The 111,041-nt window shown below is 55.2% G+C and carries 115 protein-coding genes and 3 tRNA genes (2 of these 118 cut by a window edge); 60 read left to right on the top strand and 58 right to left on the bottom strand.

Translation table 11 applies throughout. From position 1 onward, the window contains the following. The 4 genes from TIRI35C_RS04115 to TIRI35C_RS04100 form a co-directional block, all read left to right on the top strand. A protein-coding gene (locus tag TIRI35C_RS04115; RefSeq protein ID WP_188201838.1) for a DHH family phosphoesterase crosses the window boundary here: on the top strand, positions 1–346 show its end. The gene continues 638 nt to the left of window position 1, outside the view; only the last 346 of its 984 coding nucleotides appear in the window; its start codon lies beyond the left edge, outside the window; it ends in the stop codon at positions 344–346. Position 347: 1 nt separating this feature from the next. Next, entirely contained in the window at positions 348–674 is a 327-nt protein-coding gene (locus TIRI35C_RS04110) for a hypothetical protein (RefSeq protein WP_188201837.1), read from the top strand. A 1,092-nt stretch (positions 675–1,766) separates the two neighbouring features. Beyond that, positions 1,767–2,492 (top strand): tRNA-binding protein, encoded by a 726-nt coding sequence (locus tag TIRI35C_RS04105; RefSeq protein WP_188203014.1) that lies wholly within the window; start codon positions 1,767–1,769, stop codon positions 2,490–2,492. A 41-nt stretch (positions 2,493–2,533) separates the two neighbouring features. Then, positions 2,534–3,040, top strand: a complete 507-nt coding sequence (locus tag TIRI35C_RS04100) for a hypothetical protein (RefSeq protein WP_188201836.1) — start codon at positions 2,534–2,536, stop codon at positions 3,038–3,040. Between the two features lie 462 nt (positions 3,041–3,502). Here the strand turns inward: TIRI35C_RS04100 and TIRI35C_RS04095 are convergent, their stop codons facing one another. From TIRI35C_RS04095 to TIRI35C_RS04085, 3 genes are all read right to left on the bottom strand, one after another. Then, on the bottom strand, positions 3,503–5,359 hold the full coding sequence (locus tag TIRI35C_RS04095; protein WP_188201835.1) for an aldehyde ferredoxin oxidoreductase family protein: 1,857 nt from the start codon (positions 5,357–5,359) through the stop codon (positions 3,503–3,505). Beyond that, positions 5,359–6,177: an aldo/keto reductase gene (locus tag TIRI35C_RS04090; RefSeq protein ID WP_188203013.1), complete on the bottom strand. Its 819-nt coding sequence runs from the start codon at positions 6,175–6,177 to the stop codon at positions 5,359–5,361. Before TIRI35C_RS04090 ends, TIRI35C_RS04095 begins: the two co-directional genes overlap by 1 nt. A 98-nt stretch (positions 6,178–6,275) precedes the next feature. Beyond that, positions 6,276–7,511, bottom strand: coding sequence for a 2,3-bisphosphoglycerate-independent phosphoglycerate mutase (locus TIRI35C_RS04085; RefSeq protein WP_188203012.1), 1,236 nt, complete (start codon positions 7,509–7,511; stop codon positions 6,276–6,278). 112 nt (positions 7,512–7,623) lie between these two features. On the opposite strand from TIRI35C_RS04085, the gene TIRI35C_RS04080 reads away from it, so the two are divergent. After that, a complete protein-coding gene (locus tag TIRI35C_RS04080) occupies positions 7,624–8,124 on the top strand; it encodes an HIT family protein (protein WP_188201834.1) in 501 nt (166 codons plus the stop codon). Here TIRI35C_RS04080 and TIRI35C_RS04075 read toward each other — a convergent pair. The 5 genes from TIRI35C_RS04075 to TIRI35C_RS04055 all read right to left on the bottom strand — a co-directional run bounded on the left by TIRI35C_RS04075 (position 8,121) and on the right by TIRI35C_RS04055 (position 12,723). After that, positions 8,121–8,816, bottom strand: a complete 696-nt coding sequence (locus TIRI35C_RS04075) for an STK_08120 family protein (protein WP_188203011.1) — start codon at positions 8,814–8,816, stop codon at positions 8,121–8,123. The genes TIRI35C_RS04080 and TIRI35C_RS04075 overlap by 4 nt on opposite strands. 91 nt (positions 8,817–8,907) lie before the next feature. Then, the gene (locus TIRI35C_RS04070) at positions 8,908–10,536 is read right to left on the bottom strand and encodes a Na+/H+ antiporter NhaC family protein (RefSeq protein WP_188201833.1); all 1,629 of its coding nucleotides are present in this window, start codon (positions 10,534–10,536) and stop codon (positions 8,908–8,910) included. A 141-nt stretch (positions 10,537–10,677) separates the two neighbouring features. Next, a complete protein-coding gene (locus TIRI35C_RS04065) occupies positions 10,678–11,334 on the bottom strand; it encodes a DUF7523 family protein (RefSeq protein WP_188201832.1) in 657 nt (218 codons plus the stop codon). Between the two features lie 27 nt (positions 11,335–11,361). Then, positions 11,362–12,099 (bottom strand): FAD-dependent thymidylate synthase, encoded by a 738-nt coding sequence (thyX, locus tag TIRI35C_RS04060; RefSeq protein WP_188203010.1) that lies wholly within the window; start codon positions 12,097–12,099, stop codon positions 11,362–11,364. A 108-nt stretch (positions 12,100–12,207) separates the two neighbouring features. Beyond that, the gene (locus TIRI35C_RS04055) at positions 12,208–12,723 is read right to left on the bottom strand and encodes a DUF996 domain-containing protein (protein WP_188201831.1); all 516 of its coding nucleotides are present in this window, start codon (positions 12,721–12,723) and stop codon (positions 12,208–12,210) included. 234 nt (positions 12,724–12,957) lie between these two features. Between TIRI35C_RS04055 and argF the strand changes: the two genes are divergently transcribed. The 4 genes from argF (at position 12,958) to TIRI35C_RS04035 (ending at position 18,552) form a co-directional block, all read left to right on the top strand. After that, positions 12,958–13,905 carry an ornithine carbamoyltransferase gene (argF, locus tag TIRI35C_RS04050; protein ID WP_188203009.1) on the top strand — a complete coding sequence of 316 codons (948 nt, stop codon included), beginning with the start codon at positions 12,958–12,960 and terminating at the stop codon, positions 13,903–13,905. Between the two features lie 71 nt (positions 13,906–13,976). After that, positions 13,977–15,344, top strand: a complete 1,368-nt coding sequence (locus tag TIRI35C_RS04045) for an ATP-binding protein (protein WP_188201830.1) — start codon at positions 13,977–13,979, stop codon at positions 15,342–15,344. Between the two features lie 200 nt (positions 15,345–15,544). Next, a complete protein-coding gene (locus tag TIRI35C_RS04040; protein WP_188201829.1) occupies positions 15,545–16,831 on the top strand; it encodes an ATP-binding protein in 1,287 nt (428 codons plus the stop codon). Between the two features lie 401 nt (positions 16,832–17,232). After that, positions 17,233–18,552, top strand: a complete 1,320-nt coding sequence (locus TIRI35C_RS04035; RefSeq protein ID WP_188201828.1) for an ATP-binding protein — start codon at positions 17,233–17,235, stop codon at positions 18,550–18,552. Positions 18,553–18,573: 21 nt separating this feature from the next. Here the strand turns inward: TIRI35C_RS04035 and TIRI35C_RS04030 are convergent, their stop codons facing one another. Next, positions 18,574–18,891 (bottom strand): PH domain-containing protein, encoded by a 318-nt coding sequence (locus TIRI35C_RS04030; RefSeq protein WP_188201827.1) that lies wholly within the window; start codon positions 18,889–18,891, stop codon positions 18,574–18,576. Between the two features lie 133 nt (positions 18,892–19,024). Here TIRI35C_RS04030 and TIRI35C_RS04025 point away from each other — a divergent pair, with 133 nt between their 5' ends. Next, on the top strand, positions 19,025–19,954 hold the full coding sequence (locus tag TIRI35C_RS04025; RefSeq protein ID WP_188201826.1) for an NOL1/NOP2/sun family putative RNA methylase: 930 nt from the start codon (positions 19,025–19,027) through the stop codon (positions 19,952–19,954). 12 nt (positions 19,955–19,966) lie between these two features. On the opposite strand, the gene TIRI35C_RS04020 is transcribed toward TIRI35C_RS04025, so the two are convergent. Both TIRI35C_RS04020 and TIRI35C_RS04015 read right to left on the bottom strand, forming a co-directional pair. Next, on the bottom strand, positions 19,967–20,941 hold the full coding sequence (locus TIRI35C_RS04020; protein WP_188201825.1) for a hypothetical protein: 975 nt from the start codon (positions 20,939–20,941) through the stop codon (positions 19,967–19,969). Continuing rightward, positions 20,941–21,519: a metallophosphoesterase gene (locus tag TIRI35C_RS04015; RefSeq protein WP_188201824.1), complete on the bottom strand. Its 579-nt coding sequence runs from the start codon at positions 21,517–21,519 to the stop codon at positions 20,941–20,943. Before TIRI35C_RS04015 ends, TIRI35C_RS04020 begins: the two co-directional genes overlap by 1 nt. A 58-nt stretch (positions 21,520–21,577) precedes the next feature. Here TIRI35C_RS04015 and TIRI35C_RS04010 point away from each other — a divergent pair, with 58 nt between their 5' ends. From TIRI35C_RS04010 to speB, 5 genes are all read left to right on the top strand, one after another. Beyond that, complete coding sequence (locus tag TIRI35C_RS04010) at positions 21,578–22,666, top strand: saccharopine dehydrogenase family protein (RefSeq protein WP_188201823.1); 1,089 nt, start codon at positions 21,578–21,580, stop codon at positions 22,664–22,666. Further along, positions 22,644–23,303, top strand: a complete 660-nt coding sequence (locus TIRI35C_RS04005; protein WP_188201822.1) for a 16S rRNA methyltransferase — start codon at positions 22,644–22,646, stop codon at positions 23,301–23,303. Before TIRI35C_RS04010 ends, TIRI35C_RS04005 begins: the two co-directional genes overlap by 23 nt. Positions 23,304–23,404: 101 nt before the next feature. Continuing rightward, positions 23,405–24,784, top strand: coding sequence for a sodium-dependent transporter (locus tag TIRI35C_RS04000; protein WP_188201821.1), 1,380 nt, complete (start codon positions 23,405–23,407; stop codon positions 24,782–24,784). A 74-nt stretch (positions 24,785–24,858) separates the two neighbouring features. Next, the gene (locus TIRI35C_RS03995) at positions 24,859–25,269 is read left to right on the top strand and encodes a translation initiation factor IF-5A (protein WP_058938592.1); all 411 of its coding nucleotides are present in this window, start codon (positions 24,859–24,861) and stop codon (positions 25,267–25,269) included. A gap of 65 nt (positions 25,270–25,334) precedes the next feature. Further along, on the top strand, positions 25,335–26,201 hold the full coding sequence (speB, locus tag TIRI35C_RS03990; RefSeq protein WP_188201820.1) for an agmatinase: 867 nt from the start codon (positions 25,335–25,337) through the stop codon (positions 26,199–26,201). A 6-nt stretch (positions 26,202–26,207) separates the two neighbouring features. Here speB and TIRI35C_RS03985 read toward each other — a convergent pair whose 3' ends face one another. After that, entirely contained in the window at positions 26,208–26,897 is a 690-nt protein-coding gene (locus TIRI35C_RS03985) for a hypothetical protein (protein ID WP_188201819.1), read from the bottom strand. A gap of 291 nt (positions 26,898–27,188) precedes the next feature. Here TIRI35C_RS03985 and TIRI35C_RS03980 point away from each other — a divergent pair, with 291 nt between their 5' ends. Both TIRI35C_RS03980 and TIRI35C_RS03975 read left to right on the top strand, forming a co-directional pair. Further along, a complete protein-coding gene (locus TIRI35C_RS03980; RefSeq protein WP_188203008.1) occupies positions 27,189–27,683 on the top strand; it encodes a CBS domain-containing protein in 495 nt (164 codons plus the stop codon). Further along, complete coding sequence (locus TIRI35C_RS03975; protein WP_188201818.1) at positions 27,671–28,990, top strand: cation:proton antiporter; 1,320 nt, start codon at positions 27,671–27,673, stop codon at positions 28,988–28,990. Before TIRI35C_RS03980 ends, TIRI35C_RS03975 begins: the two co-directional genes overlap by 13 nt. Positions 28,991–29,010: 20 nt before the next feature. Here TIRI35C_RS03975 and TIRI35C_RS03970 read toward each other — a convergent pair whose 3' ends face one another. Next, positions 29,011–29,478 carry a hypothetical protein gene (locus TIRI35C_RS03970; protein WP_188203007.1) on the bottom strand — a complete coding sequence of 156 codons (468 nt, stop codon included), beginning with the start codon at positions 29,476–29,478 and terminating at the stop codon, positions 29,011–29,013. A gap of 75 nt (positions 29,479–29,553) precedes the next feature. On the opposite strand from TIRI35C_RS03970, the gene TIRI35C_RS03965 reads away from it, so the two are divergent. Together TIRI35C_RS03965 and TIRI35C_RS03960 are read left to right on the top strand one after the other, a co-directional pair. Further along, positions 29,554–31,278 (top strand): chloride channel protein, encoded by a 1,725-nt coding sequence (locus TIRI35C_RS03965; RefSeq protein ID WP_188201817.1) that lies wholly within the window; start codon positions 29,554–29,556, stop codon positions 31,276–31,278. A 9-nt stretch (positions 31,279–31,287) separates the two neighbouring features. After that, positions 31,288–32,550: a TIGR00375 family protein gene (locus TIRI35C_RS03960; protein ID WP_188201816.1), complete on the top strand. Its 1,263-nt coding sequence runs from the start codon at positions 31,288–31,290 to the stop codon at positions 32,548–32,550. Here TIRI35C_RS03960 and galT read toward each other — a convergent pair. Next, the gene (galT, locus tag TIRI35C_RS03955; protein WP_188203006.1) at positions 32,543–33,526 is read right to left on the bottom strand and encodes a galactose-1-phosphate uridylyltransferase; all 984 of its coding nucleotides are present in this window, start codon (positions 33,524–33,526) and stop codon (positions 32,543–32,545) included. The genes TIRI35C_RS03960 and galT overlap by 8 nt on opposite strands. Positions 33,527–33,614: 88 nt before the next feature. On the opposite strand from galT, the gene TIRI35C_RS03950 reads away from it, so the two are divergent. The 8 genes from TIRI35C_RS03950 to TIRI35C_RS03915 all read left to right on the top strand — a co-directional run bounded on the left by TIRI35C_RS03950 (position 33,615) and on the right by TIRI35C_RS03915 (position 42,148). Beyond that, positions 33,615–34,580 carry a thiamine-phosphate kinase gene (locus TIRI35C_RS03950; protein ID WP_188201815.1) on the top strand — a complete coding sequence of 322 codons (966 nt, stop codon included), beginning with the start codon at positions 33,615–33,617 and terminating at the stop codon, positions 34,578–34,580. A gap of 40 nt (positions 34,581–34,620) precedes the next feature. Beyond that, positions 34,621–35,502: a lysylphosphatidylglycerol synthase transmembrane domain-containing protein gene (locus TIRI35C_RS03945; protein WP_188203005.1), complete on the top strand. Its 882-nt coding sequence runs from the start codon at positions 34,621–34,623 to the stop codon at positions 35,500–35,502. Beyond that, positions 35,478–36,701, top strand: coding sequence for a glycosyltransferase family 4 protein (locus TIRI35C_RS03940; protein WP_188201814.1), 1,224 nt, complete (start codon positions 35,478–35,480; stop codon positions 36,699–36,701). Before TIRI35C_RS03945 ends, TIRI35C_RS03940 begins: the two co-directional genes overlap by 25 nt. Further along, the gene (locus TIRI35C_RS03935) at positions 36,701–37,423 is read left to right on the top strand and encodes a polysaccharide deacetylase family protein (RefSeq protein WP_188203004.1); all 723 of its coding nucleotides are present in this window, start codon (positions 36,701–36,703) and stop codon (positions 37,421–37,423) included. Before TIRI35C_RS03940 ends, TIRI35C_RS03935 begins: the two co-directional genes overlap by 1 nt. A 24-nt stretch (positions 37,424–37,447) precedes the next feature. Continuing rightward, on the top strand, positions 37,448–38,497 hold the full coding sequence (amrS, locus tag TIRI35C_RS03930; RefSeq protein WP_188203003.1) for an AmmeMemoRadiSam system radical SAM enzyme: 1,050 nt from the start codon (positions 37,448–37,450) through the stop codon (positions 38,495–38,497). A gap of 2 nt (positions 38,498–38,499) precedes the next feature. Beyond that, positions 38,500–39,324, top strand: a complete 825-nt coding sequence (locus TIRI35C_RS03925; RefSeq protein ID WP_188203002.1) for a hypothetical protein — start codon at positions 38,500–38,502, stop codon at positions 39,322–39,324. 199 nt (positions 39,325–39,523) lie between these two features. Continuing rightward, positions 39,524–41,305 (top strand): S-layer protein, encoded by a 1,782-nt coding sequence (locus TIRI35C_RS03920; protein ID WP_188201813.1) that lies wholly within the window; start codon positions 39,524–39,526, stop codon positions 41,303–41,305. Positions 41,306–41,350: 45 nt separating this feature from the next. Then, a complete protein-coding gene (locus TIRI35C_RS03915; RefSeq protein WP_188201812.1) occupies positions 41,351–42,148 on the top strand; it encodes a hypothetical protein in 798 nt (265 codons plus the stop codon). On the opposite strand, the gene TIRI35C_RS03910 is transcribed toward TIRI35C_RS03915, so the two are convergent. Continuing rightward, positions 42,135–43,880 (bottom strand): radical SAM protein, encoded by a 1,746-nt coding sequence (locus tag TIRI35C_RS03910; protein ID WP_188201811.1) that lies wholly within the window; start codon positions 43,878–43,880, stop codon positions 42,135–42,137. The two genes, TIRI35C_RS03915 and TIRI35C_RS03910, sit on opposite strands and share 14 nt — an antisense overlap. 92 nt (positions 43,881–43,972) lie before the next feature. On the opposite strand from TIRI35C_RS03910, the gene TIRI35C_RS03905 reads away from it, so the two are divergent. Beyond that, entirely contained in the window at positions 43,973–44,512 is a 540-nt protein-coding gene (locus TIRI35C_RS03905) for a ferritin-like domain-containing protein (RefSeq protein ID WP_188201810.1), read from the top strand. Here TIRI35C_RS03905 and rsmA read toward each other — a convergent pair whose 3' ends face one another. From rsmA to TIRI35C_RS03880, 5 genes are all read right to left on the bottom strand, one after another. After that, positions 44,513–45,334: a 16S rRNA (adenine(1518)-N(6)/adenine(1519)-N(6))-dimethyltransferase RsmA gene (rsmA, locus tag TIRI35C_RS03900; protein WP_188201809.1), complete on the bottom strand. Its 822-nt coding sequence runs from the start codon at positions 45,332–45,334 to the stop codon at positions 44,513–44,515. Further along, positions 45,331–45,951, bottom strand: coding sequence for a DUF655 domain-containing protein (locus tag TIRI35C_RS03895; RefSeq protein ID WP_188201808.1), 621 nt, complete (start codon positions 45,949–45,951; stop codon positions 45,331–45,333). Before TIRI35C_RS03895 ends, rsmA begins: the two co-directional genes overlap by 4 nt. 69 nt (positions 45,952–46,020) lie before the next feature. Further along, complete coding sequence (locus TIRI35C_RS03890) at positions 46,021–46,389, bottom strand: RNA polymerase Rpb4 family protein (RefSeq protein WP_188201807.1); 369 nt, start codon at positions 46,387–46,389, stop codon at positions 46,021–46,023. A gap of 2 nt (positions 46,390–46,391) precedes the next feature. Then, complete coding sequence (locus TIRI35C_RS03885) at positions 46,392–46,688, bottom strand: 50S ribosomal protein L21e (RefSeq protein ID WP_014012221.1); 297 nt, start codon at positions 46,686–46,688, stop codon at positions 46,392–46,394. A gap of 137 nt (positions 46,689–46,825) precedes the next feature. Continuing rightward, a complete protein-coding gene (locus TIRI35C_RS03880) occupies positions 46,826–47,986 on the bottom strand; it encodes a tRNA pseudouridine(54/55) synthase Pus10 (protein ID WP_188201806.1) in 1,161 nt (386 codons plus the stop codon). A 45-nt stretch (positions 47,987–48,031) separates the two neighbouring features. Here TIRI35C_RS03880 and TIRI35C_RS03875 point away from each other — a divergent pair, with 45 nt between their 5' ends. The 7 genes from TIRI35C_RS03875 (at position 48,032) to TIRI35C_RS03845 (ending at position 53,549) form a co-directional block, all read left to right on the top strand. Continuing rightward, a complete protein-coding gene (locus TIRI35C_RS03875) occupies positions 48,032–48,325 on the top strand; it encodes a transcriptional regulator (protein WP_188201805.1) in 294 nt (97 codons plus the stop codon). Between the two features lie 105 nt (positions 48,326–48,430). Continuing rightward, positions 48,431–49,750 carry a Glu-tRNA(Gln) amidotransferase subunit GatD gene (gene gatD, locus TIRI35C_RS03870; protein ID WP_188201804.1) on the top strand — a complete coding sequence of 440 codons (1,320 nt, stop codon included), beginning with the start codon at positions 48,431–48,433 and terminating at the stop codon, positions 49,748–49,750. Positions 49,751–49,755: 5 nt separating this feature from the next. After that, positions 49,756–49,968, top strand: a complete 213-nt coding sequence (locus TIRI35C_RS03865; protein WP_188201803.1) for an antitoxin family protein — start codon at positions 49,756–49,758, stop codon at positions 49,966–49,968. Further along, positions 49,961–50,407, top strand: coding sequence for a type II toxin-antitoxin system VapC family toxin (locus tag TIRI35C_RS03860; protein WP_188201802.1), 447 nt, complete (start codon positions 49,961–49,963; stop codon positions 50,405–50,407). Before TIRI35C_RS03865 ends, TIRI35C_RS03860 begins: the two co-directional genes overlap by 8 nt. Then, a complete protein-coding gene (gatE, locus tag TIRI35C_RS03855) occupies positions 50,404–52,290 on the top strand; it encodes a Glu-tRNA(Gln) amidotransferase subunit GatE (protein ID WP_188201801.1) in 1,887 nt (628 codons plus the stop codon). The genes TIRI35C_RS03860 and gatE overlap by 4 nt, the downstream gene beginning before the upstream one ends. A 37-nt stretch (positions 52,291–52,327) precedes the next feature. After that, on the top strand, positions 52,328–52,855 hold the full coding sequence (locus TIRI35C_RS03850; protein ID WP_188201800.1) for a hypothetical protein: 528 nt from the start codon (positions 52,328–52,330) through the stop codon (positions 52,853–52,855). A gap of 43 nt (positions 52,856–52,898) precedes the next feature. After that, complete coding sequence (locus TIRI35C_RS03845) at positions 52,899–53,549, top strand: hypothetical protein (RefSeq protein ID WP_188201799.1); 651 nt, start codon at positions 52,899–52,901, stop codon at positions 53,547–53,549. On the opposite strand, the gene hmgA is transcribed toward TIRI35C_RS03845, so the two are convergent. Beyond that, a complete protein-coding gene (hmgA, locus tag TIRI35C_RS03840; protein WP_188201798.1) occupies positions 53,546–54,772 on the bottom strand; it encodes a hydroxymethylglutaryl-CoA reductase (NADPH) in 1,227 nt (408 codons plus the stop codon). The two genes, TIRI35C_RS03845 and hmgA, sit on opposite strands and share 4 nt — an antisense overlap. 17 nt (positions 54,773–54,789) lie before the next feature. Further along, entirely contained in the window at positions 54,790–55,533 is a 744-nt protein-coding gene (locus TIRI35C_RS03835; RefSeq protein ID WP_188201797.1) for a MinD/ParA family ATP-binding protein, read from the bottom strand. Between the two features lie 149 nt (positions 55,534–55,682). On the opposite strand from TIRI35C_RS03835, the gene tdh reads away from it, so the two are divergent. The 4 genes from tdh to truA all read left to right on the top strand — a co-directional run bounded on the left by tdh (position 55,683) and on the right by truA (position 61,164). Next, complete coding sequence (gene tdh, locus TIRI35C_RS03830; protein ID WP_188203001.1) at positions 55,683–56,735, top strand: L-threonine 3-dehydrogenase; 1,053 nt, start codon at positions 55,683–55,685, stop codon at positions 56,733–56,735. Between the two features lie 71 nt (positions 56,736–56,806). Then, a complete protein-coding gene (gene pheS, locus TIRI35C_RS03825; RefSeq protein WP_188201796.1) occupies positions 56,807–58,309 on the top strand; it encodes a phenylalanine--tRNA ligase subunit alpha in 1,503 nt (500 codons plus the stop codon). 9 nt (positions 58,310–58,318) lie between these two features. Continuing rightward, positions 58,319–60,106: a phenylalanine--tRNA ligase subunit beta gene (gene pheT, locus TIRI35C_RS03820; protein ID WP_188201795.1), complete on the top strand. Its 1,788-nt coding sequence runs from the start codon at positions 58,319–58,321 to the stop codon at positions 60,104–60,106. 254 nt (positions 60,107–60,360) lie between these two features. After that, positions 60,361–61,164, top strand: a complete 804-nt coding sequence (truA, locus tag TIRI35C_RS03815) for a tRNA pseudouridine(38-40) synthase TruA (RefSeq protein ID WP_188201794.1) — start codon at positions 60,361–60,363, stop codon at positions 61,162–61,164. On the opposite strand, the gene TIRI35C_RS03810 is transcribed toward truA, so the two are convergent. Next, positions 61,111–62,511, bottom strand: a complete 1,401-nt coding sequence (locus TIRI35C_RS03810) for a DEAD/DEAH box helicase (protein ID WP_188203000.1) — start codon at positions 62,509–62,511, stop codon at positions 61,111–61,113. The two genes, truA and TIRI35C_RS03810, sit on opposite strands and share 54 nt — an antisense overlap. 67 nt (positions 62,512–62,578) lie before the next feature. Between TIRI35C_RS03810 and TIRI35C_RS03805 the strand changes: the two genes are divergently transcribed. Then, positions 62,579–63,844 (top strand): UbiD family decarboxylase, encoded by a 1,266-nt coding sequence (locus TIRI35C_RS03805; RefSeq protein ID WP_188201793.1) that lies wholly within the window; start codon positions 62,579–62,581, stop codon positions 63,842–63,844. Positions 63,845–63,847: 3 nt separating this feature from the next. Here the strand turns inward: TIRI35C_RS03805 and TIRI35C_RS03800 are convergent, their stop codons facing one another. The 4 genes from TIRI35C_RS03800 to TIRI35C_RS03785 all read right to left on the bottom strand — a co-directional run bounded on the left by TIRI35C_RS03800 (position 63,848) and on the right by TIRI35C_RS03785 (position 67,602). Continuing rightward, entirely contained in the window at positions 63,848–64,765 is a 918-nt protein-coding gene (locus TIRI35C_RS03800) for an ABC transporter ATP-binding protein (RefSeq protein WP_188202999.1), read from the bottom strand. 5 nt (positions 64,766–64,770) lie between these two features. After that, the gene (locus tag TIRI35C_RS03795; protein WP_188201792.1) at positions 64,771–65,640 is read right to left on the bottom strand and encodes an ABC transporter permease subunit; all 870 of its coding nucleotides are present in this window, start codon (positions 65,638–65,640) and stop codon (positions 64,771–64,773) included. A gap of 200 nt (positions 65,641–65,840) precedes the next feature. Beyond that, the gene (locus tag TIRI35C_RS03790) at positions 65,841–66,632 is read right to left on the bottom strand and encodes an N-glycosylase/DNA lyase (RefSeq protein ID WP_188201791.1); all 792 of its coding nucleotides are present in this window, start codon (positions 66,630–66,632) and stop codon (positions 65,841–65,843) included. Between the two features lies 1 nt (position 66,633). Continuing rightward, positions 66,634–67,602 carry a beta-ribofuranosylaminobenzene 5'-phosphate synthase family protein gene (locus TIRI35C_RS03785; RefSeq protein WP_188202998.1) on the bottom strand — a complete coding sequence of 323 codons (969 nt, stop codon included), beginning with the start codon at positions 67,600–67,602 and terminating at the stop codon, positions 66,634–66,636. A gap of 89 nt (positions 67,603–67,691) precedes the next feature. On the opposite strand from TIRI35C_RS03785, the gene TIRI35C_RS03780 reads away from it, so the two are divergent. Both TIRI35C_RS03780 and folP read left to right on the top strand, forming a co-directional pair. Then, complete coding sequence (locus tag TIRI35C_RS03780; protein WP_188201790.1) at positions 67,692–68,009, top strand: hypothetical protein; 318 nt, start codon at positions 67,692–67,694, stop codon at positions 68,007–68,009. Then, positions 67,990–68,808 carry a dihydropteroate synthase gene (gene folP, locus TIRI35C_RS03775; RefSeq protein WP_188201789.1) on the top strand — a complete coding sequence of 273 codons (819 nt, stop codon included), beginning with the start codon at positions 67,990–67,992 and terminating at the stop codon, positions 68,806–68,808. Before TIRI35C_RS03780 ends, folP begins: the two co-directional genes overlap by 20 nt. Here folP and TIRI35C_RS03770 read toward each other — a convergent pair. Genes TIRI35C_RS03770 through sppA form a run of 3 tightly spaced genes read right to left on the bottom strand, consistent with a single transcriptional unit; the run spans position 68,798 to position 71,274 of the window. Then, on the bottom strand, positions 68,798–69,793 hold the full coding sequence (locus tag TIRI35C_RS03770; RefSeq protein ID WP_188201788.1) for an AI-2E family transporter: 996 nt from the start codon (positions 69,791–69,793) through the stop codon (positions 68,798–68,800). The two genes, folP and TIRI35C_RS03770, sit on opposite strands and share 11 nt — an antisense overlap. Further along, positions 69,783–70,259, bottom strand: a complete 477-nt coding sequence (locus TIRI35C_RS03765; protein ID WP_188201787.1) for a PH1570 family protein — start codon at positions 70,257–70,259, stop codon at positions 69,783–69,785. Before TIRI35C_RS03765 ends, TIRI35C_RS03770 begins: the two co-directional genes overlap by 11 nt. A gap of 10 nt (positions 70,260–70,269) precedes the next feature. Continuing rightward, the gene (sppA, locus tag TIRI35C_RS03760) at positions 70,270–71,274 is read right to left on the bottom strand and encodes a signal peptide peptidase SppA (protein WP_188201786.1); all 1,005 of its coding nucleotides are present in this window, start codon (positions 71,272–71,274) and stop codon (positions 70,270–70,272) included. Between the two features lie 94 nt (positions 71,275–71,368). Here sppA and TIRI35C_RS03755 point away from each other — a divergent pair, with 94 nt between their 5' ends. Further along, positions 71,369–72,175 (top strand): sugar phosphate isomerase/epimerase family protein, encoded by an 807-nt coding sequence (locus TIRI35C_RS03755; RefSeq protein WP_188201785.1) that lies wholly within the window; start codon positions 71,369–71,371, stop codon positions 72,173–72,175. On the opposite strand, the gene TIRI35C_RS03750 is transcribed toward TIRI35C_RS03755, so the two are convergent. The 5 genes from TIRI35C_RS03750 to TIRI35C_RS03730 all read right to left on the bottom strand — a co-directional run bounded on the left by TIRI35C_RS03750 (position 72,170) and on the right by TIRI35C_RS03730 (position 75,479). Continuing rightward, positions 72,170–72,556, bottom strand: coding sequence for a ribonuclease III family protein (locus tag TIRI35C_RS03750; RefSeq protein WP_188201784.1), 387 nt, complete (start codon positions 72,554–72,556; stop codon positions 72,170–72,172). The two genes, TIRI35C_RS03755 and TIRI35C_RS03750, sit on opposite strands and share 6 nt — an antisense overlap. After that, positions 72,553–73,869, bottom strand: coding sequence for a hypothetical protein (locus tag TIRI35C_RS03745; protein WP_188201783.1), 1,317 nt, complete (start codon positions 73,867–73,869; stop codon positions 72,553–72,555). The genes TIRI35C_RS03750 and TIRI35C_RS03745 overlap by 4 nt, the downstream gene beginning before the upstream one ends. Positions 73,870–73,976: 107 nt before the next feature. Beyond that, positions 73,977–74,264, bottom strand: a complete 288-nt coding sequence (locus tag TIRI35C_RS03740) for a DNA-directed RNA polymerase subunit L (protein WP_139680419.1) — start codon at positions 74,262–74,264, stop codon at positions 73,977–73,979. Then, positions 74,254–74,886 carry a DUF2067 family protein gene (locus TIRI35C_RS03735; protein WP_188201782.1) on the bottom strand — a complete coding sequence of 211 codons (633 nt, stop codon included), beginning with the start codon at positions 74,884–74,886 and terminating at the stop codon, positions 74,254–74,256. The genes TIRI35C_RS03740 and TIRI35C_RS03735 overlap by 11 nt, the downstream gene beginning before the upstream one ends. Before the next feature lie 2 nt (positions 74,887–74,888). After that, a complete protein-coding gene (locus TIRI35C_RS03730; RefSeq protein WP_188201781.1) occupies positions 74,889–75,479 on the bottom strand; it encodes an exosome complex RNA-binding protein Csl4 in 591 nt (196 codons plus the stop codon). Between the two features lie 120 nt (positions 75,480–75,599). Between TIRI35C_RS03730 and TIRI35C_RS03725 the strand changes: the two genes are divergently transcribed. Beyond that, on the top strand, positions 75,600–77,480 hold the full coding sequence (locus TIRI35C_RS03725) for a threonine--tRNA ligase (RefSeq protein ID WP_188201780.1): 1,881 nt from the start codon (positions 75,600–75,602) through the stop codon (positions 77,478–77,480). Here the strand turns inward: TIRI35C_RS03725 and TIRI35C_RS03720 are convergent. From TIRI35C_RS03720 to TIRI35C_RS03705, 4 genes are all read right to left on the bottom strand, one after another. Continuing rightward, positions 77,470–78,204, bottom strand: a complete 735-nt coding sequence (locus tag TIRI35C_RS03720) for a hypothetical protein (protein WP_188201779.1) — start codon at positions 78,202–78,204, stop codon at positions 77,470–77,472. The genes TIRI35C_RS03725 and TIRI35C_RS03720 overlap by 11 nt on opposite strands. A 30-nt stretch (positions 78,205–78,234) precedes the next feature. Further along, positions 78,235–78,918 (bottom strand): TBP-interacting protein, encoded by a 684-nt coding sequence (locus TIRI35C_RS03715; RefSeq protein ID WP_188201778.1) that lies wholly within the window; start codon positions 78,916–78,918, stop codon positions 78,235–78,237. Between the two features lie 100 nt (positions 78,919–79,018). After that, positions 79,019–79,813: a polyprenyl diphosphate synthase gene (gene uppS, locus TIRI35C_RS03710; RefSeq protein WP_188201777.1), complete on the bottom strand. Its 795-nt coding sequence runs from the start codon at positions 79,811–79,813 to the stop codon at positions 79,019–79,021. Positions 79,814–79,819: 6 nt separating this feature from the next. After that, positions 79,820–80,344, bottom strand: coding sequence for a gamma carbonic anhydrase family protein (locus TIRI35C_RS03705; RefSeq protein ID WP_188202997.1), 525 nt, complete (start codon positions 80,342–80,344; stop codon positions 79,820–79,822). Between the two features lie 70 nt (positions 80,345–80,414). Between TIRI35C_RS03705 and hjc the strand changes: the two genes are divergently transcribed. The 7 genes from hjc (at position 80,415) to TIRI35C_RS03670 (ending at position 85,868) form a co-directional block, all read left to right on the top strand. Further along, positions 80,415–80,816 carry a Holliday junction resolvase Hjc gene (gene hjc / locus TIRI35C_RS03700; protein WP_188201776.1) on the top strand — a complete coding sequence of 134 codons (402 nt, stop codon included), beginning with the start codon at positions 80,415–80,417 and terminating at the stop codon, positions 80,814–80,816. Next, positions 80,806–82,350 carry a COG1470 family protein gene (locus tag TIRI35C_RS03695; protein WP_188201775.1) on the top strand — a complete coding sequence of 515 codons (1,545 nt, stop codon included), beginning with the start codon at positions 80,806–80,808 and terminating at the stop codon, positions 82,348–82,350. Before hjc ends, TIRI35C_RS03695 begins: the two co-directional genes overlap by 11 nt. 73 nt (positions 82,351–82,423) lie before the next feature. Then, a complete protein-coding gene (locus tag TIRI35C_RS03690; protein ID WP_188201774.1) occupies positions 82,424–83,461 on the top strand; it encodes a lysyl aminopeptidase in 1,038 nt (345 codons plus the stop codon). Between the two features lie 99 nt (positions 83,462–83,560). Further along, on the top strand, positions 83,561–83,956 hold the full coding sequence (locus tag TIRI35C_RS03685; protein ID WP_246454678.1) for a DUF86 domain-containing protein: 396 nt from the start codon (positions 83,561–83,563) through the stop codon (positions 83,954–83,956). Continuing rightward, complete coding sequence (locus TIRI35C_RS03680; protein ID WP_188201773.1) at positions 83,953–84,507, top strand: archaemetzincin family Zn-dependent metalloprotease; 555 nt, start codon at positions 83,953–83,955, stop codon at positions 84,505–84,507. Before TIRI35C_RS03685 ends, TIRI35C_RS03680 begins: the two co-directional genes overlap by 4 nt. Then, a complete protein-coding gene (gene cyaB, locus TIRI35C_RS03675; RefSeq protein WP_188201772.1) occupies positions 84,504–85,037 on the top strand; it encodes a class IV adenylate cyclase in 534 nt (177 codons plus the stop codon). Before TIRI35C_RS03680 ends, cyaB begins: the two co-directional genes overlap by 4 nt. 3 nt (positions 85,038–85,040) lie before the next feature. Beyond that, positions 85,041–85,868 carry a hypothetical protein gene (locus TIRI35C_RS03670; RefSeq protein ID WP_188201771.1) on the top strand — a complete coding sequence of 276 codons (828 nt, stop codon included), beginning with the start codon at positions 85,041–85,043 and terminating at the stop codon, positions 85,866–85,868. Here the strand turns inward: TIRI35C_RS03670 and TIRI35C_RS03665 are convergent. Both TIRI35C_RS03665 and TIRI35C_RS03660 read right to left on the bottom strand, forming a co-directional pair. After that, on the bottom strand, positions 85,822–86,682 hold the full coding sequence (locus TIRI35C_RS03665; protein ID WP_188201770.1) for an ATP-binding cassette domain-containing protein: 861 nt from the start codon (positions 86,680–86,682) through the stop codon (positions 85,822–85,824). The genes TIRI35C_RS03670 and TIRI35C_RS03665 overlap by 47 nt on opposite strands. Beyond that, on the bottom strand, positions 86,679–88,160 hold the full coding sequence (locus TIRI35C_RS03660; protein ID WP_188201769.1) for a TrkH family potassium uptake protein: 1,482 nt from the start codon (positions 88,158–88,160) through the stop codon (positions 86,679–86,681). The genes TIRI35C_RS03665 and TIRI35C_RS03660 overlap by 4 nt, the downstream gene beginning before the upstream one ends. 95 nt (positions 88,161–88,255) lie before the next feature. Between TIRI35C_RS03660 and map the strand changes: the two genes are divergently transcribed. Then, positions 88,256–89,143, top strand: coding sequence for a type II methionyl aminopeptidase (gene map / locus TIRI35C_RS03655; RefSeq protein WP_188201768.1), 888 nt, complete (start codon positions 88,256–88,258; stop codon positions 89,141–89,143). A 269-nt stretch (positions 89,144–89,412) separates the two neighbouring features. On the opposite strand, the gene TIRI35C_RS03650 is transcribed toward map, so the two are convergent. Further along, positions 89,413–89,498, bottom strand: a tRNA-Ser gene (locus TIRI35C_RS03650). Positions 89,499–89,628: 130 nt separating this feature from the next. Between TIRI35C_RS03650 and TIRI35C_RS03645 the strand changes: the two genes are divergently transcribed. After that, a complete protein-coding gene (locus tag TIRI35C_RS03645; RefSeq protein WP_188201767.1) occupies positions 89,629–90,804 on the top strand; it encodes a CBS domain-containing protein in 1,176 nt (391 codons plus the stop codon). A gap of 2 nt (positions 90,805–90,806) precedes the next feature. On the opposite strand, the gene TIRI35C_RS03640 is transcribed toward TIRI35C_RS03645, so the two are convergent. The 3 genes from TIRI35C_RS03640 to TIRI35C_RS03630 are packed head-to-tail and all read right to left on the bottom strand — an operon-like array spanning position 90,807 to position 93,975. Continuing rightward, positions 90,807–91,907: a DUF835 domain-containing protein gene (locus TIRI35C_RS03640; protein WP_188201766.1), complete on the bottom strand. Its 1,101-nt coding sequence runs from the start codon at positions 91,905–91,907 to the stop codon at positions 90,807–90,809. After that, positions 91,904–93,163 carry a bifunctional sugar-1-phosphate nucleotidylyltransferase/acetyltransferase gene (gene glmU, locus TIRI35C_RS03635; protein ID WP_188201765.1) on the bottom strand — a complete coding sequence of 420 codons (1,260 nt, stop codon included), beginning with the start codon at positions 93,161–93,163 and terminating at the stop codon, positions 91,904–91,906. Before glmU ends, TIRI35C_RS03640 begins: the two co-directional genes overlap by 4 nt. Then, positions 93,160–93,975 (bottom strand): undecaprenyl-diphosphate phosphatase, encoded by an 816-nt coding sequence (locus tag TIRI35C_RS03630; RefSeq protein WP_188202995.1) that lies wholly within the window; start codon positions 93,973–93,975, stop codon positions 93,160–93,162. The genes glmU and TIRI35C_RS03630 overlap by 4 nt, the downstream gene beginning before the upstream one ends. Positions 93,976–94,030: 55 nt before the next feature. Between TIRI35C_RS03630 and TIRI35C_RS03625 the strand changes: the two genes are divergently transcribed. The 4 genes from TIRI35C_RS03625 (at position 94,031) to TIRI35C_RS03610 (ending at position 97,648) form a co-directional block, all read left to right on the top strand. Beyond that, on the top strand, positions 94,031–94,837 hold the full coding sequence (locus TIRI35C_RS03625) for an MBL fold metallo-hydrolase (RefSeq protein ID WP_188201764.1): 807 nt from the start codon (positions 94,031–94,033) through the stop codon (positions 94,835–94,837). A 73-nt stretch (positions 94,838–94,910) separates the two neighbouring features. Next, positions 94,911–95,123 carry a hypothetical protein gene (locus TIRI35C_RS03620; RefSeq protein ID WP_188201763.1) on the top strand — a complete coding sequence of 71 codons (213 nt, stop codon included), beginning with the start codon at positions 94,911–94,913 and terminating at the stop codon, positions 95,121–95,123. A 58-nt stretch (positions 95,124–95,181) separates the two neighbouring features. Beyond that, positions 95,182–96,261: an NOG1 family protein gene (locus TIRI35C_RS03615; protein WP_188201762.1), complete on the top strand. Its 1,080-nt coding sequence runs from the start codon at positions 95,182–95,184 to the stop codon at positions 96,259–96,261. 91 nt (positions 96,262–96,352) lie between these two features. Continuing rightward, positions 96,353–97,648, top strand: a complete 1,296-nt coding sequence (locus TIRI35C_RS03610) for an AlbA family DNA-binding domain-containing protein (RefSeq protein WP_188201761.1) — start codon at positions 96,353–96,355, stop codon at positions 97,646–97,648. A gap of 87 nt (positions 97,649–97,735) precedes the next feature. Here TIRI35C_RS03610 and TIRI35C_RS03605 read toward each other — a convergent pair whose 3' ends face one another. Further along, positions 97,736–98,128, bottom strand: coding sequence for a 30S ribosomal protein S8e (locus TIRI35C_RS03605; RefSeq protein ID WP_014012277.1), 393 nt, complete (start codon positions 98,126–98,128; stop codon positions 97,736–97,738). 136 nt (positions 98,129–98,264) lie between these two features. On the opposite strand from TIRI35C_RS03605, the gene TIRI35C_RS03600 reads away from it, so the two are divergent. Continuing rightward, entirely contained in the window at positions 98,265–99,155 is an 891-nt protein-coding gene (locus TIRI35C_RS03600; protein ID WP_188201760.1) for a DUF4013 domain-containing protein, read from the top strand. Here TIRI35C_RS03600 and pyrG read toward each other — a convergent pair. Next, positions 99,152–100,753, bottom strand: coding sequence for a glutamine hydrolyzing CTP synthase (pyrG, locus tag TIRI35C_RS03595; protein ID WP_188201759.1), 1,602 nt, complete (start codon positions 100,751–100,753; stop codon positions 99,152–99,154). The two genes, TIRI35C_RS03600 and pyrG, sit on opposite strands and share 4 nt — an antisense overlap. Positions 100,754–100,868: 115 nt before the next feature. Here pyrG and TIRI35C_RS03590 point away from each other — a divergent pair, with 115 nt between their 5' ends. Then, a complete protein-coding gene (locus TIRI35C_RS03590; protein WP_188201758.1) occupies positions 100,869–101,774 on the top strand; it encodes a hypothetical protein in 906 nt (301 codons plus the stop codon). On the opposite strand, the gene TIRI35C_RS03585 is transcribed toward TIRI35C_RS03590, so the two are convergent. The 4 genes from TIRI35C_RS03585 to TIRI35C_RS03570 all read right to left on the bottom strand — a co-directional run bounded on the left by TIRI35C_RS03585 (position 101,775) and on the right by TIRI35C_RS03570 (position 102,788). Continuing rightward, complete coding sequence (locus TIRI35C_RS03585) at positions 101,775–102,155, bottom strand: DUF555 domain-containing protein (protein ID WP_188201757.1); 381 nt, start codon at positions 102,153–102,155, stop codon at positions 101,775–101,777. It abuts the gene before it with no gap. Between the two features lie 10 nt (positions 102,156–102,165). Continuing rightward, entirely contained in the window at positions 102,166–102,453 is a 288-nt protein-coding gene (locus TIRI35C_RS03580) for a DUF357 domain-containing protein (protein ID WP_058939223.1), read from the bottom strand. 168 nt (positions 102,454–102,621) lie between these two features. After that, positions 102,622–102,699 (bottom strand) — tRNA-Val (locus tag TIRI35C_RS03575). Positions 102,700–102,710: 11 nt separating this feature from the next. Continuing rightward, a tRNA-Ala gene (locus tag TIRI35C_RS03570) sits at positions 102,711–102,788 on the bottom strand. Positions 102,789–102,911: 123 nt separating this feature from the next. Between TIRI35C_RS03570 and TIRI35C_RS03565 the strand changes: the two genes are divergently transcribed. Further along, positions 102,912–104,063 (top strand): M20 metallopeptidase family protein, encoded by a 1,152-nt coding sequence (locus tag TIRI35C_RS03565; protein WP_188202994.1) that lies wholly within the window; start codon positions 102,912–102,914, stop codon positions 104,061–104,063. Here TIRI35C_RS03565 and TIRI35C_RS03560 read toward each other — a convergent pair. From TIRI35C_RS03560 to TIRI35C_RS03530, 7 genes are all read right to left on the bottom strand, one after another. Beyond that, positions 104,056–104,889 carry a GNAT family N-acetyltransferase gene (locus TIRI35C_RS03560; protein ID WP_188201756.1) on the bottom strand — a complete coding sequence of 278 codons (834 nt, stop codon included), beginning with the start codon at positions 104,887–104,889 and terminating at the stop codon, positions 104,056–104,058. The two genes, TIRI35C_RS03565 and TIRI35C_RS03560, sit on opposite strands and share 8 nt — an antisense overlap. Continuing rightward, positions 104,864–105,601, bottom strand: coding sequence for a phosphoglycolate phosphatase (locus TIRI35C_RS03555; protein WP_188201755.1), 738 nt, complete (start codon positions 105,599–105,601; stop codon positions 104,864–104,866). The genes TIRI35C_RS03560 and TIRI35C_RS03555 overlap by 26 nt, the downstream gene beginning before the upstream one ends. Before the next feature lie 50 nt (positions 105,602–105,651). Beyond that, positions 105,652–106,902 carry a tRNA pseudouridine(13) synthase TruD gene (gene truD / locus TIRI35C_RS03550; RefSeq protein ID WP_188201754.1) on the bottom strand — a complete coding sequence of 417 codons (1,251 nt, stop codon included), beginning with the start codon at positions 106,900–106,902 and terminating at the stop codon, positions 105,652–105,654. Positions 106,903–106,905: 3 nt separating this feature from the next. Next, complete coding sequence (gene pth2 / locus TIRI35C_RS03545; RefSeq protein WP_188201753.1) at positions 106,906–107,262, bottom strand: peptidyl-tRNA hydrolase Pth2; 357 nt, start codon at positions 107,260–107,262, stop codon at positions 106,906–106,908. Positions 107,263–107,325: 63 nt separating this feature from the next. After that, entirely contained in the window at positions 107,326–109,377 is a 2,052-nt protein-coding gene (locus TIRI35C_RS03540) for a COG1361 family protein (protein WP_188201752.1), read from the bottom strand. Between the two features lie 59 nt (positions 109,378–109,436). Next, complete coding sequence (gene aspS / locus TIRI35C_RS03535) at positions 109,437–110,753, bottom strand: aspartate--tRNA(Asn) ligase (protein WP_188201751.1); 1,317 nt, start codon at positions 110,751–110,753, stop codon at positions 109,437–109,439. 45 nt (positions 110,754–110,798) lie between these two features. Continuing rightward, positions 110,799–111,041, bottom strand: partial view of a KH domain-containing protein gene (locus tag TIRI35C_RS03530; protein WP_188201750.1) — the 3' portion only. It continues 270 nt past the right edge of the window; only the last 243 of its 513 coding nucleotides appear in the window; its start codon lies off the right edge, out of view; it ends in the stop codon at positions 110,799–110,801.

Raw genomic sequence — 111,041 nt, 5'->3', positions numbered from 1 at the left:
GGCCTGCCAGAGGCTTGAACTCAAAAAGTTCAGGAAGTACCTCATAGCGGTCTCAAAGGTTTCTGCCTACGAGTCCTTGGCATGCAAAACGTTTCTAAACCTCGGTGCAGACATAGCGGTTGTGGGAAGTGAGAAGAAAGGGGTTCGGATTTCCGCGAGGGCCAAGGAGAACCTCGTCAAGAAAGGCCTCCACCTCGGCAAAATCATGGAGAAGGTCGGGCCGGTTATAGACGGCTCGGGCGGAGGCCATGCCGGCGCCGCCGGGGCGAACGGGAAAAAGAACCTTGACGAGGCTATAAAGCTCATCCTGAAGGAGATTGAGAGGTTTTTGAGGGAGGCTGATTGATATGGCAAAGTGCCCGCTCTGCGGTAAACCCCTCGACTGGGGTGAACTGATCGAGCAGATGCTAACCCTTGAGAACGCGGGGGAGGTTTTCAAAGACCGTGAAAAGTTCGTTCAAACCTTCGAGGGCTTCGTCTTCAAGTGTCCTCACTGCGGTGAGGAGTTCTACGGAAGGAACCTTCCAGAAAAAGAGGCCAAAAAGGTTTTCGAGCTCCTCAACGAGTTCAATGGATCAATAGACTGGGAGAACCAGAAGGTTCGCCTTAGGCTCAACAGCCTTTTAGCGCTCGACACGATGCTCGAACAGTGGGATAAAAAGGTCAAGGGATAGCGATAGCCTTTTTTACTTTCGTTCCCTATTTCCAGCGGTTGGTGGTTCTCGTGGAGGCCGTGGAGCTTTACCTTTCAAAAGGCGACTACAGAAGCGCGCTGAGAAACGCGCTGGAAATAGGAGATGAAATACGGCGGCTTCTTGCGTTAACAGAGGTACTGACGGCCTTTCCAAGGGAAGAAGTCCTGAGCCACATGCTGGAGACGCTCGAATCCATAAGCGGAACGCCGGAGAAGGCTTTAGCTTATTCTATCCTCGGCAGGGCTCTCTACACGCTCGACAGGGACGGGGATGCCGAAGCTTACTTTGAAAACGCCATAGGTATCGCCGGGAGCATAGACTCCCCGCGGATTAAAGGGGAGGTTCTGGCAGGGATAGCAAGGAACCTCGTCCTCTCGGACCGCTATAAGGATGGCCTAGAGCTGTTCAGGGAGGCTGTGGAGCTTCTTCAGGCCTCGCGGGGGCTGTCGTCGGCGACAACATCGTCGCTGATAAAGGTCGCCCGGTTAATTGAGAAGAGCGCCGACGAGATACCCAACGAAATGGCCATTGAGTTCTACGAACTGGCCCGGGACGTTTACGCCTCGATATTCTTCAAACTCCAGGCAAAATATATCGAGGATAAGATAGAGCTCATCAGGGACGTTTTGAAGAGGGGCAAGACGGCAGTAGAGGAACTCCTGGATAAGGGAGAGGTCGAGCCGGCGATCTCAATGATGCGCTTCCTCCCGCTTGAGGGAAGAGCAATAGCCATGCTCGAGCTGGCCTACTGGCTCTACCTCCACGAGCAGCCGAAGCTCGGCAGGAGGGTCTTCGACGATGCCCTTGAGATAGTCTTCGTGGGTAAGTTCAGGCCAACTGACAGAGAGCTTGATGGAATAGCGAGGCGCTTCCTCCGCATAGGCTTCCTGGAGGAGCCACTGATTCTGGCTGGGGTTATCAGGGACGATAAGATAGCGTCCGAGCTCCTCGGCGAGGTGGCTCTAGCGTATGCCCGCTGGGGTGACAAAGCCAAGGCCCGTTCGATAGCCGAGGGAATAAGGGACGAAAGCGTTAAGAACAGGGTTTTGGAGGCACTGGAGGGTGAGAGTTATGTGGGACACGAGCAAGGATTACCGCTTACTGGTGGCGGAGAAGGCGGTGGAGCTGTTCCTGAAGACGATAGAAGGAGCCAAATTCAAGGGGAAGTGGAACAAGAAGGGAGCGATTCAGCTGGCGAAGGAGATGATCCCGGAGATACAGGCGATGAGGTACAGCTACGTGGAGCCGAAGGAATTGATTGAGACCCCGCAGATGAAAGCTTTGAAGGAGAAGGCCAGCGGTATAATCGAGGCCCTTGGTGGCGAGGACTGGCACCACAAGTTCATCAGCCTGGCGGATAAGAGCGAGCGCGAAAAGGTCGAGGAGCAGGTGGCCAAGGTCAGGTTCTTCCTGAACACGATACTCGGCCTCGACAAGCGTCTCGCCCTCGGCAAGATAAACGACCCGGTCATCGCGGTGGATATCAAGGTCGGGGAAGTGATGAGCGTCGGCAAGCACCCGAACGCCGACCGCTTGTTGGTTACCAACGTGAACATCGGCGACAGGGCGATAACAGTCGTTACCAACGACTTGAGCGTTAAGGAAGGAAACCGCGTCGCCGTTGCCCTGCTTCCGCCTGCGAACTTCAGGGGAATAGTCAGCGAGGGCATGTTCCTCGGTGCCGGAGAGGGAGTTTTGAAGGGTGTCAATGGGGAAATAGGCGGCCTGCCCAAGGGAGTTCCGCTCGAGGCCTTCAACGAGACGAGGAATTTAGTTGAGGCATTTTTGAAGGGCTGATTTTCCGACACATTTTTAATACCCTTTTCTAAGTTGTAACTGTGGTCTCCATGAGAAAAAGATACCTGGTACCAATCGCTGTTGTGGCCTCGCTCCTTCTTGCATTCCATATCATAGGCCACGAGACACGGGGTCCAAAGCCCAACTCCCCCACCCTCGCCCCTGACATTGCATTGAACATGCTCTATGACGCAAACCTGAGCAACTTCTCCCTTAAGCCACAGCTTACTTACTGGGTTGATGGGAGTACATGCACGAAGCTCAGCCCGAAGTGCAGGGTACTCCGTATGGAGGGCATAGTAGAGGTGAAAAACAGGACTTATCTGGCCTTCTTTGATCTCGAAAACATGAGTGTAAAGCTGGTTCCGGCAAACGAAACGCAGGTAAAGGAATATCTCCGGTTTTTTGAGGAACACAATGGCAAAGTATTCCCCTGCAACTCCCCGGTCAAATCCACCTTCGGTAAAGATATCGAGATAAAAAACAAGAATGGCACCTGTATAGCCCCGGCAGTTGTCAAAATAGGAGGGGGACTTAAAGGGACATAGAAACCCAAAAAACAATACTGGTGAAGGGTATGAACAACCCAAAACGCAGTCACTTGCTTGCATTTTTTGTTCTTTTGCTGCTGGCGTTAGGATTAGGCTTGCTCTGGGAAGATTTCAACACCCACAACGACCAGGACATCTCTCTTCCGACTATATGATTTTTCTGGATAAAATAGCCTCCACGGCCTTGACCACTGCTACCAGCAGAACCCGGACTGGCAGTGTAGGGGGATCACTCTTTGTGCCTGGCCCAACGAAACTGCAACGGCCATCGTCTACGCCAACTACACGATTAAATGCATCGGCTCAACGTGTTACTCAGTCAATGGAACCTACTACCGCGTCGTCATAAACACGACCGACTGGAGCGTGCTCGGGTTTGAGCCGGCAAATAGGAGCATTGTCCAGGAGGTAATATCAGAATGGGAGAGGGTGTGGAAGGTAATGGAAAAGTGAGGGGCCTCAAAGCCCCACTCTCCTCTTCACCACCTCCAACGCCCTCTCAGCATCTCCCTTAAACTCAGGATAGCCGAGCTCTTCCATCGTCCCAGGCAACGGAACGCCGAGCTCCTCGTGCCAGCCTCTGAGCCTGTAGAACTCCCTCCTCGCCTCAAGGAAGTCGTTGTAGTCTATGAAGGCCTTATTGCCCTTTGCAGGGCCTTCTGGCTCTGGCTCCCACCAGCGCGGCGGAACCGTGTCGTCCATCGGCGGGGTTACCCAGTCGAGGGCGTCGTGTATCCTGGCAATGCTCTCGACCGCTTGAGCCACTTTCCTGAGCTTCTCAACGGTCCACTCCTCGCCGGTGGCAAGGGAATAGAGCCTGGCTAACTCCTCCATCTTGTAGGGGACGAACTTACATGTTCCGAGCATGTCGGTGATGTAGCTCTCGTCCCTGCCCTCTATCATCGAGGGCACCAGTTCCTTTGCCGGCCCCTGCTCCGGAAGCTGATGCGGCCTCGGCCAACCGCGGAGGTGGCTCGCACCAACGTCGGCAGTGGCGTAGCTCAAAGCGTAGGTTCTCCTTCCGCGCGGATCCCAGGCGGGGCTCTCCATGCCCTTCACTTGGACGGCGAACTCGCAGCCCCTACCTAAGCGCTCGCAGGCGCGCTTAACACCGTCCGCCAGAACCGCGCCGATGCCCTTTCTCTCCGCCATCAGCATGATGAGCTTCTCCTCAGCCTTCTCGTCGCCAAAGCCCTTGACTGGGAAGCCGATTTCTTCTTCGCTCACAAGCCCGCGCTCGACCATCTCGAAGAACCAACCGATGGTGGCCCCTGTCGCTATGCTATCTAACCCGAGGTCGTTCACGAGCCAGTTGAAGTAAGCCACCGCCGGGAAGTTGAAGACGCCGGTAGCCGCTCCGAGCATCGCTATGCTCTCGTATTCGGGCTTGACGCGGATTTTCCTACCTTTGTATTCCACCTCAACGTAGCGGGCGCACTTTATCGGACAGCTCTTGCCGTGGACAAACCATTCCGGCTCAACTTCATACTTCTTGACCTCGTCTCCAGCTAACTTGCTCGCCAGCTCGTCCGGGATGTAGGGCCTTGAGAAGTTGTAAGCCGGGCTCATTCCGAGCGAGGCGGCGCTCCTTAAGGCGTCGCTCGTTCCGTAGTTCCTCGTGTGCTCGTACTTGGGGTCGGTGGCGAAGTGGTCGTAAAAGCTCTGCCATAGCCTCTGGAACTCCTCGGGGTTGGTCACCTTGGGCTTCTCGCCGGGTTCGACTACAACTGCTTTGACCCTCTTGCTTCCGAGAACCGCTCCGAGACCGCCCCTCCCGCTGGCTCTCTCGGTGTCGTAGATGACGTTGGCTATTCTGCTCAGATTCTCTCCGGCGGGGCCTATTAGGGCCATGCTCGCCTTCAGGTGCTCCTTCCACAGCTCTTTAGCCACTTCGTAGTTGCCCCTGCCCCAGAGGTGGCTCGCGTCCCTAATCTCGACTTCTCCATCGTGAACGTAGAGATAAACTGGCTCCTCACTCTTTCCCTCGATGATTAGGGCATCGAAATGGCCCTTGAGCTTTGGGCCAAAGGCGTCTCCACCGCTTGAATCACTGATAAGTCTCGTCTCCGGACTCTTGCTCACCGCTATGACCTTGCTTGAACCCGGCACCAGGCCGGTTAATCCTCCCGGAGCGAAGACGAACTTGTTCGCTGGACTGAGTGGATCCGTGCCGGGTGGAACCTCGCGGTAAATCAGATAGTAGCCGAGGCCTTTGCCACCTATGAACTTCCTGATTATCTCATCGGGCAGTTCCTCGTAGGTGACCTTTCCCCTGCTCAGGTTAACGCGAGCGATTTTGTTCTGATAGGCGAACATCAGACGCACCCCCTTGCCTTTTCCCTATCTTCCTTCGAAAGTCTCCACTCCATCGCACCGGCGTTCTCCTCGACGTGCTCCTTCCTGCCGGCCTTTGGAATTGCAACAACGTTCTCCTCCCAGATGAGGTAGTTGAGGGCGACCTGGGCAGAGGTCTTCCCGTATTTCTTTCCAATTTCCTCCAGGCAGGGGTTCCTCGCGAGCGAGCCTTTTTCGAGGGGGGTGTAGGCTATGAGCGCTATTTTTTCGCGCTTCATGTAGTCGAGAAGGCCGCTCGTTTCGGGCCATCTATCTCTGAGAGAATACTTCACCTCGTTGGCGACTATCTCGTGCCTCCTCATGGCCTCCTGGGAGCGTTTTAATAGCTCAAGGTCGAAGTTGCTCACGCCGATGTAACGAATCAATCCTTCATCAACGAGTTCCTCCAGAGCGTGGAGGGTTTCCTCTATCTTCCTCCAGCTGTCACCGGGCCAGTGGAGAAGGTAGAAGTCTATGTAGGTGCCGAGCCTTTTTATACTCCCTCTCGCGGCCTTCTTGGCTTGACTGTAGCCGAAGTGACTCGGCCATATCTTGCTGATTATGAAAAGCTCTTCCCTGTCAAAGCCCTTTATCGCCTTTCCAACGAGTTCTTCGCTGTGACCGGCCCCGTAGAATTCAGCTGTGTCGATGAGATTAATCCCCAGCTCAAGGCCGTATCTCAGAACCTCAACGCTCTCTCTGTCGCGGGAGTAGTCTGGGCTTTCATAACCTCCTATACCCCACGTCCCAAGACCTATAGAAGTAACTTTATCATCACCGATAACCTTTAGGTCTTTCATGGCTGACACCTAAAAGCCTTAGGTTTCCGAACTTATTAAGGTTTGCGTCTTAACGCTTAGATGAGTGGACAAACCTGAGAAACAAAAGAGGGATTGAATCAGGCCCCAAACTTCTCGGAGCGGTTCATGAGGTCCATCATCACCGGTACGATATCGTGGCCCTTTATCCTGCCGAGGCCGCCGCGCATGCACTCGCGCTCGCCGAAGCTCTCGGTGTGATCGGCCCTGACGTCACCACCTGCGATGAGAACCGGAACCGGATCGCCGCTGTGGTTCATGACCTCACAGGGCGTACTGTGGTCACCGGTGATGGCGATGACGACGTCTTCGAGGTCGATGCTGTCGATAATGTAGCCTATCATCCTGTCGGCCTTCTCTATCATCTCGACCTTGAGCCTCGGGTTGTTGTCGTGGCCCGCTGCATCGGTCGGCTTGAAGTGTAGGAAGACAAAGTCGTAGCCCTTGAGCAGCTCAACGACCTTCCTTGCCTTCGCCATCTCGTCGGTGTTGTATTCCCCAGTCGCGCCCTCTGGCGTGTATATGTCGAAGCCTATGGCCCTTGCGACGCCCTTGACGAGGGAAACCGCAACAACTGCCGCTGTCTTTACCTTCCACTGCTCGGTGAACTTCATAGGTATGTCCGGGTAGGTTCCGGCACCGCGGATGAGCAGGTAGTTAGCTACCGGCTTGCCCTCCTTCCTGCGCTTCTCATTGACCGGGTGCTTTTCAAGAACCTCATGGGCCTTCTGGACGAACTCCTCAAGGATTTCGGCAACTTTCCTGCTCTCCTCGTCCTCCCAGGTGAACTTGTGCGGTGGTTTTCCGGCCTCGTGGGGGTCGTTCTCGCCGACTTTATAGCCAGAGGCCATGCCCCTGAGGACCAGAACGGCTCTGTGGCCTGTGGCCCCTACAAAGATGAACTCAACCGGAAGCTTAACGTTCTCCTGAATGGCCCTCGCCAGCTCGTGCGCTTCTTCCGTGCTTATCCTGCCAGCCCTCCTGTCGGTGATGACTCCGTTCTCGATGGTGGCGAAATTCACGCGGAAAGCTAAGTCGTCCTCACTCAGGTCGAGGCCCACTCCCATCGCCTCGAGATAGCCCCTGCCGCGGTAAACCTTGTAGGGGTCGTAGCCGAAGATGCTCAGGTGGGCGGTATCGCTTCCGGCCGGCTGACCGGGCTTTATCGGATCCTGCTGGCCGAGGATTCCCATCCTGGCGAGCCTGTCCATGTTCGGAGTGTCCGCGTACTCCAGTGGGGTCTTTCCCCCGAACTCCTCTATCGGCCTGTCTCCGAGACCATCGAGGATTATAAGAAGTCCCTTTCTCTGCTTCATATCTATCACCTGGGGTGAGTAGAAGGGTGGAGTTAAAAGCTTTGTTGGATGATCATGCCCACCTCAAAAAAGCTTTTAACCTACCCCCGTTTCTCCCACTGGAGGTGAGGTTATGAAAACCCTTTGGGCACCATGGAGGATCGAGTACATACGCTCACCCAAACACGATGGTTGCATTTTCTGTGACTTCCCAAAGGAAAACCGCGACAGGGAGAGGCTCATTCTCTACCGCGGGAAGCACTGTTTCATAATCATGAACAACTACCCGTACAATCCCGGGCACGTCATGATAGCTCCCTATAGACACGTCGGGAAGTGGGAAGACCTGACCGAGGAGGAGCTTCTTGAAATAACGAGGCTCTCCCAGCTCATGATAAAGGCCCTGAGGAGAACCATGAACCCCCACGGCTTCAACATGGGCGTGAACCTCGGCAGGGTTGCCGGCGCCGGAATAGACGACCACGTGCACCTCCACATCGTCCCGCGCTGGAACGGCGACACCAACTTCATGCCGGTGATAGCGGACACCAAGGTAATCCCCGAGTCGCTGGAAGAAGCCTACGACGAGCTGAAGAAGGCGATAGATGAAATAGTGGGGGAGGCAGGGCTTTAAGCCCTCTTAACTTCTATTGTGAACTCCCTGTTGAGGGGCAGCCCCTCGAAGAGGTCTCCTCCTAGCTCCAGCACGGGAATATCAGCCTCGATAATGCTCTTTTTGCCCTCGGGATCCCTAACAGTAAGCCGGGTGAGCTTTCCTCCACGGACAGCGGCGGATAAAAACGTTCCATCCTCCGCCCGCCCCTCAATAATAAAGTCCTCCCCTTTGAGCTCCCAAGAGACCCTTTTTATCAGAGCAGGGGCGGTTTCCGGGGTTATCCTCTCAACGACGCCCTTGCCGTTCTGTATCCTCGCCCTGGGACAGCTTGCCTGGGCACTGCAGAAGTCCCTAATGGCCTCGGCTATACCCCTGGCGAAGTTCTCCAACGGTCTGCCCATCAGCGCCTCCCCAAAGCCGGCCCAGCTCGCGGTTACCCTGAGCTTCTCTCCCCCTATCTCGAAAGTTATTGTCAGTATTCCCTTATCCCCGGTGAACGTGTAAACGGCACGGTGTTCCTGGAATCCCACGGTTAGTTTGAACTCGTAGCCGAAGTTGAAGATGAAGCGGGGCACTTTGAAGCGAACCCTGTCGCCCCGGATATCCTCGAAGTACGGGAAGAATGGGAGGGTTTTCTCAGGCTCGCTGAGGATAACCTGAAGGCTGTCCCACGGGTGAGAGATTTCAACTTCCCAGCTCTTCGTTTTCACGTTTATCCCCATAGAAACCATAGAAAGAGATATAAAAAGCGTTTCTTAAACCGTTGGTTTGGAACCCGATGCGGGAGAAAGAAAAAAGGAATCAATCCCCCACAGTGTAGAGATAGACCTTTCCGTGCGGGATTCCGGCCTTTTTGCCGTACCATCCACTGAGGAGACGATGGAGCACAGCGAGCAGCGGCACCGCGATGGCTAGCAGCAACCAGCCGTTCCTCAGCCCCGCGGCAAAGAGCAGGAGCACGACAGCGCCGACGAAGCCCGCGGTGAGGGCGTAAGGTATCTGGGTGTTCACGTGGTCGATGTGATCGCAGCCCGAGAACATGGAGCTCATGATGGTTGTGTCACTAATCGGTGAACAGTGGTCCCCGAAAACGCCGCCGGCAAAGACCGAGGCGATGCTTGCGTAGACGACCGGTCCAAAGCTCCCGCTGAGCCCGTAGGATAGTGGAACCGCTATCGGCATCATTATCGCGAAGGTTCCCCAGCTCGTCCCCGTCGTGAAGGAGATGGACGCCGCCACCACAAAGACGACGAAGGGGACCAACCCGGGCGAAAGAACGTTCGATGCGACGCTAACTATATAGTCCGCAGTACCAACCGCGTCGCAGGCGCTCTTGATGCTCCACGCGAGGATGAGTATCATCATGGCGAAGTGCATCTGCTTCATTCCTGCAACAAGGGTGTGCTCGACATCCTCGAGGCTCATTATCCTCATCGCCAGAACGAGAACCATTGCGACGATGACCATGGAGAAAGAACCCCAGACGAGTGCCCACGTTGAGTCCGCGTTGGAGAGAACCTCCTGGAAGCCACCATTGGTGTAAGCGGCGCTGCCTCCGCCGGTAACCCACAGGCCGAGGAACGTCATAAGGACAAGGGCCGCAACGGGCAGTATAAATACCCAGACGCTTTCCCTGCCTTCTAGGGGCATTCCAACGTCCACCTCCGTCGTCATCATCGGCTGCGCCCCGTCGCGGAGGACTTTGCCCCCGGTCCTGGCGCGGTACTCAGCGTGGAGCATCGGGCCGTAGTGCCTGTGGGTGGCGGCAACGAGGTAAACGAGGATGACCGCCAGAATCGGATAGAACCTGTAGGGCCAGCTGGCAAACCACGCTGAGTATGCACTTATATCCGCACCGACGCTCGCTATCGCGTCCTTCAGGAGGCCGAGCTCGTAACCGATCCAGGTGGAGACGACCGCCAGAACCGCCACCGGCGCGGCTGTGGAATCATCAGCGTAAGCTAAGAACTCCCTGGAGACCCTCGCCCTGTCCGTGATGGGCCTCATTGTGTTGCCGACGATGATGGTGTTGGTGTAGTCGTCGAAGAATATTATCGTTCCGAAGATAGCCGCCATCAGCGAGGCTGCACGGCTCGTTTTAACCTTCCGCGTCACCGCCTTCGCTATGGCGTTCATGCCGCCGGCCTTGTATATCAGCGCGACCCCGGCGCCAATGAGTGCATCGAAGAGGAGAATCCTCGTGTTCCACAGGTCAGTGACGATCTGCCCGTTCTCCTCCCAGGCGGACGCTATGTTAAAGACTATCCACTTTAGGGTCTCAGTCGTGGCTCCTACGGGGTTTCCTCCCGCCACCAACAGTCCACCAACCCACACTCCGAAGAACAGGGCGAAGAGAACCCTTTTGGTCAGGATGGCGAGACCGATGGCCACGAGAGGTGGCAGGAGTGAGAGTACTCCAAAGTCCGACATGATCCGATCCCTCCCATCTTTGGCAAATTTCGTTTGGTATGCCGGAACAAGCGGCACCGGTGTGGGCTAACAAAAAACATTTTTATTACTTTTGTAACAAATATATCAGAAAAGCAGAAACCTGTTTTATTTGGAACAGAATTACCTCATCCCGCGTATGATCCTTTCCAGGACCTGGTACGCCCTCGGCGCTTCTTCCCGATCAATAACAAAAATCGTGTCCTTGTGGCAGGAGATCACCTGGGTTATGTTTATCCCGTTCGCGGCCAGCGCAGAGGTCATGAACACAACAACCCCGGGGGTTTCAATTATGTCCTCGGGGCTGACCACAGTCAGGGCGGTCTGGTCCCTCAGTATGCCAACAACTTCCTTCACAAGGCCAAGAACCTTCGCCTCATCCTCACTCGCGATGACGATCGTGAACGTGTCCCTGGTCTGGGTCAGCTGGAAGAACCTCGATTTGCTCATTATTTCCAGCAGATCCTTCACGGCCCTGACAAGGTGTTCCTTTGAGACGGTTATCACGCTGACATCGGATTGTAGTTCTATGATGCTGTTTCCAACAACGCTCCCCACCCGCTCCTCCAGGAGGGACCTCTCATCCCTGAGCTCCTCCCCTAGGCGGATCAGGGCCATCTTAACCGCGGGGATGGATGCATCCAGGCCGGAGTCAGCTATGAGTATCCTCGCAAGGGCACTGTAATTAACGATGCCGAGGCGCATGCACTCCCTCACAAAGAGGCGCCTCATTATCTCGTCCCGCACAATCTCAGCTATGCTGGGTTTTCCAGGGTTCATTGTCTGCCCTCCAAAGGCCGGAACGGATTATATTCCTGCTATTCTCTTCCACCTCTCCTTCGTCCTCTTCCAGCAGCCGGGGGGCATGAGCTCCTTCTCAGGGCAGTAGCCGAGCTGAATACACCTCGGTCCAAGCTTTGCCCACTTGATAATCGGTCTCAGCTCGTCGTTTTTGGCGATCTCCTCAAGCATCTTCCAGGCAACCTCTCTTATCTCCCACTGGGCCCTCTCACAGGTTCTCAGACCGAAGAAGTGCTTCAGCTCGCGGAGGTTCACAGTCATAACGATCTTTGTCCTCACCGCCTGAGGAAGGATGAAGCGCGCGTCCTCCTGATGGCCTCCCCGCTCGATAGTCTTTTTGTACAGCTCTATCGAACGCTTCATGAGAGCCTTCCATTCAGCAAGAAGCTCTGGATCGTTCTTTAGGGACTCCGGGATAACGAAGGTCTCTTCGATATCTTCAGGGTTCAACACGATGTAGCGCTGGCTCTGCTGCGTGTAGCTTGCTATTCTGTGCCTTATGAGCTGGTGACTGCAAACGCGAGAACATCCCTCGATCGCGAAGGTGAGAACAGCGTGCTCAAGGATTGATTCATGGCCGTAGCCCAAAACCCGGGGCAGATGCATCCGAACGTCCTTCTCGGTAATCCGCTCGAAGGCCTCGCTTTTCCACCCGTCCCAGTAGCTTATGAGTGCCGCCCAAGTGACAGTTTCGAGAGGTTTTTTTGTATAATTGACAAGGGTAACCCTGATCCCATCCCCCATTCGCGCCACCGGAGATAGAAGAGGCCCGGGTTTATTAGGTTTACCTCGGGGTCAAAATAACCCATTAAAAAATCGAAAAAGGAAATGGGGGACAAAAAACTAAACAGGCTAAATAGGTGCTGGCTCTTCAACCTGCCTGGATATCTGGTCCGGCAGTGAGAAGAACGCGATTATCTCCAGGATTGCCGCTATGACAATGAGCAGCCCGCCTATCAGAATTATCATTAGGATTGCGCCGACGATGTAAAGCAGCGCTACCGTGTGGAACATCCCCACCCCTGTCTCTTCGGATATCATGTCGTAGCTCTGCTTCATGAACCACACACCGACTATCATGAGAATCACTGCGATAATGCCCCCAACGCCCATCATGCCCAGGCCGAACTCGGGTGACTTCGCGGCACTGAACATCGAGCTAAACATAGTTCCCACGAGTATCAGGCTGGCCAGTATGTTCAGTATCGCCGCCCAGAGGTACTTGCTGAAGATCTCCTCCCTCCCGGTGGCCTCGGCGATGTTCTTGACGGCCAAGAGCTTCAGGATGAATCCTATGAAGCCGAGGCCAACAACGGTCAGGATGGCACCTATGCCACCCATCATTTTGGCATTTTTCAAATCACCCACGGGTAATCACCTCAAAGACAAATATCTTCATAACTATTTAAAAGGTTTTCCACCCATTGCCATAAAAGTATGACACATCAATATTGGAAGTACCGCAAGTGGGGAGGTTCATCCCTTCAGACATTACATTTAGAAAGGCCGCGTGCATTAATGCTCAAAAGATTTCAGCACTAGCAGCCTTTCTCCGACGAAAGGGTTATTAAAACCGGGCCCCAGCTTTAGACGGTGATGCACATGGTGGTTAGCCTCGCTGGAAGGGATGTTCTCTGCCTTCAGGACTTTACGAGGGAGGAGATTGAGACTATTCTCAAGACGGCCGAGATGATGAAGATCTGGAACAAAATAGGCAAGCCGCACCGCGTTCTTGAGGGCAAGACCCTGGCCATGATCTTCCAGAAGCCCTCAACCAGAACGAGGATCTCCTTCGAGGTCGGCATCTACCAGCTCGGCGGCTACGGCCTCTACCTCAACGCGAACGACCTACAGCTGAGGAGGGGCGAGACCATCGCCGACACCGCCCGCGTCCTCAGCAGGTACGTGGACGGAATGATGGCAAGGGTTTACGCCCACAGGGACGTCGAGGACTTAGCAAAGTACGCCAGCGTCCCGGTCATCAACGGTCTGTCTGACTTCTCCCACCCGTGCCAGGCTTTAGCTGACTACCAGACCATTCTCGAGAAGAAGGGTCGCATAGCCGGCCTCAAGATAGTCTACGTCGGCGACGGCAACAACGTGGCACACTCACTCATGATAGCCGGGACTAAGCTCGGTGCCAACGTCGTCGTTGCAACTCCTGAGGGCTACGAGCCGGACAAGCGCGTAATCAAGTGGGCAGAGCAGAACGCGGCCGAGAGCGATGGCAGCTTCGAGCTCCTCCACGACCCGGTTCAGGCGGTTAAAGATGCGGACGTCATCTACACCGACGTCTGGGCGTCAATGGGCCAGGAGGCCGAGGCCGAGGAGAGGAGGAAGATATTCCAGCCGTTCCAAGTCAACAGGGATCTCGTCAAGCACGCCAAGCCGGACTACATCTTCATGCACTGCCTCCCTGCCCACAGGGGAGAGGAGGTCACCGACGACGTCGTTGACTCCCCGAACAGCGTCGTCTTTGATGAAGCGGAGAACAGGCTCCACGCCCAGAAGGCAGTGATGGCCCTTGTCATGGGCGGGATAAAGGTCTGATTCTCTTCTATTTTTCCGGTTCTGAAGTTCAATAAAGAAATGCTTATGAACAGAGAAACTTACTCTAAAGTATGATACTCGTGAGTAAGTTTATTGACCGGGAGTCAGAGCTTGAGTTCCTGCGTGAAAGATACCACTCTGAAAGGCCCGAGCTGATAATCCTCTACGGACGGATGAGGATAGGTAAGACGTACCTCCTTCAGAAGTTCCTTTCCGAAGTTGATGGGGTCTATCTGCTCGCCGAGGAGAGCGAGACCATCCTCGACGACTTCTCCGAAAGGCTCGCCGAGTATTTCAAAGACCCGTTCCTCAGGGAGAATCCACTTCAGAACTGGAGGGCTTTCTTCACTTATCTCGCGGGAAAAAGCTCTGAAAGGCTCGTCGTGGTGATAGATGAGGTTCAATATATAGCGAAAGCCCAAAGGGACTTTCTCAGCGTCCTTCAAAAGTACTGGGATATGCATCTCTCTAATACAAAGATAATGCTGGTCCTCTGCGGTTCGCTGGTTTCGTTCATGGAGGGCGTTCTTTCAGCAAAGTCACCGATATACGGAAGAAGAACCGGAGCGTGGAAAGTTGAGGAAATGGACTTTTTCAACGTAAGGAAGTTCCACCCCCTAAGCACCGAGGAGGCCGTCCACGTCTGTTCCGTCTTTGGAGGAGTCCCACAGTACTGGGCTGATTACAATCCAGAGCTTGACTTCTGGGACAATCTAAGAGTTCTTCTGCTGTCGAAGGGTGCGAAATACTATGATGAGCCAAAATACCTTCTTAAACAGGAGCTGAGGGATGTTTCGAGGTACTTCTCCATACTGAGGGCGATAGCACTCGGCTACAACCGCTTCGGCCAGATAGCCGACAGAGCTAAGGTTGACCTTAACTCGCTCGGCAAGTACCTCAACGTCCTTAAGGAGATGGGATACATAAGCGAGGAAAAGCCCGTCGTGGGACGGGGAAGGGGCATCTACAAAATAACCGACAGGCTCTTCAACTTCTGGTTCCGCTTCGTCTATCCGAGGAAAAGCGAGATCGAGATGGGCTTTGATGTTGTTGGAGACATCAAGCCCAAGTTTAATGAATACCTTGGCTTCGTTTTCGAGGAAATAGCGAGGCAGTTCTTAGTTGAGCTCAACAGGACTGGAAAGATTCCCTTCAGGTTCACAAGAATTGGAAGGTGGTGGCATAAAGGGGAGGAGATTGACATTGTGGTGCTGAATGAGAGGGAGAAAAAAGTTCTCTTCGTGGAAGTGAAGTGGAAAGAGCTGAAAGAGAGGGAAGCACGGGAAATCTTGAAGGATCTGGAGCGGAAGGCCGGGCTTGTCGGTCTCGAGGACTGGGAGAAGGGCTACGGTCTCGTGGCGAAGGAGGTTGAAGGAAAGGAAGAGCTAAGGGACGAATACTTGGTCTGGGATTTGAGGGATTTCGAAAGGCTTATTTGAGGAGTTGATTAACTGGGAAGAACTCAGGCTCCTTCTCTCTGTCCACGAACATTGGCTGCTAAAAATGATGCTGGCAGAGTATAATACTTTTCCTACAGCATTCTGATTTCGGGAGGGGTAACCGTGCAGAACAGCAATTTATAAATGGCTGTCCAGTATATTGGACAAGGTTTATAAATGATGAGGGAGTACTGGTACCCATGAGGGAGGATTTGGCCAAGGTTTTGGTGGAGTGGCAGGAAACCTGGACGCCTGAGCTCGTCGAGAGGGACTTTGATGTCTCCCTGATACCGGATAAACCGAAAAAGGTTGTAACCTTTGCCGGCTGTCGGAGGTCAGGCAAAACGTACCTGATGTTCCAGCTCATCAACGAGCTGTCAAAAAAAGCTCCGAGGGAGGAAATATTCTACATCAACTTTGAAGATGAAAGGCTCGAAAAGAGAACCGAAACTCTAACGGAGCTCATACCAACGATAGAGGAGCTCTACGGGAAAAAGGACAGGCTGTACCTCTTTCTGGACGAGATACAGAACATTCCGGGCTGGGACTCGTGGGTGAGGAGAGTCCATGATTCGAGGAGAGACGTGAGGCTTTTCTTAAGCGGCTCATCCTCAAAGCTCTCCAGCAGAGAAATCCCCACCTCACTCAGGGGCAGGGCTCTGACGTTCGAGGTTTTTCCCCTGAGCTTCCGGGAGTTCCTGAGGTTCAAGGGTTTTGAAATACCTGAGAGGTTGGACTTCAGCCCAAAAAAACCCGTCTTGCTCAACCTGCTGAGGGAGTACCTCCTCTATGGAGGCTTTCCGGAGGTCGTTCTAACCAGCGACGTGAGGGTCAAGGGGTTAATCGTCCGGGACTACTTCAACACGGTAATAGCCCTCGATGTCGTGGAGAGGTACTCAATCAGAAATCCGGAAGAGCTCAGAACCTTCATCCGACTTCTCCTTAACTCCGAGTACGTGAGCCTGAGTAAAACCGCCAAAACAATGAGGAGCATGGGCTACTCAATATCCAAATCAACGCTCGCCAGCTACCTGAGGTACCTTGAGGAGTGCTACTTTGCATTTCCCCTTGAGGTGTATTCCCCCAAGGTGAGGCTCAGGATGCAGCACCCCAGAAAGATATACTTCGTTGATACGTCCTTTTTGACGTTTCTGAGCGTGAAGTTCAGCGAGAACATGGGGAGGCTTATGGAAAACGCCGTTTTCATCGAGCTCCTCCGGAGGAGAAAGGAAGTTAATTATGCCCTCGGGAAGAACTGGGAGGTTGATTTCGTCCTGCCTGAAGAGGAGACGCTGATCCAGGTGAGCTACGATATCAGCGGAGAAGAAACGTTTAAGCGTGAGGTGAACGCTCTCAGAAAAGCTTCGAGAGAATTCGGCTTTAAAAACGCCCTGCTGATTACATGGGACGTGGCGGGCAGGGTAAACGGAAAGGACACCACCATAGAGATGATCCCCCTGTGGAGGTTTTTGATGGGTTTCACCTGAGCCGGCAGGCAACCGTTTTATATGTTCTCGTGAGCTGAATGCGAATGACTTTTCTCTTCTCCAAGCCTCGCCCTTTAGGGCGGGGAGGAGGTCAGACATACGAAGGAAAGATAGAGGAACTCACAGACAGGATATTTCCCTTGCGATAAGAATGGAAGTTCAAAAAAGCGGAGGAAGCCTTAAGGCACCTCTGAGTTTTCCTGCCTTTTCCACAGCCCTTCACCATATCTGAGCCCTCAGGAAGTGCCGTTTTATGAGAGCGCATACCCACAAAAAGGGCATTTTGTGAAAGCAGGCTTTCATAAACGGTGCAATATATGAAAGTGGACTTTCATAAAAGGGGCGTTTTGTGAAAGTCTGCTTTCACAAATCTTATAAGTTATGAAAGCGTACTTTCACACATGGCGGTTAAGATAGTCAAACTCGTCAGGCACAACTCCTGGTGGAAGGGCGCAGACTGGGAGAGGGAAGACCCAAACCTCTCACGTGTGAAAGAGGTAATCCCCAGAAAGGAAATCGTGATAAAGGAAGGTTCCGTAACGCTCCTCAGAGGAATTCGCCGTGCCGGCAAGAGCTTTTACATTAAGACCATGATAAAAAGGCTGATTTCAGAGGGTGTAGCTCCCAGGAGGGTCGTTTATATACCCTGCGACAGGTTCAGGAGGAGAGAAGTCAAGGGCTTCATAGACGAGCTGAGGGTAAGACAGGGGGAGCTTTACGTCTTCCTCGACGAGATAACGTACCTCGACGGCTGGCGTCTCCTCCTCAAGGAACTCGGTGAAGATGGCGTAACCACTGTTGCCACCGGTTCAAATCCGGTCGAGCTGAAGAGGGAGGCGGAACTTTTGCCCGGAAGGGGCATTGAGGGGAACGAGTACTACTTCAACCCTCTCAATTTCAGGGAATTCGCGAGGTTTATGAACCCCGAACTGCCGGACGTGTCTTTTCCCTACAACGAACCAGCCGTTGATAACGTTTTCCCCTGGTACGAGGAGCTTGAGGGGCTGTTCTACGCGTACATTCTTACCGGGGGTTTTCCGGAGGCAGTTTTAGACTACAAAAGCTCTGGAACCGTCGGGGAAGAGCGATACGAGGAGATAATAAGGCTGGTTCTCGGCGAAATTGCCAAATCCGGAAAGAATGAAGAGATTGCGAGGGAACTCCTGGAGGCGATTTTCAGGCTGAAGGGCAACCGTATTGATTACGTAACCCTCGCTGGAGAAGTCGGAGTTTCCCACCCGACCGTTAGGGAGTATCTCTCGACCCTTGAGAGCGCGAGGGTTATTTACACCCTTGAGGCCTGGGACATAGCCAAAAAGAGGCACGCTCACCGGAAGGAGAAAAAGATAGTCTTCCAGAGCCCCCTCATAGCGACGGCACTGGCGGTTTATCTCGGTGAAAACCCCCTTGAGTTCGTTGAGGGAAACGTTGAATGGCTTGTCGAGAACATCGTTGCCTCTCATGTCATCTGGCACATCGAGGAGCCAATACTCCGGGAAAAGCACTCCTTCGCCGGATTTTACTATGACAGGAACAAGGAATGCGACCTCGTTGTGCGGGAGGGGGGAAAGTTCTTCGGAATCGAGGTGAAATATGGAAAGGTGAAAAGAAAACGCTACCCGTTCCCGACCCTTTACGTCTCGAAGGATGAGCTTGGTAAAGACACCGTTCCCGTCTCGCTGTACCTCCTTGGCCTGAAGAAGAGCGGGAGGTCGATGTAAGATTTAAGATAGTGCAAAAATTCACAAGAATCCTAAGAGCTGCTGGTAAAGACTTTTCATTTCAGAAACAGGCCCTGTAAGGATGGCCTTGGTCTTGGCATGTATTTCAACGATTCCCTTTTTCCCGATTATTCCCTGCTCCTTGTATTTGATTCCCTGAACATCTTCGAGTTTAAACGTCACCACGTCATCACTTTTGAATACCAAGCCCCTCTGGGCGTAGAGTATTATCCTCTTGTTAGTTACAATGACTTGGTACCTGCTCCCGCCGTACTCCACAAGGCTTTTGCTTTGGAACCTTATATCTTCTCCAGGCAATAGATGGTCTGAAAGGGCCACTTTAGGCACCTCCTGCTTAAAAGACTTTCGGTAGATTATATGCAATCTATTTAGGCACCTCCTGCTTAATCCTTGCTAAAAATGAGAAATAACTCAGGGAGAACCTTTTAAACCCCTCCCCCAACTCCCCACCATGCTGGAAAAGTTGTTTTCCCTCGGCTACTCGAAGACCTTCGCGGAGAGGTATTATGCCCTCTGGGGCAAGAGGGCATTAAGCATAGCTGAGGCGATGGAAAAGCCTCTGCCGAGGTGCTTCCGCGTAAACACGCTCAGGATAGAGGTTCCAAAGCTCACAAAACTCCTCAACAAGAAGGGCTTTCAGTTCAGGAAGATTCCCTGGGCGAGGGAAGGCTTCTGCCTCACAAAGGAACCTTTCTCGATAACCTCAACGCCCGAGTACCTCAGCGGTCTCCTTTACATTCAGGAGGCCAGCTCGATGTATCCGCCGGTGGCACTTGAGCCCAAGCCGGGAGAAGTCGTTGCTGACATGGCGGCGGCACCGGGAGGTAAAACTTCTTACCTCGCCCAGCTGATGGAGAACGAGGGCATCGTTTACGCCTTCGACGTTGGCGAAGATAGGCTGAAGGAGACGAGGCTGAACCTCTCAAGGCTCGGCGTTACCAACACAGTACTCATCCACAAATCTTCGCTCCACATAGATGAACTCGGCGTCGAGTTCGACAGGATACTCCTCGACGCCCCGTGTACAGGGTCTGGAACGATTCACAAGAACCCCGAGAGGAAGGTCAACAGGACGATGGAAGACGTCAAGTTCTGCCAGGGTCTGCAGATGAAGCTCATCGAGAAGGCCCTCGAAGTCCTCAAGAAGGGAGGAACCCTCGTCTACTCCACCTGCTCCCTTGAGCCCGAGGAAAACGAGTTCGTGATCCAGTGGGTTCTTGATAACTTCGACGTTGAACTGCTCCCGCTTCGCTACGGCGAGCCGGCTCTAACGATGCCCTTTGGAATCGAGCTGAGTGAGGAGATAAAAAAGGCCAGACGCTTCTACCCCGACAGGCACGGGACGAGCGGCTTCTTCGTGGCAAAGATCAAAAAGCTTTGATTGGCCTCCAGATCATTCCTTCGATTCTGCCGCAAGCCTCTCTTCGAGTTCCCTAAGCCTCTTCAAAACGTCCCCACTGAGGTTCTTCTCCAGCTCTTCCCGAGCTTTTTTGGCCAGCTCGAACTTGGAATCGTACTTCCCGAGGGCGGTCCAGTGAATCTTCTTCCCCTCGACGAAAACGTCTATGTCGCAGAGTCTCTTGTAGCCGACGTACTCGATGCCCTTCAGCAGGAACTTAACGCGCACCGGGTCTTCCCACGTCAGGAGCTTGAGCTTGTAGACGGGAACTCGCATGAAGGGCCTCGGGTAGTCCCAGTCCCAGCCCTCGCCAACGACGAAGCCGAGGTCGAGATCCTCTATGACCATCATAAGGCGCTCTATGTTCTCCTCGTAGCGCTTGTCGGTGTCGTAGATTTTGATGGTGATCTCCTTCCACTCGGGCATCAGCCGGAGGAGGAGTATTGGGGCGTCGATGCTCAGCTCACGGTAGACGTTGAGAAAATCCCTGTGTATAAGAACTGCTCCTTCGATCTCTTCGGGTCCGATAGGGGAGTTGAGTTTTCTCCTCGTCACGCCGATTATCGTGTCCCCCGCTTCACCCTCATCGAAAGCGGTTCTTATGTCCATGATCTCCCCGCCGTACTTTTTAGCCAGAAGTTCAAGCCCCTCCTGAACCCTGTCCGGAACCCTCATGAGGATCAGCGTGCCCTCAACGTGAACCTTTTCCACCGGGAGCTTTCTGTTCACGACGGTGCTCAGAACGACCGGTGCGTGACAGCTCAAAAGGAATGCCGTTTCGGGCGGGATGGTTTCCTTTTCCCACTCATCGGTGACGAAGACTATCGTCTCAAACTCGTTGCTGTTCCTTATGGCCTCATCGGTGGGCATCTCCTCAACACCGAAGACCTGGGAGATTGCCGCTTTGACGGCCTCCCCCTTGGGCGTTCGAAGGAAGATTATGGACGGTCCAAAGCGGAGAACCTTCATCATATACCCCTCCACATCTTATATCCCCTGTCGAAATCCGTCCCGCCGGGATACTTCACCCGGTAGGTCTTCCCGCTCGGCAGAAGGACAAAGTTAACGCCGAGAACGCCGTTCAGCCCCCGGTCTATCAGCTTAAAGTTGTGGCCGTAAAGTCTGAAATCGGCGTCCAGGCCGGCCACCTCCCTCCACGTGTGGCCGAGGGCGAACCTCATGCCTTCTATCTCAACGATGGTTCCGGGCTCGACGACGCTTTCCCCGAAGAACTCCCGGACTACCTCAGGCTCATCCTCGTTGCCGGGGACCACGTAGAGTTCCATCCCGGGGTTCTTGAGGACGCGGGCCAGCTTTCTCACCGCCCCAATGTAGAGCGGCTTCATGTCGGGTCTCCGCTCAAGTTTTATGTTGTCCACGAGGTCGCCAGTGTGGATAACGTACTCGGGATGAGTCCTCTCGAGGAGTCCCCCGATGAAGCGGTAGGCGCTCTCTGGGGTGTCGCTGATGTGCATGACCTTCGTTTCGTCGGTGGATGACAGTAGCTCTAGGACTTTTTTCCGGAAGAGCGGGAGTTTTATCTGCATTAGAAAGAGTAGGAGCAGGGCTTATATATACCTTCGCCAAGTTACTAAGGGTGTTACCATGAAGGTTCTTGTTCTTGGTGCCGGAAACGTTGGAAAAGCTATAGCCTGGGATTTAAGGGACGAGTTCGACGTTCACGTTGGGGACGTCAGTGAGAAGAGGTTGAGGGCAGTCTCGGACTTTGCCACCCCGGTTCAGGTGAATGCATCGGACTTCAACGGGCTCGTGGAGACTATGAAAAACTTCGAGCTAGTGGTGGGGGCACTCCCCGGCCGCTTCGGATACCAATCGGTTAGGGCCGCGATAAAGGCTGGCGTTGACATGGTGGATGTTTCCTTTATGCCGGAGAACCCGCTCGAACTTCGAGATGAAGCCGAGAAGGCCCAGGTGACGGTCATCTTTGATGCGGGCTTTGCCCCGGGACTGAGCCACATTCTGATGGGCAGGATATGGAACGAGATTGACGAGCTGAGAGAGGGCTACATCTACGTCGGTGGCCTTCCGAAGGAGCCGAGGCCGCCACTCTATTACAGAATTACATGGTCACCTAAAGATTTAATTGAGGAGTACACGAGGCCGGCGCGCGTGATAAGGGACGGTGAGGTTACCTCTGTTGACCCCTTCGAGGAAATCCGGGAGATAACCGTGGGAGACTTCGAGTTCGAGGCCTTCGTGAGCGATGGCCTGCGCTCTTTATTGGAGAGCGTTAGGGCGGAGAGGCTTGAGGAGTGGACGCTCCGCTGGCCGGGCCACCTGGAGAAGATGAAGGTTCTGAGGGAGCTCGGCTTCTTCAAGGAGGAACACGTCGATAAGACGCTCGAGGTCATAGCCCCGCTCATGACCTACGAGAGCCCGGACTTCTCGATAATGCAGGTGGTCGGAAGGGGAACGCTGGACGGAGAGGAGAAGGAGATAGGCTACCTCCTGTACGACGAGGAGAAAGAGGGCTTCACCTCGATGGCCCGCGTCACTGGGTTCACCGCGGCGATAGTGGCCAGACTCGTGGCCGAGAAGGGCTGCATCTTTGGGGTTATTCCCCCTGAGATACTTGGGATGAGGATAGACACCTTCACGCGCATAACCGAGGAGCTCGCCGAAAGGGGAATAAAGATTGAGAGGTGGGAGAATGCTCCACCTGGTGATAGCTGAGGCCGAGCTTGAGCTCGCTCCCAAAAGCATAGTGGATCACCCCGCGATAGTTAACCACGCAAAGCGCAGGGGCAAAAAGCCCGAGGAAATCCTCCTCGATGCAACCTACCACCACTCAGCCATCAAAAAGCTCCCGGACGGTGAGAGGCGCGGGCGGCCGGACATAGTCCACATCTGCCTCCTCAACGCCCTCGAGAGCATAGCCAACAAAGAAAACCTGCTGAGGGTTTACGTCCACACGAGGAACGACGAGGTAATTTACATCAAGCCGGAGACGAGGATTCCGCGAAACTACAACCGCTTCGTTGGGCTGATGGAGAGCCTCTTCAAGAACCGCGAGGTTCCGAGGGACCTGGAACTGCTCCGCATTGAGGAGAAATCCCTCGGTGAGCTCGTGGAGGAGTTAAACCCCGACGGGGTATTCGTGATGCACGAGGAAGGGAAGCCCACAAAGCCAAGGGACTTTGGGAAGACACTGGGAGGGCTTGAGAACCCACTCGTCATCGTCGGCGGCTTTCCCCATGGGGATTTTAGGAGCGAAACCCCCTGGGAAAAAATAAGCATTTACGAGGCCCCGTTGATGGCCTGGACGGTTGTGAACGAGATAATCACCAACTTTGAGCATTGGGTTCCCTGAAAAAAGCGAAAAAGCTACATAATGTTTTTATATTTTGTCTATGCTTAATTTTTTGGCACTTGGAAATAACACCACAAAGGCAACTATGGGGGTGTCAATCCATGCGAAAAATAAGCTTCCTGATGGCGTTCTTAATCGCCGGATACGTCCTTGGAATATGGAACTTCCTGGTTCTGCCGAAGTACTACATAACCTTCGGGCTCAAAGGATTCCTGATTTCACTCATCCCGATGCTGGTGGCAATGTTCCTGATATACAGCGAGGCGGAGAGCACCAAAAAGACCCGCTACCTCATATACGAGCTGTTCTTCAAGATATCCAGGACTCCCGCACTGATATTCAGCCTGATGATGTTCCTGATGATAATGCTCGGTGTCACCACCTACTACTCCTCCTACGGCCTCGCCCTCATCTTCGGAATGGGCTCGATGTACATCCCCATCCTGGCCCTCGGAACGATACTGCTCTCTGTTCTGATGCTCGTAATGGCAAAAGGCAGAACCCTTGAGTTCATCTCGGTCATCTCGATACTCTTCGTTCTTTTCGCCCTCGCTTCGGCGTTCATGATCAGGAACCAGGCGCTCAGCATGGTCACCGCGCCACAGGCGGCCCAGTACATGGAGGGTGCGGTATCCTCAATAACCTCCTTTGACCTGCCCCTGACCATGAGGGGAGTCCTCTTCATGGTCGTTTCCGTCTTCATCTCCTTCGGTCTTGGCGCGGGGGTTTACTACGTCCTGGGTAGTTTCACCCCGGAGGAGCTTGACCTTAGAAAGGTTCTCGCAGCGGTTTTCGTTCTCCAGATAATCCTGAGCCTCGCCGCGGCTTTCACCGTCGCCTACTCCCTGGGTGCCGCCTACCAGGCCTACGGTGAGGCGTTCCAGAACCCGAACATCCCCGCCGATGAATCAATGAAGCTTTTCATGAAGTTCAACGACCTCAAGGACTACACCACCAACAGCGAAAAGAGCCCGATGGACTCGATAGAGGTCTTCTACTCGATACCGGTCGTCCTGAGGGGCAACGTACCCAACGACACGACCCTCATAGCGCTCCTGATGCTGTCCCTCTACCTTGCGGGCCTCACGACCATAATCATCCTCATCGAGATGGGCAGCCAGATGCTCTCCGAGGTCATGCAGCTGGGGAGAAACCAGAGCCTGGGTTTTGTGGGCATCATCGGCATGATAGTGGCCGGCGCCATGGTGGTGGGCGACGTCAGGACGATGTTCGTTGTTGTGCCATTTGCCGTGGCGGCGCTCATGGCTGTGGTCGAGAGCTACCCGCTGCTTTCCTCCGAGCTGACGCACAATAAAGCGGTAGTCTCAGCTGTGATGCTGCTCCTATTCGTCAGCGGGCTGGCGGCCCTCTACTACTCGCTCACCGCCCCGAAGATGCCGGTGAAGATCGGTGCGGTGCTGGGTCTCGTGCTCCTCGTGCCGGTGCTCATGAACGGCATGCTGCTGAAGGCCCGCCGCTAATTCTTTCCTTTATTCAAAAATTTTTTAAAGACCCTTCCCAATCGGTTTTAGAACGCTTATGGGAGGTCTGAAAAATGGGAGACAAGACCAAGGTTCAGGTTAGCAAGCTCAAGCCCGGAAGGTACATCCTCATCGACGGTGAGCCCTGCAGGATCGGCAACATAACCGTTTCCTCGCCCGGAAAGCACGGTTCAGCCAAGGCCAGGATTGAGGCCGTTGGAATCTTCGACGGCAAGGTCAGGAGCATTGTCAAGCCCACCAGCGCCGAGGTTGACGTTCCGATCATCGACAAGAGAACCGCTCAGATCATCGCCATGACCCCGGACACCGTCCAGATCATGGACATGGAGACCTACGAGCTCTTCGACATCCCGATCGAGGGCGGCGTCGCTGACGAAGTTAAGGACCAGCTCAAGGAAGGCATCAATGTCGAGTACTGGGAGACCCTCGGCAGGATTAAGATAATGAGGCTCAAGGGCGAGTGAGCTTTTCTCTTCTATTTCCCGCAACCTTTTAAGAGGACGCTCCAATTCTCCCTGGAGGTGCGAGTATGGACTTCCTGTACACCTGCGAGACGCTTAAGCTTGAATTTCCACTTGCTGAGCCTGAAGAGGCCAAATTTGTTATCCTGGGAGTACCCTTCGACGGAACGACCAGCTTCAAGCCCGGGGCGAGGTTCGGGCCAACCCTCATCAGGCACGCAACGCTCAACCTCGAGAGCTACATCCTCGACTACGACGTAGATATAGCCGAATTCCCCATAGCAGACATAGGCGACGTTGCAGTTGTCGCCGGCGACCCCCGTAAGACCGCGGACAGAGTGATGGAGACCATCAAGGAGCTCAAGCGCGTCAACCCCAGCGCCACCCCGATACTCCTGGGCGGCGAGCACTCCCAGACCCTGGGGGCGGTTGAGGCGCTTAAGCCGGCCAGCTACGTCGTCTTCGATGCACACCTTGACCTTCGCGAGAGCTACGAGGACAACCCCTACAACCACGCCTGCGTGGCTAGGAGAATAAGCGAGCTGGGAGTCAGGGAGGCGATGTTTGGAATAAGGAGCGGCACGAGGGAGGAGGTCGAGTACGCGGAGAGGGAAGGCATAGCCTGGGTTCACGCGAGGGACTACGACTTCGAAGCCTTCGTTGAGCTGGTGAAGCCTCTCCCGGAGCCTATCTACCTCTCGGTTGATATCGATGTGTTCGACCTTTCCCTGGTTCCATCCACCGGAACCCCCGAAGCCGGGGGTTTGGGGTTCTGGGATGTTGTCGAAGCCGTTGAGTGGCTCGTGGAGAACAAGAGGATAGCAGGTTTTGATATAATGGAGGTCGCGGGGAGCGAGCTTGGTGACGTTACCGCGCTGACGGCGGCAAAGCTGCTGTTCTACTTCATAGGAGCAATGGGAACGAGAAGGCCCTGAGCTCTTTCATTCTTTCACGTGGTCCGGCTGGGGAAGTATATCAACGGACGTGGTCCCAAACCCCACGGGAGCGTTTTCGAGGGGCTTCTTCATGGAGTACGGGTACTCCAGCTTGAAGACCATAAGTATTCCCGTTCCAAAGCCGAGCAGCTCCATAACAACGTCCTGGGTCTTATTCCTCAGACTCTCGTAGAGCCAGGGCATGTCCGGCTGGAGGGCCACCTCAAAGAACTCCCAGGCAACCCCAACGAGAACAAGGGCCAGGAGGCTTATGGAGACTATTCTCAGCGAACTCCAGTGGAGGTTGTAGGTTCTTGACGATTCCAGAACGACCTCGTTGAATATAACCCACGTCACGAGGCCGCCAAGGTAGTGGCTCGGTATGTCAGCACCCTTCCAGAACTGGTTGTACAGGTCGAGCTGGAGGAAGGGGACGTTGAGAAAAGTTATGTGGGCCGCCATGAATATCGCGAAGAGGGCGTAGATGCTGTCGTTGTAGAAGGGGCTGACCCACGGCCATATCTTTCGGCTTGGCTTGGAATAAACCCATCTGACAAAGCTGGGTACAAAGAGTGAGACGAAGCCAGTCACGGCGGCATAGATTTGATCCGTTTTTCCGTAACTTAGAGCGCTGATCAGACCAAGAAAAACGATGACCCTGGCACCCATTATCACTCCTTTCTCCCACGCCCGCATTCAAATCACCAAATAACACCACATAACTCCCGTAATCAATCAAAGCTTATATAATTATCGGCCAAAACTGGGGAATATCCAGACCAATCAGAGTCGATGTAAAAACCCTCTTGTTCTAACAGGAAATTTGCAACCCCTCACGTCCATCTTCCTACCTGTGCTCCCAGCCGCCATTAGCTCCTACCGCTGTTATCTTTATTGGTACAATGTTCTAAACGTTGCCCCGGTGTCGCGTTCGACCCACAAAGCCTTAAATAGAACTTTTTCCACCAGCTGGAAATGGTGGTGGTAATGGAAGTCGAGTCCGCCCTTGAGAGATTCCACTCACTTAAACTGGCCGACATAATGCCGAGATTCGAAACGATGCCCGTGGTGACGGCCGATTCTGACATCCTCAGCGTCCTCAAGATACTCAGAACCAGACACCATGTCTGGGTGGTAGAGAGCAGGGAAAACATGAAGCTGGTCGGGGTTATCCGCTACATAGACGTCATAGACGTCCTTCTGCCGCCTGAAGCTCACAGGTTCAAGCTGGGAATGACGAGCAAAACCATGAAATCTATGCTCGGCGGAGCTACAAGGGCGGAAGACGTTGCGGAGAGGCACGTGCTGACGGTGGAGGAAGACGCCACAGTCCTTGATGCTCTCACAAAGATGCGTAAATACCGGATTCAGGTGCTGGCGGTCGTAAAGGACGGCAGGCTGGTGGGAGAGGTGAGTCTGCGCATACTGATAGACGAACTCCTGAGACTGCTCCGGGTAGGTGGTGCCCAATGGAAAGCGTGACATGGCTGCTCTTCGCCCTTGGAATTTCGCTCATCCTCGCGAAGATAGGGGACAGCATCATCGAACGCTACGAGCTCCCGGGAGTCCTCGGAGAGCTGCTGATGGGAATGATACTCGGAAACCTGGTTTACTTCGGTATCGTTGCGCCCCAGTACCTGCCGATAGTCAGCGGCGAGGGGTTTGCCACGGACATGACCGTGGTGGCCAACTTCCTCGCCAAGCTGGGTATAATATTCCTCCTGTTTCTCGGTGCCCTCGATGCAGACATTGAACAGCTCAAGAAGACGGGACTTACCGCAACGGTCTCGACGGTTCTCGGTGTCTTTGTTCCCCTCGCCCTCGGCTGGTTCGCCCTCTTGGAGATGGGTTACCCGAGCAGGGAAGCCTTTGCCGGCGGTGTCCTGCTGACCGCGACGAGCATCGGCCTGACCGTCAGGGTGATGATGGATCTGGGCGTTCTCAAGAGTGAGGTTGGAGCAGCTTCTCTGAGCGCGAGCGTCATGGACGATTTTCTGGGCATAGCCCTCGTCATCTTCGCCGTCGGAAGCGGCGGCCTTCTGGAGCTCTCGGTTAAAATCGTGGCGTTCTTCATTCTCACCGGGGTCATCTGGTGGTTCCTCGTCGATTATTACATAAAATTCGCCGAGAGACTTCACGTGGAGAAGGGAATCCTCGGAGTGGTTCTCGGGATGATGTTCCTCTTCGCGGCTTTAGCTGAAGGCTGGTTCGCGGCTGCAATAGAGGGTGCGTTCATGATGGGCCTCGTCCTCTCAAAACTGCCAGAAGGAAAGCGCCTCATGGAGGACGTGAAGGCCATCGGCTACGGCCTGCTGATACCGTTCTTCTTTGTCCACACGGGAGCGATGCTCAACCTTACGGTCTTCGAGAACGCCAACGCCCTTATCCTTGCCGCGGTCCTCACTACCGTTGCTGTCTTCGGAAAGGTCTTCGGAAGGGGACTGGGAGCGTGGATAACCGCATGGGGGCGCGGAAGGGCTTTCCTCTTCACCAGGAAGAACCTCTGGATGTCGCTCCAGATGGGCATCGGTTCGGTTCCGAGGACCGAGGTTGCGCTCGTTGACCTGATGGTGGCGATACACGGGGGAGCGATAAGCCCCGAGCACGCCCCGGAGTTCATAGCGGCGACCCTGATATTCATAACGGTCTCGGTGCTGATAACGCCGCCACTCCTCAAGTGGGCGTTTAAGGAAGAGATAGAGACAACGAGGGCACAGAAGGCCAGTGCAAAGGTGGAGAGGATAGAGAACACAAAGAAGAGGATAAAAGAACTGAAGGGCTCCGGATGAGCCTTTTTCTCTTTTCTGCCTCAGCCGAAGAACGCCCCCATGGCGCTCATTTCCTCCTCGCTCATGGACTTTATTTTGAACTCGGGCATCTCGGGAAGCAGTTTCTCGTATTCTTCCTTTGTTATCTCCTCAGCCCCTCCGTTCCTGACACGGTAGAAGATGCCGTATTCGGGGTCGCGGTACGCAACGAGGAACTCTTCAACCTCGATGTCATCGAACTCCACGAAGATGACGTTTCCGCCGGTGTAGGGGCGTTTGCACTTGAATGGGAAGCTTGAGGAGTTGAGCATCGCATCACCCAAAGCCTGGTTGGCCTTCTCGCCGTTTATCTCGGTCCAGAACTTTCTGCCCCCGAAGTCACCCTCAACGACGATGAGAAACCTCTTCCCGTCGAGCTCGACGATTGGCCCTTTCTCCGCGAGTATCTTAAACAGCCCGCCGATTGTCTCGGCGTTTCTAAGGGAAGCAACGAATCCTTCAACCTTCATAGTTTCCACCGGTGGAGGTTCGGGAAGGAGGTATAAAAGCTTAAGCTTTTTATTTGGGACGTCAACCCCCATTTGATGACCTCAGGAGACGGGGCGTACCTCAGGAAATGGGGCATAGTAATGGCCTTCTCCATTCTGGCCGGCCTGGTGGGCGGTTTGGGGGCGATAGTCTTTAGGGTATTCATAGGAGTGGTTCACAGGTTTTTCTTCGAGTGGCTTCTCCCCCGGGTTTCCTACGAGGTGGGAAGCTTTAATATCGGTTGCATACTCCTGCCAACGCTCGGCGCGTTGGTGGTCACGCTCTTTGTCATCAAGTGTCCCGAGATTAAGGGGAACGGCATCCCGGAGGTCATAGAGGCCGTCATATTCAAGGGCGGCAACATCCCCGGAAAGTTCGCGGTTCTGAAGACTATAGCCACGGCGATAACCATAGGCTCCGGCGGCAGCGTGGGACGTGAGGGACCGATAGGATTCATCGGGGCTTCTCTGACCTCCATCCTCGCGCGCCGGTTCAATCTCTCAAAGGAAATGAAAAAGCTCCTGGTCACCTGCGGTCTGGCAGCAGGTATAGCCGGCACCTTCAACACCCCGCTCGCGGGGGCGATGTTCGCCCTTGAGGTCGTCTATATGGGAGCTTTTTCGATAAACCTTGTTCCGATATTCATAGCGGCCGTAACGGGCAACGCGGTAACCCTGGCGGTTCTTAAAAAGGCCGTCGAGATAGAGATACCCGGTAACATCGGGCACACGCTTCCAGAGCTTCCCCTGTTCTTTCTCCTTGGGTTAAGCCTCGGCCTCCTGGCGGCATTCTACGCGCGGTTCCTCTACCGTGTAGTTGATGGGTTCTCGAAGGCCAACGTGCCCGAAGTCATAAAACCCGCGATGGGCGGCTTCGGAGTCGGCGTTCTTGGAATGCTGTTTCCCATCTACGGAATATTCGGGATAGGCTACGAGGGCATGAGGATGGCCTTCTACGGAGAGCTGGCGATAGGGCTTCTCATCGTCCTCGGACTGGTTAAGATGCTCGCCACTGCTCTGACTATCGGCTCCGGTCAGAGCGGTGGAGTTTTTGCCCCGAGCCTCTACATCGGAACCATGTTTGGGGCCGCCTTTGGGGAGATTGTAAAAACTCTCCTCCCAGCTCTCGACGCAAACCCGGCCGTCTATGCCCTGGCCGGAATGGCGGCCTTTTTCAGCGGCATGACCCAGGCACCGCTAACCCAGATACTCATGGTCACGGAGCTGACGAGGAGCTACGCCGTTCTGCCCGCGGTGATGACCTCCGCGACCATAGGCTTCCTAACGGCCAGGTTCTTCCTCAAGGGGGAGTCCATCTACACCCTCAAGCTCATCAGAAAGGGCTACCATGTAACGACGGGCAAACCGGTCATACTCGAGACCATCTCCGTCGGGGAAATAATGACGAGGGAGCCGGTTTACGTCCACAAAGACGCGACGCTTCTCGATGTTGAGCACCTCATAAGCGAGACCGCCCACGACTGCTTCCCCGTTGTCGATGACGATATGAATGTAATCGGAGTTGTGGGAATAAAGGACATCCTGAAAAAGCCGACTTCGCTGAAGAGAATCAGGGTCGAGAGGTTCCTGAAATCAAGGCCCTTCACAGTCACATACCCAACAGAGACAGCGGAGGATGCCTTTGAAAAGCTTATGGAGTACGACCTAAACTTGCTCCCCGTGGTTCGCTCAGAGGAGGACCCAAAACTCATTGGTGTTGTGACCAAAAGGGACATATACCGCGCCTACTACCGCGGCCTGGAGGGAATGTACATAGACTGAGGTGGTTTCATGCAGGTTGATGCCGACCTTCACATACACTCGCGCTACTCCAAGGCCGTCTCGAAAGCCATGACCATCCCCAATCTCGCCGAGAACGCCAGGTTCAAGGGCCTCGGCGTAGTCGGAACCGGCGACATACTCAACCCGAGGTGGGAAGGGGAGCTGCTGAGGTACACCGAAAAGGTGGACGAGGGGACCTACGAGAGGAACGGGATTCGCTTCATCCTCACAGCCGAGATTGAGGATAACCGGCGCGTTCACCACGTCCTTATCTTCCCAAGCATCTCGGCCGTCCGGGAGATGAGGAAGGAGCTGAAAAAGTACTCTGGCGACATAGAGACCGAAGGGAGACCGAGGGTTGGCCTTTCCGCGGCGGAGATAGCCGAGATGGCGAACGAGTTGGGAATTCTAATAGGGCCCGCACACGCTTTTACCCCGTGGACGAGCCTCTACAAGGAGTACGACAGCCTGAAGGAGGCCTATGGAAACGCTAAAATTCATTTTCTTGAGCTGGGCCTCTCTGCAGACAGCGAGATGGCCGATAGGATAAAAGCCCACCACCCGCTGACTTACCTCAGCAACAGCGACGCTCACTCACCGATGCCCCACCGCCTCGGGAGGGAGTTCAACCGCTTTGAGGTTAAAGAGGTCACCTTCGAGGAGATACGGAAGGCCATTTTGAAGCGCGGGGGGAGAAAAATCGTCCTCAACGCCGGCCTTGACCCCCGTCTTGGTAAGTACCACCTTACCGCATGCTCCCGCTGTTATACGAAATATTCTCTGGAGGAGGCCAGAGCTTTTAGGTGGAAGTGCCCAAAATGCGGGGGCAGGATAAAGAAGGGCGTTCACGACAGAATCCTTGAGCTGGCCGACACTGAGGAGAGGCCAGAGGACAGGCCGCCCTACCTCCACCTGGCTCCGCTCGCTGAGATAATCGCGATGGTGATAGGGAAAGGAGTTGAGACGAAGGCAGTTCGCGTAATCTGGGAGCGCTTTTTGAAGGAGTTCAGGAGCGAGATAAGGGTTCTCGTCGATGTCCCTCTTGAGAGTCTGGCGGAGGTTCACGAGGAGGTCGCAAAGGCGGTATGGGCCTACAGGGAGGGCAAGCTGATAGTAATCCCAGGAGGTGGAGGAAAATACGGCGAGATAAGATTGCCAGAGGAGATAAGAAAGGCCGGAATAGAAGACCTCGAAGCCATTGAGGTTGAGGTTCCAAAGGAGGAATACCAGCCGAGGCAGACGAGCCTCATGAAGTTCCTACGGCCTAAGTGAAGCACCTACCCTTGGCATCTATTCTTTTTACCACCTTTCTGCACGCTTTTCTAAGCTTCTCCGCATTCTCCTCTGGAACTCCATCGTAGGTGAAATCCCAGGTTCCCATCTCTATCCCTGCGGCGTACTTGATTTTCCCGTTGTCCCTCAGGATTGGGTAGAACTCGATGTGGAGGTGGTAGAAATCGTAACTCCCCTTGAACGGTGCCTGATAGACCATCATGGTGTACGGCATGTCCCTCTCCAGGACAGTGTTAAGGGTTCCTGTCGCAGTTCTGAGAGCGTCGGCCAAATCCATGAGCTCTTCCTCCGCCAGCTGGGTGAGCCACTGAACGTGCCTTTTAGGATAGATATGGATCTCAAAGGGCCAGTTCGCGAAGAAGGGTAGAAAGACTGCAAAGCTTCTGTTCTCGTAGATTGCCCTCTCACCCTCCATCTCTTCTCTTAGAATCCTGCAGAAGAGGCACTCGCCGGTGCGTCTAAAGTGGCTCCTCGAGTTCTCGATTTTGAGGCGAACCTTGAGGGGTATAAACGGCATCGCGTAGAGCTGGCCGTGGGGATGGGTTAGGCTAACACCTATCTCCTCGCCCTTGTTTCTAAAGATCGAGACGTAGGCAATTCCAGGATTCTTCTTCAGTTCTGCGGTTATATTTTTCCATAATTCAACAACCCGGGTCATGGCGTCGAGGGAAAGCCCGTCGAGGTCTTTGACGTCGTGCTCAGGCGTTTCAACTATCACGCTGCACTGGCCGAGAGCCCGTGCCTTCCTGTAAAACCCACCTCGCTCGGGCCTGGGGGCATCGAAGGACAGCATGGGGAACCTGTTCGGAAGGAGGAGAACCTCCCAGCCGTAGCCGGTCTCCTCTTCTCCTGGGCAGAAAGGGCAGAAGTTCTTCGGTCGCCACGGGCGTTTCCTCCTCACCGCGGAGACCATGACCCACTGACCGGTCAGGGGATTGTACCTCAGCTCCCTCATCTCCACCACTGATTTGGATTTGCGGAAGAGCATAAAAGCTTGGCGAAGGCTTTAAATTCAATGGCCCAACTGGGAGTGAGGGATAAAGGTGGAGAGGGAGATAATCGAGCTCTTTACGAGGCACCTCGGGATTCAGGGCGATTTATCTCTGGGGGACGACGCCGGGGCAATTAAGCTTGGGGACGAATGGCTGGTAGCAACCAACGACATGCTGGTGAGAAAAACGGACGTGCCGGATATAATGACGCCCAAGCAGGTAGGCTTCAAGATAGTCACCATGAACGTGAGCGACGTTGCTGCTATGGGAGCGAAACCCCTGGGATTTCTCTTCTCATTGGGTGTTCCGCGGGATATTGAGATGGACTATCTCGAGGGCATTGCGGAGGGGATAGGAAAGGCCCTTGAGTTTTATGAAGTCCCAGTTCTCAGCGCCGATACGAACGAAGCGGACGATTTGATAATAGACGGAATCGCCCTTGGAAGGACGAAGAGACTTCTCACGAGGAGCGGGGCGAGGCCGGGAGACCTGGTATGTGTCACGGGGGACATTGGCCGGGCTCTGGCGGGACTTCTCGTCTGGAAGCACGGGCTCAACGTTCCCCCTTCCACAAAAAAAGCGCTCTATGAAAAGCTTCTTGAACCCCGGGCAAGGGTTCGCGAGGGAATCGAACTGAGCAGGATTGCAAACGGAGCAATAGACATAAGCGACGGCCTGAGTAAAGAACTGCACCTACTGGCAGGGATGAGCGGTGTGAGGATAGAGATCGATGCCCGGAAGCTGCCGATCAGGGGGGAGGTCAGGGAAGTGGCCGAGGCCCTTGGGCTGGATCCAATTGAAATTGCCCTCGCGAGCGGGGAGGAGTTCGAACTCGTTTTCACGGTACCCGAGGGGAGGGCAGATGATCTCCGGATGGAGTTCACCGTGATAGGACGGGTCGAGAGAGGGGACGGTGTGTACATTACCACCGACGGAAAAAGACAGGAGATGCCAGTTCTAGGCTGGGAACACCTTGGCCGGGGAGCAAAAGGAACGTATAGAGAGATGTTCCGATAACGTTTTAAAATCCTGGGCCGACTTAAGGTAGGTCATGACTATGCTGGAGAGTATCGCAACGTCGGCGCAGCAGTATTTTTCAGTGGTCGTTAGCGCGTCCCTCAAGTACCTCATCTTAGCCTTTCTCACGTACTACGTGAGCGTCGTTCTCTACGGTATCCGCTGGAAGCTCGTCCTGAGGGGCGTCGGTAGAGACGCACCCCTGCATGAGCTCATCAAGGCTATCCTAGCTTCGATTTTCATGAACAACGTCACCCCAATGAGCAGGAGCGGAGGAGAACTGCTCAGAATGGCATGGGTTTCCAAAAGGGCCAACATCCCCACGGGAGTTTCCGCGGTCAGCATAGTCTACGAGCGCATACTGGAAACCATCCCCATATTCGCCCTGTTCCTAGTTGGTATGACCTACTTCTCATCCGGGGAACCCCTCCCGTTCATAATCCTCGGTATAGCCGGCGTGATCCTGGTATGGATTAAGTGGGATGCCTTCGTGAGGCTCTCGCTCAGGCTTTTCCGAACCCCCGTGACCGATGACGAGATGAAAAGGATAACTGCACTCAGGAGCATGCACAGCCTCAACATGGCTGCGGTACTGCTCAGCTCCACCGTGTGGCTCCTCGATGTCGTCAGATTGAAACTCATAGCCCTCGCCTTTGGCCTCAACCTGGCGTGGAGCTTCATAGCGGTTATCTCAATAGCCAACCTGCTGTTTGGCCTCGTCGCCTTCACCCCCGGAGGTGTGGGAATAATCGAGGGGGGCCTCGTTGGAACACTCACGTACTTCGGCATCCCGACGGCGCTCGCGGTTTCAATAACCCTCCTGGAGCGCTTTGTCTCGTACGTTGCCAGCAGTCTGGTGGGACTGGCGGTTCTCCTGACGTCCGGAGGGGTTGAAATATGGAAAGCCTTAAAATCGCAATAGCAAGCGACTGGTTCTACCCGAAGATAGGGGGAATAGAATCACACATCGATGAACTCGCCCGCAACCTCGTTCTCATGGGGCACGAACCCTACGTCCTGACCCACGACTACAGGTACATGAAGCCGTACATTGACAGCTTTCCCTATCACGTTGTCAGGTTTCCCGCAACGCTCTACTTCCGCAAATACCACTCCAGCGTGGGATTTTCACAGTTATGGAGGATAAACGAGTTCTACAAGAAGGTCGGCTTTGATATAACCCACGTCCACAGCATATACTCACCCCTGGCAGTGGCGGTGTCAAAAATATCGAGGGGAATTCGAGACGTCCCGGTCATAGCCACCAACCACTCCTTCTACGGCAGGCCTTCCCTAGGCTTCCTGATGGGGCCATTCATCAGACACCACCTCAAGCGGATAGACACTTTTGTGGCCGTCAGTACACCAGTAGCCGAAGATACCAGGAACCTGCTGGGGAATAAGCTCAACGGGCGTCCGGTCGTCGTGGTTCCCAACGGGATAGACGTCAGGAAATGGCGCCCGCCGGAACCGGAGGAAAGGGAGAGGGCCAGAAGTGACCTCGGGGTGAGGGACGAGATAGTGGTGCTGTACCTCGGGAGGATGACCGAGCGCAAGCAGGCCCACAGGATACCGGTGATGGTGAAGGAGGCGCTGAAGCGGAGCGGAATTCCGAAAAGCAAGGTGAAGCTTATAATGGTTGGCAACGGCCCCATGCGTCCTGTGCTGGAGAAGAACCTCCGGGAGACTGGCATAGGGGAGATAACCGAACTGTACGATTTCATGGAGCGGGGAAGGCTTCTCCCGCTGTACTGGGCAGCCGACTTAGTTCTCATGCCCGGCATCCTGGAGGCCTTTCCGGTTGTGGGACTTGAGGCCATGGCCACTGGAAATCCCGTCATTGGCCGGAACGAGAGCGGGCTGTCGGACATGGTCCTTCACGGCATCACGGGCCTGCTTGCAGTGAGTGAAGGGGGAATGGCGGACAACCTTGCCAGGGTTTTCGAGGAACCGGAACTCCTTGTGGAGATGGGAGTGGCCGCCAGAGAGCGGGCAGGGAGGGAGTTCTCGTGGGAGGTCGTGCTCAAGAGGCTCCTCCGGGTTTACAGGATGACGATTGAAGTGGGTTCTGACGTGGACAGGCTGTACCTCCCCTACAAGCTGATGAGGAGGCTGGGATGATGCTCGTTTCAATAACGTTTGACGTTGAACACGACTGCCCGCCGTACCTCACGACGACGAGGGGCATGGAGGAAGGGCTTCCGAAGCTGCTGGATTTGATGGCCGAGAAGAAAGTCAGGGCAACGTTCTTCTTCACCGCGGAGATGGCAAGGCGCTTTCCAGAACTCGTGAAGCGGGTTATAGACGAGGGGCATGAGCTGGGAAGCCACAACTACAACCACGAGCGGCTGGACAGACTCAGTAGGGCAGAAGGTGAAAGGGCTATCGTGAAGTCCCTGAAGGTGCTGAGGGAGTTCGGCGAAGTTGTTTCATTCCGCGCGCCCAACCTGCAGTTCCCGGATTACTATTATGATATACTGGAAATGAACGACATCCTGGTTGACTCATCCAAGGCAACATACAAGGGCTATCGTGAGGGTGTGCGGTTCTTTGGAGATGTTCTTGAGGTTCCGGCATCCACCACGAGCTCCGTTATAAGACTGCCCTGGAGGATTCAACGGATTATCCACCCCCGCCTGAAGGAACCCAGGGTTTACTTCGCCCACCCCTGGGAGTTCGTTCCCATGCAGAGGGAAAAAATCCGGTGGGACTGCAGGTTCAACACCGGGGACAGGGCCGTTGAGCTGCTTGGAATGCTGATAGACCACTACCGGCGCCAGGGAGCGGAGTTCCTGACGATGCGTGATTACTACAATGAATACCAAAAACTTAAACGGGAGTGAACCTACTACAATGCGGTGAGAAGCATGCGTGAGGCTATGTACTGGGAGCCGCTAGAAGGCGGAAAGGTGAGGTGTAGACTGTGCCCCCTCAACTGCATCATAAACGAGGGCCAGCGCGGCTCCTGCAGGGTGAGGAAGAACATCAACGGAAAGCTTTACACGTTCAACTACGGCAAGGTTTCGTCCATAGCGGCGGACCCGGTTGAGAAGAAGCCCCTCTTCCACTTCTGGCCCGGATCATGTGCACTCTCGATAAGCACGGTCGGCTGCAACATGCACTGCAAGCACTGCCAGAACTGGGAGATAAGCCAAGCTGATGAAAGCTTTCCCTACCTCCACGACATGAGTCCAGAGATGATAGTTGCGATGGCCAAGCGTTACTCCTGCGAGAGCATAGCCTACACCTACAACGAACCGGTTATCTGGTACGAGTTCGTTCTCGATACAGCGAGGCTGGCAAAGAAGGAGGGGATTTACAATCTCCTCATAACCAACGGCTACATAAACGAGGAGCCGTTTAGAGAACTTGCGCCATACATAGACGCGATGAACATAGATATCAAGGCCTTCAGCGACGAGTTCTACATGAAAATAGCCGGCGTTCCTGGCGGCGAGCCGAGCAGGAGAACAGCGGTTATAGCAAAGAGAGAATTCGGGATCCATGTCGAGCTGACGTATCTCATAATACCCACGCTCAACGACGGGGAGGAAGAGATAAGGACCTTTGCCCGCTGGGTGGTTGGAGAGCTCGGCGAAGATACGCCGGTGCACTTCTCGCGCTTCTTCCCGCACTACAAGATGAGCCACCTCCCCCCAACACCGGTTGGGACGGTCGAAATGGCATACCGCGTTGCCAGGGAGGAGGGACTGAAATTCGTCTACGTCGGCAACATACCCGGACATGAGGGGGAGACCACATACTGCCCCAGGTGCGGCAAACCTTTAATAGTCCGCTGGGGATTCAAAATCACCGAGTACAACATAACCGACGATGGGAAGTGCAGGTACTGCGGCGAACCTATCCCTGTGGTGGGAAGGTATCGAAAAAAGCGATATGACGGGATGTGGTGGTGAAATTGGCCGAAATCGAGGTTATTTTCTACATCGAAGGACTGGGAAGCGATAAGAAAGTTTTAGAAAGGGCTATGAAGGAGACTGCAGAGAACCTCCGGAACGAAAAGAACGTCGAGGTAAAGTATGTGCGGGTCGAGGATGTGCTGGAAAACAGCGAAGAGGACATCCTCAAGTATTCTGGAGTTATCGAAGCCCAGCTGGTTGGCGATCTTGCCGATATAGTCCGCCTGACCCTCCGCTATTCACCCGCGATAGTCGAAGTGCTCGGGCCCGGGAAGCTTGAAATTGAATCGAAGGAGCTCATGAAAATCCTCGGAGAAGTCTCGCTCTTCATGGGCAAGCTCATGGAGAAGTTCGGAGGCCTCGCGGTTTATCCAAAACTCGACGACATTCCCACGCCCGACATCGGATACTCCAGGGAGGAGATAGAGAGCCTCATTGTCGATGACAGGAACATCCTCTACCGCTTCGTCATTGAGGTCTTTGGAGAGAACGGGGAGGGCATAAAAGAGACCATGGCGAAGGCCCTCTCAATCGAGGGGTGCAGGATAAACAAGCTCGCAGTCCAGGGACAGGAGGAGGAAGGCAAGTTTAAAGGGCTCCTGGCCGCGGAGCTCCTGTCACCGTTCGAAACACTCTTCCAGCTGACCGGAAAGTACGCCCCCGTTGCGATTTCCATCATAGAACCCGAAATAATTGATATTACAGCCAACGAACTCCAGAACACCCTCACAGACCTCGGCGGCTTCGTGAATGAACTGGTCACAAGACCTGTCAAGAGGCAGATCATGGAAAAGAAGAACACGGAGTTCAAACTTAACCCCTGATATTATCGGCAAAAGGCGAAAGGCCTATAGGCATTTAATTAAGCTCCCTTTCATTTTTACGGCAATGAGCGAGCTTTTTTTAGGGAGAGAAAGGGTCTGAAAGCGAAAAGTATATATACCTGAAGTCGGTAGAAAGTCATTGACAACACATGTTAGACCATCCTAGGGCGTAAGCCCAAAGTTAAGGAGGTGTTGGGAAATGAAAGTGAAAAAGATCGCGGCGCTCGCTGTTGGTGCCGCAATGGTTGGAGCCACCATGGGCTTTGCCAGCGCTCAGCCGACCGTCCCGAACATACCGAAGGACTTCTTCGTTAACGCCGATGGAACTCCGGCAGTTAAAATCGTCGTTGGAAGTACCGCTGCTGCTATGGACGTTGCCAGCGCCGCTGACATAGCCGTTGCCCTCGGCAGCCTGCTCTACACCAAGGAGCAGGTCGACGTCCAGGGAGACTACGTCAAGATCAAGGCCGAGTACCCGCCCGAGACCGTCGACAGCTGGACCATCTACGCCTACAACGCCAGCACCATAAGGAACCAGACCGCCTGGGCCACCAAGTACACCGAGCTTCCGGGCGACTACTGGTACAACGGTGCCGGCGGCTACAACGTCGCTTACAGCGACTGGATGGGCAACTTCCAGGTCACCACCACCATCAAGGACAAGGACAAGATCGGTGACGAGCAGCTCGTCGACTGGCACGTCACCCTCAAGAACGTCCAGCTCAAGTCCAAGGACCCGAGCAACTGGGACAAGAGCAGGCCGCCCAAGGACGCCGACCTCGTCGTCACCCCGGGCAACGTCACCGTCTTCGTTGACTACGTCCTCTACAACTACACCGTTACCAAGGAGGAGAAGGTAAGAGACGCCTACCCGGAGTGGGGCGTTCCGGCCGTTTACGAGAACAAGACCAGCTGGTACATCGGCGACGCTGCTGAGGGAACCGGCGGAACCGTTTACAAGGAGGGTGTCAAAGCCGGACAGACCTTCACCGTCTTCGGCGAGACCTACTACGTCCTCGACGTTGGAAACGGTACCTTCACCGCCGGTCTCGACAAGCCGACTGAGTGGTACCAGGTCGGCGAGCCGCAGGCCATCGAGGGTACCGACTGGGTCGTCACCGTCCTCGACATAAGCATCATTGACCAGAGGGCCCTTGCGGTCGTTAAGAACGCCGTCACCGGCAAGGAGAGCAACCAGGTTATCCTCGAGAAGGACACCCCGGTCGACGTCTTCAACGACGGTGCCGTTATACTCACCCTCAAGGACACCTTCGTCGGTATCGACGGCCACCTCATAGCCAGCATCGACGCCCAGGTCGACGTCAAGGACTACAAGAGCGGCGACACCATCACCTACGATGGCAAGAAGTGGAAGATGACCATCGCCACCGACGGCGACTACATCAAGAACGTCACCCTCACCAACCTCGACAAGCTCGAGGGCAACCCGGTCGACATCTTCGGTGCCTACGACCTCTGGTACCACTTCCAGCTCAAGACCCTCAACGAGAAGAAGGTCGACTACGACATCAACGGCGACGGTAAGAAGGAGGACAAGGACTTCGTCGTCGCCTATGCCCACATCTGGCTCAAGGAGAAGGAGGGCAAGGTCGTCGAGAAGGAGCTCAAGGTCGGCGACGATGTCCTCGACACCGACTACGTCGTCAGTGAGATCCACGCCACCGCTGACCAGATCACCCTCAAGCCGGTCAGCGCGCCGATAACCGTCATGGACTACGAGGTCAGCATGGAGGACCCGGGAGCCAACCTCATCCTCGTTGGTGGTCCGGTTGCCAACAGCCTCACCAAGTACCTCGTCGAGAACAACATCAGCACGGTCGACTGGGTGAACAGCCCAGGCGACATCGAGTACATCGAGGGCGCCCTTGGCGGCTACGACGTCGTCATCGTCGCCGGTGCCACCAGGAACGAGACCAGGATGGCCGCCGAGGCCCTTATGGAGTACCTCGCTGGCCTCTGAAGGCCTTTCCTTCCCTTTTAATTCTCTCTTCTGGGGGTTTTAAAGTTGAATCAAAAGAAACTCGCAGTCATTCTCATTGCCCTCATTCTGGTGGTTGCTCCAATCAGCTACCTGGTGTATTCATACCACAACTTCGGCAGCCTGGTGAACCCAGGAACCCCCAAAGCGTCCGACAGATACATCATAATCTACACCCCATCAGCTCAGTTCTATACCCTGACTGCGGAGGAATATCAGAAACTCATAGAGGATGGTAACTCTCCCCCAGCGGGATCTAAACTCTTCAACATCACCGTGGACAGCTACATCACCGGCAGCCCAGGGGTTGATCTCAACCTGACCCTGAGGAGCGTTTACAAGCAGTTCACCATCGTCATGGGTGATCCATCGGTCATCAACTGCAAGGACAACCCACAGCTCTACGTGGGGGACTGCCGGTACAGGACGCTCGCGGTTTCGGAGATATCCGGAGTCGTGGCGAGCATCTTCGCGGCCAACTACTACGTGAAGGGCATCAACATGGGCTACGACAACGTCACGGCCAAGCAGTACGCCTTCAACCAGACCCAGCTGGGGTACAGAAAAACATATCTGAACTTCTGGACCAAGGTAGACCTCGGCAGGGGCAAGATTGGAAACGAGGGGCACCTGGCGGTGCTGCTCATCGGGCCCGCGGAGGGAGCGAAGGAGAACAGAATATTCACCCCCCGCAGGGGGGTTCTCGTCATCGAAGGAACCACCGACGAGACCCTCAGGGCGGAGGTAGTGCTCATAGAGAACATAATAAGCTTCAAGTGGCCGGAAGGGAACGAGACAAGGACCATCAACATCACAGGCGGATAATTCCCTCGAGCATTTCCCTTTTATCCTCCCCAACCACGCTAAAAAACTCGTCCTTGTTCTTGAACGGCCTCTTTGAAAGTATTTTCACCGCGGTCTTCTTGCCGATTCCGGGGAGGTACTGAAGAACCTTGGGACTTTCGCGGTTGATATCTATCGGAATCGGAATCCCGGTTATGCTCCTGAACCCGTGATCCACGATGAGGACGTCGTAGAACCTGTTGAGGGGAACTTCCTTTGGAATGCCGACGATGAGGGGATAGCTCCCAATTTGCCTGCCGTAGGTCAGACCGTTCTCAAATACCTCCGAGCGAACTTCTCTGAGAACCGTCCCGACTGGAACGACGCGCTTGAGCATCGGCAAATCAATCTCGTGCCTTATTTTGTACCGGTAGTGCTGAATGAGCTTCCCGTGCTTTTCGGTCTTGACTCTGTTCCTCATGTGCCAGAGTGGAGTGCCGGGGAAGACGACGACCTGGCGAATGTTTATCCTCCTCACCATCAGACCGTCGTCGAGGAGTTTCTTGAGGAACTGGAAGGTCAGCTGATAACTCTTCTTCGTCTCACCTGGAAGGCCGAAGATTATGTTTATCCCCGGCAGGAGCCAGGGCATTCCGTTGGGGCCTCGCTTTGCTCCCACTTCGTTGAGTATCCTCACCGCCTCGTAGGTCTCCTCGGCGGTGGCGTTTAGGTTGTTGAGCTTTGCCACCTTCGGGTCGGCACTCTCAAGGCCAAAGGCGACGACGTTGCCCGGCGTCCCGTACTTTATGAGCGTCTTGGCTATCCTAACGCTCTCCTCGGGGTAGTTGGCTATGACTGCGGGGTTTGCGTTGTCCACGTGGAGGGTCTTAATCTCGGGCGCGACGGAGCGAATACCCCGGAAAAGCTTCTCCAGAGCCTCAGGATTAGGTACCGGAACTCTTCCGTTGGGTCTGGCCATGTACGAGAATATGCAGCTCTGCCTGCCGACCCGGAAGTGCCTCACCCCAAGGGTGTAAAGGGCCTCGACCTCCGCAACGACGTCCTCAATAGGCCTGTTCTCAACATTTCTGTAGCGCACAGGCTCGGTGCAGAAGGAGCAGCCACCTATGCCCACCGCCTTGGGGCAGCCACGCTGGGTTTCTATCTCAGCTATCACGAAGTCCGGGAAATCGGGAAACTGCTTCACGACCTCGGCCCCAATAATTGCATAATCGCGTAATTCACTATAATCCCTGAACCTCATGGGGCCGGCGTCTTTAGGGTTCCTCAGGTAGTCGAATAGGAACGCCTCTAAATCCCCGTAAACGACGTGATCAAAAACCGACTGGGCAAGGAGGAGCTCGCGGGAGGTTATCCTCGTCCCGCCGGCGTGGGCGGAGCCCATGAACGCCGGGCCGCCGAGAACCTTGATCCCCCTAAAAGGCCTGAGAAACCTCGCGACCTCTTCGACCTGGGACGGAACGGCGGATAGGTACTTACCAGGCGTGTGAAGGCCGCCGATGTAAACGATGAGGCTGGCCTTCTCAAGTATTTCGCGCGTTTTGGAGAAGTTGGGGGTCTTGTTCCTCGTTGCCACGCCCCTCTCGCCCTCGAAGGTGGCCCTCAGGTCGTCTATCGTCAGGTAAAAGATGCGGGCATCTTTCCTGGCCTTCTTTATCGCGCCGTAGGCGTAGCGGGGGTAGATTCCCATATAAGGCGGTACCCCCAGGCCCGCGGGCTCGTCGGTGTACCCGTCGATGATGGCAACTATCATGGTTGGGAGTCTCGGGCCCAGCTTAAAAATCAATCGATGGACAAAAAAGTATAAACGGCCCTACTGCAATAACAGTTACATGGGGGAAGGGCATGGAAAAACCCAACTATCGAACTGCTGAAAAGGAGAGGTTCAAAAGAATACTAGAAGAAATCTCAAAGCTGGACTACATGGCGTTAATGGCGTACTGGATGGATCAGGAGGTAATGGAGGCGGAGATGTACCACAAGCTGTATCAGCTCAGCCGCGACGTTAACTGGGATGAGCGGGTTTCCAAGCTGTTCTTCCAGCTTTACAAGGAGAGTCTCGGGCATGCGGAAGCACTTCTCAGGATGTTCCACGAGATGTTTCCCGACGAGGAGCCTCCAAAGGTCAACGTTGCTCCCCTCGAGGTGGAGCTGTCCGAGGAGCGCCTGAGGGACCTGGTGTATCATGGGAACCTCCGGGAGATCCTTGAATACCTGATGGGGACAGAGAAACTGGCCCACGACGTTTACCGGTACCTGGCTGAGAAAACGGAGGATGAAAACTCCAAAGCAACCCTTCTATGGCTCTCAAACATAGAGAACGGCCATTACCAGAAACTTAGAGACCTATACACAGCACTGTTCGGAGCCGGCCCTGGGGAGTGATCAGCACATGACGCCCTCAGCAGAGAGAAATTCCTCGATGTCCCTAACTTCCGAGGGAGCCAACTGAAAAACCCTCTTTTCGGCGTGGGGGACCTCCGCAAGAATGCCGCGAACCCGTTTGAAATCCTCCTTACTCAATCCCAGCATGTGGTGCGACTTTTTCAAGGAGGAAAGAACCGTGCTTCTCCTGTGCTGGAAGAGGGCCCTAACCAGATCCTCGTTAAGTTCAATGCGCTCGTCCCTTGGCTTTGGCTCAAGAACGATGACCGCGGAGTCAACCCTGGGCCTTGGCCAGAAGGCCCCCCTGCCGATGCGCTCCACAAGCTCGGCGTAAGCCTTCGCCCGAACCATCAACGAGAGACGGGAGTAGTTTTTATCCCCCGGCTCCGCCACCATCCTCCGGGCAAATTCCAGCTGGTAGATAAGAACGGCTCTCTCGAAATCATACCTCAGAAAGCGGAAGGTTATGGGGGACGAAATCTGGTAGGGCAGGTTGGAGACTATTTTGTTGAACGCAGGGAACTCAACCTTCAGGGCATCACCCTCGATTATTTCAACGTTGGGCCAGTCGTATTCGACCCTTAAAATCCCCACGAGGCGGGGATCCTTTTCAATGGCGTACACCTTACCAGCGTGCCGGCTCAGGGCGTCTGTGAGGACCCCAAGACCCGGGCCGACCTCGAGGACCGTGTCCCGCCCGCTCAGTTCCGCCCGTTCAACGTTGCGCTCGATTATATCCGGCACTATCAGAAAGTTCTGTCCCAGGTCAGAATTTGCCTTAAGGTTGTATTTTGAAATTAGAGAAAAGAGGCGCTCCCTCATACCCTGAATATCCTCCTTGAGCCAACGAAAAGGCGGTAGCGGTCCTTGCCCTCTATCTCATCGACAACTCTCCTGGCTATCATCTTTGCCGGCTCTGGAAGCCCCTTGACACGGTGGCGCAGATCCTCAAAGTCCTTGAACGGTTCCTTCTTGCGCTCTTCGAGTATCTCCCACATGTGCTTCTTGCCGATGCCGGGCAGGAGTTCGAGGCTGTGGAGCCTGTTGGTTATTGGGGGGGCCATGTTAAAGAACTTCACGAAGTGCTCCTCGTTGTTTTTGATTATCTCCTCAACCACGTACGGGAGCTCGGCCTTGGCAGTGGCGGTGAGGTCATCAAAGTGAATCTTCTTGTTGATCATGAGTATCTTGTCCCTCTGTCCCTTGCCTATGAAGACCCTCTCGTAGAGCATGAGGTCCTCCTTCGGGGCAACCTCGAGCAGCGTGAAAGCCTTTTCACCTATAACCTGGGCAACAGGCTTGCCGGTTCTTCTTCCGGTCTTTAAATCTGTGTAGCCCTCGGGTAGATAGTCCAGCACGTAGGCGTACTCCTCATACTCAACATTCCGCCTCTTTTTGTCGAGGCTTTCCCTGTAAGAATGTCTCCGGTACCTGTCCATTGTCTCTCCCCCAGAAATTATACCCGTCCGGAGTTTTTATACTTTGTCTAAGAGAAAAGGAAAGGAGGGTCACTCCTCGGGACGGTAGTCGTCGAGGAGTCTTATTATTTCCTCGGCCTCTTCCCTGGTGGGCATGTAGTCCTCCTTGGCGAAGAGGACGCGGATGTCGAAGTAGTCCTCGGGCATAAAGTCGACGAGCTTCACGGCTATCCTCTCATCTATCCACTCAAAGAGGCCGAGGAGCTTCTCCTTCAGCTCGGCGACCTGTTCGGGCTTGAGCCTGGCGAAGCGCTCGGCGTGCTCGAGGCTAACCCTGGCCTCGTAAAACATGGGCTCCTCCGGGTTCTCCACCATGCCCTCAGCCTTGCGCCTCTCGAGGAGCTCCTTTGTCTCGGATATCGTGAGGTAGCGCTCCTCGAGCTTCTTCCTCCCTATCATGCTCATCCCTTCTGAGCCCTGAGGTGAACCGGGTGGATGAAGAAGGTCTTGACCTTGCCACCGTCCTTAACCTGGACGACGTAGGCATCGCCGCGCTTACCGACGACGGTTCCGGTTCTTCCGTGGAACCTCGGGTCGGGCATTCCCCTGTGGTAGCTCGGCTCTATGACGATGTGAACCCTCTGTCCAGCCTCGAACTCCTGGAGGAACCTGGTGAGGGGCGGGAGACCTCTCCTCCTCGGCTTCTTGCTGAGCTTGCCGCGGGTCTTCCTTCTGAAGCTGTGTGCTTTCTTAACCATTCCAATCACCTCGCAGGGTTTTTACTCATCGCGCAACAGACGCAAAGACATTTTTCAGAGTTTCACGCCTCTTCGGCGTATAGACTAAGCCTGTTATGGCTCCGCTATCCAATCGGCGGGAACCGTTTATAAAGTTTTCAGTGGTCGAGAATGTTCAGCACGTCAAGCCTCTCGCACCAGGCAGGTTTTCCGAGCAGGTCGCTCACCGAGGGCTTCGTGCGCCCCTTATCGCCGGATATGAGCTCCTTAATGTACAGGCCTCCGTCGGTGACGAGACGGAGCTCGAAGTGCTTCCCGTCGAGCCATCTCGCTTCCGCCTCGTGAACCCTCCGGACGCGAACTTTATCGGCTCTCGCCTTTCTCACGCGCCAGGGGGTTCTCTGACGAATCTCAAGCCCCCTAAGCTTTCTGGCAGCTTCCTCGGCCTCCTCAGGGGTTACCCCCTCCTCGACCAGAACCAGCGCAAGGTATTCCTTGCGGTGATTCCGTGTGAGGACCTCTTCGGCCTCTTTAGGTGAAACGAAGCGCAGATTAAGAACCTCGACCTTTCCGCTTGCGTTTATCTCCCCCTTTACTGCATCGAGGTCGAGCTTCCGTTTTTTCGGCAGCTTTATCTCGACGATAAAGGGCCTGCCGTTTCCGAGCATACGGACGTCAACGTCCTCCCTTCCTGCCCCCTTGAAGACGCACTTCCCGCCGCTCGCACTGGAGAATGCCCTGCAGATGATCGAGGCCACGCTCTCGTCAAAGTCCGGAAGGGGCGTCTGGGGAATGCCCCGCACGAGCTTTCTGTAGCGGCCGTAGACGTAAATTGGGTTTATCTGAAGTTCTATTCTGCCGGAATAAGGCTCGACGATGAAAACCACGTCGGGGTTCTTGGCAGTATCCTTTCCCGTTGCCTTCCCAAAGGCCTTACCGAGCTCACGGTTGAACTCGCGGTTTATGGGCTCGGCGGTCCCTATGTCAAACTCCCCCCATAGGGCTTTCTCGTTCTCCCGAACCTCCTCGGGGAAGCGGGAGCCGACGAGGAAGGTCTCAAACTCGACGCCAGCCGCGACCTCCTCCATCCTTCCGACGAGTTCGGGAATCCTTTCGAAAACGTTGCCGCACAGCTCGCACGTTTCGGGTGCTTCAACCGGGGGCAAATCTTTAGCGGAGCGCTCCATGTTGAGGACGAACCTTACCGCCTTCCCGCGCTCCTCATTGGTGCCCTTCCCAAGCCCCGCGAACAGTCTGCCCAGACAGTGGTCGCAGAGTTTGTGGGATTCAAGAACCCTCGCAGCCTTTTCAGTTATCATGCTCTCACCCTAAGATTTATATCCCGCAGTTCAAAGCTTCTCGCGATGATGACTCGCAGGCAGAGAATAATAAAGCTTTTGGAGGAGCGGGACTACTCACCGAGCGAGCTGGTACTGGGCCTTGAGCTCCGCGGCAGAGGGGCAAAGAAAACCGTGCTGGAGGATCTGAAGGCCATCCAGAGGACCCTCAAGCGCGAGGGAAAGGTACTCCTCATAAAGCCAGCTGAGTGCAGGAAGTGCGGCTTCGTCTTCCGGCCGGAGATAAACATCCCCTCCCGCTGTCCGAAGTGCAGGTCTGAGTGGATAGAGGAACCCAGGTTTAAGATCGAGGCCAGATAGTTGTCATTTCGACGAAATTTATCGATCATAGTGGCCGGCTTTTGTCACCTGTCCAGCCCGAAGGTTTATATTGGGTTTGTATCAGCTTAGGGCGGAGGGAGAGTTATGCGGAAAGTTGAGAGGTTTATGAAGGAGAAAGGCCTCGAAGTCGGAGATCACGTCCGGATAATCGAAAAGGAGAATGGAAACACGAGCGTCTATGAGGGCGTTGTCATGAACCCCTACGAGCTGTCCAGCGGCGAAACGCTCACGCTGAAGCTCGACAACGGGTACAACGTCGGAATCCTCGTGGATCAAATCCTGGAGGTCGAGGTGATCGAGAAGGCCGCCCCCAGGGAGGAGCTGGAGTTCGAGGAGGTCTTTCCCAAGAAGCCGGGCCTCCCAAGTGTCGCGATAATAGGAACCGGTGGAACCATAGCGAGCAGGATTGACTACAAGACGGGCGCTGTTCACGCGGCCTTCACCGCCGAGGAGCTCGCCAAGGCCGTCCCCGAGATATTCGAGGTGGCGAACATAACGCCGAAGCTGCTCTTCAACATAATGAGCGAGGACATGCGCCCTGAGTACTGGGTTAAGATAGCCCACGAGGTTGCCGGAATGCTCAACAACGGGGAAGATGGAGTTGTCATCGCCCACGGAACGGACACGATGGCCTACACCGCCTCGGCGCTCAGCTTCATGCTCCGCGACCTCGGAAAGCCTGTTATTCTCGTGGGTTCCCAGAGGAGCTCAGACAGGCCGAGCAGCGACGCGGCGATGAACCTCATCTGCTCCGTCCGGATGGCGACTTCAGACTTTGGTGAGGTGGCCATCGTCATGCACGGAGAGACCAGCGACACCTACTGCCTCGCCCACCGCGGGACCAAGGCCAGAAAGATGCACACGAGCAGGAGGGATGCGTTCAGGAGCATAAACGACATTCCCCTCGCAAGGATATGGCCGGGAGGTAGGATCGAGTTCCTCAGGGACGACTACCGCAGGAGAACTGAGAGCGAGGTCTGGGTGGACGACGAGATGGAGGAGAAGGTGGCCATCATCAAGGCCTTCCCGGGAATCCAGCCGGAGATAATCGATTTCTTCGTTGACAGGGGATACAAGGGGCTGGTCATCGAAGGAACGGGTCTCGGCCACGTGCCCACATACGTCATCGACTCTATAAAGCGCGCCACGGAGGAAGGCGTCGCCGTCTGCATGACGAGCCAGTGCCTCTACGGCAGGGTGAACCTCAACGTGTACTCCACCGGAAGGAGACTCCTAAAGGCCGGCGTGATTCCGTGCGAGGACATGCTCCCAGAGACGGCCTACGTCAAGCTCATGTGGGTTCTCGGCCACACCGACGACCCGAAGGAAGTGCGTGAGATGATGCTGACCAACTATGCAGGAGAGATAACGCCGTACACGAGGTTTGACACATTCCTGAGGTGATAGGTGTGGGGATCAGGGCGGTTTACAGGAACGGGGTCTTCAAGCCCCTCGATAAGGTGGACCTGCCTGAGGGAACCAGGGTGGAGATACTCATAGCTGACCCCAAAGAGGCCATTAAGAGATACGCTGGAGCGCTTAGAGGGCTGAAGGATGTCGGGGACATAGACTGGGAGGAGGCGTACCATGAGCACATCCTCAAGAGAGCCGGTGATGGTTGATTCAAACGTCTGGATAGACTACCTGCTTGGGGAGAAACGCGGAACTGAACTGATGGAGAGACTGGTCAGTGAGTACATCCTCGCGATTACGCCAACGATATACGGAGAGGTTGCCTTTCAGCTGCTTGCAAGAAACTATATCAAACTAACTGGAAGCTACAGGTTCTACTCGCTCAGAAAGGAGCTCGCCAAGAACCCTGAGCTATATGAGCCCGTAGAAACCTTTGATGAACTCCTGGATTCCCTTCTTGCATCGGATGTTTTGATTTTCCTCGACGAGAACTGGGAGATAATGCATCTCTCCCGGGATATCCGCAAAAAGCTTGGTCTGCTACCAAACGATTCCCTGATTGTATCAGCCTGTGAGTATTATGGGATAGACAAGATAGCGACCTTTGATGATGACTTTTTGAGAACTCCACTGGAGGTGTTAAGATGACCGGGAAGTTCAACTACGAGGAGCTTGGCCTCAAGGTGGGCCTTGAGATACACAGACAGCTCGACACGAGGAGACTGTTCTCCCCGGTTCCCAGCGAGATGAGCGACGAGGTGGACTTCACCTTCCAGCGCAGGCTCAGGCCGACGATAAGCGAGCTCGGTGAAATCGATCCAGCCGCGCTTGAAGAATTCAAGAAGGGAAAAACCTACATCTACGAGGGCAACTACAGGCTGGCGGACCTCGTTTACATGGATGAGGAGCCTCCCCACATGCCGGACGAGGAGGCACTCAGGGTCTCTCTCCAGATAAGCTACCTCCTCAACGCAACCCCCGTTGACGAGGTCCACTTCATGCGCAAGATAGTCATAGACGGCTCCAACGTCTCCGGCTTCCAGAGAACCGCGATAATCGCCATGAACGGAAAGGTGGACACCCCCTGGGGAAGCGTCGGCATTCCGACGATATGCCTTGAGGAGGACGCGTGCAGGATAGTCGAGAGGGGAGAGAAGGAGGTCATCTACCGCCTCGACCGCCTCGGCATTCCACTGGTGGAGATAAGCACAACCCCGGACATACACCACCCGGAGCAGGCGAAGGTGGTCGCCAAGTACATCGGCGACGCGCTCAGGGCGACGAGAAAGGTCAAGCGCGGTCTTGGAACCATCAGGCAGGACCTGAACGTCTCCATCAGGGGAGGAGCGAGGGTCGAAATCAAAGGTGTCCAGGAGCTCGATATGATACCCGTCATCATCGAGCGCGAGATTGAGAGGCAGGTGAACCTGCTCAAAATACGCGAGGAGCTGAGGAAGCGCGGGGTCAAGCCCGAGGACATAAGGGAGGAGTTCCACGACGTTACGGATATATTCGAGAACACCGGCTCGAAGATAATCGCCCGCACGGTAAAGAGGGGCGGAAAGGTCCTGGCAATAAAACTCCCCAAGTTCCGCGGGCTTATAGGCAAGGAGATACAGCCAGGAAGGAGACTCGGCACCGAGATGGCGGACAGGGCCAAGAAGTACGTGAAGGGAATCTTCCACATCGATGAACTGCCTAACTATGGAATTACAGAATTAGAGGTTAATGCAGTTATTGAAAAACTTGGTCTCGGCGGAGAGGATGCGTTCGTTCTCGTCGCGGCCGAGGAGGAAACCGCAAAGAACGCCCTCCGGGAGGTTCTCCAGCGCGCGAGGGAGGCCATCGAGGGAGTGCCAGAGGAGACCAGGAGGGCCCTGCCTGATGGAAACACCCAGTACATGCGCCCGCTCCCGGGCAAGGCCAGGATGTATCCGGAGACGGACATACCGCCGATACTTCTCACGGCGGAGATGAAGGACGATGTACTGGCGAACCTGCCCGAGCTCCCGCAGGAGCGCGTCGACCGCTATGTGAAGGAGTACAGGATAGACAGAAGCTTAGCAGAAACCCTGGTGAACGACGAGCGTGACGAGCTCTTCGAGGAGCTGATAGCCAGGGGCATCAAGCCATCTTTAGCCGCCTCAATCCTCGTGGTGGTCCTCAAGGGACTCAAGAAGGAGGCACCCATCGAGAATATCACCGATGAACACATCAGAGAGGCCTTCGACCTGTACCTCGGTGGAAAGATAGCCAAGGAAGCATTCGAGGAGATATTCAAGGAGCTGGCGAGGAACCCCGAGAAGAGCGCCGCCCAGGTGGCGGAGGAGAAGGGCCTAACGCTGCTCAGCGAGGAAGAGGTCGAGAGGATAATAGACGAGGTCGTTCAGGCGAACATCGAAGTCATCAAGGCCAAGGGAATGGGTGCGATGGGAATGGTCATGGGCAGGGCCATGGCGAAGCTTCGTGGAAGGGCAGACGGAAAGCTCGTCAGTTCGCTCGTGAGGAAGAAGATCCAGGAGCTGAGCTGAGGGTTAAGTTTTTAACCCCTTTTTCTTACTTCCATTTGTGGGAAGTATGACCCAGAAGATCAAAATCGTCTACTACCTCTACGAGGTTAAAGACGAGCCCCTCGGGAACTACGCGAAGGCCGTTGAATCAAAACTCGGCCGCTTCGTCCGGCTGGTGAATCCGGACGAGTACACCCTCATGACGAATTTTAAAAGCATCCTCGGAACCTCAAAGGAGGTCTATGTGATAGAGATTAGAAACGACATCAACAGATGGTTCTACCTGACGAAGGGCGTGAATGGCCTGGAAAAGCCTAAAGCGGCTTATGAGTACGAGATTGGGAAGGAAGAGGCATTTGAAGCGGTATTCCGAGAAATAGCCGAGGGGTCCGCACACGGAAAGCTCGGCGTGGATAAATTCTCCGCGATGTTACAGCTCCTGCTCTGGGGAGGATTCCTCTTCCTGAGCTATCTGGGCTACAAAAACGATGAGCTGGAGTGGATCAACAGCTTCCTGCCCCTTGTGCTGCTGCTATCCGGCCTCATAGAGGGGTTCAGGAGGGGATACAAGAAGAGGAAAAAGTGAGCACCGCGGCCACCGGCCGTCGGGGGAAGGGTGAGGTGATGGCATGGCGCTCAAAGCGAAGGTTGAAGGAATCATCGCCGGCTGGATGGACGGAAAGAGGTGCACCTACGCGCTCGTTAGATGCGAGATTCTCTCCGATTGCACACGGCCAGTGGAGAGGGCCCTTAAATCCATGGGGCTGAGATTCACCCGTCTGACCGACCCCGACCCGTACCTGCTGGTGTCCTCGGGAGAGAATTTCTACGACCGTGGGAAGTTTCTGACGGTAATAGAGCTAACCGATGGACTGGGTCGCATCTTCTATCTGGCCGCGTCAGACGTGCCCGTGAGCCTCAAGGGGATTCCCCGCCCGGAGTTCGTCCTCGCGTTTCGCGTGAAGAGAAAAGAAGGATTCCGCGCCCTCCTCGATGTCATAGGGCGGAAGAGAATCGGCGGCATCAGGCACAAACACCGCTCGACACTGAACTTTCTTATGAGCCTTTTGGGCGGTGTGGTTTTTTCATCCTTGATAGAGCTGGGAAGTTACTGGACTGGTTTCCTCGTTACAATCCTCTTTGCCCTAATCATTTATCTGATACTCGACTATCCACTCTCACTGCTCTATTTCAGAGGGGTAGAAGTTATCTCAACAGGAGAAGCCCGCACAAAGGTCTTCGTTATCCGGCTCGGAATGGAAGGAGAGAAAAAGGGCTAACGCCCCAGCTCGGCGTGTGCTTTCGCCAGGTGCTTCGCCGCTATCGCCGCCAGAAGGGAAAGCTCCCCTGCAAGAACTGCACCGGCTATTATCTCCGCGAACTTCCTGGCGTTTGTACCGGGCGGATCTCCGCCGCCGGCAACGCCCATTATGCTCAGGGCTTCCCTCTGGGTCGGGACGCGAGTTCCTCCGCCGACCGTTCCAATCTCAAGGCTCGGCATGGTGACGCTGATGTAGAGGTCTCCCTCGGGGGTAACCTCCGCGAGGGTTATGCCGTGCGAGCCCTCGGTAATCTGGGCCTCGTCCTGGCCGGTGGCAAGGAAGATTGCACCGACTATGTTCCCAAAGTGAGCATTGAAGCCATAGGAACCGGCCTGGGCCGAACCGATGAGGTTCTTCCTGTAGTTGACCTCGGCTATGAGCTCCGGAGTGGTTTTCAGCTTCTTCTCGACTATCTCGCGCGGGATTATGGCCTCGGCAATAACGGTCTTCCCACGGCCGTTGATGAAGTTCATCGCGTTCGGCTTCTTGTCCACGCAGAGGTTGCCCGAGAGGGCGAGGTACTTCACGTCCGGGAAGTGCTCCTCGATGACCTTCATTATCTCCTCGCTTGATATGGTGACCATGTTCATGCCCATGGCATCTCCGGTCTCGAACTCGAAGCGCAGGTAAAGGTTGTTGCCGACGATGTAAGGCTTAACGTCCCTCAGCTTTCCGTGTCTGGTGACCTTGCTGACGGCCCTCTCCTGGAGGTAGTCGAGATTAGCCTTTACCCACTCGGCGACTTCCCTGGCTCTTCTCGCGTCGGGGCACTTGAGGAGGGGCGCTCGGGTCATCTTGTCGTCTATTATCGTGGTCTTCAACCCACCCGCCTCTGTCAAGGCGGAGCAGCCACGGTTGACGCTTGCAACCAGCGCTCCCTCAGTGGTGGCGAGGGGGATGTAGAACTCGCCCCTGGCATATTCCCCGTTGATTTTAAGAGGGCCGGCAACTCCCATCGGTATCTGGACGACGCCTATCATGTTCTCGATGTTCTTGCCTATGACCCTCTCGGGGTCTATCGAGTAGTGCCCTATGTTCTCAAGGCTAACACCGAGCTTCTTTTCAAGCGCCCTCCTCCTTATTTCAGTGGCGAGTTTCTTATCACCGTTTGTGTACCTCTCAACCTGGTGGAGCTTTATTTCTCCGCTGGCCACTTTCTCCACAAGTTCCTCCACGTTCATATCGACACCTCCAGAAATCAGCCGAATATCCACTCCTCAAGCACCTCTCCGGCTTCCCGGAATGCTATCGAGGCATCACTGTTTGGGGCATATTTAACTATGGGCACTCCAACATTGATGGACTCGGGGACGTTGTAGTCAAAGGGTATCCATCCGAGAACCGGGACATCGAGATCTTCTTCGACCGCCTCCACGATCTTGTCCACAACGTCCGCAGACTCACGAACCTTGTTCAGGATCACACCTATATTGAGGCCGTACCTCTCGCCGAGTGCCTTCAGCTTCTCTATCTCGTTTTCAACCATCGTTTCAAAGGAGTATATCGGCGAGCGCTCTATCTCGACGACTATAAGCTGGTAGTTTGCGACCTCAAAAGTCGGGAGGGTGTCGAACGGTATGCCTGTGGGCGAATCAACGAAGACGACACCGAACTTATACTTCACCCGGTCCAGAATGTCCACAAGTCTCCTCGGAGAGATGCCCAGAACGTCCTGGAGCTGGGTGCTCCCCGGAAGCACATGAACACCGGTGTGGGGATGCCGGTAAATCGCCCATTCGGGGTCTATATCGGGGTTCTTCAGGAGCGAGTGAAGGGTATATTTAACAGTGTCAAGAGCAAAGTGAAAGCCAAGGTTGGGGAGATACAGGTCGCCGTCAACCGCGAGGACGCGGTACTCCCGCATGGCCAGAAACGTACTGAAATTGGCCGTTGTCGTGGTCTTTCCGGCACCGCCTCTGCCGGTCACTACTATGAGCGCCATCCCTAAACCCCCTTCACAGGGGACATACTCAAAAGGGGATATAAGGTTTCCGATAGGGATAGGGAACACTCATCCTCCAATTGCCGCCACAAAAGGTTTATATCGTCCCCCGTTCAGATATCCATGTAAATGTTAAGGAGATGATTGCCATGGCCGAAAAGATGCCGGCTATCATGAAAACGAAGCCCGCTTATGGTGCCGAGCTCGTTGAGGTTGATGTTCCCAAGCCAGGACCGGGCGAAGTCCTCATCAAGGTTCTCGCCACCAGCATCTGCGGAACCGACCTCCACATCTACGAGTGGAACGAGTGGGCGCAGAGCAGGATCAAGCCACCCCAGATCATGGGCCACGAAGTGGCTGGAGAGGTCATCGAGGTCGGACCCGGCGTTGATACCCTCGAGGTCGGCGACTACATAAGCGCGGAAACGCACATCGTCTGCGGCAAGTGCTACGCCTGCAGGCACAACCGCTACCACGTCTGCCAGAACACCAAGATATTCGGCGTTGACATGGACGGTGTTTTCGCGGAATACGCGATAGTTCCTGCCCAGAACGCCTGGAAGAACCCAAAGGACATGCCCCCTGAGTACGCGGCGCTCCAGGAGCCGCTTGGCAATGCCGTCGATACCGTTCTGGCGGGGCCGATAGCCGGAAGGAGCACACTTATAACGGGTGCAGGCCCGCTCGGACTTCTTGGAATTGCCGTTGCAAAGGCGTCCGGGGCTTACCCGGTTATCGTGAGCGAGCCGAGCGAGTTCAGGCGCGAGCTGGCCAAGAAGGTCGGTGCCGACTACGTCATCAACCCCTTCGAGGAGGATCCCGTCAAGGCGGTTATGGACATAACCGACGGCGCCGGCGTTGAGGTCTTCCTGGAGTTCAGCGGCGCCCCCAAGGCTCTGGAGCAGGGTCTAGCGGCCACCACTCCAGGAGGAAGGGTCTCACTTCTCGGCCTCTTCCCGAGGGACGTTACGGTGGACTTCAACAACCTGATAATCTTCAAGGCCCTCGAGGTTCACGGCATAACCGGAAGGCACCTCTGGGAGACCTGGTACACGGTCTCAAGCCTCATCCAGAGCGGCAGGCTCAACCTCGACCCGGTCATCACCCACAAGTACAAGGGCTTTGATGACTTCGAGGAAGCCTTTGAGCTGATGAAGGCCGGTAAGACCGGTAAGGTCGTGTTCTTCCCGCACAAGGGTTGAATTATCTCCCCTTTTCTTTCACCGCAATTCTTAAGTAACTCCTCTCAAACTCACCCCAGGGAGGTGGCACTATGGAGCTAAGCTACCAGGAGAAACTCACGCTCATAAAGCTCAGCGAAGTTGGAAAGACTAAATTCGAAGAGCTCGTCAAAAGGACCGGTCTGGATCAGGTTGCTGTTATGCGAGCGGTTCTCGGCCTTCAGAGCAAGGGGCTGGCGAAGCTCCACGAGAAAAGTGAGAGGGTTGTCAGGCTCACCGAGACCGGAAGAAAGTACGCTGAAATAGGCCTCCCTGAGCGGAGGGCGCTGGAGGTTCTGAAGGAAAAGAAAAAGGCGACCCTGGATGACCTGAGGAACGTTCTCAGCGAGGATGAGCTGAAACCTATAGTCGGCCTCCTGAGGAAGGAGAGCTGGGCGAGCGTTAGGAAGGAGGACGGGAAGTTAGTCCTCGAAATCACCGAGAAGGGACTCAGCGCGGAAGAGAGGTCCATTGATACCGCCCTCAAGCTCCTCACGGAGAGGAAGACCGTACCTCTGGAGGAGATTGAAGGACTCATTCCCGTTAAAGAGCTCAAGAGAAGGAAGATTGCGGAGGAAGATTCCGTTACCGAGAGGCTCGTCGAGATATCCCCCGAGGGAATGGAGCTCGTGAAGAGGGGCATCGAGCTGAAGGAAGAGGTCTCCAACCTGACCCCGGAGCTGATAAAGTCTGGAAAATGGCGCGAGGTCGAGTTCAAGCGCTTTAACATCTCGGCCCCGGTCAGGAGGATTTACCCGGGCAAGAAGCAGCCGTACAGGGCCTTTCTCGACAAGATACGGAAGAGACTTATCGAGATGGGATTCATCGAGATGGTCTCCGACAGCCTCATAGAGACCCAGTTCTGGAACTTCGACGCGCTCTTCCAGCCCCAGAACCACCCGGCGAGAGACTGGACCGATACCTACCAGCTCAAATACCCGAAGAACGGCCACCTGCCCATGGAGGAACTCGTCGCCAGCGTCAAGGCTGCCCACGAGCACGGCTTGGCAGGTTCCCGCGGCTGGGGCTACGTCTGGTCGCCAGAGAGGGCCATGCTCCTCATGCCGAGGGCACACGGTACAGCCCTGAGCGGCAGACAGCTCGCCAGGGGCGTTGAGATACCAGGAAAATACTTCACGATTCAGCGTGTCTTCCGCCCGGACGTCCTCGACAGAACCCACCTCATAGAGTTCAACCAGGTCGATGGCTTCGTCGTCGGCGAGGATTTGAACTTCAGGAACCTCCTCGGGATACTCAAGCGCTTCGCGGTGGAGATAGCCGGGGCCAGGAAGGTCAAGTTCCTGCCGGACTACTACCCGTTCACCGAGCCGAGCGTTCAGATGAGCGCCTACCACCCCGAGCTCGGCTGGGTTGAGTTCGGCGGTGCCGGAATCTTCCGCGAGGAGATGACGAAGGCCCTCGGAGTTGACGTTCCGGTGATAGCGTGGGGGATAGGAATAGACAGACTTGCTATGTTCAAACTCGGAATAGACGACATCCGCTACCTGTTCAGCTATGACCTCAGATGGTTGAGGGAGGCGAGACTGGTCTGGTGAGGTGATACCATGCCCAAGTTCGATGTGTCAAAGCGGGATCTGGAAAGGCTCGTCGGGAAGACCTTCACCGTTGAGGAGTGGGAGGACCTCTTCCTCTACGCGAAGTGCGAGCTGGACGACGTCTGGGAGGAGGACGGTGAAATCTACTTCAAGGCAGACTCAAAGGACACCAACAGGCCCGACCTCTGGAGCGCCGAGGGAATAGCAAGGCAGATACGCTGGGCGCTCGGCTTCGAGAGCGGTCTTCCCGGGTACAAAGTGGAAGACAGCGGCGTAACGGTTTACGTTGACGGGAAGCTGAAGAACATCCGCCCGTATGGTGTCTACGCAATAGTTGAGGGACTGAACCTCGATGAAGAGGCGCTAAAGCAGATGATCAACCTCCAGGAGAAGGTGGCCTTAACCTTCGGGAGGAGGAGAAGAGAGGTCGCCATAGGCATCTTCGACTTTGATAAGGTGAAGCCGCCAATATACTACCGCGCCGCTGAGAAGAGCGAGAAGTTCGTTCCGCTGGGCTTCGAGGAGGAGATGACTCTCGAGGAGATACTTGAGAAGCACGAGAAGGGCAGGGAGTATGGCCACCTCATCAAGGACAAGCCCTACTACCCGCTCCTCGTGGACAGCGAGGGTAAGGTTCTCTCGATGCCCCCGATTATAAACTCCGAGATAACCGGCAGGGTGACCCCGGAGACGAGAAACGTCTTCATCGACGTGACCGGCTGGGACCTGAACAAAGTCATGCTGGCTTTGAACGTCGTGGTTACCGCTTTAGCTGAACGCGGGGGGAAGATAAAGAGTGTGGAAGTAGTATACCCTGATATGGATATTAATGAGTTAGTTAGTTATTTAGCCCCGGATGTTGAAGATAAACTACGAACTATTGAGAAACTAACAGATTGGTTAGTAATTGAAACACCGGATTTAACTCCCAAATCCTTCAAGGTTGAGCTCGACTACATCAAGAGGCTCACCGGGCTCGAGCTGAGTGACGAGGAGATCAAAGACCTCCTCGAGAGAATGATGTACGATGTCAAGTTGGTTGACGGGAAGGCAAACCTCCTCTATCCCGCCTTCCGCGACGACATAATGCACGCCCGCGACGTTCTGGAGGATGTCCTCATAGCCTACGGCTATAACGAGATCGAACCTGAGGAGCCAAAGCTTGCCGTCCAGGGAAGGGGCGACAAGTTCATCGAGTTCGAGGATGCCGTCAGGGAGCTCATGGTCGGCTACGGCCTCCAGGAGGTCATGACCTTCAACCTGACGAACAGGGAATCCCAGTACGGAAAGATGCTGCTCGAACCCGGTGAGGACCGCTTCAGCCACCCGCCGGCGGAGCTCGTCGAGATAGAGAACCCCATAAGCCCCAAGTGGTCCGCCCTGAGGGTCTGGCTCATCCCAAGCCTCCTCGATTTCCTGAGCCAGAACACCCACGAGGAGTACCCGCAGAGAATCTTCGAGGTCGGAAAGGCTACACTCATAGACGAGAGCAGGGAGACCAAAACGGTCAGTGAGAGCAAGCTGGCTGTTGCCCTCGCCCACCCGCGCGTTACCTTCACCGAGGCCAAGGAGATACTTGAGAGCGTGATGCACCACCTCGGCTTCAGGTACGAGCTCGAGGGCATTGATCATCCGAGCTTCATTCCGGGGAGGGCAGGAAAAATAGTCGTCGAAGGAAAACCGATCGGCATCATCGGGGAGGTCCACCCGGCAGTCCTGGAAAACTGGGGAATAGAAATGCCCGTGGCGGCGTTTGAAATGTTCCTAAGGCCGCTCTATCGGGCGCCGTACCTCTAATCCTCTATTTTTATCCTCTTCTCCAGAAGGGCGCACATTATCTCGAAGTTCGTCACGTTCTCAAGCACCTCAATCCCTATTATCGCATCCATCCTCCCACCTCCGGGTACACTTTGTGGACGTGGTTTATCAATTTTTCTCGCTCCCGCTTGAACAGCATCCAAAATTGAGGTTTACATTTGCAAAATAATCCGTCGCAGTATCAACCAGCACCGTGGAAAAGACATTTATACCCTCTGGCCCATCCAACAACCATGAGGTTCGCACTCAGAGTGGCATACGATGGCAGCGCGTTCTATGGCTTTCAGAGGCAGCCCGACGTTAGAACCGTCGAAGGGGAGCTGATAAAGGCCCTGTCGAAGCTCGGAATAATAAGGGACGCCGAGAGCTCGAACTTCAAGGGGGCCTCGAGAACGGACAGGGGAGTTTCAGCAATCTTCAACGTCGTGGCCTTTGACGTCGCCTCGAGACCGGACCTCGTTCGCGCGGAGGTTCTCAACCACCACCTCAGGGATCTCTGGGTTCTCGGCGTTGCTGAGGTTCCCGAGGGATTCCACCCCAGGTTCCAGGCGAGGTCAAAGACCTACCGCTACTACCAGGTTGACGAGGGCTTCAATGAGCGCGATATGAGAGAGTGCGCGGCGCTCTTCGTTGGCGAACATGACTTTTCGGCATTCTCCCGGCTTGAACCCGGCAGGGATCCGATCAGAGAGCTCCTCCGGGTTGAGGTCATAGGGCGCCAGGGCTACTACATCATCGAAATCGAGGGAAAAAGCTTCCTGTGGGAGATGGCGAGAAGAATAGTTAACGCAATCCGATTCTGCGGTCTTGGCCTCATGGAGCCCAAAACGGTCGAAATGATGCTCAAGGGACAGTATGGCAAAAAAGTTCCCCCCGCGCCCCCCGAGGGACTCATACTCTGGCATATGGAATACCCGGACGTGAAGTTCCAGGCGGATGAAAGGGGAATCAAAAAAGCAAAACGCGACCTGTTCGAACGCTACTCAAGAGCGCTTACGAGGGCGGCCCTTTTTGGTGACACTCTCCTCGAGCTTTGAGGCCATCTCCCTGTCGTAGTATTTACCGTAGTACTGCTTGAGCGCCTTCTGCCGCTCGATGAAGTGGGTGAAGAGTAAGGGGTCGTCGTCCTGAACGTCAACTATAACGGCCTTCATTCCCTTCTTCGGCCTCAGGGCGCGCCCTATTGTCTGAATCGTCATGATATCGCTCTTGCCGCCTCCCGCAAGTATTATCGCCGAAATCTCCGGTATGTCCACGCCCTCCTTGAGGAGTGTCGAGATGAGAACCGGAATCTCTCCGTTCTTGAACGCCTCAAGTATCTCCCAGCGGTTGGAGCTCTTTGAGCTCAGGAACTCCGCCTTCACGCCCATCTCGCCAAGCATCTTCCGGAGTATCCTGCCGTGCTCGATCCTCCTGACGTCGATGAGGACTCGGTGCCCCTTCCGGGCGAGCTCGGCGGCCTTCTCCGCCACGGCCCGGTTCCTCTCGTCGTTGTTCATTATCATGTCCTCGTACAGTTCCTTGTAGCGCTCGCTGAAGGAGGGCATGCTCGACTCGTAGGTGATTATTTCAAAGCGCGGCTTCGCAAGGAACTTTTCCTTTATGAGGTCATCAGCGCGAACCTCGAATATGGTGGGCCCAACAACGGCCTCTATCTTGATCTCCTCACCGCGTATGCGCCTCCACGGCGTCGCAGATAGGCCAAAGCGGTATACCTGGGGCAGCGAAAGGCCAAGCTGGTAGAACTTCTCGGCGGCGGAGGTTCTGTGGCACTCGTCGAACATGAGGATCGCGTACTCGTTCTGGAGCTTCTCCGCGCCTCTCGAGAGAAGGGTCTGTATCATGGCAATGGTAACGGCGCGCTCCTCCCATTTGTTGTCCCCGACTATGCCCGGCTCAACGCCCAAAACTTCCCTAACCTTGTCCGCCCACTGGTAGAGAAGCTCCTTCGTGTGGACGACTATCAGCGCGGAGAGGTCGAGCTCGTGGATTATCCTCAGCCCAACGACGGTCTTACCGCTTCCAACCGGAAGAGCCAGAACACCCATTTTCTCCCGGAGGGCCTTTTTAACCGCCCTTTCCTGATACCTGCGCATGCTGTAGTTTTCGTTCCACGTGGAGTTCAGCTTGGCACCCCTGACCTGCCGCTCGTCCTTCACGCGGACGCGGTATCCCTTGCAGTTGAGAAACTTCTTGACCCTCGGAAGAACCCCAACGGGAAAAGTCTTCTCATATGGGTCGTAGAGGCTCTCTGGCTTTTCCCATTTGCCAAAGTCCCTTTTGTAGCTGAGCAGCTCGTAGATTTTGAAATACACCTGTGGATCTGCCTTCTCAATCCGAACCAGTGCGGAGCCATCGGGAATTCGGAGGGTTACCGTAGGCATGACCAATCGCCGAAAGTTTGGAAAAAGACTTTATAGGCCTTTTGGAACATCAAACTAAGGTGATAGAATGCTGGGGGAAATCATTGAACGGTTTGATGATGCAGTCGTTGTTAAGGAGCAGGTAAGCAAAGAGCTCGGGGTAACGCGTTATCTTCTGAAGTACCGCGATAGGCCCGTCCTCTTCAAAGACGTGGACGGATGGGAAGTCGCGGGCAACATCTGGAGCACCAGGGAAAGGATTGCATCTTACCTTGGTATCGAGAGGGAGGAGATACTTCACACGATGACATGGGCCATGGAAAATCCCGAACCCTACAGGACGGTTGACGGCGCCCCCTTCATGGCGAACTCAACCGGGGACTTCTCACTAACCGAGCTTCCGATTCCAAAGTACTACCCCAAGGACGGCGGTCAGTACTTCACATCCGCCATGGTCATAGCCAGGGACGAGAATGGCTTTGTCAACATGTCCTTCCACAGGATGATGGTCATTGACGATAAAAGAGCCGCCATAAGGCTCGTTCCGAGGCATCTGTACGCTATGTGGAAGGAAAAGGCAGAGGCTGGGGAGGAGCTGGACGTCAGAATAGTCGTCGGGAACCCGATCCACATCCTCCTTGCCGGAGCCACGAGCGTGGCCTACGGCATAAGCGAGCTTGAGATAGCCTCGGCGATGAGTCGGAGGGCCTTTGGAAGACCCCTCGAAGTCTTCGACCTCGGAGGAATACCCGTCCCGGTTGAGACGGAGTTCGTTTTCGGGGCCAAGATACTCCCCGAGCTGACCGACGAGGGACCGTTCGTCGATATAACCGGAACCTACGACTACGTGAGGAAGCAGCCGGTGGTGGTCTTTGAGAGAATGTACCACGTCGATGAACCGGTTTTCCATGCCCTTCTCCCCGGCGGCTACGAGCATTTCATGCTTATGGGCCTGCCGAAGGAGCCGCAGATCTACGCGAGCGTTAAGAGGGTTGTTCCCAGAGTTCACGGCGTAAGACTGACCGAGGGCGGTGCGATGTGGCTCCACGCGGTGGTGAGCATAACCAAACAGCACGACGGGGACGGAAAGAATGCGATTCTTGCTGCCTTCGCCGGGCACCCGAGCCTGAAGCACGTGGTCGTTGTGGATGAGGACGTGGACATATACGACGACAGAGAAGTGGAATGGGCGATAGCAACGCGCTTCCAGGCCGACAGGGACCTTGTGGTTATCCCCAACGCCAGGGGCAGTTCCCTGGACCCCTCTGCGGAGAAGAGCCTGACAGCAAAGTGGGGAATAGACGCAACCAAACCGCTGGAGAGAAAGGAAGAATTCGAGAGGGCTAAGCTCTAGCCCTCACTCCACCATCTTGAGGAATATCTCCTCAAGGCTCGGCTCTTTGACCTGCATGGTGAGAATCTTAGCCCCCTGTGTGGCAACGAAATCGTGAACCTCCTCCCTGATGTCGTCCGGCGCAACTATGCGGTACTTTTTCTCCCCCAGCGGCGTGACCTTCCACCCGACTCCAGTAAAGTCAACTGGAACGTTTGTCTCTAAAACTATCGTGTACCCAGCCTTCCTGAGGAATTCCTTCTTGATGCCCTCAAGGTTGCCCTCAACGCGGAGCTTGCCTTTGACTATTACGCCAACGGTGTCGCATATCTCCTCAACGTGCGCCAGAATGTGGCTTGAGAAGAAGACCGTCCTCCCGGCCTTTTTCTGCTCCCTGATGATGTCCTTGAACTCCGCTATTCCAGTCGGGTCGAGGCCCGTCATCGGCTCGTCGAGGATGAGCAGTTCGGGGTCGTTGATGAGCGCCTGGGCGAGCAGGAGACGCTGGCGCATACCCTTCGAGAACTTGCCGACCTTTCTGTCCCGTTCCTCCCACAGGTTGACCAGTTCAAGAAGCTCCCTGACCTGCTTCTCCCGTTCGGCCTTCGGGATTCCGAAGGCGTCGGCGATTATCTCAAGGGTCTGGATGGGGGTCATGAAGTCCCACAGGGTGGCATGCTCTGGCATGTAGCCTATTCTCCTCTTGGCCTCAACGAGGTTGTTCTCGTCGAATTTCCCGTCCCTGAAGACCTCAAGGTCGAAGAGCTGAACCCTACCAGCCTGAGGAAAGATCAGACCGAGGGTGCTGAGGATGGTGGTGCTCTTTCCGGCGCCGTTGGGGCCTAGGAAGCCGTATATCTGGCCGGGCCTGACCTCAAGGCTCAGGCCGTCAAGGGCACGAACGTCTCCGTAAACCTTGACCAGATTCTCGATTCGTATCATAGCCATCACCTCAGATCCATGCGGAGGAAGCGGTAAAAGGCCAGGGCGAGGTAGACGAGGGTGAGTCCAAAGAGTATGCCCAGGTTAACGGGGTTCTTCAGTATGGCACCCCCTATTCCCACGTATTCTACCTGCGGGTTCTCTATGTCTCCAGTAACCTTTGTGGCATCGCTGACTATGACGTCTATCTGGGTAGTTGGAACGTAGAAGAGATATCTGGTCTTGTACTCCTTGCTTTTCTCCTGGTACGCCTCCCAGTCGGGGTGGTCGCTTATTATGGTATCCTTGGCGGCCATAAACTGAACTATGGCGGGCATTATCATGAAGACCACGAACACTATCACAAGGGCAACACCGAGTGCGGTACTGGAAGACTTCACGGTGGTGGAGATTATGTAGCCCAGCGCTATAAGCTGGATCATTGCCAGGAGCAGCAGACCGTTAAGCAGGAGAGAGTCGGTGACGAGCTGACTCCCCATTGGGGCGCCCAGCCACGCCAGGCCGACTATTCCCACGAGGGTCGTCAGAAGGAGCGCCATCAGCACAACCACCGTGTGGGCAAGGAACTTGCCGCCGATGTAGCCCAGCCGCTTTATCGGCTTGCTCATGGCAACGCGCAGCGTTCCCTTCTCTATCTCGCTGTTTATCGCGGTGGCCCCCATCAGAAGGGCGAGTATGGCGATGAAAAAGCCGCCCAGCCCGTTGATGTTGCCTATGAGAACCGAAACGGCCTGCTGAACGGTTTCTATTTCCGTTCCAGAGGCCTTCTGGAAGTAGAACCCAGGTATGTACAGAAGCATCATGACACCCAGGATAACCCAGAGCTTCTTGGTTCGAAGGCTCTGCTTAAACTCAAGCTGAAACCCCCAAAGCATAGATGTACCCCCCATTGCAGTATTGGAGTAAACTACTCCCGATTAAAATTAACGCAAGAAGTATAAAAATTTTGTCAATCGAGTTGAAGCATCCCATCCTAGCACCAATCGGAGTCCCGATAGATTAAGCACACGAGGTCTTCTTTCTCCAGGGGATAGCCCGAGTGAAGATTAAATGAAGCCGCGAATCATTGGGAAACTTAGAGGGAAGCCAGCTTCAAAACGTCCTCCCATTTTGGACAGTGCTCCCTCACTCTTCTCAGGACCTCCTTATTCCCCCCTAGGACAGGCCAGAGTATAGAGTCTATGTGCAGTGGTGGGATACCCGTCTCTTCCGCAATCTTGTTCCAGAAGCTCACCGGCGGCTCGTTCGTGAATCTCTTTGTATAGGCGTTTATCCTCACGTCATCTGGTATCTCGATGGCCATTGGATACGGCACGAACTTCCCAAAGGCTATCCTGCCCGCGTAGCCAAACATCTTAACCGCGAAGACTATCGTCTTGGCGCTTCTCTTTGAGCCGAGGCCCTTTGAAAGCTCGTCACGAAGGCATTCCATGCCGTTGAAGTAGTAGTCCCTCAGGTCACGTAGGGAGAGCGAATCGAGAAAAGGTTCGAGCCTCTCCAGCCTCCTCACCTTCCCGGCGACCAGCCTTCTGTTGGTCCTCGAATTCGGCAGAAAATCGGCATAGGCTTCGGCTATGCTTCCTGCTGGTGGGTTCTCGGAAAAGTGCTCGGAGAACTCCCACCACCACCTTTCGCCCTTCGCCGTCAGCTGATAGCTCACAATGGAATTCGCTATGACCAGCTTGATGAAGAGCTCATCGTCCCCAAGGTTCGCATGGAGGTTTTTGAGGGCATCGAACTGGAGGTCAACCCTCTCCTCGATGGTTCTGGCGCAGTCGATGCCGAGCTCGCTTAAAATCTCCATGAGGATCCTCACTTTTTCCTCGTCGGCCCGGTATCTTACCTTGATGAACCTATCGAGCGTCAAGCTAACCACCCACAGATTTTATCAGCCTCTCCAGGAACGCGCTCTCCCCAATTATCTCCGCCCCGGTATTGTTCGGAAGGCCGAGCTCAACCTTCGCCCTTATCCCGTGCTCACGCAGGAAGTCATGTGCCTCTGCTCTGAGTCCCCCAAACTCCTCCCTTCTGATCAGCCCGTAAACGGTCGGCCCCCAGCTGCTCTGGCCACAACCGTAGGTTTTCTCCGCCAGGAAGTCGAGTATTAGTTTAACGTCCCCCCTGAACTCCCCACCCTGGTACGGCTCAAAGTGCTTTCCCACGAGCCTCTGTATCGCGGAGAGGTGCTCACCGAAGGTTCTCACGTCCTGCTCCTTCAAGGCAGGAAGAAGGCCGAGCAGTATTCTGTGGCTTATCTCCATGGCGACGTCGGCCCTTCCAACGACACCAGCCATAACGGGCTTTTCCTCCTCCTCGTCGAGGCCGGGCTTGAGCTCGGGAATAACCAGCAGAAAAGCCCACCCCTCCGGGAAGTCCTCGCGGAATATCAGTGGTGGGATGCCGTTTTTAACGCCGCCGTCTATGACGAATCCGCCGTATGCGAAGGAGTAGATTCCGGCACCACCGTTCCTTCCCCTTCCAAGAACCTTGGCCAGCTCTTCAACAGAGACGTTCAGGTTGTTAAGCCGGGCTATTCCCATCGCGACCGCCAGGCTGAGCTGAGTCGTGGAGCCGAGACCAACGTGCCGGGGGATGGCCTTCCTGACCTCGACGATGTAGTTGACTCCGGTTTCGTAGGCGGAGTTCATCCTCTTTATGGCGAACTCGATGGTTTTTCTGTCTTCCCCATCTGCAATCACTTCCATGGCCTCGCCCTCGACGATTCTGACCTCATAGCCACCTTCAAGGGCAACGCCAAGGCTTCCAAAGCGTCTCCCAAAGGTGGCCGATGGATCGATGAGACCCAGATGAAGCCTCCTCGGAGTGCGGATTAGCATGAACGTCACCGGGGAGAGTTGGGGTTATCGATTTTTAACGGTTGGCAAAACTTTTAAGTATCTCCAATATTACACCCCACGGTGATAATATGGGGGAAGGCGATGACGCAATTGGGATTGCCCTGTACATCCTCACGATATTCACTGGACTGATTGGGATACTAACTATAGCGCCCCTCGTGACCGAGTTGTATCTCTTCCACGTCCTCGACAGGCTCAAGGCGAAGGTAACCGACGAGGCGGTTCTGGCCGGCTTCAGCGCGGTCAACGGCCTCCTCGCGGTCGCTGTGCATTCCAACGACCCGAATGTCGACCCGTTTCTGCCCACCCTCATAGCCACGCTAACCTTTTTATTCATGGCCATTAAGCTCGAGCTTGGTGTGAACCATGAAGTTCGCGGGAGTTGACCTAGGTGAGCCGAGGATAATGGGCGTCATCAACGTTTCGCCTGAGAGCTTCTACAAGGGGAGCGTCAGGGACGGCGAGGAGAAACTCATCGAGACCGCCGTAAAGATGGTTGAGGAAGGAGCATCTTTCATAGACATCGGCGCCAAATCGACGGCCCCCTACCTAGAGACCCAGATTCCAGTCGAGGAGGAGATAAGGCGGGCAGTATGGGCGATTAAAACCATCCGCGACCACGTGGACGTGCCGATAAGCATAGACACGACGAGTGCCAGGGTCGCGGAGGAGGCCTTGAAGGCAGGGGCAGACATTATAAACGACGTCACAGGTCTGAAGGGCGACCCCAGGATGGCGCAGGTCGCGGCTGAATATACCGCTCCCGTGATAGTCTGCGCCCACGGGGAGGTTAGGAACCTCAGCGACCCGATTCACACAGTGGTGGACCTCCTGCAGGAGAGCCTCGTCATAGCCGAGAGACACGGTATCGAGGAGATAGCCACAGACCCGGCGATAGGCTTCCTCCGTCCGGAATGGCCGCCCTGGTACGAGTGGGACTCAAATGTTCTGGCGAACCTCAACATGCTCAAAATCTTCGGACGGCCCATCCTCATAGGAGTCTCCAGGAAGTCGTTCATAGGGGCGATAACCAGTAGAAAAGACCCCACGGAGAGGCTCCCGGGGAGCCTTGCCGCCACGGCGGTGGCCGTCTTCAACGGAGCCAACATAATCCGGACACACGACGTCAGGGAAACACTCGATGCCGTTAAGATGGCGGCGTTCATGAGGAAGTTTAGGCCATAGCCGCTTCTTTCGTCTTCTTCCATTCCTCAACCAGGGTTCCGAGGAGTGACAGGGCAACGGGGCCGATTATCAGGCCGACGAAGCCGAAGGCTATGTAACCCCCGAAGATTCCAACAAGGCTTATCAGCGCGTTTACCCCTGTCTCCCTCTCGCCCAGGCGGGACCTGAGGATGTAGTCCGGCATCGGGGATACGAAAACCGCACCGTAGAGTGCAAAGACGACCGCCGCGGCAGTCCCTCCGATGCCGAAGAGATAGGCCGCCCCGGCCAGCCAGACTATCCATCCCCCGAGGACGGGGAGGAGCTCAAAGATTATCGTGAAGATACCGGCCGCTATCGCCCCGCCGGCGTCGGCTATAGCGAAAAGATAGAAGCCTACCGCTATGGCCGCGCCCTTGAGTATGCTCAGGGCGAGCCATCCGCGGAGAAGGCTGTGAAGGGTCCTTCCAGCACTGTTCAGGAGTTTAAGGGCCAGTTCCCTGTTGTCCTGCGGAAGGAGAGCATGAACTTCCTCCCGTATTGTCTCGGTGTTCACGAGGATCCCGTAGAACGCGAAGACCATCACGATGGCCTGAAGGGAGAGCTTGGGAAGGGAGTAGGTGTAGCCGAGAACGTACTCCTCAAAGCGCGTGGGAATATCCTCCGCGAGGCGCTGGATGAGCTCGTAGATTGCGGGGGGAAGGTGGAAGCCAAGCAGCCACCTGAAAAAGGCATCCATGTAGTACGCCAGGGACTGCTTGACGTCGTTTATCCAGAGGGCAAAGCCGATCATGAAGAGAAACGTCAGGATCGTGAGGATACCTGTCATGATGAAGGCCGAAACACGCTTTCCGGTTTTCCTGGAGAGGCGCTCGTGGAAAGGATAGAGGATGTAAGCCAGGGTTATCGCGAGTATGAGGGGAGAAAGGATAGGGCTAACCGTCTCCCAGACGAGGTAGAGAACTACGAGTGATATCGCGATCCAGACTGCGGCTTCAAGCTCCATCCAGCATCCCCAGATATTTCAGTATGAGCTCCCTCGCAGCGGGCTTGTTGAAGACGATTATGTATCCCTCGCCGAGTATAAAGTTCTTCCCCAGGGCTAATAAACCTTTCCTGAGCCTGTGAACCTCGGCCTTTTCGAAGTCTATGGCACCTTTAACCTCCCCTGGCGCATCGATCTCCTCGAGAGCCTTTTCGAGGCGATTGAGAACGCTGCGGTTGAGGAACTTGATGGGGCTCGGCCGGAACTCCCCGGTAACTATCTCGGAGGGTTCCATGTGGATGCCCCAGAACTCCTTGGCACACTCGAAGGGATAGACGTAGTCCTCCCCATAATCGGGGAGGTAAAGCTCCCTTATCACTGCAAGGAGAAGCTTTCTGGCGTCCCTTCCGTAGAACTCCACCTCGAGGTTGAACTTCTCATCCCGGAATCCGTTTTCAAATACCTCGAGCTTCTCCTCACAGAGCATTCCAATCACCTCAGCCTGTCTTCAGGTAAGCGCTCACGTAGCGCGGATCAAGCAGGAGGGCCGTGCTTCCGAAGATACCAAAATCCGAAGGAGAGTCCCCGCTGTATATGACCACGCGCGGGTTGGTGACGTTTAGCTCCTCTGAGAGGATGCTCAGGGCACGGTCGATGTCGCCGGTTTCGTCCACGAGGGAGCCGGTCACGTTCATGGCGAACCAGGTCTGGCCGGTTGCATACTTCCTGGTCTCGTTGAGCGGCATGTTCCTCCCGCTACTCACCGCCTGGAGGAATGCCTGGAAATATGTGTCAATGCTCTCCGCTATCATCTCGCGCTCCTCCTCGCTCAGGTCGCGCCACTCCGCGCCGGTGTCCTTATAGGGCCCGGTCTTGAAGACATCGACCTTGATGCCGTTCATCTCGTAGTTCTTCTGGAGGTTGTAGTGGACGTAGATGACGCCGATACTGCCCACCTCCGCGAGGGGATCCGCTATTATCTTCTCGGCGCCTGCGGCGATGTAGTACCCACCCGATGCCGCCATGCCACCGGTGTAGGCGACCACGGGTTTAATGAGGTTGAGCTTCCGAACCGTGGCGTAGATGTCCCTCACAGGCCCCACGTATCCACCCGGACTCTCTATCCAGAGAACAACGCCTCCGATTGAGTCGTTCCGGGCAATGTCCCTTAGAAGGGGTACGATTCTGAGGGCGGTGTACTCATCAATCAGGCCGAATATCGGGACGACGGCTATCGTCGTGTTGTCTTCGGGCATGTTCCTCTCCCTGAGCTGGGCCCGCATGAAGTCCAGCTGCCTCTGGAGCTCCTCTATCTGGAGCCTGTAAGCCGTTTCGTTGCACGTCGCGTTCAGTGAGGTCTCCACAACTACCGGGGAGACGTTCGAAGGGGTGTAAGATTTCAGCTCCGAGTTCTGCATGTAGAGCAGCACCACCGCCACGCTTGAGGCGGCGAGCAGGAGTATGAGAACTGCGGATATGTACTTCCAGATGTTTTCCCTCATCCACTCACCCGGAAGATGTTCCGCCTGGAACTTTTAAACCCTGTCCCTCGGTAAGCTTTTATATCCAGCGGCACACTCTCTTGTAGGTGGTAGCATGGAGATAGGAATTACGGTCTATCCGCATTTCGTCACGAAGGACAAGACCCTCGCGTCGGTGCTCGCGGACGTCAAGATAAAGAACTACGACTTCGTCTCGATATTCCCACACACGCTCGGCCTCATAAAGAACGGCGTCGTTGTTGAGAAAAAGCTCAAAAACATCGAGACGACCCTGAGGGGCGTCGGAATCGACTACATCGTCAGGATGCCCACCTCCGTTAATCTGCGCGACCACATCTACTACACCCGTCACTTCCGCGTTGCAAGGGCTATAGCGGACGTCGCGATAAAGCTGGGCGCCAAGGTTATCGTCATGCAGAGCGGAAGGACCGGAAGACTCGACCTCGAAATAGAGGCCCTCCAGCAGCTTGCGGACATGGTGGGCCCGTTCGGGATAAAGATAGCCCTCGAGAACACGTTCAGCGTCAAGGACACGCTCTACGTTGTCGAGAACGTGGACAGGAAGAACGTCGGCTTCGCCCTCGACGTCGCCCACGCCTTTCTCAGCGCCCAGGGTGACGCGGACAAGCTGCTCGAGGACGTAAAGCTGGGAACAGACAAAACCGTAATCCTCATGATACACGACAACTTCGGAAAGCTCTTCCCGCAGGTTGAGCCCGAGGATGCCCTCGCCTACGGTGTCGGCGACCTTCACCTTCTCCCCGGCGAGGGAAGCATACCCTTTGGAAAGGTTCTCAAGCTGTTTGGCGACGTCCCCCTGCTCCTGAAGGTGAAGGACCCCGAGAAGTTCATGAAGGTCCCGACGAAGCAGGGATTGATAGAGCTTCTGACGAGCTTATAACCCCAACCTCTCCCCTATCACCTTGAAAACCTCCGCGAAGGCCCTCCCTATCGATTCCTTTCTTCTTGAGAAGTGCGTAACGTCCTCGGTGAAGTTCTCCCTCAAAATCTCGACAGCTTCCTCCACAGTTATCTTGCCCTCGAGCCACGCGTAGGCGAAGATTGCCTCGGCTATGTCGCCCTTACCATGCTTGTCGGTCCTCGGCGGAACCACGTGCCTCAGCCCGGCCAGCTCGAGGGCTATCGTGAGCGACGCGTTCGGAACCCTCTCACCGGTGGGTCTGTCCAGATACTCGCTCAAAGCGAGCGAGAAGACGAAGTTCACCAGCGAGTCGCCGAGCTTCGCAAGCCCCTTGTCGGTGAAGTTTCTCTCGTACCTCAAGCTCTCACCCCAGACTTCTCCGAGAGCCAGGCTTTAAGGTTTTTGAGGTACGGCAGGGTGCTCCCCAGGAGGAGGGCATACAGCAGGATACTCAGAACCAGAGAATAGGCGACGTAGGGAACATCGCCCCAGACCCCAATCGTGAAGTGGCCCATAAACCTGACAACGGCCCAGTTGGGGTTCCGCAGGTGGACGTGAAACCAGAACTCGCTCGGCTGGAGGATAGGCCATATCCCGATGTAAAAGGCGGTGAAGAGTGAGATCAGCCTGACATTCCCCCGGGTGTTGAAGGCGACGAGGATCAAAAACGAGACCAGGGGAAGGAGGTACTGGGGATTAACGCGCCAGTAGGAAGCGGTAAAGGTGGCGTAGGCAAGCGAGGCGGAAACTACCGGGTTTCTTTCAAAGGAATGCCTCACAAGGGTGAGGAAGAGAAGGATACCTGCCGGGACGTACCAGTGCTCGATAAAAATCAGCGTCTCAACCCCATGAGCCTCGTGAAAGTACGTGAGCAGGCTGACGAAGCCGTTCATGCTGTACGATAACGGAAGGGGATACCCGACTTCAATTCCCCGCATCAGCCGGGGAAGCGTGCGCAGGCTCGACGGACAGAGGAGTAGCATGGGAAGAAACGGCACGGCGGCCCCCGCAAAGAGAAGTGCGGCTTTTTTGAGACCCCCAACTCCTCCCAGGAGGTATTCCCATAGGGAAACGACGGCAGGGAACAGGAGGGTGTGTTTGATCGCCAGAGAAAGGCCCTGGAAAGCGGGCGAGATGTTTTCCCTGTTCCGCAGATGGAGTCCGAGGAGGAAAACTGCCAGGGGGACGGCATCGAACATGCCGTAAACCGCAGAGACGTGGATCACCATGGGGTTTAGATAGTAGAGGGCGCTTCCAACGACGCTCTCCCACGTTCCCCTCTCCCTGAGGAGGGCGTAGATGAGAAGAGCGACCGCAGTATCGGCGGCTATGAACACCAGCTTAACGGCGAATGCCCAGGTGGGGTCCACGTAGACGTGGTAAACGCCGCCGCTCCAGAATGCCTCGACCGAACCACCCACCAGCAACCTGATCACTGCAAGGAGATACGCCAGGACGGGCCCGTAAACATAGGGCCATGGGTACGGCCAGCCTTTGCCGGAGTAGCCGATCCAATCGGCATATGCGTAGAAACAAGCCTTCTTTTCAAGCATAGTCCCGGCAAAGCCGTAGAACTGGGCAAGGTCGCTTCCCGCCGAATAGGGCGCAAGGGCAAGCCGGACTGTGAGACCGACCAGTAGGATGAGGGCAAGGGCTCGCTCAGGGTGCCTCAAGATTCCACCCCTCGAAATGTATCTATTTCAACTGGAAGTTAGAAGAGTTCCAAATTTAAGGGTTTCGGAAATCGCCGCGTGGAATACATCAAAGGAGAAAAGGAAACTCACTCGCCTATAGCGGCCTTCCAGGCATCCAGAACCGCTCTGGCCCTGTCGAACACCTTCTGTGCGGCCTCCTCAAGGGCCTTCTCGGGGGTAACCTTGCCGTCGGTGACGATTCTGAACTTGGGCTTTCTCGCCATGAGAACCGGGTGCTCGATGGTGTAGCCCGCGAAGGTCACGTGCTTGTTCTCGTGGAGCACCTCGTTGAGCAGGTTGGCGAAGGTGTGGTCTTCACCCTCAAGGTAGAACTCAAGGACGTTTTCCTCACGCTTGATGACCTCAATCTTCATTTTCCTCACCCTTCAAGTGGTTAATCAGCATCTCCAGCGCTTGCTCCTTGTTCTTCACCAGTTCGTATTTAAACTTATCCTCCTTCCACTCGGCGAGACCGAGCTCCACCAGGAGGTCGATAACGTCCTCCGGTTCAAGGTCGTAGGCAACGGCGGCGGGCAGGACGACCTCCCTTATCTGCCGCGTTGTCTGGAGGGCAATGTCTGACAGATATCCACCAAGGGTTCCGGTCAGGGAGACCAGCTCCTCCCATGGCATGGACGTTACCAGCTCCCCCTCCCTCACTTCAACGGTTTCGCCCAGGAGCTCGAGGGTCTTTACGAGGATGGGGGTTGAGACACTAGCCCCTGCCTCTCTGAAGAGGTCGTCTATGGTGTACCTGTAGAGACCGCGTTTGTCGGGGTAGAGCTTGGCCCTGACGCGGTTGTGTATCTCCCTTATCCTGCGGATGGCCTCTCGGATGTCCTCCTTCGTCCCCTGGACGTTTATCTTCAGGTCGTTCAGCTTGCCGTGGACGTATATGAACGCTGGCAGGCGAAGGCGCTGAAGCTCCCGCATGAACTCCTCCTTCTCCCTGTCGTCGCGGACGTGGATGGTTATTACCTTCTTAGCCCTCGCCATGCTCACACCCTCATCTTCCTGTAAAGGGTGGAAAGCTTCCTCGTCTCGACGCTTCCGCAGCGCGGGCAGATGAGTTTGTCGCCGCGCCTCACCAGGGGGGTCCTGCAGCGGGAGCAGAGGGCATAGACCACACCGAGGTCCGGCCCTTTTGTGGAGAGCTGTATGGGACTCTTCTCATTCGCTATGACCCTGGCCCTCACGATGTCGCCGACCTTGAACTCCGTGGACATGCCCTCAACGTAACCGTCCCTGACCTGGGATATATGGATTCCGGCGAGCTTCGAGGTGGCTATCTCCCTGTCATCCTCTCTTCCTTCGATTTTAATGAGCTGGACTATCGCCGCCTGCGGCTTGACCTCTATGACGTTCGCTATGACCACGTCGCCCACCTGCGGCAGGGGCGGGGTGTCGGTGACAGGTTCAACGCTGATTTCCATCCGGTCCTGGTCGATTACAACCTTCCCCGCCCTCACGGCGTAGAGCTCGCCGTTCTCTTCCTTAACACCTTCCCCTGGGAAGTACTCCTCGATGACGCCGAGGTAGTCACCGGGAAGAACGATATCACCGCTTTTTGCGCCATTCTTTTCGTCCATTCTTCCACCTCCATGAAAGTTGCAGTCCGGATTTTTTAAGCCTTTGCCATGCGGGAGGATTTATAAAGGCCGGGGGAAAAGTTTTAGTAATTCCAATTGAGCCTATGGTGGTGGTTAAAGATGAGAATGCTTCTGATACACAGCGACTATTTGGAGTACGAGGTCAAAGACAAGGCCCTCAAGAACCCGGAGCCGATAAGTGAAGAACAGAAGAAGGGAAGGCTCGAGGAGGTTCTGGCGGTTTTCATGAGCGTTGAGAAGGCCGATGAGACCAACCCCGACGAGGTCGTCGAGAAGGCCGTTGTCGAGATTAAGGACGTCGCTTCACAGGTAAAGGCCGGCAGGATATTCGTTTATCCCTTCGCCCACCTGAGCAGCGAACTGGCGAAGCCAGATGTCGCACTCAAGGTTCTCCAGAGGATCGAGGAGAGACTCATGGAGGAGGGCTTTGAGGTCAAGCGCGCGCCCTTCGGCTACTATAAGGCGTTCAGGCTGAGCTGCAAGGGGCACCCGCTGGCAGAGCTCAGCAGAACGATAGTCCCGAGCGGAGAGGCGGTCAGCAAGGAGGAGCGCAACATAGCCCTCGAGAAGGAGGAGGAGCTGAAGAGCTACTGGTACGTGCTCACGCCTGAGGGTGAGCTTATCGAGGTCGAGAAGTTCGACTTCACCGGGCACGAGAACCTCAGGAAGTTCGCCAACTACGAGATAAGCAAAAACAGGATAGCCGACAGGGAGCCGCCGCACGTCAGGCTCATGCTCGAGCACGAGCTGGTTGATTACGAACCTGGAAGCGACGGAGGCAACCTCCGCTACTATCCGAAGGGAAGGCTCATCAAGGGTCTCCTCGAGCAGTACGTCACCGAGAAGGTCATAGAGTACGGCGCCATGGAGGTTGAGACCCCGATCATGTACGACTTCGAGCACCCGGCGCTCGAGAAGTACCTCAACCGCTTCCCGGCGAGGCAGTACGTCGTCAAAAGCGGCGACAAGAAGTTCTTCCTCAGGTTTGCAGCCTGCTTCGGCCAGTTCCTCATCAAGAAGGACGCCACGATAAGCTACCGCAACCTGCCGCTCAGGATGTACGAGCTTACCCGCTACTCGTTCAGGCGCGAGAAGAGCGGAGAGCTTTCCGGCCTCAGGAGGCTCAGGGCCTTCACGATGCCCGATATGCACACCGTCGCCAAAGACCTCAAGCAGGCCATGGACGAGTTCAAGAAGCAGTACAAGCTTAGCATGGAGGTTCTCCGCGGCGTTGGCCTCACCCCTGACGATTACGAGGTTGCCATAAGGTTCACCGAGGACTTCTGGAAGGAGAACAGGGACTTCGTCGTTGAGCTCGCTAGGATAATCGGCAAGCCGGTCCTCATCGAGATGTGGAAGCAGAGGTTCTTCTACTTCATACTCAAGTTCGAGTTCAACTTCGTGGACAACCTCGACAAGGCCGCAGCTCTGAGCACCGTCCAGATCGACGTCGAGAATGCAGAGCGCTTTGGAATAACCTACTACAACGAGGAAGGCAAGGAGGAGCACCCGCTCATACTCCACTGCTCACCCAGCGGCGCCATCGAGCGCGTTATGTATGCAATCCTCGAGAAGCAGGCGAAGCTTCAGGCGAGGGGCACCAAACCGGCCTTCCCGCTCTGGCTCAGCCCGATACAGGTCCGCGTTATCCCAGTCAGTGAGGAGGTCATGGACTACGCGCTCTACGTGGCCGGGAAGCTTGAGGGAGCAAAGATTCGCGTTGATGTCGATGACACCGGCGACAGGCTCAACAAGAAGATAAGGAAGGCCGAGAAGGAATGGATTCCCTACGTCATCGTCGTCGGCAGGAACGAGAAGGAGCAGGGCACCGTAACCGTCAGGAGAAGGAGCGATGGAAGGCAGGTCGAGATGCAGCTCGAGGATCTCATCAAAGAGATAAAGGGCCAGGTCGAGGGCTTCCCGTACAGGCCGAGACCCTTACCGTTGCTCCTCAGCAGGAGGCCCAAGTTCAGGGGCTGATCTTCTTTACCTTTAGCTTTTCTGTCCCCTTTCCTCCGGTGACCCTGAAGAGGTAAGCCGTTGGTTCAAACTCCTCGCAGGGGGAGGATATTGCATACAGATACTCCCTGATGCCATCCGGCTCAAAACTGGAGCGGGCAAGGAGGACGTAATCACTCACACCTGCCACCCAGGCAACGAACTTCTCCGAGACCACATCGCGGTTTATGGGAAGAACCAGGGTCGAGTTGGGAAGCTGGGTGCCCCTTGAGGCGAGGGTCTGGTTGAGAAGTTTGAGCGTGCTTTCCTCACCGAGCATGAGGGCCGCACCCTCGAGGGTGTATATCAATCGGAATGCCGTTTTCTTCGAGAGCACCTCCCCCAGCTCAGTTTCGTATATGTGGCTGATTTTGGGGTTGATCGTTTCAGGTTCGACCTTGTCGAGGTAAAAGACGTTTGGCATGGCCGCCCGAGAACTGTAGCGGGTTCCAAACAGATCGATTATCGCTAGGTCTCCCATTTCAAGGGCGGTTCTTACATCCAGACCTACGGTACCTGCCCGTTTTATAAAATTGGTCAGCGGGCCGGTGTAGTTGGATATTACCCCAAAATAACCACTCTCGATAGCCCTGCGGAGGAGAAGCAGTGGGATCCTCCACGCAGAGGAATACGCGTCGTATATCACCGTAACAACGGCACCGGGGAGGCGATCCTCGTTAAAAATTTCGAGAACGTTCATTTCCATGACTCCCACCCCAAAAATGGGAAGGAGAGACTACTCCCCGGCAACCCTACTGCCCGCGAGGATTTCATCAAGGAAGTCCCTGGCCTCCTCGCTGAATTCCTTCACAGGAACCTCCTTACCGTACTTGTCGTAGACCTTGCCGTCCCTGAAGTTTATCTCAAAGACCTCATAGCGCTCCTCGCTCTTCTCGTGGTGCTTGATGCCGTGCCCCTTCAGGTGCCTCTCAAGGCTCTCGACATCGACGTACTTTCCGCACTCTTCACACCTGTAGAACTGCCAGAAGACGTAGTCCTGGCCGGCGAGCATGTTGTTCTTGATATGGTTGATGAGAGCCCCTCCGAGGTACTCGTAGAGGTCCTCCTGGATAAGGTTCTCCCCGTCCTCGACGACCTTGAAGCCGCTCCACACGATGTGGTCGTTGATGTCGGCGAGAGTCGCCTTTATATAGCGGTAGGTTAGGATGAACGCCCCATTGTGTACAAAAAAGACGCTCTTATCCGGTATAGCGATTATCCTTATCCCGTCACCGCTTCCGTTTTCAGCGAGCTTCTCCGCGTGCTCCCTGTTGTCCGCGACGTCTATTGTAACCCTGACGTTGCTCTTCTTGTGGATCCCCACTATCCTGTCGCCGGATATTTTCCAGTGATAATCATCCAGGTATCTCACCTGAGCGTAGACCCTCTTTATTCTTGGGCTCAGTTCACCGTACTCCATTAATCACCACCGTGGAGAACTCGAAGCCAACGTTAATAAGCTTTAGCGGAAAATTTTAAAAAGGGTCATTAAGGGAGGAAAAGGTTCCGATGGAGAAAAGCTACCTCCCAAAGCGCCTCTGGCGCTTTTGATACTCGCGTATTATTCTGAGGAAGTCAATCTTTCTGAACTCCGGGAAATATACATCGACGAAGAAAAGCTCGCTGTAGGCGATTTGATACAGGAGGAAGTTGCTTATTCTCTCCTCCCCGCCGGTTCTTATGACGATGTCGGGGTCGGGCATGTTCGGGTAGTAGAGGTACTCCTTTATGAGCTCCTCGTCAACGTCCTCCGGTTTTATCCTTCCCTCCAGGGCGTCCCTCACGATGTCCTTAACCGCATCGGCTATCTCGCTCCTTCCCCCGTAGGCGAGGGCTATGTTCAACGTGTAGCTGGAGTACTTCCTGGTGGCCCTCTCCGCCTCCTCCGCGGCTTTCCTGACGTTCTCTGGCAGGAGTTCCTTCCTGCCCAGGACGTTAACCCGGATGCCGTACTTGTGCACCCTCTCGTCTGTGAGAAGCTCCTTGAACTTCTCTTCAAAGAGCCCCATGAGGGCGTTCACTTCCTCGGGCGTTCTCTTGAAGTTCTCGGTGGAGAATGCGTAAACTGTGAGCGTCCGTATATTCAGCTCACGGCACCACTCGAGTATCTCCTCGAGCTTTTGGGAGCCAAAGAGGTGGCCGTACCATGGCGGCTTCTCGAGCTTCCTGGCCCAGCGCCTGTTTCCGTCCATTATTATGGCCACGTGGTTGGGTATGCGGCCTCCCTTAACCCGCTCTAGGAGGTAGTCCTCGTACATGTCGTAGGCGGGCTTGAAAATGATGTGGGGAACGTGGGAAAGAAGACGGGAAAGCATCAGGCATCACTTGATCTTCTTCCTTGACCCGAGGTGCTTCTCCGCCAGCTCCATGTATATCTCGGCGTTCTTCTTCGTCCACTCGATCTCCTCTTCGCTGAGCTGCCTGACGACCTTTCCTGGAACACCGACGACGAGACTGTAGTCGGGTATCTCCTTTCCGGGCGGAACGAGGGCGCCGGCGCCTATGACGACGTGCTTGCCTATCTTGGCACCGTCGAGGATTATTGCCCCCATTCCTATGATGGTATAGTCGCCCACCTCGGCACCGTGCACGACGGCGTTGTGGCCGATGGTGACGTACTTGCCTATTATCGTGGGCTGGCCGTGGGAGGTGTGTATGCTGACGTTGTCCTGGACGTTGGAGCAGCAGCCGATGTAAATCTGCTCTATGTCTCCCCTCAAAACGGCGCTCGGCCAGACACTGCTCTTCTCCTCAAGGACGACGTCTCCTATGACGGAGGCACTCTCATCCACGAAAGCTGTCTCGTGAATTTTAGGCCTCTTTCCATCGAGTTCGTAAATCGCCATAAGCATCACCGGCTTTACTCCTCGACATAACTTATAAACCTAACCGGGCAAGATGGTTCGAGGGGGTGCAATGAGGTACAGAAGGGGAGCGAGCGCGGAGAGGGAACTCATAAAGATGCTCGAAAAGGCCGGCTTCGCGGTGGTGCGCTCCGCCGGAAGCAAGAAGGTTGATATAATAGCCGGAAACGGGAAACTCTACCTCTGCATAGAGGTCAAAAGCACCCACGATGACCGGCTCTACTTCAGCGAGGAGGACTACAGAAAGCTAACATCCTTTGCCGAGCGGTTCGGGGGAAGGGCCGTCATAGCGGTCAAGTTCATCAACAACGGCTGGAGGTTCTTCTACCCAGCAAACCTGGAGAAAGGGGGCAAGAACTATAAGGTGAGCCTCCAAACAAAGAATTACCTCACATTCGACGAAGTAATCGGGAAACAGAGGTCCCTCGAAGGGGTGATAGAACGTGAAACTTAGGGGCATCATGATTATACTCCTGCTCACCGCGGTGCTTCCGTTTCTGCCCCCCACAAGCGCCCAGTCGCCTCTCGTAATCGTGCCCCTGAACAACGACTTCTCCGGGGTTCCCGGGGACACCATAATAATCCCGTTCAGTCTGAAGAACCTTGGAAACCAGACCCTCGAAAACGTCAGCGTCTACATCACCGGGCCTGCCGAAGGATTCCTCTACCAGAGCAAGGTCATCAGAGAGCCTATCGGACCGAACCAAACTTACCAGGATACCCTTTCAATAAAGATACTGAACATCGCCCCCGGGAAGTACAACCTCACCATCGTGGCCAGGGCCGGGTCAGTTTACTCCGAGGCCCCCCTGACCGTGACCGTGAAGACTTTCGTGGACTACGACCTGAAAATCGATGTGGGAAGGAAATACCCCTACGGAAGCAACGTGAGCGTCATTCTCAGAATGGACTCAAAGGCCAATGGAGTGATAATCGGCAGGATAGGCTACACAATCACCAGAGACGGGGAAACAGTCGAGAACTTCGTTACCACCATATACCTAAACCCCGGGGAGAAGTGGGTTAGGAACGTTACCCTCAGCCTGCCCCCTGTGGGGGATTACACCGTGAGGCTGTGGGCGTATTTTGGAGGAAAATCAAAGAGCACCACCGCAACCTTCAGGGTGTTCCAGAGAAACCTCGGTTACAAAGCCTACTTCGAGAACGGGGCAATACACGTATTCGTCCACGACGAGAGCGGCAGGGGTGTTCCCGACATCTCCGTTAAAATAAACGAGATACCGTTCAAGACGGACGAGTCGGGGACCGTTTCGTACCTCGTCAGCGAACCCGGCACGTACGGAATCGTCCTGAACCTTGACGGAAGAATAGTCACAACATTCGTTGAGGTCAAGAAGCTCTTCATAAGCTACGAGCAAAGGAATGAGACCCTCCTGGTGAGGGTTGTTGATTCTACGGGAAAACCGGTGCCCAACATAACCGTAACAGCTTCGGGCCCCCTCGGCAAGGACTACAGCACCACCAACGCCTCGGGATTGGCCGCAGTGGACCTCAGGAGGACAGGCTACGGTACAATAATCCTCAAGGCAGAAAGCAGCACATACATGGGGGCATCGACAAGCGCCAAAACTGTCGAACCGCCGAGGCCCACGCCGACCACGACGTCCAGCCCGAGCCCAACAACCACACCCCAACCAACGACAACTACCACCCCATCAAAGCCGCCGAGGGACTACGGACCCCTCGCGCTTATACTGATCGTCTCGGGCGTCCTGCTCGCGGGAACGTCATACCTTGCGTTTTTCCAGCATACGGTTCAGGAGGAAACCCTTGACAGGTACTACTTCGTCAAGGTGAAGGCACCAAGACTGAGGGGCATTGACAACTTCAGGTTCGAGAAGGGAGTCAACGCAATCGAAGCAAGGGCAACTAGGGGGAAGGTGAAAATCAAGGACGGAAGCGTAATCTGGGAGATCGACCGCCTGGAACCCGGCGAGGAGGCCTACCTGCAGGTCATCCTCGGCTGAACCCCTTTTCTTTCGTAAACCTTATTAAGCTGGCCGAACACATTCAGATGGAAATCTAAAGGAGGCGAAAGCCATGGTGGACATTGAGCTGCTCAGGAGGATTATAGAGGCGCCGGGAGTTTCCGGCTACGAGTTCCTTGGAATAAGGGACGTCGTTTTTGATGCCCTGAAGGACCACGTGGACGAGATATACGTTGACAAGCTCGGCAACGTTATCGCCCACAAGAAGGGCAACGGGCCGAGGATAATGATCGCGGCCCACATGGACAAGATAGGCGTCATGGTCAACCACATAGACAAGGAAGGCTATCTCCACGTCGTTCCCGTTGGAGGCGTTGATCCTAGAACCCTCGTCGCCCAGAGGATAAGGTTCTTCACCGAGAAGGGAGAGCGCTTTGGCGTGGTGGGTCACATACCGCCCCACCTTCAGAAGCCGGAGGACAGGAAGAAGGCCGCTGACTGGGACACCATCGTTGTCGATGTCGGCGCCGACAGTAAAGAGGAAGCCGAGGAGATGGGCTTCCGCGTTGGAACCGTTGGTGAGTTCGCCCCCGCCTTCGTCCAGCTCAACGAGAACAGGATTGCTACGCCCTACCTTGACGACCGCGTCTGCCTCTACGCCATGATAGAGACCGCCAGGGCAGTTGAGAACCACGAGGCGGACATCTACTTTGTCGCGAGTGTTCAGGAGGAGGTCGGCCTGAGGGGTGCCAGGGTTGCCAGCTACGCCATAGACCCGGAGATAGGCATAGCGATGGACGTCACCTTCGCCAAGCAGGTCGGCGACAAGGGCAAGATAGTTCCCAAGCTCGGAGGCGGCCCGGTCATGGACGTCGGGCCCAACATCAACCCCAAGGTTCGTGCCTTCGCCGACGAGGTTGCCAAGAAGTACGGCATAGAACTCCAGGTTGAGGCCAGCCCGAGGCCGACCGGAACCGACGCCAACATAATGCAGATCAACCGCGAGGGCGTTGCAACGGCCGTCCTCAGCATACCGATACGCTACATGCACAGCCAGGTCGAGACGGCTGACCTCAGGGACATCGACAAGACCATCGAGTTTGCCAGGCGCTTCCTTGAGGAGCTTCGCGAGATGGACCTCACACCGTGAGCACGGCCAGGGATATAACCGAGTTTTACCCTCTTTTTCTCATTGTGGGCCCAATTCCCCGGGAAAAGTTTATACTCCAAACCACCATAGTATATACCGGTGGGAAGCGTGGAATATGAGGAGGTTCTAAAAAGCGTGAAGCTCATCAGGGAAGGAATGCCCGCCTCCGTCGAGGAGTTCAAATCCATGGGACTCGCGCGGGATGGGGTGTACAAAAGGCTCGAGTTCGCTATCGGGATGGTTCTGGACGGGCTCTCCGAACTCGCAAGGGAGCACGACATTATCGCCCTGTCGTACAAGGAGATGGTTGAAGGCCTCTCGGAGAAAGGGGCAATTCCCGAAAGCGTCGCTGATAAGGCGATTTTCCTGGCCCAGCTCAGGGAGGTTCTCATCTACGACTACGATTCGGTAAACGATGAAATGGCGTTCAGAGATATGGAAGAGTATCTTGAATTCATTGAGACGGTCCTGACCTTCCTGGAGGGGTCCCGGTGATACTCGTTGTGCCCGTGGGTGATATGGACACCGGAATCGTAGAAACGGTCTCGAGGTTCGTTGACGAGTACTATTCCCGGCTGGGTCTCCCAGTCAGGGTGTCCGATCCGATACCAACAGAACGGTTTTTGGACGCGTACACTCCCTCCAGGAACCAGTTCATTGGCAGGGCGTTCCTACAGGTCCTTGGAAGGATACGAGCGAGAACCGGGGCGAGAGCAGTTCTTGGCATCACCCCACTCGACCTCTACGAGACGGGCCTCAACTTCATATTCGGACTCGCCCACCCTGGGATGGGCGCCGCAGTCATCTCAACCTTCCGCCTTCGGCCCGAGTTCTACGGGGAGAAGACCAACGTGAATCTGCTGGTTGAAAGGGCAGTTAAAGAGGCCATGCACGAGCTCGGCCACGTCTTCGGTCTGGGACACTGTCTGAACAGGCGGTGCGTAATGCACTTCTCCAATTTCATACTCGACACGGACGTGAAGGGGCCGCACTACTGCACGTCCTGTGAGCTCAAACTGAAGAAAAACCTGGGGGTGATTTCATGATTGAGATAGAGATTAAAGGATACGCGGATGATAAAATCTTCAGCAGGGTCAGGGAGAACTTCGAGATGATACGGAAAGAATACCACGAGGACACATACTTCCAGCATCCATGCAGGGACTTCGCCGAGACTGACGAGGCGCTCAGGATAAGGGTGAGACGCTTCAACGGGCACTTCGAGGCGTTTCTGACATACAAAGGACCAAAAATAGACTCGAACTCAAAGACACGAAGAGAAATCGAAGTCCCGCTCAGCGATCCGGACAAGCATGCCGAGATACTGGCTCGCCTGGGCTTCAGGGAGGTCATGACAGTTGAAAAAGTCAGAGAAAAGTACTACGTGGACAAGGGAGTGGTTATAGCACTGGACGAGATTGACAGGCTTGGGAAGTTTATAGAGATAGAGGCCCTGGCCGAGAGTGAAGATGCTGTGGAAGAGACCGTGAAGCGGCTGAAGGAGATACTCGAAAACCTTGGGGTAAAACACTTTGAGAGACGTTCGTACCTCGAGCTCCTGCTTGAAAGGAGGTGAACTATGGGGAAGCTTGATGAGTTCTTTAAATCCCTTGGAGGGGAGAAGAAACGCCCCGAACTTGAAATTCTGGAGGAGATAGAAGCGTACCTCCATGAGGGCGGGATAGACGAGGCTATCGCAAGGCTCCCCGAGATTAAAAAGGAACACAACCTCTTCCTCGCCCTCAGGATGATAGTACGCGCCATAGTCGAAACGCTCGACGAGGCCGAGAGGAGGGGTGCCCTCACAGACAATGAAATAGGGGGGATAAAGGAGAGGGTCCGGAGCCTGATTCCCGCCGTGAACGGCCTGTTCACCAAGCGCTATCGTGCCATCCTTCTCTCAGACCTGGCGGTTCTGTTTTACCGGCTAGACGACGAGCTCAATGGAGATCTAGCACTGAAGACGGCAATAAACCTCGCAGGGGACGATGCCGATATAGTGCGGGATATCATTATGGGGCTTGTGAAGAGAGGGCTTTTGGCGAAGGCAGGCTACGCCATCAAGATGGCGAAGAATCAGGAAACCATTGACGTCGTTCTGGTCAATCTTGCGGAGAGCTTCTACCTCGCGGGTGACGAAAAGAGAGCGGCGTTGATAGTTAAGCACATATCCAACCCATTCCAGAGGGCTATGGCACTCTACTACATGGCGTCCGTTGAGGGAGAGCGGGACCGGGAAAAGGCCCTCCGCCTTCTTGAAGCGGCTTTTGAAGAGGCCGAAAAGGTTGAATCCTCCGACGCGAGGTTCGAGCTCATGCTGAAGCTTTACGACCTCAAACACAGTCTTTTGGGGGAGAGCTTCAACGTGAGGGACGTCCTATCCTGGAAAGGAGTTCCTCAGGAGTGAGGACCGTCTCACCGAGCACGCCCCTTTTCTTCAGCTCGTGGGAGACCTCAAGGGCCGGCGGCAGCTTCACCCCAAGCCTTCTGAGGGTATCCGCCTCTTCCGCGACCTCCTTAGGGGCCCCCTGGAGGACTATCTCCCCGCGGTCCATGACTATAACCCTGTCGGCGTAGCGTAGGATGTAGTCGGTATGGTGCTCCACGAGGACGACGGTTATACCGTGCTCCCTGTTGAGAAGCGACACAAGGCCCAGAACCTCCTGCTTTCCCACGGGGTCAAGCTGGCTCGTCGGCTCGTCGAGAACTATTATTGACGGTTCCATCGCAAGAACAGCAGCTATGGCGAGCCTCTGCTGCTGACCGCCGCTCAGGTTCGGCGGGAACTCCTTTTCAAGACCCCTCAGGCCGGTGACCTCAAGGGCCCACCGCAGCCTTCTGAGTATCTCATTCCGCTCAAGCCCCAGGTTCTCCAGACCGAAGGCTATCTCCTCCTCCACGGTCATGTTGAAGAGCTGGCTCTCGGGGTTCTGGAGGACGAGGCCAACGATCGTGGAAAGAGTTGGGACGGGGGTTTCCTTCGTGTTGTACTCCTCCCCAGTCCTTGGGTCGGTAATAACCACCTCGCCCTCGAACTCCCCCTTTATAGAGTTGGGAATTATTCCGTTGAGGGTGAGGCAGAGGGTGGACTTTCCGCTCCCGCTTGGGCCGATTATCCCGAGGAGCTCTCCCCGCTTTACCGTGAAGCTGATGTCCTTCAGGGAATACCTCTCCGCCCGACGGTATTTGAAGCGGAGGTCCTCAACACGGATTACGTTCATCTGCCCCTCACCACCCTCGGAACGAGGAAGAACGTGCTTATGATGAACACCAGGGTGGAGAATATCTCGAGCCTTCCTATCCACATGTGGAGGATGAGGAGCACCTTCATATCGACGGGCATGTACGTTGAGGTTATCCCCACGCTCAGCCCGACGTTGCCCTGGGCTGAGGCCACCTCAAAGAAGGAATCCACGAGGCTGGTTCCCATGCGGAGCATCGTGTAAACGGTTCCGAAGAGGAGCAGGGCGATGTAGGTTATCGTGAAGCTCATGACCTCCTGAATATCTTCCTCTGTGAACAGATAGCTGCCGACCTTGCGCTTTATAATGGCTCCCCTGGGGAGTATGGCCTGTTGAATCGTCCATTTGAGGCTCTCGTACATCAGCGTGACTCGGATGAGCTTTATACCTCCAGCAGTGCTTCCAGCACCACCACCTATGACCATGAGGATTCCGATTATGAACTTGCCGAGCTCAGGGTACCTGCTGAGATCCGCTATGCCAAAGCCCGTGCACGTTATTGCAGAGACGGAGTGAAAAACCGCCTGGCGGAGGGAATCGCCCACGTTGTCGCCCACCTGGATGAGGCTGTAGGCAGTTATCGCCACAGCGGGGACGAGGAAAATGAACATGTACCTGACCTGGATGTCCTCAAAGAAGGGCTTCAGGTGCTTGCCGACGAACATCTTATAATGAACCGTGAAGTTGACGGCACCCATTATCATCAGGAATATCGTAACCGCCTCGATGGACGTGCTGTTGAAGTAGCCGATGCTGAGGTCGTGGGTGCTCATACCACCCGTCCCCAGGCCTGTCATGGAGTGGGTAACCGCATCGAAGAGCGGCATGCCGTTGATGTAGTACAGGTAGACGCCCACAACGGTCAGGACAAAATAAATCTGGAAGATGACCTTGGAAGTATTGACCAAGTTGGGGAGGATTCTCTCGCTCCTGGCTTCGGCCCGGTAGAGTCTAGCAGCGGCGACGCCGGGACGTATGAGGACGGTGAGGGCGACGAGAACTATACCTATTCCCCCGAGCCACTGCATCCAGGCACGCCAGAAGAGGAGGATATGGGGATAGCTCTCCAGATTGGTCATCATGGTGAGGCCGGTTCCAGTCCAGGCGCTCATGCTCTCGAAGTATGAGTCAATGAAGGACATGTCTGCTATGAACATGAATGGTACGACGCTTATGGCGGAGGCAAAAAGCCAGGTGAATGCGGCCGAAACCATTGCCTGTCTCAGATTGACGTCCTCAATTTTACCCATGTGCCTCGCCAGCCAGGCACCGAAAAGGACGCTGGCGGCCCCGGGGAGGGCGAAGTAGGTGACGTACTTAATCTCCTCCGGATAAAACCAGGCCAGCAGCACCGGGATGAGGTAGGCGATGCCCACGCCCTGAAGGATTGAGCCGATGAGGTTCTTCACCACGAACAGATCGTCCGAGATGTTGATGTGCTTGCCGAGTTCCAGCATAGGCCCACCGTAGGGGTAGGGTTCGCACCAAATAAAAGGTTTTCCCGTGGAAAGGTTTAAGGGGCACGTGCTCCCCTCAGTTATGGTGATAAAAAGTGGAAGAAAGGGAGGCACTGATAAAGGCCGGCGAGATAGCCCGACAGGTTAAGAAGGAAGTGGTCGAACTCATAAAGCCGGGAGCAAAGCTCTATGACATCGCCGAGTTCGTTGAAAGGCGCATAGTTGAGCTTGGCGGAAAACCCGCCTTCCCGTGCAACCTTTCGATAAACGAGATTGCGGCCCACTACACGCCGTACAGGGGCGACGAAACCGTCCTCAGGGAGGGTGACTACCTCAAGCTCGACCTCGGCGTTCACGTCGACGGCTACATAGCCGACACCGCCGTCACATACCGCGTCGGGATGGAAGAGGACGAGCTGATGGAAGCTGCCAGGGAGGCCCTCGAGAACGCCATCTCCACGATCAGGGCAGGTACCAGGATAAACGAGCTGGGGAAGGCCATAGAGGACACCATACGCGGGAAGGGATTCAACCCGATAGTCAATCTAAGCGGTCACAAGATAGAGCGCTACAAACTCCACGCCGGCATCAGCATACCCAACATATACCGCCCCACAGATAGCTACGAGCTCAAGGAGGGAGACGTCATAGCGATAGAGCCCTTCGCGACCACCGGTGCCGGCCAGGTTATAGAGGTGCCGCCGGCGCTCATCTTCATGTACGTGCGCGACAGGCCGGTCAGAATGGCCCAGGCAAGGAGGCTCCTCATGCACATCAAGAGGGAATACAGCACCCTGCCCTTCGCCTACCGCTGGCTGCAGGACTTCATGCCGGAGGGACAGCTCAAGCTCGCCCTCGCCCAGCTTGACAGGGTCGGGGCCGTTTACAGCTACCCGATACTGCGTGAGGTCAGGGGCGGTATTGTAGCCCAGTTCGAGCATACGGTCATCGTGGAGAAGGACGGGGCGTATATAACGACCTGAGCAAGCTTTTAGAAAAAGCTTGAGCAAAAGTAAAATTCCATGAAACACGGGCGAGGAGAGTTGCATCTCCTTCAAAGGGCTGGTTGGCGGGGGTTTGATTCAAAGGCCATGTGGAAATAAGTCTCCCACATATCTTAACGCCCAGAGGGCGTTATATCAACAGGGAGACAACAAAAAGTAGGGGAATTATGAAGAGCAAACCCCCAAAGGGCTCGGCAGTTTGGAAGGAGATGCGAACTTTGATCAAACTTTGCGCAGGCAAAGTTTGGTGGCGCCGGGGCAGGGATTTGAACCCTGGTGGGCAGAGCCCACTGGATCTCGAGTCCAGCGCCTTCCCAGGCTAGGCTACCCCGGCGCGGTTGAGAGTTCATGGTGGAGTTTTATAAATCTTTCCGCGAAAAATTTATTAACAAAAAGTTACTAAAACTCTGTTGAAAAGGTTTAAATTGACCGGTGCCCTAGTATATTACGAAGGAGGTGACAGCATGGTCGGTATTCTTGTGCAGGAAGTTATGACCGACAGGTTCCAGAAAATCGACATCGCCGCCCCGCTTTCTGAGGCGATCGGAATTTTTGAGAAGGAAGACCCCGACCTTATTCTGGTCTTCGACGGAAACCTGTACAAAGGAGTTCTGACGCAGGACCTTATTATACGCTCCCACCTCAAGTGGGACCCAACCAAGGCCAAGGTTAGGGACGTGTACAAAACCGCACCGGTCATCAAGCCGGATGAGGACCTTAGCAAGGCTGCCAAGCTCATGATGGAGGTTGACCTCCGTTCCCTCCCGGTTGGGGAGAGCAAGGCTGAAATCATTGGAGTTATAAGCGACATAGAGCTTCTCAAGAGGGTCGCCGAGGGAGAGTTCGGAAAGAAGAAGACGGAGGAGTTCATGACCAAGGACGTTATAACCCTGAAACCGGACGACACCGTTGCCAAGGCCCTGGCAACCATGCGCGACCACGCGATATCGAGGATCCCGATAGTAAACGAAGCCGGAAAGCTCGAGGGGCTCGTAACCCTCCACGACCTCATCATAAGGTTCATCAAACCCCGCTTCAAGTCCCAGTACGGCGAGGTGGCGGGTGAGAAGATTCCCCCATTCAGCATGCAGCTCCGCGACGTCATGATAAGGGGCGTCATAACGGCAAAGCCGGAGGCCAGGGTCAAGGAGGCAGTGGCGACGATGATGGAGAACGACATAGACGGCCTCATCATCGTCGATGATAACAACAAGGTTGCGGGTGTCCTGACTGTAAAGGACCTGCTCCTGCCAATATCGAGGATGGTGGAGAAGGAGGTCCGCTTCTACCTCCAGCTTGGAGGCGACGCCGAGATACTCAGCGACTTCACAAGGGAACGCATCATAGAGGATGTCAGGCGCTTCGTCGATGGCTACGAGGATCTACTGGGCCAAGAGGGCATAATCTACCTCTACATAAGGCGCTTCAACGAGAAGTTCCGCGGCGTGCACCTGTACCAGGCAAGGATGCGTGTCGTCACCGACAGAGGGGTCTTCGTGGCTACGGGAGAAACGTGGGGTGCAATACAGGCAGTCCACGACGCCCTGCGGGCCATCGAGCGGCAGCTGCTCCAGAAGGCCGAGCTGGAGCACGACACCCGGTACTACAAGAGGTTCATAGAAAAATTGGGACTGGAGTGATTTCACTCCATTTTAAATTCTCTTTCGAGAGTTTTCAACTGCTGCTTCTCCAGTGATGCAGGGTCAACGATAAGTGCCATAGTGCCTCCCCGGAGCAGCACTCTGTCCTTTATGTTCAAAAGGAATTTGAACGCACTCTCGAACCCATTCTCAACAATCAGGTATTCCACAGCCTCTACGACAACCACAGCATACCCCCTATCCAGGGCCCCGGCTATAAAATCGGTCAGGATATCTATCTTAGTCGGGCTTATGGCGTACACCCTGGGTGAATCCGAAAGCTCCCCTTCAGCCACTCTCGTCATCCAAAACACGATGGCATTCGGGTGCAACCCGTCTTCGAGCGAATTAACGTCTCTTCGGGTTATTAGGACCATACTGGGTATTTTCTCAAAATCTCCCAGAGCCCTCATCGCCGCGGACCGGCTGGGATACATAAAAGCCCCTCCTGGGACTTCATGACCGTCGTCCGAGTCAGGGGAAACAAACGGCCAGAGGACGAAGCTCAGTGCGCCGATGGCCATCATAATCCTGAATATGGTGCCCAGCCAGAACCCGTAGGGAATGAACCATTGCCACGTGGCAGTTACCGGGTACGTGGCGTTCAGGAAACCCAAGAGGATCATTCCTGCGGGGAAGAGAATTTGTCCTGGCCTCCTGGTGATTACATACCTGTAGAGCAGAAGACCCATGTAGATATAACCCGCAGCGTAACCCATCATTGGTCCGAAGCTCTTCAGGAAGAAGCTTACCTCCACGGTGCTCACGTTGGTAATAACTATCCAGAGGTACGCCAGCACCCCCACCCCAAGGGAGAGTAGGGAGTTCTTGAGGGACGGGTTTGAAGGGGCAAGATAGTCCGCGGCTAGTATCAGGAGGACGCCCTGGAACGCAGTGTTTATCATATCCAGCACAAAGGACACCGAAGATACAAGGGAAAGGCCCAGAGGCTCAAGGAGAAGTCTTTCCGGGTCGAGGGCGGCCAGGAGGAAAGCAAACATTATCAGCATCCAACCTCTGCTCTCCTCCCTCCGTGTTTTGTACGCCGCCACCCCAAACAGGACCCATCTAGAGATAAAGTTGAGGAAGTACGCCCAGCTCAAAGCTTCCGTACCTCCTTCTCCTGCTTGACGATCAGCAGGCTGCCGGGAGGGACGTTTCTATCAACTATGACACCAGGACCTATGAAAGAGTTGCTCCCTATCTTCCTTCCTGGGTAGATGCTAACGTTTATGCCCACCTTGACGTTGTGGCCAATTATTGCGCCGAGCTTGTGCCTGCCGCTGTCCTCGAGCTTACCCTTAACCTCAACCTTCACGTTGCCCCTGTCGTGTCTGAGGTTCGCGGTTATAGTTCCAGCTCCCAGGTTGGTGTTCTCCCCGATTATTGAGTCGCCGACGTAGTTGAGGTGGGGCGCATTGCTGCCGTCCATTATTATGGAGTTCTTGACCTCCACCGCGTTGCCCACGTGGCAGTTGTCTCCTATGCTGGTGGCGGGCCGTATGAAGCAGTTGGGGCCAATTCTGGAGTTCCTTCCTATCTTAACCGGACCCACGATATACGCGCCGCTCCGGACAACTGTGCCCTCCCCAATCTCAACCGGCGGGACTATAGTGGCCCCCTCCTCAACTATACCACGTATTTCGTGTCTCAGCCTGTTCTTCAGGATGTATTCGTTGAGCTCAAGGAGGTTCCAGGGCCTGCCTATGTCGTTCCAGTAGCCGGAGTAAACCGCGTATGTCACCCTTTTTCCGGATCCTATCATGAGGTTGAGGGTGTCCGTTATCTCGTACTCGCCGCGCTTGCTCACGGGGGTCTTCCCGATGAACTCGAAGACCTCGGGCCTGAATATGTAAACACCGAGATTGGCGTAGCCGGGAACCTTCCCGGGTTTCTCCTTCACTCCGGAAACGAGGCTCCCTTCGACCTCTATCTTGCCAAAGTGGCTGAGGTCGTCGAACTCTTTAACGAGAAGGGCAGCGTCGGCCTTTTCCCTCCTGAAGGCCCCTATCAGATCCTTTACACCCGCGATCTCAAAGTAAATGTCGCCGTTGGCCACTATGAACTCCTCCTCCCCGATGTGCTTCCGGGCAGACTCTATTGCCTTGGCAGTCCCCTCGCCGGGCAGCTGCTCGACGTAGGTTATCGGTTTGCCGTTGAACTCATCGCCCAGAGCCTTAATCAGTTTTCCCTTCTCGTAGCGGACAACGACTATAAACTCATCCACAAAAGGATCGAGGTTCTCGAGGACGTATTCGATTATAGGCCTGTTGGCAACTTTAAGTATAACCTTTGGCCTGTCGTCCGTCAGCGGCCGGAGCCTTTCACCCTTTCCAGCGGCAAGAACAACCGCCTTCACATGACCACCCCCATCAGGTAAACCGCGATTGCAATTAAACCGAAGGACACGAGGAACGCCCGCCTGCCCACCGCGCCGGCAAGTTTGAGGAGGAGTTTCATCGTTACAGAGCTCACCACGAACGCCGCCAGGAACGCTGTGAAGAGCAGCACGACGGGAAGCTCTGGATCCCATCCTCCCATGAAAGCGAGCTTCATGGCCAGGTACACGGGTGCCACCAGGAAGCTCAGCTCAAGGGCCCGCTTTACGTCCATACCCGTGCTCACAAGGCCAAGGAGGACAAAGCCGCTCCTTGAGAGCTCCCCTATTAGGGCGACGCCCTGAGCCAGCCCTGCTACCACCGCATCCACCAGGGTGGCCTCGTCCTTTTTCTCCCGGATACTGCGTTCGATCCCTTCAAGGGGTGCCCGAACGCGCGTACCGGCCAGGAGGCCCACCAGAATCATCCCAATGCCTACGATCGCGTTTATCAGGTCGGAGGTACCGGGACCCACTGAGTCGGAAACCGTCTTCAGGACGGGGTACCCCACCAGCAGGGTGAAGGCGGAGGCGTAAATGAAGTACACCGTGTCCGAATCAAGACGTCTTTTAATCGCATTGTGGGAGCCGAGCGCTATCAGCTCCCTGAAATAGAAGAGGACAGCAAACGTTACACCCAGATAGGAGGGAACGAGATAATCTCCATACGATGGTGCAATAGCCCATAAAAGGGCCGTGAAGGAGTGACCCTCCGGACCGACCGGGAGCCAGGAGCCAAGCGCGATTATCATTCCGGAAATCAGCGGTGCAACGTAGTCCACGGGTGATATCATGGCAACCACAGAAGAATTTAAACGGCCTAAAACATAAACTTTTCGAGGGATTCCGATGAGGCTGACCGTGATCTATGAGAACCATGCGGGGTTCGTGAAGGGCCTCCTGGGCGGGCACGGGTTTTCCGCCCTCCTGGAGCACAGGGGCAGAAGGGTGCTCATCGACACAGGAACCGACGGGGAGGTGCTTCTCAGCAACATGACCTGGCTTGGAATCGATCCCGGGGAAATAGACTTCGTTTTCATAACCCACGGGCACTACGACCATACCGGCGGACTGAAGGCGTTTTTAAATGCGCGGGAGGAGCCGGTGAGGGTCATCGCCCACCCAGGAATCTTCCGGCGCAGGGTGGCACTGAAACCCCACAGGAGGGATATAGGAATCCCCTTTGACAGGAGGGAGCTTGAGGGGCTCGGGGCCGAGTTCATCCTGAAAGAAGAGCCCTTCGAGTTTGCGCCGGGACTCTGGAGTTCCGGGGAAATACCGCGGCGCACGTGGGACAGGGCCGTTGGTTACGTTGAGGAGAACGGCAGCCTCATCAGAGACCCGATCCCCGATGATATCGCCCTGATCATCGACCTGGGGAACTCGGTAGCCGTCGTCACCGGCTGCGGACACTCTGGAGTTCTGAACATAGCGTGGCACGCGGAGGACGTTCTTGGAAAGCCAGTCAGGGCGTTGATAGGGGGACTTCACCTGAGGGGCGCCAAAAAAGAGCTTCTAAATGAGGTAGTTGAGAGAATCGACGCCGAAAGGCTCTACGCCGGCCACTGCACGGGTCTGGACGAGTACGCATTCCTGAAGGCGGGGCTGGGCGAGAGGATAGAGCAGCTTTACGTGGGAAGGGTAATCGAACTCTGACCCTCTTCTGCGATAGTTTTTTATATTTCCGCACCTTTCTGATTTTAGAACGAACCTTTAGGGGGTGGAATACGTGGAAGTAGGTGCGATAATTAAAAAGTTCAACACTCATGAGAACCTGTTTGAGAAACTTGGAATCCTGCTTGTGGTGGTCTTTTTCCTCATGATAGCGGCCGGATTCACCGACAGCAACCAAGCCGGAAGGATAATGACGCTTATCCTGTTCATCTTGGTCTTTCTGGCCTCTTTTATAGGCTATACCGTCTCCAAGTCCCTCGATGAATGAGGGGCAACTTTTTAAACTCTTCTTTTAACTTTTCTCCGCGAGATAACGGGGTGATGTTATGAGAAATCCTTTTGAGAAGATGCCCACTGTTCTTACCGCTGACGAGATTATCGATAAGGCCTTCAGGAGAGCGGAGAAAGCGGCCTCGGCCCTCACCCCCAAGGGCGGCCCCAGGGCCAAGGCCAGGCAGAGGGAAGAGCTGAGAATCAGAACGATCTCCAACGTCATCCGCGACAACCTGAAGAAACTGCTGGACAGGACACCGGGGGTTTCAGAACTTCCTCCGTTCTACAGGGAGCTGGTTGATACGCTCGTTGATCGCGACCAGTTCCACCGCTCCCTGGCCCACGTCAACTGGGCAATAAAGACGATACGGAACCTTGAGCAGCGCTACGCCGAGAAGATACGATACTCGCGCGACCCGGACGAGATGTCAAGGCTCCGCAGGCAGTTCTACGGCCGCGTCGCCGACGTCATCAGGGACATCGCCGACGACCTTGAGTACCTCAACCAGGCCAGAAACGTCCTCAAAGACCTCCCGGTCGTTGATCTCAACCTTCCGACGGTCGTGATAGCAGGTCATCCCAACGTCGGCAAGAGCACGCTCCTCAGGGTGCTGACGAACGCCAGACCCGAGGTTGCCAGCTACCCCTTCACCACCAAGGGCATAAACGTCGGCCAGTTCGAGGAGCACTACCTGAAATACCAGGTCATAGACACACCGGGTTTGCTCGACAGGCCGCTGAGCGAGAGGAACGAGGTCGAGAGACAGGCTATCTTGGCTTTAAAGCACCTCGGAAAGGTGATAGTTTACATCTTCGACCCCAGTGAGTACTGCGGCTATCCGATTGAAGAGCAGACCCACCTGTTCGAGGAAATCTACGCCGAGTTCGGCGAGTTCCCCTTCATCGTTGTCCTCAACAAGGTGGACATAGCGGACGAGGAGAAAATAAAGACTGTTGAGAACTTCGTCCGCTCCAAGGGGCTCGAACCCCTCAGAATCTCGGCGCTCAACGGTGAAGGCCTGGATGAGCTGAAGAGACGCGTCATCGAGCTGGTCAAACCGATGGTTGAGGAGCAGGCAAGGAAAATAATGGAGAAGGAGCTGCGGAAGTACAGGGACGAGCTGGAGCTCTGACCGCTCTTCTTTTATATCGTTAACCCCCGTAAGGCCAGAGAAGTTAACGGTAGCGTAAAGTTTTTAGGGTTAACGGTACTTAACGGTAATCATGGACGTGAACGAACTTCTGGCACTCATTCGCCAAGGAGAGAACGAGAGGATAGAGTTCAAACGCAGGGCAACGCCTGAAATCGCCAGAGAGATATGTGCCATGGCAAACGCCGACGGGGGCTACATCCTTATAGGTGTAAGCGACGAGGGCAATGTTTTGGGATGTGACATCAAAAAGGCTAGGGAAACGATATCCTCCTCACTCCAGAACATCACCCCTCCTCTTCAGGTAAAAACCCACGCGCTTGAGCTTGGGGACAGAAACGTCCTTGTCATAGAAGTTCCAAAGTCCCGGAACCTCTGCTCTATCGGTGGAGTTGCCTACATCAGGATAGGCTCTGGGATAAGGCCCCTTTCAATCCAGGAGATTCTCATGCTCTCCTCCGAGCTGGGGGCGGTTACCTGGGACGAGTTTCCCGCGGCAGAACTCTCGAAGACGAAGGAAGAATACGTGGAATGGTTTTTCTCAGCGGTGGAGAAGGCAAGGGGCAGACGTATCCCAGAGGAAGACTGGAGCCGCTACCTAAGGAGCGCAAAGGCGATTAAAGGAGACAAGCTGACGAATGCAGGAGTCCTGTTTTTCACCGATGTCGAGGAGTTCATACCGCACGCAGGGGGCAGGATTGTCAGAATGGACGGAGAGAGACCTGTGTGGAGCAGGGAGTTCCGGGGGCCTGTATGGAAGGTTATAGATGAGATGTACGCGGAGCTCCTTTCCCAGTTCAGCACGATAGAAGTGGTGGCGAGAACGAAGAGAACCAAACTGCCCGAGTATCCCCTAAGGGCCGTTAGGGAGGCGATAATAAACGCCTTCGCCCACAGGAACTACGCAATCCCCGCGGACGTTAGGATTTTCATTCATCCCGACATGATTGTAATAAGAAATCCCGGGGGCCTGATGCCGGGAGTGGACCTCGAAGACCCCGAACACGTGCCGAGGAACCCGAACCTCTGCGGACTTATGTACGATGCGGGCTACATCGAAAAGTACGGCTACGGCCTAAGACTGATCCGCGAGGAATGCAGAAAACACGGCCTCGTGGAGGTAGAGTTTAAGAGCAGTGCAAACCGCTTTGAAGTGGTCTTCAAGAAGAAAACTGACGAGCTTTTGGATGATACTGACAGAAAAATCTTGGAGTTCCTGACTGTCCCAAGGAGGAGCGGTGAGATAGCGGAGTACGTCGGCCTCTCAAAGCCCGCCGTGTTAAAGAGGATTGAAAAGCTCGAAGCCCTGGGCCTCGCAAGAGCCACAGGCAGAGGTGCCCAGAGAAGGTACGAGATGGTTCATCGTTAACCCCCGTAAGGCCAGAGAAGTTAACGGTAGCGTAAAGTTTTTAGGGTTAACGGTACTTAACGATGACATTTAAAAGGGGAAAAGAGTTCAGGCGCTCTCTTCCTTGATAAGGACGGCGTTTACAACTCCGTCCTGGCCGGGCCTGCTGGTGACGATGGCCCTGCCGGCCTCGGTCTCGACGATGGCGCCCTTGGTGATTATGTTTCTCCTGACGTACTGCCTGTTGGCCGGGTTCTCAACGACGTTGAGTATCTTGACCTTCTTGCCCTTCCCGCCGTCGAAGACGTTGGCGTAGAGGGCCTCGATGAGCCTTACCTTCCTGTTTCCGCCGTAGGTCCTGATTATCTTCTTCTTCTCCCTGTCCTCGCCGACCTTGGTGAAAGCGGGCTCCCTTCCGAGCTCCCTCTTCCTCTTCTTCCTAGCGAGGATAATCCTTCCGCCCGAAGGCTTCTTGAGTGATCTTCCCTGCCAGATAGCCATTCTTCTCACCTCATGAGATTGATATTCACCGTTTACAACCTATCGCCACTTTCGGGGGTTCGTTTATAAGCTTTTCTGGCTCGCAGACTCAAAAAATTTAAAAGGCCCATCCCCCATTACTCCAGCAGGTGGTGGAATGGGCGCGGTAGATGCGTTTGTAAGGACATTCTCGCTCATAATGGAAGCAAAGAGACTCTACATCCCGGCACTGATCTTCGCACTCCTTCTCGCTCCGGTGGCGGCGTATCTGCTACCAGGTGAGCCGTCCTTTGAAATCACCCCGAACCAGACCACCAGCGGGGATGTGATGATAGAGCAGTACGGTGGGGACGTGGAGGAAGAGTTCCTGGACTACCTCACTCAGCTCGGAAAGGCCTTCGCGGTGATGACCCTCATCAGCACCATCATTGGCTCGATAGTCCAGTACGCCATCACGAAGGGTACCCTCCTCCACGAGTCCGGGAAGGATTATTCCCTGGGTGAACTCCTAATCGACGGCCTCAAGCACCTGCCGGGCGTCGTTATCATAGAGCTGATTTTCATGGTAGTTGCCATCTCACTCGCCGCGGTCGCGCTTATCCCTGCGGTTCTGGGAGCGCTGTTCCTCCCATGGGGCGCGGTGCTGGTACTAATCGGAGTCCTGCTCCTCCTTGCGGTACTGGCCATCACAACCAGCCTCACGGCCATAGCAATACCTCTCTACGCGGATAAGGGAAGGATAAGCGCGGCCTTTGAGGCATTTGGAATGATTTTCGGAAACGCCCTCTCCAGCCTTGCGTTCGGCGTGCTCCTCTGGGTGGGCGTGATAGCGATAACGATGGTTACTGGACCTCTGAGCTTTGCGGCGGAGGTAATCCTCCCAGCAGGGATTGCCAGCTACGTCTCGCAGTTCATCCAGGCCCCATTCAACGCCCTCCTAATGGAGTTCCTGTGCGTTGGGGGGGTTGTATTCTACCTGGAGATTCAGAAGATGGAAGAACTGAAAAAAGTTGACAAAGAGCTCATGGAGCTTGGAATTGAGATCTAACCCCCGTATTTCCTCTCTTTTGCGGCCTTAACGAGCCCGCGGAACACCGGCGCGGGGTTCATCGGCCGCGACTTGAACTCGGGGTGGAACTGTGTGGCTATGAAGTACCTCCTGTCCGGGAGCTCGAGTATCTCCATTCTCCTGCCGTCGTCCCCAGCCACTCCGCTGAAGACCAGGCCTGCCTTCTCGAACTCCTCTATGTAGTCGGGATTGACCTCCCAGCGGTGCCTGTGGCGCTCGTAAACTATCTCCTTCCCGTAAAGTGTCCTTGCCATGGTGTTGGGTTTTATGTGGACGGGATAAGCCCCGAGCCTCATCGTACCTCCGAGCCTGTCCAGATCCCTCTGCTCGGGCATCAAATCGACGACTGGGTAAGGTGTCTGCGGGTCTATCTCGGTTGAATGCGCCCCCTTCAGGCCCAGAACGTTCCTCGCGAACTCCACAACGGTCAGCTGGAAGCCGAAGCAGATCCCCAGGAACGGGATATCGTTCTCCCTGGCGTAGCGAGCCGCCATCATTTTGCCCTCGGTTCCACGGGCACCGAAGCCGCCCGGGACGATTATTCCATCGACCCCCTCCAGAAGCCTGACACCGTGCTTTTCAAGCTCCTCAGCCTCCACCCACCGTATCCTGACCTTGACGCCGTTGGCAACGCTGGAGTGTTTTAACGCCTCCTTGATGCTCAGGTAGGAGTCCGAAAGCTTGACGTACTTTCCGACGACGGCTATCTCAACCGTGTCGGTAAGGGACTTGTACTTCTCAACCATGGCCCTCCAGGCATCGAGGTCTGGCTCCCTTTCGGGCAGACCGAGGCGCTTGGTGATGTACCGGGCTAGCCCCTCCTTCTCGAGCATCAGAGGTACCTCGTAGGTGTCCTCGACGTCGTAGGCGCTGATTACAGCCTCGTCGGGGACGTTGGTGAAAAGGCTTATCTTCATTCTCGCGCTTTCTTCGAGCGGGTCTTCAGAGCGGGCCACTATAGCATCGGGCTGGATTCCAAGGCTCCTAAGTTCCTTGACGCTGTGCTGGGTCGGCTTGGTTTTCTGCTCTCCAACAACCTTGAGCTTCGGCACGTAGGTGACGTGGACGAAGGCTACATTGTCTCTGCCCTCCTCGATCTGCATCTGCCTCGCCGCCTCGAGGAAGGGCATGCTTTCGATGTCGCCGACGGTTCCGCCTATTTCCACCACAACAACGTCGTAGTCCCTGGCGAGCCGCCTGATGCGGCCCTTTATCTCGTTGGTTATGTGGGGAATAACCTGGACGGTGGCGCCGAGGTATTCTCCCTTCCGCTCCTTCTCTATGACGGCGGAATAAACTTTGCCCGTCGTTATGTTGTGGTCAAAGCTTAAGCTGGTGTCAAGGAAGCGCTCGTAGTTGCCGAGGTCGAGGTCAACCTCACCGCCGTCGTCGAGAACAAATACCTCTCCGTGCTGGTAGGGGTTCATCGTTCCCGCGTCGTAGTTAAGGTATGGGTCGATTTTGATGTTTGTCGTTCTCAACCCGCGCGCCTTCATCAGCATTCCCAGTGAGGCGCTGGTTATGCCCTTTCCGAGACCGCTCACCACACCACCGGTGACGAATATGAACTTTGCCATGGCAAAACCTCCCGGGGTTATGTCGTTGGTTGATTGGTGGGTGCTTAAAAGCTTTGTCGAGGCCGGAAGGAAAAGGCTTAAATAGATCCACTGACACACCACTTAATGATGTAACATGAGGACTCTTTACATAGAGGCCAATAAGACGCTCAGAAGTAAGAAGTTCATGGGTCTGCTCATCACAGCCCTGCTCATAACCTACGCCCTTCCCTTCCCGCTGGTGAGTGAGTTCATGGAGAGCTACGGGAGGGTGAAGGAGATACTAAGGTTGATGGAGAAGGAGAACGACGCCATAACCTGCCACTCGGTTTTCAACTCCAACCCTGAATTCTTCGGGAGCCATGGAATGAGATGCGACGAGACCTACTACCGCCCCAACGAGACGACCGTGAGCTGCTGCGGAATGAGCGTCTACAGAGATACGTACTGGGAGTACCTCCATGCATCGAGCGAGATGAGAGAAAAAATTCCCCTGATGGTTATCTTTTCAGTGTGGGCATTCCTAGCTCAGCTGGCCTTCAGCTACGCTCTCGTGGACGCGGCGGTGGAGCTGGCCAGGGAGGGGGAGAAGAGGACCCTGGAATCCATCGCGGCCGGATTGAAAGCTTTGCCAGCCCTGATTGCCGCGGAGGTTCTGACGTTCATCTTCGTTCTGATCGCCTTGATCCTCCTGGCGATTCCCATAGCGATCCTCGGTCCCTTCGGCTCGTTCATAGCCGGGATAATAGCCACGCCGGCATTCGCGCTCGTCGTCCCAGCATACTACTTCACCAGGAACGTGGGAGTTGTGGAGAAGATATGGCGCGTCGCCAGATCCAACCCCTGCGGCTACTTCACCCTGGGGCTGGGCCTCTCAATCGTGGACGTCTTTCTGATTCTCCAGTACAAATACTACATGGGGGCACTGACGCTGCTCCTCCTGCTCTCCCTCGGAGCGGTGCGGTACGTAATAAACAGCCTGGGCGCACTGTGGGTGTACTGGGAGACGTCTCCAGAAGAAGAAATCGAGGGGGAAATCTGATCACTCCCCAAGCTCCAGACCGTCCCCCGTATCCTCCTCGGTCAGCTCCCGTATCTCATAGACCTTGAGGGGAACCTTCTTGAGGGCCTTGCCGATGACGGCCTTGGCTATCCTCTCGGCGTGCTCGATGGTCTGGGCGTTGTACACCTTGATCGTGAGGTACATCCCCACGAGACCCACCGAGCCAATGATGAAGGCGCTCTCAAAGTGGGCCCCGCAGACGGGGCACTGGGAGTAGCCTATTTCAACCCTCACGAAATCAAGCTTCTCCTTATTAAGCGCCTTGGCGACCTTGGAAACCGCAACGTTTATCGCATCTTCACTGGTCTCGACGTCCCTCACGATTATGGGTGCCTCCAAAACGACGACATAGTCTCCCATGGCTCTCACCTCAGCCGAAGGCAAAAAGTCTGTCATCCTCTCCCCTGAAAACGCCAAGCCTCACGCCGGCGTCGATAAAGCCATGCGCGTAGTTAAGTGCCGCGAAAGCCGTCACGTAGTCACCCCTCTCGTAGTAGTACCTGGCGTCGTTGAAATAGCTCCTCGCCATCGTCAGAAAATCCTCCGCAACGCCCCTAAGAAGGCTCTTCTCATGGACGGCTATTTCAAGGGTCTTTAAAGCCTCTTCGGTGATTCTAAAGTACTTCTGGAGCTTTTCCTCGGTTATCTCCCGCCCCACCGGTCTCGCCTCACGTTGGGTTGGGACGTTGTCTTATAAACCTTATCGTCTCAGTCTACACCCGAGCAAAGCTTGACGTCGCGCAGGCAAACAAGCGTTTGGAAAAAGCTTTACCAAAAGTTAGTAGCTACAAACTTTGATGAAACTTTTCGCCAGAAAAGTTTCTTATGGTGGGCCCGCGGGGATTCGAACCCCGGACCTTCACCGTGTCAGGGTGACGTCATAACCAGTCTAGACCACGGGCCCAACCCAAGGAATGGTGGACCGGCCGGGATTTGAACCCGGGGCCTCCGCCTTGCCAAGGCGGCGCTCATACCAGGCTGAGCTACCGGCCCACTTCCATCGACGCCGTAATCACCTATCTGGGTGGGTTTATAAATTTTACGGTCGGTGCCCCCATTCAGATGAGCATCGAAAAGCTAATATCCTCCCAGGCAGAATGTCCCATGGTGAAGACCATGGGCTTTGACCCGGTTTCAGAGGCAAAGAGGATTGAAAAGGAGATAATCTCCTGGCGAAGAGACTTCCACATGCACCCCGAGCTTAAGTACGAGGAGGAGAGAACCTCGGGGATAGTTGAAGAGCACCTCCACGAATGGGAATACAGGATAAAGCGCGTTGGAACCGGAATAATTGCCGACATCGGAGAAGGGGAGAAGACTATAGCCCTCAGGGCGGACATGGACGCCCTGCCCGTTCAGGAGGAGAACGACGTCCCCTACAAGTCCCGTGTTCCGGGCAAGATGCACGCCTGCGGCCACGACGCACACACGGCCATGCTTCTCGGAGCCGCAAAGATAATCTCGGAGCACATCGATGAGTTCAGCGGCAGGGTAAGGCTCATCTTTCAGCCGGCCGAGGAGGGCGGCAACGGAGCGGTGAAGATGATCGAGGGTGGGGCACTTGAAGGAGTGGATGCAGTGTTCGGCCTCCACGTCTGGCATGACCTCCCCAGTGGGGTCATAGGCATAAGGGAAGGCCCCATCATGGCCGGCGCGGGCATATTCAAGGCACGGATAATAGGAAAAGGCGGCCACGGGGCATCGCCGCACCAGACCGTCGATCCAATTCCCATAGCGGCGGAAGCAATACTCGCACTCCAGACCATAGCGAGCAGAAACGTACCTCCAATTGAGACTGGCGTTGTAAGCGTCACTGCTGTACACGCCGGAACGGCCTTCAACGTGATTCCAGAGGAGGTCAAGATGAAGGGTACGATAAGGTTCTTCAATCACGAGATAGGCGAGCTGATTCAGACGCGCATGGGGGAGATACTCGAAGGCGTCACAAAGGCACACGGGGCTTCCTACGAACTGTCGATAGAGGAGCTCGTCCCGCCGACCGTTAACGATAAGGGCATGGCGGCTTTTGCCAGAAACGTTGCCGAAAAGTACGGGCTGAGGCACAGCGATGTCGAGCCGACCATGGGCGCCGAGGACTTTGCCTTCTATCTCCAGAAAGTCCCGGGAGCGTTCCTGATGCTCGGAATCTACAACGAGGAAAAGGGGATAACCTACCCGCACCATCATCCAAGGTTCGACGTTGATGAAGAGGTTCTCCACCTCGGCACGGCGATGGAGGTTGCCCTTGCCATGGAGTTCCTCAGGTGAGCTCCTTCGCGAGGATCTTAATTTTTCCCACCTTTTCAGCGCCGAAGCTCTCAACGTCGCCCGGCAGGAGCGTCAGAACCCGCTCAAACCCGAGAACCTTTGCCCTGCCGAGAACAGCCTTCAAATCCTCAACCCTGCCCCAGAGAAGGAGTGCAGCGCCCTCCCTCCCGGGGAGACTCTTGAGGACATAGTACGAGCCGTCGCTCCTGCCGGATTCAACGGTATAGTGAATCCCGGCGATGTTGTCCTTAAAGGCCGAGAAGAACATGCTGTAGGAGCTCTGAAATCTACCAGCAACCAGTTCAAGGTTTTTAACGTCCTCCCAGCCGAACGCCGAAGGCTCCACGGTTCCTCCGCCCCTTGCCGGAACCCATACGGTTGTTCCCGTGAAAAGATCAGCGTCAAATCCGAGCTTTCTGTAGAATCCCTCTGCTCCTTCATCCGGCTGGACGGTCAGCATCTCGACCTTCCGCTCCTTGGCTACCTCCTCAACGAACTCCATCAGGAGCCTTCCGATTCCCCTGCCCCTGTAGTCGGGGTGAACCTCGATAACGTCCACATGCCCTATCTTCCTGAGCCCCCCACCAACGGGCTCCTCGGAGAACAGAACCTCGACCTCGCCCACGATTTCTCCGTTCAACTCCGCTACGGCAACCAGCTGGTTATCCAGCAGGAGGTTGTTCAGATGGATTGCGCAGGTCTCAACGCTCATCCAGGGACCGCCCCTGGTGTAGCGTTCGTAGAGGTTGCCGCTGAGCCTCTCGTTGGCAGTGTGGAGTGCAACTATTCCCCCAACGTCGTCAAGGGTCGCCAAGCGGATCATCATCGCCCTCACCCATGTAGCCGAATTCTTTAAGGATGTGAACTATGCCCTCCGCTCCACCGGCCCCGTAGGTCTTTTTTGTCACGTAGTCGGCTTCCCTTTTCAGGCTCTCCGGGGCCTGACCAACGGCGACGCGGTAGCCGACGACCCGGAAGGCGTCAAGGTCGTTTTCTCCATCCCCGACGTGGGCAACTTCCCTGGGACTTATCCCGAGTATCTCACAGGCCTTTTCGATCCCCGTACCCTTGTTGATCCAGGGCTTCTTGACGTGTATCGCGAAGCCGGAATCAACGGCGACGAGGTTCAGCCCGAGCTCCCCTATGATCTCCCTAACTGCCCCGACTGGAATCGTTCTCATAATCACAAGCCCTGCCTTTCTCTCCGGCATCGAGAAGCTCATGACGGCCTCCGGATAGCGCCTCTTTATCTCGCTCCAGAGAATCCACTCTTCGTCCATCTTCGTCAGGTAAACCCTCTTCCTCAGCCGTCCGTCCTTTATGGACAGCGCGCCCCCGTCCTCCGCGACAACAGGTCCGCTGGTGCCTATCATTATGGCCATGGCCTCCGCGAACGGTACCGAGTTGCCGGTGACGAGCATGACCGGAAGGCCCAGACTCTCGGCGAGCCGTATTGCCCTCAAAGCGTTCTCACTGAGCCGCCTGTCGGGATAGGTTATAGTACCGTCTATGTCAAGTGATATTGCCCTCACCCTCACTCACACCACCGAAAAAAGTTGAGAAAACCCGATAAAAGGGTTGCTGGACATCAGTGGTCCTTCATTATCTCCCTCAGGACGCTGGTTGCATAAACCCCCTTCGGCAGGAAGAAGCGGAAGCACATTCCCGTTCCAGGGATGTGACCGTAGGTGAGGCCCAGGGGCCGTATCAGAAGCTCCCTCCTTCCGCCTGGTTCAGCCATAGGTTTCGGAAGCTTTCTGAAGACTTCGAGGGATATCCCTTCCGCCTCAAGTATCTCCTCTTCCAGCCTTCCGGGAAGCCCCTTAGCACGCCTCACCGCAAAGCCGAAGAGCGGGCCGGAAACCATGGCCTCGCCGCGCCGTATCTTTTCGTTCACAAAATCGAGGTTCCCCTTGGTGACGCGGTACGTTCTATCGCGGTAGGGAATACCTCCCTTGACCTGAACAACGATATCGCCGACGAGGGCCTCGTTCAGAGGAATGCCCCTCTCAATCCTCCTGGAAATGTAGAGGTTGAATAGGTAGCTCTGGTAGGCGTGGATGAAGATACGCATTACTGGGAGGGGCAGCGAGAGGAAGGCCCTTCTCCAGCTCCCCGTCTCCTTGTAGCGGTAGAGGAGTGTCCTTTCATAGCGCAGGAAGTTCGGAAATTCCTCTAAGGCTCTCTCAACGTCGCCCGTCTCCCAGAAGCGCCTCCTAGCTTCGTCGCCCTCCATGTCCCCCCCGTGGGCACCCAGGAAAAGTCTCGCGGCACCCTCGAAGTCTCCACGGAGGAGGAGCTTTCCGATCAGGTGGTTCGTGACACGTTTCTCCCCGAAACGCTGGTAGCCAAAGTAGTTGGGAAAGCCACACTTTCTCTTCAGTTCTCTCACTATCTCTCTGGTTCTCTCAAAGGCATCCTCACCAACGTCGCGGACGATTATTCTGAACCGGTTCCCAAGGAGATGACCGAGTTTGATAAACCTGCCATGGGAGACGAAGCGGAGCTTTATGTCCCTTATCTGGACGTTCTCAACGGCCCCCCTCGCCTCGGCCGGCACGCTTATGTACTGATAGGTCACCGCGTGCCGGTCCTTCGTCCCGGCGAAGCCGATGTCCCTATAGTTAATCCCGGCGCGCTTCGCTATCTCCTTGACGGCGCTCATGGTGTCCCAGTTCCGCTTTTTGAGTAGGAAGATGGCGTGCTTCCTGCCCTCAAATATCTGGGGCAGGGGGTCTTCGATGACGACGAAGTCCTCCGGCTGAACCTTTATCCTGCCCCCAATGCCGGGTTCTTTGCTCAGATACCTGAACCGGGAAAAAAACTCGCGGTGATCCATCTCTCACACCAGCTTTAGATGGCCGGTAACCCTGTCCACAATCTCCTCCGGGGCCGGACCAATAGCGAGGACGGTTATCGTGCCAGGAGGTATCTCCGTCAGACCGGCGTCCCTGATGAGCGCAGTTGGGATGCCCAGCTTCTCTGCATGGGCCTTCAGTTCAAAAAGCTCCTTCTCGTTTTCAGCCTTAACGACGACCTTCTTCTGCCCCTCATGGAACCAGGCCTTGAACCATTCGGGTTTTTCCTTCTGAGCCTTCAGTGCAGCGGTAACCGCTCCGTGGGCAACCTGGACGGCGAACTTACCCTTGCTGAGCTTCAGATCCTTCCGGGAGACTATGACCTGCTTGTACCTGAACATGTCCCATCCCGAAGAAACTGCGAGAACCGATTTATAAAGTTAAGGAGAAAAAAGGCAAGAAGTTCATAGCTCAGCTATCTCAGAGCTCTCTCCCTCTTCCTCGCCCTCTTTCTTCGGCAGTCCTCCAGGGCGCCTCTGTTTCCTCCGCTCAAGCTTCTCCTTGAGCTTCTCTGCTTCGTCCCAGTACCTGTAGGCCACCCCTGCGAGTATGACGGTCAGCAGGATGAACACTATCGCCGCGGGCTTCCACGGGTTGCTCTCCGGCGGGAGGTATTCCGCGGAGATGCCCGCAAGCTCCTCCGCAAGCTGTTTGGGGTCGTCCATCTTGGCGAGGGTCTGGTTGACGTAGGAGGGAAGTTCCTCTGCCGTCGGCCACACTTTGACCTCTTCCGTTATTATCCTCGGGGGAATGCTGTTGATCGTGACGAGGCTGCCGAGGGTAAGCCGGTGCTCCCCACCGAGCGGATCGAGGTATACAAGGGTGGCTTTAATGTTGGTGAGATTCTCCTTGAGCACCGTGAGGTCGAGCTGAAGGGTCTTGGTCTCACCGGCCCTTATAGTGCCGATGTCAACCAGCGCCTGACCGTCAACGCTTGATGGGAGGTCAAGGAGCAGGGTGGCGTTCTTGACGAACTCGTAGTCGGGGTTGCCGTCGGAGGCGCGGAGGGTGAACCTGAGGCTGACCTTGTCCCCGACCTTGGCGGTCACGTAGTTACTCCAGGTGCCGTTGTATGCCTGAGCGCTGACGTCTATGGAGGGAACGTTGTAAACCTTAATGCCCGTGAGCGGCGCTGAGTGGATAACCCTCTTCTTGCCGGTTTCCAGGCTCTTGTCGTCGTAGAAGGTAACGGTCGCCTTTCCGATGTCGAACTCGCCGACCTTCGTGGGTTTGAGGACGTAGATGAGGGCCGGCATATTCGTGAAGGCCGGGAAGGCCTTAAGGTTCCACGTCTTGGTCATGCTGATGAGTTCGAAGTCGTTCGGTATCGGCGCGGCGACGCTCACGTCGTAGGCGTCTCCCCTGCCGAGGTTCTGGACATTGATTGTGACCACAATGCTGTCGGTCAGCATCATCTCCCTGGGAATCGCGCTTATATCGGCAACCAGGTTCGCCTGCCGGAGTATGGGGGTAACCTCTGCGCCCAGGGGTGCATACACCCTCAGGGTAGCGCGCTTGTAGTCTGGTTCGACTCCCTGGACGGACAGCCTGAGAGGTGTCTTTGGAACGTCCTTCGGGACGTCCCCAACTTCAAGGAGCATTGTCCCAAGACTCTGGCTGCCCCTAAGGATCTCCACCTTTGCCACGTCGGGAATTGCGGATACGAGCTTAACGTAGTAGGTGGTGTTTTCGACCTTGACCGGGAGTTTCTCGTTGACATAGATGAGCCCGTTGTAAACGAGTACGGTCTCCTGCGGGTTCTGCTCGGGAGGATTCGTATCCTGCCCCTCCTTAACGATCTTGAAGCTGGTGGAGGCTATCTTTGGTATGTAAACGTTGATCGTGGCCCCGTTGCTAACGGTGTTGGTGACCTCTATCGTAAGGTAGTTTGAGTATGAGTGTGTACCGTCCAGCTTGTATCTAACGGTTCCCGCGGAGCCCTTGTCCACGGTGAGGGTGTATGTGTCCCCGTACGGCATGGTGACCTTGAAAGACGCGGTATCACCGGAGACCGATGTCAGCTTTATCTTTATCTGGGGGAATCCCTCGGGAAGTGTGAGGGTGTTTCCAACCACCATGTTCCTGTTGGACAATATCTTCTGAAGGGGAGATTTTATCTCCAGCAGGACAGATTTGGTATCGTACCTAATCCACACAAGGCTCACGTTGAGGTAAACGTTCGCACTCGATGGGTATAGGAGGTATCCGTCCTGGCTAACGACGTACCTGAGCGATCCCTGCGGGCCGTCAACCTGGAGGTATATCTTGCTCCAGTTGGGGTTCACGTCGACAAACTGAACCTCAAACGGGCCGAGAACCGCCTTGTCTTTCAGACCCAGTGAAACGCCGGTTATGCTGGCGCTCTTGGGCACGGTGGCGGATTTCGCTAAATGCACCACAGGTGTTAGGGAGAAAACCATCAGTCCCAGCAGGATTAGAGCAACGGCCTTTTTCATGCCTCCAGCCTCCAAAGAGTATTAACTAATCACCAAAAGGAAAAGGTGGTATAAAGGCGTTACGGTGTAAGCCTTCTTCTGTCCCTGGGGAACAGTATGACCTCACGGATGTTACCGAGGTCGAGCATCTGCTTTATCAGGCGCTCAGCCCCGAGCCCGAACCCACCGTGGGGCGGCATTCCATAGCGGAAGGCTTTGAGGTAGAACTCAAAGCTCTCCGGGTTGAGGCCTTTCTCCTTTATCTGTTCTACGAGGACGTCGTAGCGGTGCTCCCTCTGACCGCCGGAGGTTATCTCAACACCCCTGTACTCGAGGTCGAAGGCCCTGCAGACTTCCGGCTTATCGTCGTATCTCATTATGTAGAAGGGCTTCGCCTCACTGGGGTAGCGGTAGAGGAAGTACAGCGGTGTCTCCTCGTTTTCCATCATGTACTTTCCAAGGAGTCTTTCACCCTCGGTGTCTATGTCCTCGCCCCACTCTATAGTTTTGCCGAGGTCGGCGAGTATCTCAAGGGCCCTGTCATAGGTAACGCGCGGGAACGGCAGTTTCGGCTCCTCGAGCTCGAAGTTGAGAACCTCAAGCTCCCTGGCGTTGTGCTCGCGGACGTAGTTGATGGTGTGGGCGACGAGCCTCTCGAGGAGCTCCATTACCTCCTCCTCGTTCTCTATGAAGGCCATCTCACTGTCGATGCTCCACGCCTCGTTGAGGTGTCTGGTCGTGTTGTGCTCCTCAGCGCGGAATATGGGGGCGATTTCGTAAACCCTGTCGAGGCCGCTCGCCATCATTATCTGCTTGTAGAGCTGGGGGCTCTGGGCGAGGAAAGCATCTTTCTCGAAGTACTTCATGGGGAAGAGCTCGGTTCCACCTTCGGTGGCGGTGGCGATGATCTTGGGGGTGTGAACCTCGACGAAACCGTTCTCATGGTAGAAGTCCCTGACGGCCTTGAAAACGCTGGACCTGATTTTGAAAATCGCCATTACCTCGGGGTTTCTGAGGTCCATGAAGCGGTTGTCCAGCCTGGTGTCCAGCTCGGCTTTCACCTTTCCGGTCGGGTCGAGCGGCAAAGGTGATTCCGCCCTGCTCAGTATTTCAAGCTTCTCCGGGAGGATTTCGAAGCCAAGCTTGGCCTTGGGCGTGAAGTTCACAGTTCCCTCAACCGCAACAACGTCCTCCGCGTTGAGCTTCGGGATAAGCTTGAACAGCTCAGGGTCAACCTTCTTCTTGGGGGCGGTTACCTGAACTATGCCTTCCCTGTCCCTTATCCAGAGGAACTTTATGCCTCCGAGGTCCTTGACCTCCCAGACCCAGCCGGCCACCCTGATGCGCTGGCCGTTGAGCTCCTCCGTAATCTGGCTCGAGTAGTGCGTCCGGTACATCCTATTTACCTCCAGTTCGTAAACCTGTAGGGAAGAAAAGGAAGTTCAAATAAAGTTTATCTTTACCTCGGCCCCGGTTATCTGGGAGAGGATGCTCTCCAGGACGTCGGCCTTTTCGGGGAGCTTCTTCCTGTCCCTCCCCATGACGAGGACCTTGTAGTAGGTTCCCCCGCCGGGCTTGTAAACGATGTTGACTCCGAAGACGCCCGCGGGGTAGAGTAGGTCTGTGGCAAGCTTCTTGACGTCGTCGGTTCCCGTGACCTCGACGGCCTCTATGACGCGTATCCT

This window comes from Thermococcus camini, assembly GCF_904067545.1.
Taxonomy (GTDB): Archaea; Methanobacteriota_B; Thermococci; order Thermococcales; family Thermococcaceae; genus Thermococcus; species Thermococcus camini.
The sequence above is the reverse complement of the archived record's forward strand: the minus strand, read 5'-3'. Positions and strand labels throughout refer to the sequence as shown.

Excerpts from the sequence above, each read along its gene's own strand:
- TIRI35C_RS03715 (WP_188201778.1), bottom strand. The coding sequence starts at position 78,918 with ATGGAGTACGGTGAACTGAGCCCAAGAATAAAGAGGGTCTACGCTCAG.
- TIRI35C_RS03995 (WP_058938592.1), top strand. The coding sequence starts at position 24,859 with ATGGGAGACAAGACCAAGGTTCAGGTTAGCAAGCTCAAGCCCGGAAGG.
- TIRI35C_RS04070 (WP_188201833.1), bottom strand. The coding sequence starts at position 10,536 with ATGTCGGACTTTGGAGTACTCTCACTCCTGCCACCTCTCGTGGCCATC.
- TIRI35C_RS03705 (WP_188202997.1), bottom strand. The coding sequence starts at position 80,344 with ATGGCGATTTACGAACTCGATGGAAAGAGGCCTAAAATTCACGAGACA.
- TIRI35C_RS03895 (WP_188201808.1), bottom strand. The coding sequence starts at position 45,951 with ATGGACAGGTACCGGAGACATTCTTACAGGGAAAGCCTCGACAAAAAG.
- folP (WP_188201789.1), top strand. The coding sequence starts at position 67,990 with ATGAAGTTCGCGGGAGTTGACCTAGGTGAGCCGAGGATAATGGGCGTC.
- TIRI35C_RS04015 (WP_188201824.1), bottom strand. The coding sequence starts at position 21,519 with ATGCAGATAAAACTCCCGCTCTTCCGGAAAAAAGTCCTAGAGCTACTG.
- hmgA (WP_188201798.1), bottom strand. The coding sequence starts at position 54,772 with ATGAACGTGGAGGAACTTGTGGAGAAAGTGGCCAGCGGAGAAATAAAG.
- TIRI35C_RS03945 (WP_188203005.1), top strand. The coding sequence starts at position 34,621 with ATGCTGGAGAGTATCGCAACGTCGGCGCAGCAGTATTTTTCAGTGGTC.
- TIRI35C_RS03805 (WP_188201793.1), top strand. The coding sequence starts at position 62,579 with ATGCTGGGGGAAATCATTGAACGGTTTGATGATGCAGTCGTTGTTAAG.
- TIRI35C_RS04090 (WP_188203013.1), bottom strand. The coding sequence starts at position 6,177 with ATGAAAGACCTAAAGGTTATCGGTGATGATAAAGTTACTTCTATAGGT.
- TIRI35C_RS04000 (WP_188201821.1), top strand. The coding sequence starts at position 23,405 with ATGCGAAAAATAAGCTTCCTGATGGCGTTCTTAATCGCCGGATACGTC.
- TIRI35C_RS03890 (WP_188201807.1), bottom strand. The coding sequence starts at position 46,389 with ATGATAGGGAGGAAGAAGCTCGAGGAGCGCTACCTCACGATATCCGAG.
- galT (WP_188203006.1), bottom strand. The coding sequence starts at position 33,526 with ATGAGGGAGCTGAGGTACAATCCCCTGACCGGTCAGTGGGTCATGGTC.
- TIRI35C_RS03770 (WP_188201788.1), bottom strand. The coding sequence starts at position 69,793 with ATGGAGCTTGAAGCCGCAGTCTGGATCGCGATATCACTCGTAGTTCTC.
- TIRI35C_RS04010 (WP_188201823.1), top strand. The coding sequence starts at position 21,578 with ATGAAGGTTCTTGTTCTTGGTGCCGGAAACGTTGGAAAAGCTATAGCC.
- truD (WP_188201754.1), bottom strand. The coding sequence starts at position 106,902 with ATGGATCACCGCGAGTTTTTTTCCCGGTTCAGGTATCTGAGCAAAGAA.
- TIRI35C_RS04020 (WP_188201825.1), bottom strand. The coding sequence starts at position 20,941 with ATGAAGGTTCTCCGCTTTGGACCGTCCATAATCTTCCTTCGAACGCCC.
- TIRI35C_RS03725 (WP_188201780.1), top strand. The coding sequence starts at position 75,600 with ATGAGAATGCTTCTGATACACAGCGACTATTTGGAGTACGAGGTCAAA.
- TIRI35C_RS03835 (WP_188201797.1), bottom strand. The coding sequence starts at position 55,533 with ATGGCGCTCATAGTAGTGACCGGCAGAGGCGGTGCCGGAAAGACCACG.
- TIRI35C_RS04025 (WP_188201826.1), top strand. The coding sequence starts at position 19,025 with ATGCTGGAAAAGTTGTTTTCCCTCGGCTACTCGAAGACCTTCGCGGAG.
- TIRI35C_RS03560 (WP_188201756.1), bottom strand. The coding sequence starts at position 104,889 with ATGATGATCCGCTTGGCGACCCTTGACGACGTTGGGGGAATAGTTGCA.
- TIRI35C_RS03645 (WP_188201767.1), top strand. The coding sequence starts at position 89,629 with ATGGTCGGTATTCTTGTGCAGGAAGTTATGACCGACAGGTTCCAGAAA.
- TIRI35C_RS04035 (WP_188201828.1), top strand. The coding sequence starts at position 17,233 with ATGGCGGTTAAGATAGTCAAACTCGTCAGGCACAACTCCTGGTGGAAG.
- cyaB (WP_188201772.1), top strand. The coding sequence starts at position 84,504 with ATGATTGAGATAGAGATTAAAGGATACGCGGATGATAAAATCTTCAGC.
- speB (WP_188201820.1), top strand. The coding sequence starts at position 25,335 with ATGGACTTCCTGTACACCTGCGAGACGCTTAAGCTTGAATTTCCACTT.
- TIRI35C_RS03810 (WP_188203000.1), bottom strand. The coding sequence starts at position 62,511 with ATGCCTACGGTAACCCTCCGAATTCCCGATGGCTCCGCACTGGTTCGG.
- TIRI35C_RS03800 (WP_188202999.1), bottom strand. The coding sequence starts at position 64,765 with ATGATACGAATCGAGAATCTGGTCAAGGTTTACGGAGACGTTCGTGCC.
- TIRI35C_RS03860 (WP_188201802.1), top strand. The coding sequence starts at position 49,961 with ATGGTTGATTCAAACGTCTGGATAGACTACCTGCTTGGGGAGAAACGC.
- pheT (WP_188201795.1), top strand. The coding sequence starts at position 58,319 with ATGCCCAAGTTCGATGTGTCAAAGCGGGATCTGGAAAGGCTCGTCGGG.
- TIRI35C_RS03875 (WP_188201805.1), top strand. The coding sequence starts at position 48,032 with ATGATGACTCGCAGGCAGAGAATAATAAAGCTTTTGGAGGAGCGGGAC.
- TIRI35C_RS03970 (WP_188203007.1), bottom strand. The coding sequence starts at position 29,478 with ATGAAGGTTGAAGGATTCGTTGCTTCCCTTAGAAACGCCGAGACAATC.
- TIRI35C_RS03755 (WP_188201785.1), top strand. The coding sequence starts at position 71,369 with ATGGAGATAGGAATTACGGTCTATCCGCATTTCGTCACGAAGGACAAG.
- TIRI35C_RS03845 (WP_188201799.1), top strand. The coding sequence starts at position 52,899 with ATGGCGCTCAAAGCGAAGGTTGAAGGAATCATCGCCGGCTGGATGGAC.
- rsmA (WP_188201809.1), bottom strand. The coding sequence starts at position 45,334 with ATGAGGGAGCGCCTCTTTTCTCTAATTTCAAAATACAACCTTAAGGCA.
- TIRI35C_RS03605 (WP_014012277.1), bottom strand. The coding sequence starts at position 98,128 with ATGGCTATCTGGCAGGGAAGATCACTCAAGAAGCCTTCGGGCGGAAGG.
- sppA (WP_188201786.1), bottom strand. The coding sequence starts at position 71,274 with ATGAGGGAAAACATCTGGAAGTACATATCCGCAGTTCTCATACTCCTG.
- thyX (WP_188203010.1), bottom strand. The coding sequence starts at position 12,099 with ATGGGGGATGGGATCAGGGTTACCCTTGTCAATTATACAAAAAAACCT.
- TIRI35C_RS03785 (WP_188202998.1), bottom strand. The coding sequence starts at position 67,602 with ATGCTAATCCGCACTCCGAGGAGGCTTCATCTGGGTCTCATCGATCCA.
- pheS (WP_188201796.1), top strand. The coding sequence starts at position 56,807 with ATGGAGCTAAGCTACCAGGAGAAACTCACGCTCATAAAGCTCAGCGAA.
- TIRI35C_RS03910 (WP_188201811.1), bottom strand. The coding sequence starts at position 43,880 with ATGATAGTTGCCATCATCGACGGGTACACCGACGAGCCCGCGGGCCTG.
- TIRI35C_RS03720 (WP_188201779.1), bottom strand. The coding sequence starts at position 78,204 with ATGGAAATGAACGTTCTCGAAATTTTTAACGAGGATCGCCTCCCCGGT.
- TIRI35C_RS03935 (WP_188203004.1), top strand. The coding sequence starts at position 36,701 with ATGCTCGTTTCAATAACGTTTGACGTTGAACACGACTGCCCGCCGTAC.
- TIRI35C_RS03625 (WP_188201764.1), top strand. The coding sequence starts at position 94,031 with ATGAGGCTGACCGTGATCTATGAGAACCATGCGGGGTTCGTGAAGGGC.
- TIRI35C_RS04105 (WP_188203014.1), top strand. The coding sequence starts at position 1,767 with ATGTGGGACACGAGCAAGGATTACCGCTTACTGGTGGCGGAGAAGGCG.
- pyrG (WP_188201759.1), bottom strand. The coding sequence starts at position 100,753 with ATGGCAAAGTTCATATTCGTCACCGGTGGTGTGGTGAGCGGTCTCGGA.
- TIRI35C_RS03590 (WP_188201758.1), top strand. The coding sequence starts at position 100,869 with ATGAGGACTCTTTACATAGAGGCCAATAAGACGCTCAGAAGTAAGAAG.
- TIRI35C_RS04065 (WP_188201832.1), bottom strand. The coding sequence starts at position 11,334 with ATGAACCCTGGAAAACCCAGCATAGCTGAGATTGTGCGGGACGAGATA.
- TIRI35C_RS03940 (WP_188201814.1), top strand. The coding sequence starts at position 35,478 with ATGGAAAGCCTTAAAATCGCAATAGCAAGCGACTGGTTCTACCCGAAG.
- TIRI35C_RS03965 (WP_188201817.1), top strand. The coding sequence starts at position 29,554 with ATGACCTCAGGAGACGGGGCGTACCTCAGGAAATGGGGCATAGTAATG.
- TIRI35C_RS03985 (WP_188201819.1), bottom strand. The coding sequence starts at position 26,897 with ATGCGGGCGTGGGAGAAAGGAGTGATAATGGGTGCCAGGGTCATCGTT.
- TIRI35C_RS03610 (WP_188201761.1), top strand. The coding sequence starts at position 96,353 with ATGGACGTGAACGAACTTCTGGCACTCATTCGCCAAGGAGAGAACGAG.
- TIRI35C_RS03765 (WP_188201787.1), bottom strand. The coding sequence starts at position 70,259 with ATGCTCTGTGAGGAGAAGCTCGAGGTATTTGAAAACGGATTCCGGGAT.
- aspS (WP_188201751.1), bottom strand. The coding sequence starts at position 110,753 with ATGTACCGGACGCACTACTCGAGCCAGATTACGGAGGAGCTCAACGGC.
- argF (WP_188203009.1), top strand. The coding sequence starts at position 12,958 with ATGGTGGTTAGCCTCGCTGGAAGGGATGTTCTCTGCCTTCAGGACTTT.
- TIRI35C_RS03630 (WP_188202995.1), bottom strand. The coding sequence starts at position 93,975 with ATGATATCACCCGTGGACTACGTTGCACCGCTGATTTCCGGAATGATA.
- TIRI35C_RS03670 (WP_188201771.1), top strand. The coding sequence starts at position 85,041 with ATGGGGAAGCTTGATGAGTTCTTTAAATCCCTTGGAGGGGAGAAGAAA.
- TIRI35C_RS03740 (WP_139680419.1), bottom strand. The coding sequence starts at position 74,264 with ATGAAGATTGAGGTCATCAAGCGTGAGGAAAACGTCCTTGAGTTCTAC.
- TIRI35C_RS04005 (WP_188201822.1), top strand. The coding sequence starts at position 22,644 with ATGCTCCACCTGGTGATAGCTGAGGCCGAGCTTGAGCTCGCTCCCAAA.
- truA (WP_188201794.1), top strand. The coding sequence starts at position 60,361 with ATGAGGTTCGCACTCAGAGTGGCATACGATGGCAGCGCGTTCTATGGC.
- TIRI35C_RS03540 (WP_188201752.1), bottom strand. The coding sequence starts at position 109,377 with ATGAAAAAGGCCGTTGCTCTAATCCTGCTGGGACTGATGGTTTTCTCC.
- gatE (WP_188201801.1), top strand. The coding sequence starts at position 50,404 with ATGACCGGGAAGTTCAACTACGAGGAGCTTGGCCTCAAGGTGGGCCTT.
- TIRI35C_RS03795 (WP_188201792.1), bottom strand. The coding sequence starts at position 65,640 with ATGCTTTGGGGGTTTCAGCTTGAGTTTAAGCAGAGCCTTCGAACCAAG.
- TIRI35C_RS03615 (WP_188201762.1), top strand. The coding sequence starts at position 95,182 with ATGAGAAATCCTTTTGAGAAGATGCCCACTGTTCTTACCGCTGACGAG.
- TIRI35C_RS03780 (WP_188201790.1), top strand. The coding sequence starts at position 67,692 with ATGGGGGAAGGCGATGACGCAATTGGGATTGCCCTGTACATCCTCACG.
- TIRI35C_RS04085 (WP_188203012.1), bottom strand. The coding sequence starts at position 7,511 with ATGAAGCAGAGAAAGGGACTTCTTATAATCCTCGATGGTCTCGGAGAC.
- TIRI35C_RS03975 (WP_188201818.1), top strand. The coding sequence starts at position 27,671 with ATGGAAAGCGTGACATGGCTGCTCTTCGCCCTTGGAATTTCGCTCATC.
- TIRI35C_RS04110 (WP_188201837.1), top strand. The coding sequence starts at position 348 with ATGGCAAAGTGCCCGCTCTGCGGTAAACCCCTCGACTGGGGTGAACTG.
- amrS (WP_188203003.1), top strand. The coding sequence starts at position 37,448 with ATGCGTGAGGCTATGTACTGGGAGCCGCTAGAAGGCGGAAAGGTGAGG.
- TIRI35C_RS03600 (WP_188201760.1), top strand. The coding sequence starts at position 98,265 with ATGGGCGCGGTAGATGCGTTTGTAAGGACATTCTCGCTCATAATGGAA.
- TIRI35C_RS03730 (WP_188201781.1), bottom strand. The coding sequence starts at position 75,479 with ATGGACGAAAAGAATGGCGCAAAAAGCGGTGATATCGTTCTTCCCGGT.
- gatD (WP_188201804.1), top strand. The coding sequence starts at position 48,431 with ATGCGGAAAGTTGAGAGGTTTATGAAGGAGAAAGGCCTCGAAGTCGGA.
- TIRI35C_RS03980 (WP_188203008.1), top strand. The coding sequence starts at position 27,189 with ATGGAAGTCGAGTCCGCCCTTGAGAGATTCCACTCACTTAAACTGGCC.
- TIRI35C_RS04045 (WP_188201830.1), top strand. The coding sequence starts at position 13,977 with ATGATACTCGTGAGTAAGTTTATTGACCGGGAGTCAGAGCTTGAGTTC.
- TIRI35C_RS03880 (WP_188201806.1), bottom strand. The coding sequence starts at position 47,986 with ATGATAACTGAAAAGGCTGCGAGGGTTCTTGAATCCCACAAACTCTGC.
- TIRI35C_RS04040 (WP_188201829.1), top strand. The coding sequence starts at position 15,545 with ATGAGGGAGGATTTGGCCAAGGTTTTGGTGGAGTGGCAGGAAACCTGG.
- TIRI35C_RS03660 (WP_188201769.1), bottom strand. The coding sequence starts at position 88,160 with ATGCTGGAACTCGGCAAGCACATCAACATCTCGGACGATCTGTTCGTG.
- TIRI35C_RS03905 (WP_188201810.1), top strand. The coding sequence starts at position 43,973 with ATGGAAAAACCCAACTATCGAACTGCTGAAAAGGAGAGGTTCAAAAGA.
- TIRI35C_RS03585 (WP_188201757.1), bottom strand. The coding sequence starts at position 102,155 with ATGGGAGACTATGTCGTCGTTTTGGAGGCACCCATAATCGTGAGGGAC.
- TIRI35C_RS03665 (WP_188201770.1), bottom strand. The coding sequence starts at position 86,682 with ATGAACGTAATCCGTGTTGAGGACCTCCGCTTCAAATACCGTCGGGCG.
- TIRI35C_RS03735 (WP_188201782.1), bottom strand. The coding sequence starts at position 74,886 with ATGGCGAGGGCTAAGAAGGTAATAACCATCCACGTCCGCGACGACAGG.
- TIRI35C_RS03565 (WP_188202994.1), top strand. The coding sequence starts at position 102,912 with ATGGGCTTTGACCCGGTTTCAGAGGCAAAGAGGATTGAAAAGGAGATA.
- uppS (WP_188201777.1), bottom strand. The coding sequence starts at position 79,813 with ATGCTTTCCCGTCTTCTTTCCCACGTTCCCCACATCATTTTCAAGCCC.
- TIRI35C_RS03960 (WP_188201816.1), top strand. The coding sequence starts at position 31,288 with ATGCAGGTTGATGCCGACCTTCACATACACTCGCGCTACTCCAAGGCC.
- hjc (WP_188201776.1), top strand. The coding sequence starts at position 80,415 with ATGAGGTACAGAAGGGGAGCGAGCGCGGAGAGGGAACTCATAAAGATG.
- TIRI35C_RS03690 (WP_188201774.1), top strand. The coding sequence starts at position 82,424 with ATGGTGGACATTGAGCTGCTCAGGAGGATTATAGAGGCGCCGGGAGTT.
- TIRI35C_RS04095 (WP_188201835.1), bottom strand. The coding sequence starts at position 5,359 with ATGTTCGCCTATCAGAACAAAATCGCTCGCGTTAACCTGAGCAGGGGA.
- pth2 (WP_188201753.1), bottom strand. The coding sequence starts at position 107,262 with ATGTTCAGGTACAAGCAGGTCATAGTCTCCCGGAAGGATCTGAAGCTC.
- TIRI35C_RS04080 (WP_188201834.1), top strand. The coding sequence starts at position 7,624 with ATGAAAACCCTTTGGGCACCATGGAGGATCGAGTACATACGCTCACCC.
- TIRI35C_RS03885 (WP_014012221.1), bottom strand. The coding sequence starts at position 46,688 with ATGGTTAAGAAAGCACACAGCTTCAGAAGGAAGACCCGCGGCAAGCTC.
- tdh (WP_188203001.1), top strand. The coding sequence starts at position 55,683 with ATGGCCGAAAAGATGCCGGCTATCATGAAAACGAAGCCCGCTTATGGT.
- TIRI35C_RS03920 (WP_188201813.1), top strand. The coding sequence starts at position 39,524 with ATGAAAGTGAAAAAGATCGCGGCGCTCGCTGTTGGTGCCGCAATGGTT.